At 60.0% G+C, this 114,772-nt stretch carries 104 protein-coding genes, 2 tRNA genes and 1 riboswitch (2 of these 107 running past the window's edge); of the genes, 46 read left to right on the top strand and 60 right to left on the bottom strand.

Going from position 1 to position 114,772, the window contains the following annotated elements:
• The 9 genes from EK369_RS02325 to EK369_RS02365 all read left to right on the top strand — a co-directional run.
• On the top strand, positions 1–74 hold the 3' end of the coding sequence (locus tag EK369_RS02325) for a sensor histidine kinase (RefSeq protein ID WP_127112063.1). 964 nt of this gene lie to the left of the window's left edge; only the last 74 of its 1,038 coding nucleotides appear in the window; its start codon lies off the left edge, out of view; the stop codon is at positions 72–74.
• A 132-nt stretch (positions 75–206) separates the two neighbouring features.
• Entirely contained in the window at positions 207–1,241 is a 1,035-nt protein-coding gene (locus tag EK369_RS02330; protein ID WP_127112064.1) for a PstS family phosphate ABC transporter substrate-binding protein, read from the top strand.
• 78 nt (positions 1,242–1,319) lie between these two features.
• A complete protein-coding gene (gene pstC, locus EK369_RS02335) occupies positions 1,320–2,780 on the top strand; it encodes a phosphate ABC transporter permease subunit PstC (protein WP_127112065.1) in 1,461 nt (486 codons plus the stop codon).
• Complete coding sequence (gene pstA, locus EK369_RS02340) at positions 2,777–4,129, top strand: phosphate ABC transporter permease PstA (protein WP_127112066.1); 1,353 nt, start codon at positions 2,777–2,779, stop codon at positions 4,127–4,129. Before pstC ends, pstA begins: the two co-directional genes overlap by 4 nt.
• Positions 4,130–4,145: 16 nt before the next feature.
• The gene (gene pstB / locus EK369_RS02345) at positions 4,146–4,943 is read left to right on the top strand and encodes a phosphate ABC transporter ATP-binding protein PstB (protein ID WP_127112067.1); all 798 of its coding nucleotides are present in this window, start codon (positions 4,146–4,148) and stop codon (positions 4,941–4,943) included.
• A gap of 14 nt (positions 4,944–4,957) precedes the next feature.
• On the top strand, positions 4,958–5,671 hold the full coding sequence (gene phoU / locus EK369_RS02350; protein ID WP_127112068.1) for a phosphate signaling complex protein PhoU: 714 nt from the start codon (positions 4,958–4,960) through the stop codon (positions 5,669–5,671).
• Between the two features lie 21 nt (positions 5,672–5,692).
• Entirely contained in the window at positions 5,693–6,382 is a 690-nt protein-coding gene (gene phoB / locus EK369_RS02355) for a phosphate regulon transcriptional regulator PhoB (RefSeq protein WP_127112069.1), read from the top strand.
• 376 nt (positions 6,383–6,758) lie between these two features.
• Positions 6,759–7,202: a type II 3-dehydroquinate dehydratase gene (gene aroQ, locus EK369_RS02360; RefSeq protein ID WP_127112070.1), complete on the top strand. Its 444-nt coding sequence runs from the start codon at positions 6,759–6,761 to the stop codon at positions 7,200–7,202.
• Positions 7,199–7,951 (top strand): helix-turn-helix transcriptional regulator, encoded by a 753-nt coding sequence (locus tag EK369_RS02365; RefSeq protein WP_127112071.1) that lies wholly within the window; start codon positions 7,199–7,201, stop codon positions 7,949–7,951. Before aroQ ends, EK369_RS02365 begins: the two co-directional genes overlap by 4 nt.
• A 381-nt stretch (positions 7,952–8,332) precedes the next feature.
• Here EK369_RS02365 and tsf read toward each other — a convergent pair whose 3' ends face one another.
• Together tsf and rpsB are read right to left on the bottom strand one after the other, a co-directional pair.
• Positions 8,333–9,208, bottom strand: coding sequence for a translation elongation factor Ts (gene tsf, locus EK369_RS02370; RefSeq protein WP_127112072.1), 876 nt, complete (start codon positions 9,206–9,208; stop codon positions 8,333–8,335).
• A 61-nt stretch (positions 9,209–9,269) separates the two neighbouring features.
• Positions 9,270–10,052 (bottom strand): 30S ribosomal protein S2, encoded by a 783-nt coding sequence (rpsB, locus tag EK369_RS02375; protein WP_127112073.1) that lies wholly within the window; start codon positions 10,050–10,052, stop codon positions 9,270–9,272.
• A gap of 255 nt (positions 10,053–10,307) precedes the next feature.
• Here rpsB and EK369_RS02380 point away from each other — a divergent pair, with 255 nt between their 5' ends.
• Positions 10,308–11,414: a porin gene (locus EK369_RS02380; protein ID WP_164726820.1), complete on the top strand. Its 1,107-nt coding sequence runs from the start codon at positions 10,308–10,310 to the stop codon at positions 11,412–11,414.
• Here the strand turns inward: EK369_RS02380 and olsA are convergent.
• The 3 genes from olsA to EK369_RS02395 form a co-directional block, all read right to left on the bottom strand.
• A complete protein-coding gene (gene olsA, locus EK369_RS02385; RefSeq protein WP_127112075.1) occupies positions 11,411–12,247 on the bottom strand; it encodes a lyso-ornithine lipid O-acyltransferase in 837 nt (278 codons plus the stop codon). The two genes, EK369_RS02380 and olsA, sit on opposite strands and share 4 nt — an antisense overlap.
• Positions 12,244–13,014, bottom strand: a complete 771-nt coding sequence (gene olsB / locus EK369_RS02390) for an L-ornithine N(alpha)-acyltransferase (RefSeq protein ID WP_127112076.1) — start codon at positions 13,012–13,014, stop codon at positions 12,244–12,246. The genes olsA and olsB overlap by 4 nt, the downstream gene beginning before the upstream one ends.
• Positions 13,015–13,146: 132 nt before the next feature.
• Complete coding sequence (locus tag EK369_RS02395) at positions 13,147–13,326, bottom strand: DUF3553 domain-containing protein (RefSeq protein WP_127112077.1); 180 nt, start codon at positions 13,324–13,326, stop codon at positions 13,147–13,149.
• Positions 13,327–13,353: 27 nt separating this feature from the next.
• On the opposite strand from EK369_RS02395, the gene EK369_RS02400 reads away from it, so the two are divergent.
• Positions 13,354–13,950 carry a histidine phosphotransferase family protein gene (locus EK369_RS02400; RefSeq protein WP_127112078.1) on the top strand — a complete coding sequence of 199 codons (597 nt, stop codon included), beginning with the start codon at positions 13,354–13,356 and terminating at the stop codon, positions 13,948–13,950.
• Here the strand turns inward: EK369_RS02400 and EK369_RS02405 are convergent.
• From EK369_RS02405 to EK369_RS02445, 9 genes are all read right to left on the bottom strand, one after another.
• Complete coding sequence (locus EK369_RS02405) at positions 13,947–15,212, bottom strand: glutamate-5-semialdehyde dehydrogenase (protein WP_127112079.1); 1,266 nt, start codon at positions 15,210–15,212, stop codon at positions 13,947–13,949. The genes EK369_RS02400 and EK369_RS02405 overlap by 4 nt on opposite strands.
• 123 nt (positions 15,213–15,335) lie before the next feature.
• Positions 15,336–16,442 (bottom strand): glutamate 5-kinase, encoded by a 1,107-nt coding sequence (gene proB, locus EK369_RS02410; RefSeq protein ID WP_127112080.1) that lies wholly within the window; start codon positions 16,440–16,442, stop codon positions 15,336–15,338.
• A complete protein-coding gene (gene obgE, locus EK369_RS02415) occupies positions 16,430–17,467 on the bottom strand; it encodes a GTPase ObgE (protein ID WP_127112081.1) in 1,038 nt (345 codons plus the stop codon). Before obgE ends, proB begins: the two co-directional genes overlap by 13 nt.
• 52 nt (positions 17,468–17,519) lie before the next feature.
• Positions 17,520–18,059, bottom strand: a complete 540-nt coding sequence (locus EK369_RS02420) for a GNAT family N-acetyltransferase (RefSeq protein ID WP_127112082.1) — start codon at positions 18,057–18,059, stop codon at positions 17,520–17,522.
• A 13-nt stretch (positions 18,060–18,072) separates the two neighbouring features.
• Positions 18,073–18,666, bottom strand: coding sequence for a LysE family translocator (locus tag EK369_RS02425; protein WP_127112083.1), 594 nt, complete (start codon positions 18,664–18,666; stop codon positions 18,073–18,075).
• The gene (locus EK369_RS02430; protein WP_127112084.1) at positions 18,663–20,063 is read right to left on the bottom strand and encodes an RtcB family protein; all 1,401 of its coding nucleotides are present in this window, start codon (positions 20,061–20,063) and stop codon (positions 18,663–18,665) included. The genes EK369_RS02425 and EK369_RS02430 overlap by 4 nt, the downstream gene beginning before the upstream one ends.
• Positions 20,064–20,200: 137 nt before the next feature.
• Positions 20,201–20,470, bottom strand: a complete 270-nt coding sequence (gene rpmA / locus EK369_RS02435) for a 50S ribosomal protein L27 (protein ID WP_127112085.1) — start codon at positions 20,468–20,470, stop codon at positions 20,201–20,203.
• Positions 20,471–20,492: 22 nt separating this feature from the next.
• Positions 20,493–21,092, bottom strand: coding sequence for a 50S ribosomal protein L21 (locus EK369_RS02440; RefSeq protein ID WP_127112086.1), 600 nt, complete (start codon positions 21,090–21,092; stop codon positions 20,493–20,495).
• Positions 21,093–21,315: 223 nt separating this feature from the next.
• Positions 21,316–22,149, bottom strand: a complete 834-nt coding sequence (locus tag EK369_RS02445; RefSeq protein WP_127112087.1) for a polysaccharide pyruvyl transferase family protein — start codon at positions 22,147–22,149, stop codon at positions 21,316–21,318.
• A gap of 324 nt (positions 22,150–22,473) precedes the next feature.
• Between EK369_RS02445 and EK369_RS02450 the strand changes: the two genes are divergently transcribed.
• Entirely contained in the window at positions 22,474–23,661 is a 1,188-nt protein-coding gene (locus tag EK369_RS02450) for a putative hexosyltransferase (RefSeq protein ID WP_127112088.1), read from the top strand.
• Positions 23,662–23,713: 52 nt separating this feature from the next.
• Here EK369_RS02450 and EK369_RS02455 read toward each other — a convergent pair whose 3' ends face one another.
• Complete coding sequence (locus EK369_RS02455; RefSeq protein WP_235871319.1) at positions 23,714–24,565, bottom strand: DUF2059 domain-containing protein; 852 nt, start codon at positions 24,563–24,565, stop codon at positions 23,714–23,716.
• Positions 24,566–24,670: 105 nt separating this feature from the next.
• Between EK369_RS02455 and EK369_RS02460 the strand changes: the two genes are divergently transcribed.
• A tRNA-Ser gene (locus tag EK369_RS02460) sits at positions 24,671–24,760 on the top strand.
• A 203-nt stretch (positions 24,761–24,963) separates the two neighbouring features.
• Positions 24,964–25,611 carry a hypothetical protein gene (locus EK369_RS02465; protein WP_127112089.1) on the top strand — a complete coding sequence of 216 codons (648 nt, stop codon included), beginning with the start codon at positions 24,964–24,966 and terminating at the stop codon, positions 25,609–25,611.
• A 116-nt stretch (positions 25,612–25,727) separates the two neighbouring features.
• Here EK369_RS02465 and EK369_RS02470 read toward each other — a convergent pair whose 3' ends face one another.
• The 4 genes from EK369_RS02470 to EK369_RS02485 are packed head-to-tail and all read right to left on the bottom strand — an operon-like array spanning position 25,728 to position 29,560.
• The gene (locus EK369_RS02470; RefSeq protein WP_127112090.1) at positions 25,728–25,973 is read right to left on the bottom strand and encodes a MoaD/ThiS family protein; all 246 of its coding nucleotides are present in this window, start codon (positions 25,971–25,973) and stop codon (positions 25,728–25,730) included.
• Positions 25,966–28,215, bottom strand: coding sequence for a xanthine dehydrogenase family protein molybdopterin-binding subunit (locus EK369_RS02475; RefSeq protein ID WP_127112091.1), 2,250 nt, complete (start codon positions 28,213–28,215; stop codon positions 25,966–25,968). Before EK369_RS02475 ends, EK369_RS02470 begins: the two co-directional genes overlap by 8 nt.
• The gene (locus tag EK369_RS02480) at positions 28,215–28,697 is read right to left on the bottom strand and encodes a (2Fe-2S)-binding protein (protein ID WP_127112092.1); all 483 of its coding nucleotides are present in this window, start codon (positions 28,695–28,697) and stop codon (positions 28,215–28,217) included. Before EK369_RS02480 ends, EK369_RS02475 begins: the two co-directional genes overlap by 1 nt.
• Positions 28,694–29,560: an FAD binding domain-containing protein gene (locus EK369_RS02485; RefSeq protein WP_127112093.1), complete on the bottom strand. Its 867-nt coding sequence runs from the start codon at positions 29,558–29,560 to the stop codon at positions 28,694–28,696. The genes EK369_RS02480 and EK369_RS02485 overlap by 4 nt, the downstream gene beginning before the upstream one ends.
• 250 nt (positions 29,561–29,810) lie before the next feature.
• On the opposite strand from EK369_RS02485, the gene EK369_RS02490 reads away from it, so the two are divergent.
• Complete coding sequence (locus tag EK369_RS02490; protein ID WP_127112094.1) at positions 29,811–29,993, top strand: hypothetical protein; 183 nt, start codon at positions 29,811–29,813, stop codon at positions 29,991–29,993.
• Here the strand turns inward: EK369_RS02490 and EK369_RS02495 are convergent.
• Positions 29,990–30,706 (bottom strand): RlmE family RNA methyltransferase, encoded by a 717-nt coding sequence (locus EK369_RS02495; protein WP_127112095.1) that lies wholly within the window; start codon positions 30,704–30,706, stop codon positions 29,990–29,992. The two genes, EK369_RS02490 and EK369_RS02495, sit on opposite strands and share 4 nt — an antisense overlap.
• A gap of 74 nt (positions 30,707–30,780) precedes the next feature.
• A complete protein-coding gene (locus EK369_RS02500) occupies positions 30,781–31,893 on the bottom strand; it encodes a Ppx/GppA phosphatase family protein (protein WP_127112096.1) in 1,113 nt (370 codons plus the stop codon).
• Between the two features lie 226 nt (positions 31,894–32,119).
• On the opposite strand from EK369_RS02500, the gene EK369_RS02505 reads away from it, so the two are divergent.
• The 5 genes from EK369_RS02505 to EK369_RS02525 all read left to right on the top strand — a co-directional run bounded on the left by EK369_RS02505 (position 32,120) and on the right by EK369_RS02525 (position 35,615).
• Complete coding sequence (locus EK369_RS02505) at positions 32,120–32,416, top strand: virulence factor (protein ID WP_127112097.1); 297 nt, start codon at positions 32,120–32,122, stop codon at positions 32,414–32,416.
• A 26-nt stretch (positions 32,417–32,442) separates the two neighbouring features.
• Positions 32,443–33,366, top strand: coding sequence for a methylenetetrahydrofolate reductase (locus EK369_RS02510; protein WP_127112505.1), 924 nt, complete (start codon positions 32,443–32,445; stop codon positions 33,364–33,366).
• 14 nt (positions 33,367–33,380) lie between these two features.
• Positions 33,381–34,463: a methyltetrahydrofolate cobalamin methyltransferase gene (locus tag EK369_RS02515; RefSeq protein ID WP_127112098.1), complete on the top strand. Its 1,083-nt coding sequence runs from the start codon at positions 33,381–33,383 to the stop codon at positions 34,461–34,463.
• 44 nt (positions 34,464–34,507) lie between these two features.
• Entirely contained in the window at positions 34,508–34,738 is a 231-nt protein-coding gene (locus EK369_RS02520; RefSeq protein WP_127112099.1) for an N-(5'-phosphoribosyl)anthranilate isomerase, read from the top strand.
• A gap of 130 nt (positions 34,739–34,868) precedes the next feature.
• On the top strand, positions 34,869–35,615 hold the full coding sequence (locus tag EK369_RS02525) for a hypothetical protein (RefSeq protein ID WP_127112100.1): 747 nt from the start codon (positions 34,869–34,871) through the stop codon (positions 35,613–35,615).
• A 125-nt stretch (positions 35,616–35,740) separates the two neighbouring features.
• Here the strand turns inward: EK369_RS02525 and EK369_RS02530 are convergent, their stop codons facing one another.
• The gene (locus EK369_RS02530) at positions 35,741–37,345 is read right to left on the bottom strand and encodes an AMP-binding protein (RefSeq protein WP_127112101.1); all 1,605 of its coding nucleotides are present in this window, start codon (positions 37,343–37,345) and stop codon (positions 35,741–35,743) included.
• A gap of 127 nt (positions 37,346–37,472) precedes the next feature.
• Between EK369_RS02530 and cls the strand changes: the two genes are divergently transcribed.
• Positions 37,473–38,885, top strand: coding sequence for a cardiolipin synthase (cls, locus tag EK369_RS02535; RefSeq protein WP_235871320.1), 1,413 nt, complete (start codon positions 37,473–37,475; stop codon positions 38,883–38,885).
• Here cls and EK369_RS02540 read toward each other — a convergent pair.
• The 9 genes from EK369_RS02540 to recA all read right to left on the bottom strand — a co-directional run bounded on the left by EK369_RS02540 (position 38,865) and on the right by recA (position 54,658).
• Complete coding sequence (locus EK369_RS02540) at positions 38,865–39,740, bottom strand: YihY/virulence factor BrkB family protein (RefSeq protein WP_164726822.1); 876 nt, start codon at positions 39,738–39,740, stop codon at positions 38,865–38,867. The two genes, cls and EK369_RS02540, sit on opposite strands and share 21 nt — an antisense overlap.
• 426 nt (positions 39,741–40,166) lie before the next feature.
• Positions 40,167–40,976 (bottom strand): SDR family oxidoreductase, encoded by an 810-nt coding sequence (locus EK369_RS02545; protein WP_127112103.1) that lies wholly within the window; start codon positions 40,974–40,976, stop codon positions 40,167–40,169.
• A complete protein-coding gene (locus EK369_RS02550; RefSeq protein WP_127112104.1) occupies positions 40,973–42,331 on the bottom strand; it encodes an aminotransferase class I/II-fold pyridoxal phosphate-dependent enzyme in 1,359 nt (452 codons plus the stop codon). The genes EK369_RS02545 and EK369_RS02550 overlap by 4 nt, the downstream gene beginning before the upstream one ends.
• Before the next feature lie 83 nt (positions 42,332–42,414).
• Complete coding sequence (locus tag EK369_RS02555) at positions 42,415–48,768, bottom strand: type I polyketide synthase (protein WP_127112105.1); 6,354 nt, start codon at positions 48,766–48,768, stop codon at positions 42,415–42,417.
• A 310-nt stretch (positions 48,769–49,078) separates the two neighbouring features.
• Positions 49,079–49,861 (bottom strand): class II glutamine amidotransferase, encoded by a 783-nt coding sequence (locus EK369_RS02560; protein WP_127112106.1) that lies wholly within the window; start codon positions 49,859–49,861, stop codon positions 49,079–49,081.
• 112 nt (positions 49,862–49,973) lie between these two features.
• Positions 49,974–50,261 carry a DUF1330 domain-containing protein gene (locus tag EK369_RS02565; RefSeq protein ID WP_127112107.1) on the bottom strand — a complete coding sequence of 96 codons (288 nt, stop codon included), beginning with the start codon at positions 50,259–50,261 and terminating at the stop codon, positions 49,974–49,976.
• 3 nt (positions 50,262–50,264) lie between these two features.
• Positions 50,265–52,922 (bottom strand): alanine--tRNA ligase, encoded by a 2,658-nt coding sequence (gene alaS / locus EK369_RS02570; RefSeq protein WP_127112108.1) that lies wholly within the window; start codon positions 52,920–52,922, stop codon positions 50,265–50,267.
• A 99-nt stretch (positions 52,923–53,021) separates the two neighbouring features.
• Positions 53,022–53,579: an MOSC domain-containing protein gene (locus EK369_RS02575; RefSeq protein WP_127112109.1), complete on the bottom strand. Its 558-nt coding sequence runs from the start codon at positions 53,577–53,579 to the stop codon at positions 53,022–53,024.
• Entirely contained in the window at positions 53,576–54,658 is a 1,083-nt protein-coding gene (recA, locus tag EK369_RS02580) for a recombinase RecA (protein WP_127112110.1), read from the bottom strand. Before recA ends, EK369_RS02575 begins: the two co-directional genes overlap by 4 nt.
• Positions 54,659–54,851: 193 nt before the next feature.
• Here recA and EK369_RS02585 point away from each other — a divergent pair, with 193 nt between their 5' ends.
• Entirely contained in the window at positions 54,852–55,448 is a 597-nt protein-coding gene (locus tag EK369_RS02585) for a sulfotransferase family 2 domain-containing protein (RefSeq protein WP_127112111.1), read from the top strand.
• Here the strand turns inward: EK369_RS02585 and EK369_RS02590 are convergent.
• The 3 genes from EK369_RS02590 to guaB all read right to left on the bottom strand — a co-directional run bounded on the left by EK369_RS02590 (position 55,445) and on the right by guaB (position 60,446).
• Positions 55,445–57,634 carry a hybrid sensor histidine kinase/response regulator gene (locus EK369_RS02590; protein ID WP_235871321.1) on the bottom strand — a complete coding sequence of 730 codons (2,190 nt, stop codon included), beginning with the start codon at positions 57,632–57,634 and terminating at the stop codon, positions 55,445–55,447. The two genes, EK369_RS02585 and EK369_RS02590, sit on opposite strands and share 4 nt — an antisense overlap.
• Before the next feature lie 203 nt (positions 57,635–57,837).
• Positions 57,838–58,998 (bottom strand): RsmB/NOP family class I SAM-dependent RNA methyltransferase, encoded by a 1,161-nt coding sequence (locus EK369_RS02595; RefSeq protein WP_127112113.1) that lies wholly within the window; start codon positions 58,996–58,998, stop codon positions 57,838–57,840.
• A complete protein-coding gene (guaB, locus tag EK369_RS02600) occupies positions 58,995–60,446 on the bottom strand; it encodes an IMP dehydrogenase (protein ID WP_127112114.1) in 1,452 nt (483 codons plus the stop codon). The genes EK369_RS02595 and guaB overlap by 4 nt, the downstream gene beginning before the upstream one ends.
• Positions 60,447–60,696: 250 nt before the next feature.
• Between guaB and EK369_RS02605 the strand changes: the two genes are divergently transcribed.
• The 3 genes from EK369_RS02605 (at position 60,697) to EK369_RS02615 (ending at position 64,301) form a co-directional block, all read left to right on the top strand.
• Positions 60,697–62,748: an ASKHA domain-containing protein gene (locus tag EK369_RS02605; protein WP_206198013.1), complete on the top strand. Its 2,052-nt coding sequence runs from the start codon at positions 60,697–60,699 to the stop codon at positions 62,746–62,748.
• 78 nt (positions 62,749–62,826) lie between these two features.
• On the top strand, positions 62,827–64,176 hold the full coding sequence (locus EK369_RS02610) for a T6SS phospholipase effector Tle1-like catalytic domain-containing protein (RefSeq protein WP_127112116.1): 1,350 nt from the start codon (positions 62,827–62,829) through the stop codon (positions 64,174–64,176).
• Between the two features lie 51 nt (positions 64,177–64,227).
• Positions 64,228–64,301, top strand: a tRNA-Gly gene (locus tag EK369_RS02615).
• A gap of 120 nt (positions 64,302–64,421) precedes the next feature.
• On the opposite strand, the gene EK369_RS02620 is transcribed toward EK369_RS02615, so the two are convergent.
• From EK369_RS02620 to hemP, 6 genes are all read right to left on the bottom strand, one after another.
• Entirely contained in the window at positions 64,422–65,489 is a 1,068-nt protein-coding gene (locus EK369_RS02620) for a DUF1513 domain-containing protein (RefSeq protein WP_127112117.1), read from the bottom strand.
• Between the two features lie 2 nt (positions 65,490–65,491).
• The gene (locus EK369_RS02625; RefSeq protein ID WP_164726824.1) at positions 65,492–66,511 is read right to left on the bottom strand and encodes an imelysin family protein; all 1,020 of its coding nucleotides are present in this window, start codon (positions 66,509–66,511) and stop codon (positions 65,492–65,494) included.
• The gene (locus EK369_RS02630) at positions 66,511–68,043 is read right to left on the bottom strand and encodes a di-heme oxidoreductase family protein (RefSeq protein WP_235871322.1); all 1,533 of its coding nucleotides are present in this window, start codon (positions 68,041–68,043) and stop codon (positions 66,511–66,513) included. The genes EK369_RS02625 and EK369_RS02630 overlap by 1 nt, the downstream gene beginning before the upstream one ends.
• Before the next feature lie 249 nt (positions 68,044–68,292).
• Complete coding sequence (locus EK369_RS02635) at positions 68,293–69,300, bottom strand: hypothetical protein (RefSeq protein WP_235871323.1); 1,008 nt, start codon at positions 69,298–69,300, stop codon at positions 68,293–68,295.
• Between the two features lie 127 nt (positions 69,301–69,427).
• A complete protein-coding gene (locus EK369_RS02640) occupies positions 69,428–70,690 on the bottom strand; it encodes an imelysin family protein (RefSeq protein WP_127112119.1) in 1,263 nt (420 codons plus the stop codon).
• A gap of 158 nt (positions 70,691–70,848) precedes the next feature.
• Positions 70,849–71,007: a hemin uptake protein HemP gene (gene hemP, locus EK369_RS02645; RefSeq protein WP_127112120.1), complete on the bottom strand. Its 159-nt coding sequence runs from the start codon at positions 71,005–71,007 to the stop codon at positions 70,849–70,851.
• A 367-nt stretch (positions 71,008–71,374) separates the two neighbouring features.
• Positions 71,375–71,580: riboswitch (cobalamin riboswitch) on the top strand.
• A gap of 102 nt (positions 71,581–71,682) precedes the next feature.
• Between hemP and EK369_RS02650 the strand changes: the two genes are divergently transcribed.
• The 4 genes from EK369_RS02650 to EK369_RS02665 are packed head-to-tail and all read left to right on the top strand — an operon-like array spanning position 71,683 to position 74,799.
• A complete protein-coding gene (locus tag EK369_RS02650) occupies positions 71,683–72,039 on the top strand; it encodes a DUF1636 family protein (RefSeq protein ID WP_127112121.1) in 357 nt (118 codons plus the stop codon).
• The gene (locus tag EK369_RS02655) at positions 72,036–72,821 is read left to right on the top strand and encodes an ABC transporter ATP-binding protein (protein ID WP_127112122.1); all 786 of its coding nucleotides are present in this window, start codon (positions 72,036–72,038) and stop codon (positions 72,819–72,821) included. Before EK369_RS02650 ends, EK369_RS02655 begins: the two co-directional genes overlap by 4 nt.
• An 18-nt stretch (positions 72,822–72,839) precedes the next feature.
• Positions 72,840–73,787 carry an ABC transporter substrate-binding protein gene (locus tag EK369_RS02660; RefSeq protein ID WP_127112123.1) on the top strand — a complete coding sequence of 316 codons (948 nt, stop codon included), beginning with the start codon at positions 72,840–72,842 and terminating at the stop codon, positions 73,785–73,787.
• Between the two features lies 1 nt (position 73,788).
• Positions 73,789–74,799 carry a FecCD family ABC transporter permease gene (locus tag EK369_RS02665; protein WP_127112124.1) on the top strand — a complete coding sequence of 337 codons (1,011 nt, stop codon included), beginning with the start codon at positions 73,789–73,791 and terminating at the stop codon, positions 74,797–74,799.
• A gap of 30 nt (positions 74,800–74,829) precedes the next feature.
• Here the strand turns inward: EK369_RS02665 and pgl are convergent, their stop codons facing one another.
• Both pgl and zwf read right to left on the bottom strand, forming a co-directional pair.
• Positions 74,830–75,519, bottom strand: a complete 690-nt coding sequence (gene pgl / locus EK369_RS02670) for a 6-phosphogluconolactonase (RefSeq protein ID WP_438672151.1) — start codon at positions 75,517–75,519, stop codon at positions 74,830–74,832.
• Positions 75,498–76,946 carry a glucose-6-phosphate dehydrogenase gene (gene zwf / locus EK369_RS02675; RefSeq protein WP_127112126.1) on the bottom strand — a complete coding sequence of 483 codons (1,449 nt, stop codon included), beginning with the start codon at positions 76,944–76,946 and terminating at the stop codon, positions 75,498–75,500. The genes pgl and zwf overlap by 22 nt, the downstream gene beginning before the upstream one ends.
• A 153-nt stretch (positions 76,947–77,099) precedes the next feature.
• Here zwf and EK369_RS02680 point away from each other — a divergent pair, with 153 nt between their 5' ends.
• Positions 77,100–78,041, top strand: coding sequence for a radical SAM protein (locus EK369_RS02680; protein ID WP_127112127.1), 942 nt, complete (start codon positions 77,100–77,102; stop codon positions 78,039–78,041).
• Here EK369_RS02680 and EK369_RS02685 read toward each other — a convergent pair.
• Positions 78,038–79,102 (bottom strand): DUF2855 family protein, encoded by a 1,065-nt coding sequence (locus EK369_RS02685; protein ID WP_127112128.1) that lies wholly within the window; start codon positions 79,100–79,102, stop codon positions 78,038–78,040. The two genes, EK369_RS02680 and EK369_RS02685, sit on opposite strands and share 4 nt — an antisense overlap.
• A gap of 240 nt (positions 79,103–79,342) precedes the next feature.
• Here EK369_RS02685 and gyrA point away from each other — a divergent pair, with 240 nt between their 5' ends.
• Positions 79,343–82,087, top strand: coding sequence for a DNA gyrase subunit A (gene gyrA / locus EK369_RS02690; protein WP_127112129.1), 2,745 nt, complete (start codon positions 79,343–79,345; stop codon positions 82,085–82,087).
• A 46-nt stretch (positions 82,088–82,133) separates the two neighbouring features.
• On the top strand, positions 82,134–82,484 hold the full coding sequence (locus EK369_RS02695; protein ID WP_127112130.1) for a hypothetical protein: 351 nt from the start codon (positions 82,134–82,136) through the stop codon (positions 82,482–82,484).
• Here EK369_RS02695 and EK369_RS02700 read toward each other — a convergent pair.
• Positions 82,481–82,945: an MAPEG family protein gene (locus tag EK369_RS02700; protein WP_127112131.1), complete on the bottom strand. Its 465-nt coding sequence runs from the start codon at positions 82,943–82,945 to the stop codon at positions 82,481–82,483. The genes EK369_RS02695 and EK369_RS02700 overlap by 4 nt on opposite strands.
• Before the next feature lie 186 nt (positions 82,946–83,131).
• On the opposite strand from EK369_RS02700, the gene EK369_RS02705 reads away from it, so the two are divergent.
• Positions 83,132–83,722: a hypothetical protein gene (locus EK369_RS02705; RefSeq protein WP_127112132.1), complete on the top strand. Its 591-nt coding sequence runs from the start codon at positions 83,132–83,134 to the stop codon at positions 83,720–83,722.
• Positions 83,723–83,735: 13 nt separating this feature from the next.
• Here the strand turns inward: EK369_RS02705 and EK369_RS02710 are convergent, their stop codons facing one another.
• The 4 genes from EK369_RS02710 to EK369_RS02725 form a co-directional block, all read right to left on the bottom strand.
• Positions 83,736–84,611 carry a cation diffusion facilitator family transporter gene (locus tag EK369_RS02710; RefSeq protein ID WP_127112133.1) on the bottom strand — a complete coding sequence of 292 codons (876 nt, stop codon included), beginning with the start codon at positions 84,609–84,611 and terminating at the stop codon, positions 83,736–83,738.
• 52 nt (positions 84,612–84,663) lie between these two features.
• Positions 84,664–86,139: a carboxypeptidase M32 gene (locus tag EK369_RS02715; RefSeq protein WP_127112134.1), complete on the bottom strand. Its 1,476-nt coding sequence runs from the start codon at positions 86,137–86,139 to the stop codon at positions 84,664–84,666.
• Between the two features lie 4 nt (positions 86,140–86,143).
• Positions 86,144–87,292: a heme A synthase gene (gene ctaA, locus EK369_RS02720; protein ID WP_127112135.1), complete on the bottom strand. Its 1,149-nt coding sequence runs from the start codon at positions 87,290–87,292 to the stop codon at positions 86,144–86,146.
• 63 nt (positions 87,293–87,355) lie between these two features.
• Complete coding sequence (locus EK369_RS02725; protein ID WP_127112136.1) at positions 87,356–88,099, bottom strand: RNA methyltransferase; 744 nt, start codon at positions 88,097–88,099, stop codon at positions 87,356–87,358.
• A gap of 131 nt (positions 88,100–88,230) precedes the next feature.
• Here EK369_RS02725 and EK369_RS02730 point away from each other — a divergent pair, with 131 nt between their 5' ends.
• The 6 genes from EK369_RS02730 (at position 88,231) to EK369_RS02755 (ending at position 92,363) form a co-directional block, all read left to right on the top strand.
• Positions 88,231–88,560: a TfoX/Sxy family protein gene (locus tag EK369_RS02730; RefSeq protein ID WP_127112137.1), complete on the top strand. Its 330-nt coding sequence runs from the start codon at positions 88,231–88,233 to the stop codon at positions 88,558–88,560.
• 57 nt (positions 88,561–88,617) lie between these two features.
• The gene (locus tag EK369_RS02735; RefSeq protein ID WP_127112138.1) at positions 88,618–89,235 is read left to right on the top strand and encodes a thiamine phosphate synthase; all 618 of its coding nucleotides are present in this window, start codon (positions 88,618–88,620) and stop codon (positions 89,233–89,235) included.
• Positions 89,236–89,302: 67 nt separating this feature from the next.
• Complete coding sequence (locus EK369_RS02740; protein WP_127112139.1) at positions 89,303–90,196, top strand: PfkB family carbohydrate kinase; 894 nt, start codon at positions 89,303–89,305, stop codon at positions 90,194–90,196.
• Positions 90,193–91,113: a pseudouridine-5'-phosphate glycosidase gene (locus tag EK369_RS02745; protein ID WP_127112140.1), complete on the top strand. Its 921-nt coding sequence runs from the start codon at positions 90,193–90,195 to the stop codon at positions 91,111–91,113. The genes EK369_RS02740 and EK369_RS02745 overlap by 4 nt, the downstream gene beginning before the upstream one ends.
• A gap of 83 nt (positions 91,114–91,196) precedes the next feature.
• Positions 91,197–91,898, top strand: coding sequence for a DUF502 domain-containing protein (locus EK369_RS02750; RefSeq protein ID WP_127112141.1), 702 nt, complete (start codon positions 91,197–91,199; stop codon positions 91,896–91,898).
• Entirely contained in the window at positions 91,899–92,363 is a 465-nt protein-coding gene (locus EK369_RS02755) for a hypothetical protein (protein WP_127112142.1), read from the top strand. It abuts the gene before it with no gap.
• Here EK369_RS02755 and EK369_RS02760 read toward each other — a convergent pair.
• Both EK369_RS02760 and EK369_RS02765 read right to left on the bottom strand, forming a co-directional pair.
• Positions 92,354–93,388 (bottom strand): patatin-like phospholipase family protein, encoded by a 1,035-nt coding sequence (locus EK369_RS02760; protein WP_127112143.1) that lies wholly within the window; start codon positions 93,386–93,388, stop codon positions 92,354–92,356. The genes EK369_RS02755 and EK369_RS02760 overlap by 10 nt on opposite strands.
• An 85-nt stretch (positions 93,389–93,473) precedes the next feature.
• A complete protein-coding gene (locus EK369_RS02765) occupies positions 93,474–94,247 on the bottom strand; it encodes a 3-hydroxybutyrate dehydrogenase (RefSeq protein WP_127112144.1) in 774 nt (257 codons plus the stop codon).
• Between the two features lie 368 nt (positions 94,248–94,615).
• Between EK369_RS02765 and EK369_RS02770 the strand changes: the two genes are divergently transcribed.
• Positions 94,616–96,373, top strand: a complete 1,758-nt coding sequence (locus EK369_RS02770) for an extracellular solute-binding protein (protein ID WP_235871324.1) — start codon at positions 94,616–94,618, stop codon at positions 96,371–96,373.
• 70 nt (positions 96,374–96,443) lie between these two features.
• On the opposite strand, the gene EK369_RS02775 is transcribed toward EK369_RS02770, so the two are convergent.
• The 3 genes from EK369_RS02775 to EK369_RS02785 form a co-directional block, all read right to left on the bottom strand.
• A complete protein-coding gene (locus EK369_RS02775; RefSeq protein ID WP_127112145.1) occupies positions 96,444–97,811 on the bottom strand; it encodes a cytochrome P450 in 1,368 nt (455 codons plus the stop codon).
• Positions 97,804–99,018 carry an alpha/beta fold hydrolase gene (locus EK369_RS02780; RefSeq protein ID WP_127112146.1) on the bottom strand — a complete coding sequence of 405 codons (1,215 nt, stop codon included), beginning with the start codon at positions 99,016–99,018 and terminating at the stop codon, positions 97,804–97,806. Before EK369_RS02780 ends, EK369_RS02775 begins: the two co-directional genes overlap by 8 nt.
• Positions 99,019–99,122: 104 nt before the next feature.
• Positions 99,123–99,875, bottom strand: a complete 753-nt coding sequence (locus tag EK369_RS02785) for a cytochrome c biogenesis CcdA family protein (RefSeq protein ID WP_127112147.1) — start codon at positions 99,873–99,875, stop codon at positions 99,123–99,125.
• A gap of 93 nt (positions 99,876–99,968) precedes the next feature.
• Here EK369_RS02785 and EK369_RS02790 point away from each other — a divergent pair, with 93 nt between their 5' ends.
• Positions 99,969–100,193: a sulfurtransferase TusA family protein gene (locus EK369_RS02790; RefSeq protein WP_127112148.1), complete on the top strand. Its 225-nt coding sequence runs from the start codon at positions 99,969–99,971 to the stop codon at positions 100,191–100,193.
• A gap of 162 nt (positions 100,194–100,355) precedes the next feature.
• Here EK369_RS02790 and EK369_RS02795 read toward each other — a convergent pair whose 3' ends face one another.
• Positions 100,356–103,415, bottom strand: a complete 3,060-nt coding sequence (locus EK369_RS02795) for an Rne/Rng family ribonuclease (RefSeq protein ID WP_127112149.1) — start codon at positions 103,413–103,415, stop codon at positions 100,356–100,358.
• A gap of 522 nt (positions 103,416–103,937) precedes the next feature.
• Here EK369_RS02795 and EK369_RS02800 point away from each other — a divergent pair.
• Entirely contained in the window at positions 103,938–105,821 is a 1,884-nt protein-coding gene (locus EK369_RS02800; protein WP_127112150.1) for an adenylate/guanylate cyclase domain-containing protein, read from the top strand.
• 262 nt (positions 105,822–106,083) lie between these two features.
• On the opposite strand, the gene EK369_RS02805 is transcribed toward EK369_RS02800, so the two are convergent.
• The 5 genes from EK369_RS02805 to purC form a co-directional block, all read right to left on the bottom strand.
• The gene (locus EK369_RS02805; protein WP_127112151.1) at positions 106,084–107,418 is read right to left on the bottom strand and encodes a sigma-54-dependent transcriptional regulator; all 1,335 of its coding nucleotides are present in this window, start codon (positions 107,416–107,418) and stop codon (positions 106,084–106,086) included.
• A 6-nt stretch (positions 107,419–107,424) separates the two neighbouring features.
• A complete protein-coding gene (locus tag EK369_RS02810) occupies positions 107,425–109,188 on the bottom strand; it encodes a sensor histidine kinase (RefSeq protein WP_127112152.1) in 1,764 nt (587 codons plus the stop codon).
• Positions 109,189–109,224: 36 nt separating this feature from the next.
• Complete coding sequence (gene purQ / locus EK369_RS02815; RefSeq protein ID WP_127112153.1) at positions 109,225–109,893, bottom strand: phosphoribosylformylglycinamidine synthase subunit PurQ; 669 nt, start codon at positions 109,891–109,893, stop codon at positions 109,225–109,227.
• Positions 109,893–110,123 (bottom strand): phosphoribosylformylglycinamidine synthase subunit PurS, encoded by a 231-nt coding sequence (purS, locus tag EK369_RS02820; RefSeq protein ID WP_127112510.1) that lies wholly within the window; start codon positions 110,121–110,123, stop codon positions 109,893–109,895. Before purS ends, purQ begins: the two co-directional genes overlap by 1 nt.
• 91 nt (positions 110,124–110,214) lie before the next feature.
• Positions 110,215–110,970, bottom strand: a complete 756-nt coding sequence (purC, locus tag EK369_RS02825; RefSeq protein ID WP_127112154.1) for a phosphoribosylaminoimidazolesuccinocarboxamide synthase — start codon at positions 110,968–110,970, stop codon at positions 110,215–110,217.
• 157 nt (positions 110,971–111,127) lie between these two features.
• Between purC and EK369_RS02830 the strand changes: the two genes are divergently transcribed.
• The 4 genes from EK369_RS02830 to EK369_RS02845 all read left to right on the top strand — a co-directional run bounded on the left by EK369_RS02830 (position 111,128) and on the right by EK369_RS02845 (position 114,013).
• Complete coding sequence (locus tag EK369_RS02830; protein WP_127112155.1) at positions 111,128–111,442, top strand: DUF1476 domain-containing protein; 315 nt, start codon at positions 111,128–111,130, stop codon at positions 111,440–111,442.
• Between the two features lie 178 nt (positions 111,443–111,620).
• Entirely contained in the window at positions 111,621–112,634 is a 1,014-nt protein-coding gene (gene bmt, locus EK369_RS02835) for a betaine--homocysteine S-methyltransferase (RefSeq protein ID WP_127112156.1), read from the top strand.
• Between the two features lie 99 nt (positions 112,635–112,733).
• Positions 112,734–113,570 carry an SH3 domain-containing protein gene (locus EK369_RS02840; RefSeq protein WP_127112157.1) on the top strand — a complete coding sequence of 279 codons (837 nt, stop codon included), beginning with the start codon at positions 112,734–112,736 and terminating at the stop codon, positions 113,568–113,570.
• A 179-nt stretch (positions 113,571–113,749) separates the two neighbouring features.
• Positions 113,750–114,013, top strand: a complete 264-nt coding sequence (locus tag EK369_RS02845) for a hypothetical protein (RefSeq protein WP_127112158.1) — start codon at positions 113,750–113,752, stop codon at positions 114,011–114,013.
• Positions 114,014–114,016: 3 nt separating this feature from the next.
• Here the strand turns inward: EK369_RS02845 and EK369_RS02850 are convergent, their stop codons facing one another.
• Positions 114,017–114,772 carry the 3' portion of a PA0069 family radical SAM protein gene (locus tag EK369_RS02850; protein ID WP_127112159.1) on the bottom strand. It continues 327 nt past the right edge of the window, so the window shows 756 of its 1,083 coding nt (coding positions 328–1,083); its start codon lies beyond the right edge, outside the window; the stop codon is at positions 114,017–114,019.

Genomic DNA, 114,772 nt, shown 5'->3' on the forward strand with positions numbered 1-114,772 from the left:
GCCACCGGGGACGCCTGCGCATCGACAGCACCAAGGGCAAAGGCAGCACTTTCACAGTGGTTTTGCCGAAATAATGACAATCGGGCAGGGGAAATCTCCCCCTGTCATAAAACCGTTACATCCCCGTCACAAAAGCTTAGTCAGCCGACCGTAAATCCACGGCCAAGGTCGTCACACAAGACGACCAAATCTATGGAGTTTAAAACATGTCCTTCAAACTGACCGCGTCTGCCGTAGCCATTGTCGCCGCTGCCTCCGCTGCTGACGCCCGCGATCAATTGCAGATCAAGGGCTCTTCGACCGTTCTGCCCTATGCCACCATTGTTGCCGAAGCTTTCGGCGAGAACTTTGATTTCCCGACACCGGTTGTAGAAGGTGGCGGATCGGGTGCAGGCCGCAAAGCCATGTGCGAAGGCGTTGGTGAAAACACCATCGACATTGCCAACTCATCCTCGCGTATCAAACCGTCGGACATCGAGCTGTGCGCCTCGAACGGCGTGAACGAGATCATGGAAGTGCGCTTTGGCTATGACGGCATCGTCTTTGCTTCGGACATCAACGGTCCTTCGTTCGCCTTTACCCCGGCTGACTGGTTCAACGCCATCGCCAAAGAGATCGTCGTGGACGGCAAGCTGGTCGCCAACCCCAACGCGAAATGGTCGGACGTCAACGCCGATCTTGCTGCCAACGACATCCTGGCCTTTATCCCGGGCACCAAGCACGGCACCCGCGAAGTCTTTGACAAAAAGGTTCTGGAAGCTGGCTGTAAAGCAACCGGCGCGCTGGACCTCTTGATCGACGCCAATGGCGGTGACAAGAAAGCTGGTAAGAAAGCCTGTCACGCCCTGCGCACCGACGGTCTGTCGGTCGACATTGATGGCGACTATACCGAGACCTTGGCGCGTCTTGACGCCAACCCCCAAGCCATCGGCGTCTTTGGTCTGTCGTTCTACCAGAACAACACCGATAAGCTGATCGTGGCCACCATGGACAACGTGACCCCCTCGACCGAGACCGTGGCCTCGGGTGAATACCCCGTGTCGCGCCCGCTGTTCTTCTACGTGAAGAACGCGCATCTGGGTGTAATCCCTGGCCTGCAGGAATACATCGAGTTTTTTGTCAGCGACGACATGGCCGGCCCGGATGGCCCGCTGGCTGAATATGGTCTGGTTTCGGACCCCGAGCTTGCCAAGACCCAGGACATGGTCGCAAACGGCACCCCCATGGGCCCAATGAACTAAGACCAAAACGATTGGGTGGCGCCCGACCTCCGGGCGCCACCTTCGCCTTATCACCCTGCCTCGTGCGTTGGAGACCCCATGAGCGTCGGACTCGTTATCCTCGTCGTCGTCGCAATCGCGACCGTCGGCTTTTTTATTGGCCGCGCGCGTGCTGTCAGCTCGGTGGCCGGTGATGTACGTCAGCTGCACTCACTGCCCAGCTACTACGGCCAGACCGTGTTCCTGTTCTCGGCGGTTCCGGCACTGCTGGTGACTCTGGCATGGCTGCTCCTGCAGCCGCTTTATGTTGAAAATCAGGTTTCTGGGATAATCCTGCCCGGCGATATTGCCGAGGGCAGCTCGCTGGATCTGGTCATGGCCGACGTGCGCCGCATTTCCTCGGGGTTGGATACAGCCGTTGCCGCGGGTGTGCTCGACAAAAACGCTCTCACCCAACTGGATGCGTCACAAACCGATGTGCGCGCCTTGCTGGGTGATGTGGGGGTCGCACTGGCCTCGGACGTTCATCCCAATGTCTTTGCAGCAGCGCGCGAGTACCGCGCGACCACTGCAACGCTCAAAGGGGCGATGGCGGCTGTGGCAGTCGTGCTTGCCGTGCTGGGCGCCGTGATCGCATTCGCGCGCATTCACCCTGAGTATCGCGCCCGCAATGTGTCGGAACTGGCGATCAAGTCCCTGCTGATCCTGTCATCAATGGTGGCCATCCTCACCACTGTTGGCATCATCTTTTCGCTCTTGTTCGAAACCTCGAACTTTTTCCGCATGTACCCGGCCAGAGACTTTTTCTTCAACCTGACCTGGAACCCGCAGTTTACCGGGGGATCAGACCTCGGCATCCTGCCGCTGCTCTGGGGTACGCTTTATGTGTCTTTCGTGGCCCTGATCTTTGCCGTGCCAATCGGACTTCTCGTGGCAATCTACCTGTCAGAATATGCGTCCCGAAAAGTGCGCTCCATCGTCAAGCCCGCCATCGAAGTTTTGGCAGGTATCCCCACCATCGTTTACGGCCTCTTTGCGCTGATCACCATCGGCCCGCTCCTGCGCGATTACTTTGCCCAACCGCTTGGGCTTGGCGCGTCTTCGTCTTCGGTTCTGACCGCCGGAGTCGTCATGGGCATCATGCTGATCCCCTTCGTGTCGTCGCTGTCCGATGACGTGATCAACGCCGTACCCCAGGCCATGCGCGACGGCTCTTATGGGCTTGGCGCGACCCAATCGGAAACCGTAAGACAGGTTATCCTGCCAGCTGCGTTGCCGGGTATCGTTGGGGCGATCCTGCTTGCTGCCTCGCGGGCCATTGGCGAAACCATGATCGTTGTCATGGGGGCAGGGGCCGCTGCCAAGCTCTCGCTCAACCCGTTTGAGGCAATGACCACCATCACTGTGAAAATCGTCAGTCAGCTGACCGGTGACACCGAGTTTGCCAGCCCCGAAACGCTGGTGGCCTTTGCCCTCGGCCTGTCGCTCTTTGTGGTTACGCTCTGCCTCAACGTCCTCGCACTCTATATCGTGCGCAAATATCGGGAAGAATACGAATGACCGATGTAACCTCTGGTGCCAACATGGCGCCGAAACCAAAGACCTCGCTCTTGGTGCAAGACGCGCGCACCAAGCGACGCAATGCCGCCGAGGCCCGGTTTCGCACCTATGGCGTTGTCGCCATCACCATCGCGATGCTGGCTCTGGTTGGGCTGCTCAGCTCGATCCTCTACAATGGCTCTTCTGCCTTTCGGCAGACGTTCATCACGCTCGATGTCTACCTTGATCCCGCCAAGCTCGACAAAGACGGCTCAGGCGACATTGCCAAGATCGCCAAGGTCACAACCTTCGGCTACGCCCCTCTGATCAAGAAGTCTTTTGAGGCAGAATTCGAAAAATCCGGTATCGGCGTGGACGGCATGAAGTCGAAAGACGCCGCCAAGATGATCTCAAAAGAGGGCCCGGCCGAGCTGCGCCGCTTTGTGTTGGCTCACCCGCATATGATCGGCGAAACCGTGACCTTCGAATTCCTCGCCTCGGGCCGGATTGACGGCTACTACAAGGGCCGCGTCACGATGAAAAGCGCCGAGATCGACAAGAATGTCTCGCCCCAGCAACTCCAGCTCGCAGATCAACTGAAAGCAGCGGGTCTGCTGGAAACCAAGTGGAACTGGGGCTTTCTGACCCGCGCGGATGCCTCCGAGAATCGCCCCGAAGCCGCCGGTCTGGGCGTCGCCATCCTCGGGTCATTCTACATGATGATCGTGGTGCTCTGTCTGGCGCTGCCCATCGGCGTGGCCACGTCAATCTATCTGGAAGAATTCGCGCCAAGGAACTGGATCACGGACGTGATCGAGGTGAACATCTCGAATCTCGCCGCCGTGCCCTCGATTGTCTTTGGTATCCTTGGCCTCGCGATTTTCATCAACTTTGCGGGTCTGCCACAATCGGCGCCCATCGTGGGCGGCCTCGTGCTGACCCTGATGACGCTGCCGACTATCATCATCGCCACCCGCGCTTCGCTAAAAGCCGTGCCGCCGTCGATCCGCGATGCCGCGCTGGGGGTAGGGGCCTCGAAAATGCAGGCCGTGTTCCACCACGTCCTGCCGCTCGCCGCGCCCGGCATCCTGACCGGCACCATCATTGGTCTGGCACAGGCGCTTGGCGAAACCGCACCGCTTCTCTTGATCGGCATGGTGGCATTCGTCCGCGAATTCCCCGGCGCACCGCCCGAGGGCTTCTTTGACCCCGCCGCTGCACTGCCGGTTCAGGTCTACAACTGGACCCAACGCGCCGATCCGGCCTTTGTCGAACGCGCCTCCGGGGCCATCATCGTTCTTCTGGTGTTCCTTCTTTGTATGAACGCCATCGCCATTCTTCTCCGCCGCCGTTTCGAACGCCGCTGGTAAGCTATAGGGTATGAAAATGTACGACGCATCTAATCCGGGGGTCACTTTGGAACAGACCGACATCAAGATCGCAGCCAACAAGGTTCAGGTCTATTACGGCGAAACCCACGCCATCAAGGATGTGAACATCGACATCCAGGAAAAGACCGTGACTGCCTTTATCGGCCCCTCGGGCTGTGGCAAGTCGACCTTTCTGCGCTGCCTCAACCGGATGAACGACACCATCGACATCTGCCGCGTCGAGGGGGATATCCACCTGGATGGCGAAGACATCTATGACAAACGCGTGGACCCGGTTCAACTGCGCGCCAAGGTGGGCATGGTGTTCCAAAAACCAAACCCGTTCCCCAAGTCGATTTACGACAACGTCGCTTATGGTCCCCGGATCCACGGGCTTGCCCGCAACAAGGGTGAACTCGATGAAATTGTTGAAAAAGCCCTGCGTCGCGGCGCCATCTGGGATGAGGTCAAGGATCGCCTTGATGCACCCGGAACCGGCCTCTCCGGTGGGCAACAACAGCGCCTCTGCATCGCGCGCGCCATCGCCACAGAACCCGAAGTTCTGCTGATGGACGAACCCTGTTCGGCGCTCGATCCAATCGCCACCGCGCAGGTTGAAGAGTTGATCGATGACCTGCGCGCACGCTACTCGGTGGTCATTGTGACCCACTCGATGCAACAGGCGGCCCGTGTCAGCCAGAAAACCGCATTCTTCCATCTTGGCAATCTTGTCGAATACGACGACACGGCCAACATATTTACCAATCCGCGTGACGAGCGCACCGAAAGCTACATCACCGGCCGTATCGGTTAAGAAAGAGCAGACCCATGAACGACAGGCATATTGTCTCCGCATTCGATTCTGAACTCGAGGAAATCCAGGCCCATGTGATGAAGATGGGCGGGCTCGTCGAAAAGGCCATTCTGGATGCGTCCAAGTCCTTGAAAAATCACGACGAAGAACTGGCCGAACAGGTCAGGGGCAACGACAAGGCCATCGACGCGCTGGAAGAGCAAATCAACGATGAATGCGCGCGCCTGATTGCCCTGCGTGCGCCCACGGCAACCGACCTGCGCGTTGTGCTTTCGGTGATGAAAATCATCGGCAACCTCGAGCGTATCGGCGACTACGCCAAGAACATGGCCAAGCGCACCAGCATTCTCGTGCACATGACACCAGTGGAAGGGGCCCGTGGTGCCCTGCGCCGCATGGCGCGCGAAGTGCAGCTGATGCTCAAGGATGCCCTGGACGCCTATATCCAACGCGACGCGGAACTTGCCCATGACATCCTCGAACGTGATCGCGATATCGACCAGATGTACAACGCGCTGTTCCGCGAATTCCTGACCTTCATGATGGAAGATCCGCGCCACATCACACCCTGTATGCACCTGCATTTCATCGCAAAAAACACCGAGCGGATGGGCGACCATGTGACCGCGATTGCGGAACAGGTGATCTATTTGGTGACCGGACAAACCCCGGACGAAAGCCGCCCGAAATCCGACCACTACGACCCGGCCTTGCATTCCGCCGAATAACGACCTCAGGAGTTTTGGACAATGGCGCAGGATCACCCAACCGTCCTCGTGGTGGAAGACGAACCCGCACAGCGCGAAGTGCTGGCATATAACCTCGAGGCCGAAGGCTTTGACGTGGTCAAAGCGGCTGATGGCGACGAAGCACTGCTGTTGGTGGCCGAGACCACGCCGGACATCATCGTTCTGGACTGGATGCTGCCGGGAACGTCCGGCATTGAAATCTGTCGGCGCCTCAAATCACGCGCCAAAACGGCCGCGATCCCGGTCATCATGCTTTCCGCGCGATCCGAAGAGGTAGACCGGGTGAGGGGGCTTGAAACCGGGGCTGACGACTATGTTGTCAAACCATACTCGGTGATGGAACTCATGGCGCGCGTGCGCAATCAGTTGCGTCGCGTACGTCCGGCTGCGGTTGGACAGCGTCTACAGTATGAAGACATCGTGCTGGATGGTGAAACACACCGCGTGACGCGCAATGACAAACCGCTGAAGCTGGGCCCAACCGAGTTTCGCTTGTTGTCAACGTTCATGGAAAAGCCAGGTCGGGTCTGGAGCCGCGAGCAATTGCTGGATCGGGTCTGGGGGCGCGACATCTATGTCGACAGCAGAACCGTGGATGTCCACATCGGGCGGCTGCGCAAAGCACTTTGCTTTCATGGAGGGGACGATCCACTTCGAACCGTCCGAGGCGCTGGCTACGCATTGGGATAGCACGTGCGGAATACCTAGGGGTGCGGTGGCCCATGTGGCATCCAATATTCCCATAATCCGTATTATGTAATTATTTGAGTGTGCAGGCAACTTGCGGTCACCCGGCAATATCCAAAAAATAATTGTTAGGACTGCCGCGCAACACATTGTTATAATGCTATTCTTTAAACATCAGCCTCTCAATCAGTATGAACTTGTCCAGAACCAGAAATCTCTGGGCAAGACCAAACCACGCCTACCGAAACAGTGACCGTCACCATGTGCACAAGCGTCGCATAGTTGCTTAGAAAACATACAGCGCCACGAAGCACGATCAGATGCTAGACAGACGCCTGTGCAATTATATAACGTCTCCCACATCGAATTGGGGAACATCATGACATCAATTCTGGTCCTGAATGGCCCGAACCTGAATTTGCTTGGGCAGAGGCAGCCCAAGGTTTATGGCAAAACCACCCTGCCCGAAATCGAAGCCGCCTGTCGTCAGCATGGCGAAGCGTTGGGCTATGACGTCGCTTGCCAGCAATCCAACCACGAAGGTGCGCTGATCGATGCGATTCATGCAGCCAAGGGCACGCACGCAGGTATTATCCTGAACGCCGGCGCCTATACGCACACCTCGATTGCTCTCATGGATGCCATTGCATCGGTCGAGCTTCCGGCCATTGAACTGCATCTGTCAAATGTCCACGCCCGCGAGTCGTTTCGACATGTTTCGTATATCTCCAAGGTCGCGATTGGCGTGATCTGCGGCTTTGGTCCTCATGGCTACATCCTTGCTCTCGACGCCCTCAAGGCCCATCTGGACAAGGACGCATGATCCTAGATTACATTGAATCCATTACCCAGGCCGAAACCCTGGAACAGCTGTGGGACATGCATACCGCGCGCATGGCGCAGTTTGGATTCGATCGCCTGATTTATGGCCACACCAGCTTTCTTACCACCAAGTCGCTGGGTGACACCGAAGACTTTATGATTCTGTCCAATCATGACCGCGGCTATCTGGATCGTTTCCTGGGCGACGGGCTTTACTTCAACGCGCCGATGATGGCTTGGGCCCTCAGCAATGACGGCGCTCAAAGCTGGTCCTTAACCCAGGAACGCGCTGCCAAAGGCATGTTGACGCCTGGCGAAACGCGAGTGCTGCGCATAAATGAAGAGATGGGCGTAACCGCCGGATATACAATAAGTTTTCCCAGTATGTCGAGCCGCAGCAAGGGGGCCATTGCCATGGCCGCGGCGCGAGGATTGTCACAGTCAGACGTGGATCAGATCTGGCAGGATCAGGGCCGCATGATCGAGCTTGCCAACAATGTGGCGCACCTGAAAATCCTCTCCCTGCCCTATGAAAATCCCAAACGCTCGCTCACCAAGCGCCAGCGAGAGGTTCTTGAGTGGGTTGGCGATGGCAAAACAGTGCAGGATATCGCACGCCTGATGGAACTTGCACCGGCCACCATCGAAAAACACCTGCGACTCGCCCGAGAAGCATTGAACGTGCAAACCACCGCGCAGGCATTACTCAAAGCGTCATTCCTGCATCAAATCTATCAGCCAAGCGCCTAATCTGACGCAAAAAAGCGTCAAAAGTAGGGTTTACCTGACTTGCTTGACCCTAGGTAATTCTGCGAAATTGACTCTGTTCCGTGAGTGGTGGCTTTAGCCTTGGAACATTTTGAATGGCAACCCTGTGATTTCGGGGCCCTGGCGTTCATTCCGGTTTACCGGACGTCGGTGCAGAGATGTATTTTGGTTTCTGTGCCGACATTTTCGTGACGCTCCTCATCCCCATGCAACGGGGCGTTCGAAGCTTGGCGGCGCTGTCTTTTCCCGGACGGCGCCGCCTTTTTTGTGCCTGTCGCAACCCGGTCCGCCGCCCGTTTGACAAAAGAAAACGCCGCGAGCGGTTGGCACGCGGCGTTCCCGATGTTCAGAAGATCAAAGAGCTTAGCCCTGAGCGGCCTTGGCCACTTCAGCGGCAAAGTCTTCTTCTTTTTTCTCGATGCCTTCACCCACTTCCATGCGGACGTAGCCAACGATCTCGGCGCCAGCTTCTTTGGCAGCCGCCTCAACCGTCAGGTCGGGGTTGATGACAAAGCTTTGGCCCAGCAGGGTCACTTCGGCCATGAACTTTTTCATCCGGCCAACGATCATCTTCTCGATCACCTGCTCGGGCTTGCCCGATTCACGTGCGATCTCGATCTGAACGTTTTTCTCTTTTTCAACAACGGCCGGATCCAGGTCCGCTTCCGACAGGGACTGCGGGTTGGCCGCTGCGATGTGCATGGCAACCTGCTTGCCGAATGCCTCGTCGCCGCCTTTCAGCGCGACCAGAACACCGATCTTGCCCATGCCAGCGGTGGCCGGGTTGTGGATATAAGACACAACAGTGTCACCTTCGACGCCTGCCATGCGGCGCACCGACATGTTTTCACCGATGGTTGCAACCGCGTCGGTCACAACTTCGGACACGGCCTTGCCGCCCATGTCTGCTGCCAGAAGGGCTTCGGTGTCAGCCACGGTCAGGGCAATGTCTGCGATGCCACCCACCATTTTCTGGAAGTCAGCGTTCTTGCCAACAAAGTCGGTTTCCGAGTTCACTTCAACCGCAACACCTTTGCCACCTTCAACCTTGACGGCCACGAGACCCTCGGCTGCGATGCGGCCCGATTTCTTGGCGGCTTTCGCCAGACCCTTGGTGCGCAGCCAGTCGATTGCGGCTTCCTGGTCGCCATCGTTTTCGGTCAGCGCTTTTTTCGCGTCCATCATGCCTGCGCCGGTCATCTCGCGCAGTTCTTTTACCATTGCTGCTGTGATCGCCATCTTGGCTCTCCTCATAAGGTATTTGTGTCGGGGGCGGGCCTACCCTGCCCCCGTAAAGGTATTAGGCTTCGGCTGGTGCTTCTGCGGCGTCTTCCGCCACGGCTTCTTCTACCGGTGCTTCTTCCATCTCACCCAGGTCGATGCCTGCGGCACCCAGCTGCGCCGACATGCCGTCCAGAGCCGCGCGGGCTGCCAGGTCGGTGTACAGAGCAATCGCGCGGGCCGCGTCATCGTTGCCGGGGATGATGTAATCAACACCATCGGGCGAGCAGTTGGTGTCGACGATGCCCACAACCGGGATACCCAGCTTGTTGGCTTCGGCGATGGCCAGTGCTTCTTTTTTCACGTCGATGACGAACAGCAAGTCAGGAACGCCGCCCATTTCGCGGATACCGCCCAGGCTGGCCTGCAGTTTGCCCTGGTCACGTTCCATGCCCAGACGCTCTTTCTTGGTCAGACCTTCAACGCCTTCTGCCAGTTTCTCGTCAATCTCGTTCAGACGTTTGATCGACTGCGAAACGGTTTTCCAGTTGGTCAGCGTGCCGCCCAGCCAACGGTGGTTCATGTAATACTGTGCGCATTTCTCTGCAGCATCTGCGATCGGGGCCGAGGCCTGACGCTTGGTGCCAACAAACAGAACGCGGCCGCCCTTGGCGACGGTTTCACGGATCACGTTCAGAGCAGCGTCCAGCATTGGAACGGTCTGGGTCAGGTCCATGATGTGAATGCCATTGCGCGCACCATAGATGAACTCGCCCATACGGGGGTTCCAACGTTGCGTTTGGTGGCCAAAGTGTACGCCTGCTTCCAGCAGCTGGCGCATGGTGAACTCGGGAAGAGCCATGCTAGTTTTCCTTTTCCGGTTTACGCCTTGGCGGGGAGGAGTGATCCCATGTGGGACAACCGGCGGACCGACAGGGATGTCTCCCCTGCCCGACCCAAACCCCGCCTGCGGGTTTGAATGGCGCGCGTTTACCGCAGCCGTTGCGGGATGACAAGCCCTAAGCCCCAAGAAAATCAGGCAGATGCTACAATTTATCATCTCACCTTTGAAAGGCTTGGACTAGTATCACTGGTAATCAACCATGGGGGCGCGTCAATGGTACAAAATCACCTGTTCCGCTGCATACTGGCAGGCACGCTTTTGACCGGCAGCCTGGCCAATGCCGAACGCAACAGCCACACCTTTGACAATGGCACAAGCTTTTCCTGGTATGGCTGGTTTCACTTTGCAGAACAGATGTTTGACGACGGTGTCAGCACCACGTCCAACCTTGTCGATGTCACCAGCGCAGGCAGCCGTTTCGGCTTTTACCTGCGCGGACAAGGGCCCCTGTCCTTTCACTTTGAAACCGGGCTTGGGTTTCGCCCCTCTCAGAAAACCAGTCAGACCAACACACCGGATGCCTGGGACTGGGACCGCACCGACCTGCGTAAGGTTCAGCTGCGCTACGAGGGGTCCTGGGGCGAATTTCGCCTGGGTCAGGGCAGCATGAACATGGATGGTGGCGCCGAAGTCGATCTGGGCAGCACAGCCATCGTGGCCAAGTCTAACGTCAACGAGCTTTACGGCTCTTACCTGTTTCGCGACAGCTCCGGCGCGTTAACCGGTGTGAACATTGGCAGCGTTTTTGACAGTTTCGACAACGGACGCCGGTTCCGCCTGCGCTATGACACCCCGTCATTTGCAGGCTTCTCGCTTGGCGCTTCTTATGGAATCGAGGTGCTGACCTCGGACGTTGACGACCACTACTATGACGTCGCTCTGCGCTATGCCCAAACCTTTGACCGGTTCGAGGTCAAAGGCGCGATCGGCACCGCCTTTACGGACCTGGATGGCGGCAGTACAGCGCAGGAAAGTGCCGGGTCGATCTCGGTGCGGGATGCGCAGACCGGGCTCGACCTCACGCTGGCGGGCGGCCAGAACAATTCGGGCACCGGGCAATACCTCTGGGTCAAGGCCGGCTGGCGTGGTGAGCTGCTCGCTGTGGGTGATACCCGCTTTGTTGCCGAGACCTTTCGCGGCAGCGATTACCTGACCCGCGGTTCCTCTTCGGACATGTGGGGTCTCTCGGTGATCCAGAACTTTGATCGTCAGCGGATCGAGGCCTATGTCGGCTACAAAGAGTTTTCCTATGCCGACACCGGCCCCACCACCTACCGCGACGCATCCACCTGGCAGATTGGCGCGCGCTGGCAGTTCTAGGCCCGCGCGTCCACCAGACCGTGCCCGCTGCGCACCGCAGCTTCGCAATGGGCGGCCAACGCCTTGCGGCTGGCAAAGTCGCGCACGGCGACTGGGGGGTGATAGGTCAGCTCAACCCGACCTTGGGGGCTTTGCGACAGTGTTTTCAGCAAATGCTCGCCAAACTCCATATCCCCCCACCAACCATAAAACCGAGGGTCTTCCCCTTTTGGCGCGTGATAGACCACCGTCACCGGCTGCACATAGAGTTTTTCCCGCAATTCTGGCGTGAAGAACGCCGCGAAAAGCGTTGGTTTGAAAGGTAAAACACGAACCGAGTCCGTGCTGGTGCCTTCGGGAAAGAACAACAACTTGTGCCCCGCCAGCAGCCGCGTCTCAAACACGTCTTTCTGGGCACGGGCCTCTTTGGGGTTGCGGTTGATGAAAACCGTGCCCGTCGCCTTGGCCAGCCAGCCGATCCCCGGCCAGCTTGCCACTTCGGACTTCGAGACAAAATAGATCCGCTTGCGGGCATTCAGCGCAAAAATGTCCAGCCATGACGAATGGTTCGCCACCACCGCCCCGCGCTGGGTCATCAACTCTCCCTTGGTCTCATACCGGATGCCCAGCACGAAAAACGCCGTGCGACAGACAAACTGTGTGATGAACGGCGTCCAGGGTCGGTGGAGGCCATGCACCGGCTTTTCCACCAACCGCACCAACAGCAGCAGCCCCAGGCAGCTGAACACAAAAGTCCCCAGAACCAGCCCGCGCCAGATCACCCGCACCCAGCCCATAGCTGAAATCTTGTGCTTGGGCGGATACCCTTCATCGCTTTCCCAGGTGGTTGTCATGCCTGCGTGCCCCTGGTGTACAGCGCCTTTTGCTTCTCGTTCATGCGGGTCGTGTCCATGATCAGGCACACATCCGTGGTGTTAAAGGCATGATCGACAAAGGCCCCTTCCCCCACGAAACCGCCCAACCGCAGATAGGCCTTGATCAACGCCGGTACCGCCAGCATCGCGGCGCGCCGGTCAATCTGATCCTCGGCGATCAGGTCCATGCTTTGAAAGTGCTCCGGCTGCGCTCGGGTGCGCAGATACTCCGGAGCCAGATGCCGGTGATGCAAAAGAGACAGCGGCGCGGCCAGCTCCTCGGGGTCCGTGCCGTGGAACGAAGCAACGCCGAACAGAATTTCTATTTCATTGTCAAATACATAGCTGGCCAACCCGTTCCACAAATGAAACATCGCAGCCCCGCCGCGATACGCAGGGTGCAAACAGGATCGCCCCAATTCCAACAGCTTGCGCCCGCTCGCCTTAAGGGTCGACAGGTCATATTCATCCTCGGAATAGAACCGGCCCAGCGTCTCTGCGCGGTCTGACGGCAACAGACGGTACACCCCGACGACTTTGTCGATCGGGTCAACCTCCAGCGCCTCATCCATCAGGATCAGGTGATCGAAATGGGGATCGAACCGGTCCCGCTCCAGCCGCGCCGCATCATCCACCATGGCGCCGTGACCGCCCAATTCTTCAACAAACACCTTATATCGCAGGCGCTGCGCAGCCTGCAGCTCTTGCGGGGTTTCAGCCAGTTTCAGTTTGAATTGCGGGTCCATGGCGCCTGTGAACTAAGGGAGTGCAAGAGGTTGGCGCACTCATACTGGTGCATCCCGGCCTTGGCAACATCCGGCTTGCCACACTGTCGCACGCCCGCAACTAGGGGTTGCATTAACCATCCGGTAACCTTTTTATTCAAAAACAGGCACAAGACACACACGGAATCCATTGATGACAACCTTGCCCTGCTCGCGGAAATTCACGGTGATTTTGCCGTTGATGTTCGATTGCACCTGGCCGGTGCCCCAATCGGGTTGGTCAGGGTGGGTCACCAGCTGGCCAGGTTCCAGAAACGCATTCAGGTCTTGCATCAGGGGCACTCAAAGTTAGGGGCGGTTATGACACAGAATAATATGGATTTTTCCGCATTGGTAGGGTCTCGGATCTGCCACGATCTGATCAGCCCGGTGGGCGCGATCGGCAATGGGATCGAGTTGATGGGCATGGGGGGCACATCAGGCCCCGAGCTTGAGCTGATTTCGGACAGTGTCGGCAATGCCAATGCCCGCATCCGGTTCTTTCGCATTGCCTTTGGACACGCTGCTGCCGGACAGATGGTCGGGTCCAATGAAATCCGCTCTGTGCTCACCGACCTCGCCCAGGGCGCACGGGTGCGCTTTATCTGGGAAGTGGTCCGCGATGTTGACCGCCCGTCCTTGCGGGCCGTCTTTCAGGCGCTGATGTGCATGGAAACCGCCCTGCCCTTTGGTGGCGAGGTCACGGTACGTCAGGATGGCGACCTATGGCAGATCGCGGCCCGCGGCCAAAAACTGTCACTGGATGACACGTTGTGGAGCGATCTGATCCGCCCCACAAAGTTGGCGGAAATCACCCCCGGACGCGTTCAGTTCGGCCTCTTGCCCCTGACCGTCGCCGATCTGGGCAAAGAGCTGAAGCTTTTCAAGGACAGTGAGACTCTGGCGCTGAGCTTTTAGGGGCGCGTCGTCCCGTCGCCTTCGACAAGATACTTGAAACTGGTCAGCTGCGCCGCACCCACCGGGCCGCGCGCGTGCATCTTGCCCGTGGCAATACCAATCTCGGCCCCCATGCCAAATTCACCCCCATCGGCAAACTGGGTCGAGGCGTTGCGCATCAGGATCGCACTGTCGAGCCGCTGAAAGAACCGCGCCGCAACGGCGTCATCTTCGGTGATGACACAGTCCGTATGGTTCGAGCCAAACGCGCGAATATGGGCAATCGCCCCATCCACGTCCGACACAACCCGCGCCGCGATATCCATGTCGAGATATTCTTTGCCCCAGTCTTCCGCAGTCGCCGGGATCGTGCCGCGAATACTGGCGAGGGTTTCATCCGCATGGACCGTGACACCAGAGTCAATCAAGGCCCCGATCACGGCCCGCCCGAGCGTGTCCACAAGGCTCTCATGAATCAACAGGCATTCCGCCGCGCCACAAATCCCGGTGCGCCGGGTCTTGGCGTTCATCACCACGTCCAGCGCTTTTTGTGTGTCCGCCGCCGCATCAAGATAGATGTGCACAATGCCTTCGAGGTGGGCAAACACCGGCACCCGCGCCTCGCGCTGCACCAATCCGACCAGGCCCTTACCACCGCGCGGCACGATCACGTCCACCGTGTCGACCATGGTCAACAGTTCCTGCACTGCCGCGCGATCCCGTGTCGGTATCAGCTGAATGGCATGCTCGGGCAGGCCCGCAGCCTTTAATCCCTCCACCAGACAGGCATGAATTGCCCCCGAGGAATGAAAGCTCTCCGAGCCGCCACGCAGGATCACCGCATTGCCGGACTTCAGGCACAATGCGCCCGCATCCGCAGTCACATTGGGACGGCTCTCATAGATCACGCCCACCACGCCCAACGGGGTGCGCACGCGTTTGATGTTCAGACCCGACGGCATGTCCCATTCGGTCAGGATCTCACCCACGGGATCGTCCTGTCCCGCCACGGCGCGCAACCCGTCACAGATGCCCTGAATACGCGCTTCGTCCAGCATCAGCCGATCCATCATGGCGTCGGACAGACCCTTGTCCTTGCCAAAGACCATGTCCTTGGCGTTGGCGTCGATGATCTCGGCACGGCGCGCCCAAACGGCGTCGGCAGCGGCGTTCAACGCTTTGGTTTTCACCTCTGCCGGGGCAAAGGCCAGCTCCGCACTTGCGGCTTTGGCGTTGGCGCCAATTTGCGCCATCAGGGCGGGGATATCTGCGATGTCTTTCATCGATCTGTCCTTTGCGTTTGTGCGTGCTGCCGGATGCCTCCGGCGGGGTGAGGGCTGTAATAGAAACTGTCTGGGGGACAGTTTCAAGCCCGAACGGGCGGAGCCCCTTTAGCAATACGAAGCCTAGAGCGCCATATCGTCCCGGTGTATGAGGGCGGTGCGGCCCGGATATCCCAGAAGGGCTTCGATTTTCGACGAATGCGCCCCCTTGATGGCGTCGGCCTCGGGGGCAGAGTAGGCCACAAGCCCCTGCCCGAGCTTGTGCCCATCTGGCCCGAGGATCGCCACCGGGTCGCCCCGGCCAAAGTCTCCGCTCACGGCCCGTACCCCGGCTGAAAGCAGGCTCTTACCCCCCTTCAGCGCATTGATCGCGCCGGCGTCCACGGTGATCTCACCCTGGGGTTTCATGGAACCGATCCAACGTTTCCGGGCCAGCTGTGGCGTGCCCTGGGCGGTGAACCACGTGGCGTTGGCGCCATTTTCCAACGCCTGCAAGGGGCGCAACACACTGCCCTCGGTGATCGCCATGGCACAGCCGCCCGCCGTGGCGGTTTTGGCGGCAAAGAGCTTGGTGATCATGCCGCCCTTGGACAGTCCACTGGTGCCTTCACCCGCCATGGCCTCGATCTCGGGCGTGATCTGGTCAATGATATCGTAGCGGCGCGCATCCGGGTTGGTCATGGGGTTGTCGGAATAGAACCCGTCCACATCCGACAAGAGGATCAGCATGTCAGCCCCCGTAGTCAGCGCCACCTGTGCGGCCAGCCGATCATTATCGCCATAGCGAATTTCATCCGTGGCCACCGTGTCGTTTTCATTCACGATGGGCACAACCCCCAGCGACAACAGCTGCTCCATGGTCGCGCGGCTGTTGAGGTAACGGCGCCGGTTGGCGCTGTCCTCCAGCGTCACCAGCACCTGCGCCGTGGTCATGCCATGGGGCGCCAGGGCCTCTTCATAGGCCCGCGCGAGACGAATTTGCCCCACGGCGGCGGCGGCCTGCGACTGTTCCAGCGGCAGTTCTGCACGCGGCAGGTCCAGGACCCCGCGCCCCAGGGCAATGGATCCCGAAGACACCAGCACCACGTCCGTGCCCCGCGCCTTCAGCTCCGCCACATCCTCGGCCAGCCCCAACAACCAATCCTGTCGCAAATCACCGCTGTGCCGGTCCACCAGCAGGGCCGAGCCGATCTTGACAACAACGCGTTTGGCTTTTGTCAGGGTCGCCAAGGCTCGGGCTCCTCGTCATTGCGTTTCTCGCGCAGGCGATCCGCGTCGATCTGTTCCCGCAAGGCGCGCAAGACATCCGTCGTACCCTCGCGGCTGACGCCCGACATCAGCATGACGCGCACGCCCGTGGCATCCTCGATCTCGTCCTGAATGAACGCGCGTTCTTCGTCGTCCAGCGTGTCGATCTTGTTCAGCACGGTGATGCGGGGCTTTTCTGCCAGAAAACCGCCGTAGTTTTCAATCTCGTGGATGATGGTCTCCATATCCTCAATGGGCGAGCCCGAGGTGCCATCAATCAGATGCAGCAACACTGCACAACGTTCCACATGGCCCAGGAACAAATCGCCCAGCCCCTTGCCCTCCGAGGCCCCCTCGATCAGGCCGGGAATGTCGGCGACAACAAACTCGACATTGTCCACGCCAACAACGCCCAGGTTGGGGTGCAGCGTGGTAAAGGGATAGTCCGCAATCTTGGGCCGCGCGTTCGACGTCGCCGCCAGGAATGTCGACTTGCCCGCGTTGGGCAGACCCAACAGGCCCACATCAGCGATCAGCTTCAACCGCAGCCACAGGGTTCGTTCAACTCCCGGCAATCCGGGGTTGGCCCGGCGCGGCGCCTGGTTGGTGGACGATTTGAAGTGCAGGTTGCCAAAGCCACCATTGCCGCCCTTGGCGAGCAGAACGCGCTGCCCCACCTCGGTCAGGTCGGCAATCAGGGTTTCCTGATCTTCATCCAGAATCTCGGTGCCCACGGGCACGCGCAACACGATCTCTTCGCCGGACTTCCCGGTGCGCTGCTGGCCCATGCCGGGGCGACCATTGTCTGCAAAAAAGTGCTGCTGATAGCGAAAGTCGATCAGCGTGTTCAGCCCGTCAACAGCCTCGGCCCAGACAAAGCCCCCGTTGCCGCCGTCGCCACCATCCGGCCCGCCGTATTCGATATACTTCTCACGCCGGAACGAGACACAGCCCGACCCGCCGCTGCCCGAGCGGATGTAAACCTTGGCGAGGTCGAGGAATTTCATGACCGTTGTCCTTTGTGTTTCCCCCGCGTGATAGCGCGCGCGGGGGCAAGCCTCAATCCAATTTCAGGCTATATGTCCAGGTCGGTACTGCGGCATCGCGCGCCACCGAGAAACTCTCGGCGTCCCCGAGATACTGAAACCCGCAATTCGTGAGCACACGCGCTGACGCCGGATTGTCCTGAAAGACAGCGGCAAAAACCGTGTCGCTCATCAACGGGTTGGCCGCGATCAACGTCTTCACGGCTTCCGAGGCCAGCCCGGTGTTCCAGAACGCCGGTGCCACCCAATAGCCGATCTCGACCTTGCCCAGATCAATGCGCTTCAGACCAATCACACCCATCACCTCGGCGCCGCCCACGGCGCTGCCGTCCATGGCCCAGGTGTCCTCAGCACGCGCGTCACTTTGGGCGCGGGCAATATAGGCCTCGACACTGCCCGGCGGCAGCGGATGCGGGATCGAGCTGGTCATGCGCGCCAGCTCTTTTTCGCCTGCATACATTTCGATCAACCCCTGGTCTGACCGACGCAATGGGCGCAACACGAAGCGATCGGCCTCTATCACGGGCTGATTTACGATCATGTCATGTTTCATATGCCTGTCCTCCTCAAAACAGCACATAGACGACGCTGGCCACGGTAAGCGCGGCCAGGGTCCTCATCAGGTAACGTTCCGCGGGCCGTCCAGCGACGAGCCGCGCGATCCGGTCTCCTCCAAAAGTCCAGATCGGATGAAATACTGCCTGACATGCCAATAGACAGATGGCGATTGTCAGGGTGGCCTGCAAGATGGGCGTGCCGGGTTCAACAAAAGTTGTGAACCCCGTGACGATCATCGCCCAAGCCTTTGGATTCAAAGGGTGAACCCCCAGTCCAGCGGCAAACCCCGGCGCCTTGTCAACACTGGCCCCATCGGGCGCCAGACGCAGGTTGGCGACTTTCCAGGCCAGCCAGCAGATGTAAGTGACCGAGGCCCACTTCAGCACCTCGAACAGTCCCGGCACGCTGTCCGCGACCGACATCAGACCAAAACCAATCGGCCAGATGATCAACTGCTTGCCAAGTGCCACACCCGCCACAAAGGGCAACGCGGCCCGAAACCCGAACCGCGCGCCGGTCGCCAGCAACGCCATATTGGCCGGGCCCGGTGTTGCCACCTGGCTCGCCGCAAAGGCGCTGAAACTGACGACGGCCACGCTCATTGTGTCACCTCTGAACGTGCTGCGTGACGTGCCATGGCTTTTTTCCGCCAAGGCGCATCACGTTCCCAGTCTCCGGCCATGATCGAGCCATAAGGCATGATCTCATCGACCAGCTCCGCCAGTTCAAACCGCTCCATCTGAGCACGCACCGTCGCTGCCGGTTTGTAAGCTGACGGCAGTTCCGAGACATCCACGTTGCCCGAGAAAAACCGGACATCCAACCCACGCGTCTCGCGTGCAAACACCTCAGTTTCCGAATGCTCGCCCAACCCACGCCGGTGTGCCGAGCGCGAAAAGTTTCGCCCGGCCCCATGCGGTGCAAACCCCATGTTGCGTGCGTTTGGCTGAGACCGGATCAACAGCACCGGTTCCGCCATGTTCAGCGGTACAATCTGGGTTCCGTTGGTATCTGGCAACATGTCCACATCAATCGGGGTCGCCCCCTTGGCGTGAAAAAACATGTCCCCCTTACGAAACACAAAGTTGTGCTCGTTCCAGAACCGTTCGCGCACCTTGGCGTCAGTCAGAACCGTGGCGGCCTGATGAATGGCGTTGTGGTTGGCCTTGGTCCACTTCCGGATCAACTGCAGTGCATCCCAATAGGCAATGCCTTCGTCAGAATCCGCCGGAATCCAAGCGTTCTGCTTCAGAACACCAACCGACAGCTTCTTGCGCCACTTCTCTGCAGCCCGCATTCCGAGTTTGTACAACCCAGCACCCGGACCACGAGAGCCATGGTGTGTCACCAGGCACGTTGTTCCATTGGCCTTTGATACGCCGACAAAGGCAAAGTGGTTGCCATCGCCCTGCGTTCCCAAATGTTCGACCGCAGCCCGCAGGATCTTTTTGTCCTGCAGAAACGCATTGTCTCGAAACGCATCAAAGAGGTCATGCGACATGGTGAACCGTTTGCCGTTCTCCCGTCCACCGGGGCCGAAATGCGTAACCTTGTGGACCGCGTCCAACACGGCCTTGGGGTCTGCATCGTCAAACTCGGTGACCATGACCGAACAACAGATGTCCGCCGAATGCATGCCCGGATGGATCGCGTTTTCCGCCGCCACAACGGCCCCCACGGGGATCGTGCCGACGGCCCCTGTCGGGCAGGCGTCCGGCATGACGGCACCGGCGCGCAGCGTTGGAGTCTGCATCAACACGTCCATGGTCTCCTGGACCTTGGCGACATTGTCCTCTTCTTCGGTGTTGTCTGCCTCAAGGTTTATCTGATAGCGCGGCGCGTCCTGCAGACGCAGCTTTGGCGCGGGCCGGTTGTCTTCCGCCCACTTGGCCAGCGCGTCACCCTCAAGGTTCAGTGCCCGCACGGTTTCCAGCGCGCGTCCCAAATCCGCGCCCGGTTCAAAACCCAGTTCAATCAGATGTTTACCAGTTACAGTCATTGGTCTAATCCATTTTTCCTCTTTTTGACTTTCAATCCGACTAATTCGGATGGTGGATAGACCGGTCCCCTGAAAAAGAAATGGGGGACCGGTTTTCACCGATCCCCCAAAATTTTGTTTGCCTTTAGGAGTTCGGCTTATTCAGCGGCCTCCGCCACTGGCAGGACCGAAATAAAGGTGCGGCCCTTGAGGCCTTTGTGGAATTTGACGTTGCCGTCGACAGTCGCAAAGATGGTGTGGTCTTTGCCCATGCCTACGCCCTCGCCCGGCCACATTTTTGTGCCGCGCTGACGCAGGATGATGTTGCCGGGAACGACGACTTCGCCGCCGTATTTCTTAACGCCAAGGCGACGACCTGCTGAGTCGCGACCGTTACGGGAGCTACCGCCAGCTTTTTTATGTGCCATATCGTTGGTCTCCTATCTCAGCTTACTTCGCCAGATCGGCCGCTTGAGCGACCCATTCGGCTTTGACTTTTACAGCATCAAAGCTGTCGACGTCTACGGCGGCCAGCTGTGCGTACGAGGTGATCCCTGCGTCGTTCAGCTTTTTGGCAGCGGCGGGACCGACACCGGTGATCGCGGTCAGATCGTCTGCGGCGGCGGCAGCAGCGGCAGGCGCTTCTGCTGTCTTCGCGGCTTTCTTGGCGGCCGGAGCAGCCACGGCACCCGCAGGGGCAGACCCGGTTGCAGCTTTGACACCCGACTTTTCCGCGCCCGAGGCGAGGATGTCGGTGATCTTGACCAGGGTCAGCTTCTGACGGTGGCCCACGGTGCGCTTGGACGAGTGCTTACGACGACGCTTGACGAAGTTGATGACCTTGTCACCTTTGATCTGGTCGATCACTTCGGCCTGAACGCCTGCGCCTGCCACGAGGGGGGCGCCTACGACGGGTGTATCACCGCCCAGCATCAGCACTTCGTTGAATTGTACGGTTTCGCCGGCGCTTGCTGCGAGCTTTTCGACACGCAGGATATCACCTGCCTGTACTTTATACTGCTTACCGCCGGTCTTGAGGACTGCGAACATGTCCTGACTTCCTTCGATTTCCCGCGTCCTGTGGCCCCGTCTCCGGTGTTTTGGCTTATGCCGCCTCGAACTGCGCGCCCTTGATCCGGGCTGATGTTTCAACAAAACACGGCGCAAGGGTGTTCCTTACGCCGAGATGCGCGCTTATCCGGTGAATTGGGGGATAAGTCAAGCGGGAAGTTTGCGCCCAAACCCGGTCAGCGTTCAGCGTCCCGCGCGCCCGTCAAGACAGGTCCTCTACATGATCTTTCAGGGCTTTGGCCAGAGCCGCCGCGCGGGTTTCAACCACGGTCTGATCGGCCAGGTTCGCAATCTCTGCAATCTGCTCCAGACTGGTGAGCTCTGCAGGTTTCACCGGCGACACGTCGGGGCGGTCCACGGCGCTGAAGTGGTCAAAGAACTTGAACCCCTTGCCATAGTGCACCGGCGTTTCCTCCAGCCACACAGAGGGGATGTTGTAGGCATCCGCAAAGATCAGCCCGTGCAAGCTGGACGATGCGATCATATCGCAGGTCGACAGCTGCACCAGAAACTCCGGATCCTCGGTGCAGATATTCAACAGCTTTGCGTTCGGAATACGGTCCACCAGCGCCTGAAAGGCCGAGGCCTCCAGATCCGAGTGATGCGGCACAACACCTAACGAAAACTGCTTGGCCTTTGCAGGTTCACGAACGGCGCGCGCCAGCAAACCGGCGTCCCCCAAGGGCACATCCGACACCGGAATCTGTTCCAGCGTTTTCTGCCCACGCACCGCCAGGTATCGGGCAAAGGGAACATCCCGCATCTGTTCCGCGCGCATCAGGCCGCTGCCCCATATCGCCAACGGCTTGCGCCCTGTATCACCATGGGTCGCATAATTCTTGGCAATGGCACGGCTCAGAATCGACCCCACAGCCACCATATCGGCGCGGTCGATCCGGCACCTGTTGACCTTGCACCCGCTCACAGCCTCGACAATCAACCGCGAGTACTCGTCCCCAAAGTTGCGTTTTTTGAGAGGGTCCGCGCCATTCAGACGCCCCCACCACAGGCCGATTTCTGGTTTTGCTGCTGACATGGGCCTCACAATTCGCTTGGGGGGTCACCCGTTTTTTTTCGACCTTGCTGCGCCGCATGCCGGGTTGTCAAGGCGCTCCCCTGCCGCCGTCCTGCCAAACCCGCCACCTGTCGGACGTCTCTCACACCGCACCGCCGGGCCGCTTAAAGCAACCGCGCCCTGCCCTTCGGCGTCCAAATACATGGCGCCAGCACGGGCGCGCCACGATGGTGATCCCACCACAGGCCCCGTGCCGCTTCAGGTTTCTTTCGCCCTTCACGAAAAAAGGTTGGCGGCAGAGCGGTCGCTGCATAAAACCAAAAGAAAGCAAAAACTCTCAAAACCATGACCTCACCAAATTCTTTGCAGCCCGTCCTTGCGTCTTCCCGGTTGACCTGGGGCTTGATTGCAGCGCTCGGTCTTTTTTACGCCCTGCTCTTCTCCACAACGCAACCGGACCATTTCCTGTTTCTGTTGCCGTGGCTGCGCGCCATCACCTCAAATCCGGGCCTTTCCGAGTTTGCCACGGATTTTTCCAATTACACAGGTGGCTACCTCACGTTTCTCTGGGCCGCCAGCGTGCTTGAGCCGATCCTTTCGGAGCTGGCAATCATCAAACTCGCAGCCGTTCTGGGCAGCCTGCTGCTCGCCGTCGCCATATGGGTGTGCCTGGGGTGTTTCGGATGGCTTGGGACGGCCCGTTTCAATGCGGCTCTGATCACACTTGTCCTGCCCACGGTCATGCTGAACGGCATTGGATGGGGTCAGGCGGACGCGTTTTACACAAGCTTTCTGGTTCTGTCGCTTGCGGCGGTCCTCTGCGACCGCCCCTATCTCGCTGCGCTGGCCTTTGCGATTGCCGTGGCTTTCAAGCTTCAGGCCATGTTCTTTGGCCCCTTCCTGCTCGGCTATATGCTGCGCAATCCGCGCGCCTTGATTGCGGGGCTGGTCATGCTTGTGCCCACCTATCTGGCTGTGAACCTGATTTACCTCGCCGGAGGGCGCCCGGTGTCCGAAGTCCTGTCGATCTATCTCGATCAGGCCAATACCTATCACCGGCTCTCGATGAACGCAGGCAATCCCTGGCTGCTCGTCGATCTGCTGGTCCCGCCCGAGGTTCTTGCCCCGGTGCGCCGCACGCTCATTCTGGCCGGGCTTCTGGGCGCTACCGTGACCGGGCTGATTATCGCATGGCGGGTTGCGGTGACGGCTAAGACCTCACAAACCCTGTTGTGGTTTGCCTGCTTCTCGACGCTGATCATGCCCTACATCCTGCCCAAGATGCATGACCGGTTCTTCTTTCCGGCCGAGATCATGCTGATTGTGGCCCTGTTCACCGACCGCCGTTATCTGGCCCCAGCGGTGCTGGCACAGCTTTCCGGCATGTGCATGTACGCGGTGTACCACGATACTTTGGGGCTGCGCGCCCTGTTCGGTTGGCCAAATGTCGCGTTAGTTGGGATGGTGTTTCTTGCCTTGGCTCTGGTGACCCTGATCAGGTTGCGCCCTGCAACGGCCTCAACACCAAGATAGGGCGCTCGCGCGCCTGAATGGCAACAAACCCAGACACGCGCCTAACGCCCGGTCACAGCTCCTGGCTGGGCTGGACGTCTGCCAGTTCGACGGCAAGCGCTTCGAACCGGTTCATCATGACCTCGAAGTGCACGGCATTCATCAACTCATAGACGGTCTGCATATCCGGCTCTTCCAACGCTTCGGCATAGGCCCGCAAATCGTCGTCCGAAAACGCGCGATAGGTATAGGCCGCATTGGCCAGCGCCGAGGCCTCCATTTCGCGCCGCAACTCGCCTTCGGATTCCTTCAGAGCGGCCCGCAGCCCCTCTTCGTCCACGCTCAGTTCGATCACCCCTGCATAAGAGGCCGCAAGAATGAACCGCACCTGGATCTCCTGAACCGCTTCAGGGCCCACATCATTGGGGTCAATCGCGTGGTTCATGCGCTTGATCAGCCCCAACCGCTCGCTGCCATCCGCCACCAGCCCGGCGACGATTTCGCGCCCCCTCTCGTTCTTCATGTCATCGTCTTCAAAGTGCGAGGTGTTTTCGGCGTCGACCAGACGCTTGCCAAGGTCGCTGGCATAAAACGCCGCCGCATGGATCAGGACGTCATCCTCCAGCGTGGCTTCGAGAATGCCAATGGCGCGATTTTGCATGAACCCGCTGTCAAAGACACGCCGCGCGACATAGGTCCACTCGTTGCCGAACTCGGCATCCTCCAGTCCCAGCATCGCTGGCGCGTTTTCCGCCGACAACGTGATCGAGTCGATGGCCACGTCAAATCCCGTGGTCTTCAAGAACGCCTCAACACTTGCGCGATCCGCGGCCTGCGCCCCGGTCATCAGCATCACGAACAGAATAAATGCGCTGAACGCGGCCAAGAGTTTCTTATGCAATCCCGTCATATGCATGCCTTTCATGGGTCTACATTCTATCTAGGAAAGAAGTTTTAACAAACAATACAAAAACCCCTCTTGCGCCCCTTTGGAAACATCATTAAACGACGCCCTCACCAAGACCCCCGCGGAGAGGTGCCGGAGTGGTCGAACGGGGCGGTCTCGAAAACCGTTGTCCCTTCACGGGGACCCAGGGTTCGAATCCCTGTCTCTCCGCCACGGTTCTGCCCGCAGAACCACCAGACACTCAGCAGATCGAATCTTACTTAATAATCAATCGCATAGAGCGACTGGCTATTTGTGGCATTTGGGCCGCCAGCGGTGCGAAACCCGCGACCTACCTTGTCTGGGGCTGGCCACGGGCGCGCAATGTTCTGTATAAACCAGCAATCTGGGCATCACAGTGAAAATGGGACAGACACGTGACCAAATCAAAACCCGATGATCTCTTGTCGACACGCCGCCAGACGCGGATGGGAATTGTGCTCGAGTTTCTGGCCCTCGCGCTGGTGATGATCTCGGTGCCGCTGATCGTGCGCTTTGACCTTGTTCATCTGGGCACCAACCTCAGCGAACAATCCGCAACCGAGTACTCGCACAACATCGCCTTGACGCTTGGCTGCCTCTTGTTTGCTTCCGGAGCCGTGAAACACACGCACAAACGCGGGTATCTGATCCTGGTGTCGGGGTTTCTGCTGACGCTGGTGATCCGAGAGAACGACGCGATCCTGGATCAGATCGACCATGGCTTCTGGAAATACCCGGCAGTTCTGGCGATGATCGCAACCGGAGTGCTTGTGTGGCGGCATCGCGATACGCTGCGTGATCCGTTTCTGGACCACTTCGAAAGCCGCAGTTTCGCCTATTTCCTGACCGGGCTGTTTATCGTTTTGTTCTTCAGCCGTCTGTTTGGGTCCAGCGTGTTTCTGCGCGATGCTCTGGGTGACAACTACACGCCCTGGATCAAGACCATCATTCAGGAAAGCTCTGAGTTGTTGGGGTATCTGGTCCTTTTGATGGGGGCGTTCCTGTCCCATCTGCACCGTTTTTCCGTGCGCTCAGCCGAATAACGGCACCTTTTTCGACGTCCTTTTCTGGCCGCGAAGGCTACGTGTGACGATCGCATGCCCATGCTTGCTGCTGTGATCGTCCCGCACAGGTTGAAACAGGGGTAAAAGCCGGGTGATTAACCGCCTCTAAGCCGTTGCAACAAAAAGACTTCGCTGTCTTCTGTCACCGCAGCATGGCGCGCATTCGGCAGGATTTCCCCATCCACCGACACGGCCACCCCCGCCTTGATCACAGGACCAAGACCGGGGTGAATGCGGACGAGATCATCAAGGATCTCGCCCACTGTTTTGCCCTCAACCTCGACCCGGTCCTTGCCATCGGCAAAGCGGCGCAGGCCGGACCAAAGGTTGATCTCAACCATTGCCCTGCTCTTTCAGAGCCTTGAGGATCTTCGGCGGTGTCATCGGCAATCCGGTCATGCGCAGACCCGTGGCCGAGCGAATGGCATTCGCCAGCGCTGGCAACGGCGGGGTGATCCCCGTCTCGCCCACACCGCGCACACCGTACGGGTGGCCGGGGTTCGGCACTTCGACAATCACCGTATCAATCATCGGCAGATCGCTGGCCACAGGAATACGATAGTCGAGGAAGATCGGGTTCTGCAGCCGCCCATCCTCGCCATAGATGTATTCCTCGTTCAGCGCCCAGCCAATGCCCTGAGCGGCCCCGCCTTGGAACTGACCCTCAACGTAGTCGGGATGAATCGCCTTGCCAGCATCCTGCACCACGAGATAGCGCAGCACGGTGGTGTGGCCGGTTTCCGGGTCAATCTCGACATCCACAACATGGGTGCCAAAGGATCCCGAAAACCCGGTTGGCGAGCCTTCGTAATGGCCAGAAATCGGACCACCTGTGCCGCCCATCTCGGCGGCAATCTCGCCAATGGTCAGCGGGTCGTGATCCCCGGCATTTGGCCCCGAAGGCTTTGCCGCGCCGTCTTCCCAGACAACCGCATCCACGTCGATGCCCCATTTGTCGGCGGCACGCTGGCACAGTTTGCCAATGCACTCTTCCGCCGCCTTGATGGTGGCCAGCCCGCTGGCATAGGTCGCGCGGCTGCCGTGGGTCGGTTCATTGACCCCCAGCGCGCCGGTGTCCGAGATGTTGACCCGCACATCCTCATAGGCAATGCCAAAGGCTTCCGCCGCCATCAGCGCCATCGACGCGCGGCTGCCACCAATATCCGGCGTACCCACCGACACGGTGACCGAGCCATCCTCGGAAATTGCAACAGAAGCAGAGGTTTCGCCGCCCCAGTTCATCCAATATCCCGAGGCCACGCCGCGTCCCTGGTTGGGGCCCAACGGTGCCGAATAGTTGGCATGCGCCTTGGCCGCTTCCAGCGACTCCACCAGACCCACAGGACCGAATTTCGGGCCAAAGGTCGACCGCGTGCCATCCTTGACCGCGTTTCTCAGGCGGATCTCGATCGGATCAATGCCCAGCTCGCGCGCCATGTCGTCGATGGTGCTTTCCACCGCAAAGGCCGCCATCGGTGCGCCCGGCGCACGGTAGGCTGCCTGACGCGGACGGTTGGTGATGACGTCATAGCCAATGTGATGCACGTTCTCGATGTCATAGTTGGCAAAGGCCAGCATCGTGGTTACATCCACCGGCGCACCGGGGAACGCGCCCCCTTGCATGCGGAACGTACCATGGGCGGCGGTGATCTTGCCGTCCTTGGTCATGCCCATCTTGATGTCCATCGACGCCGAGGCCGTCGGCCCGGTCGACCGCAGCACTTCCGAGCGGCTCATCACGATCTTGACCGGCTTGCCGCCCGCCTTTTTGCTCAGCGCCAGCGACAAAGGCTCCATGAACACCGTGGTCTTGCCGCCAAAACCACCGCCAATCTCGGACGGTGTCACGCGCAGCTTGGTGGTTTCAATGCCCAAAACCGCCGCCGACATGCGGCGAATGAACCAATGGCCCTGGGTACAGACCCACATCTCGCCACGGCCATCTGACCCCATCTGCCCCATACAGGCATGCGGCTCGATATAGCCCTGGTGCACGGCCTCGGTGGAATAACTCTTTTCCACTACCAGATCAGCCTCGGCAAACCCCTTGTCGAGATCCCCGCGACCGGTATCGAAATAGCGCACCACGTTCGGGTGCAGACCCTCGGGCACGGAATAATCCGCCGCCCCGTCACGAATGACCGGCGCGCCCTCTTTCATGGCCTCGTCGACATTGGTCACACAGGGCAGCACCTCATAGGTCACCTCGACCAGCTTGGCCGCATCCCGTGCAATCAGCTGACTGGTCGCCGCCACCGCGGCCACCGCGTGGCCGTCATACAGCGCCTTTTCCCCGGCCATGCAGTTTTCCTGAATGTCCCAGTCTTCGCCTTCCAGCCCCTCCGGGAAATCCGCGCGGGTGATGACCGCCTTCACACCCTTCAGCGCCAACGCCTTTGTGGCATCGATCTTGACGATCCTGGCATGGGCATGCGGGCTGCGTACCACCACGCCGTGCAACATGCCCGGCACGTGAATATCCGCGCCATAACGCGCGCGCCCCGTGACCTTATCCAGCCCGTCCGGACGATCAGGAGTGGTCCCGATCTGTTTGTAATCGCTGGTTTTTCCGTCCAAAGCCATTACGCAGCCTCCCCACGCATTTCCGCCGCCGCATCCATCACGGCGCGGATGATCTTGTCATAGCCGGTGCAGCGGCACAGATTGCCCGCCAACCAATAGCGCAACTCTTCTTCGCTCGGGTCCGGGTTCTTTTCCAACAGCGCCTTGGACGCCACGAGGATACCCGGCGTGCAGACACCACATTGCAGCGCCGCATGTTCGATGAATTTCCGCTGCAACGGATGCAGCGTGTCGCCCTCCGCCATGCCTTCGATAGTGGTGATCTCTTTGCCCTCGGCCTCAACCCCCAGCATCAGGCAGGAGCAAACCAGACGACCATCGACGGTCACACTACAGGCCCCGCAGTCACCGGTGCCGCAGCCCTCTTTCGCGCCGGTCATGTGCAGCTTGTCGCGCAGACAATCCAGCAGGGTTTCGCGTGGTTCACACAGGAACTCGGCTTCGTCCCCATTCACGGTGGTGGTTACATGTATCTTGCTCATGCCGCGTTTCCTTTCGCGCGCCCATAGGCGATTTTTGCCGCCCGTTTGGCGAGAACTCCCGCCACATCCGTGCGGAACTCGATCGTGCCGCGTTTGTCATCAATCGGCTGACAGGCCGCCGAGGCCGCTGCCGCCAGCGCCTCAAGGGCTGCATCATCCAGCGTCGTGCCAATAATCGCAGCCGCCGCATCCGGCACCAGCCGCGCTGTCGGCGCAACCGCCCCCAGCGCCACGCGGGCCTCGACCACGGTGTCTCCGTCCAGCCGCAGGTTCACCGCACAGCCCACCACCGCAATGTCCATCTCGGTGCGCGGAATAAACCGCAAGTAAGCGTCTCCGCCATGTGCGCCGCGCGCCGGGATATGCACCCCGCTCACAACTTCGCCCTTGGTCAGCGTTGTCTTGCCCGGCCCTGCGGGCACATCCTCGACCGCCACTTCGCGGGTGCCATCCGGCCCGGTCACGCTCAGTGTCACGCCCGCCGTGATCATCGCAGGCACACCATCGCCCGCAGGTGACGCATTGCACAGGTTGCCGACCAGCGTCGCACGCCCCTGCACCTGGGTCGAGCCGATCAGGTCCATACCTTCCACCAGCCCCGGCCAATCCGCCATCAGCGCCGGCGTTTCCGTCATTTCGGCGCCGGCCACGGCCACGCCCAGATCCCAGCCGCCATCAGCGCGTTGGGTGATATCCTTGACGCCAGGAATTTTCTTGATGTCGATCAGATCGTCCGGCTCCACCAGATCCGACCGTAATTGAACCAGAACATCCGTGCCGCCTGCCAGAAACCGCGTGGTTCCCGTGGCCGATGCTGCGATGCCTGCCGCGTCCTCAAAGGACGCCGGTGAGTGATAGCGCATGTGTCCTCCTGCTGTTTCGCGCCGCTGCGCGAGTCATTCCCAAAGAGGTTAGCGCGTCATTTGCCCTTTGCCGAGGCCAGAAGCGACATCCAGCATGTCGTTTGAACAAAGCGGGCCGTCCGTGGCGCACGGGCTTTGCCCCCGCTTCCATGAAATTGCCCGGGTTCGGTAAGAATTTCACCACGAAATTGCGTCAGTGTGGACGCTGGCCGCACCTGCTCGCGCGGTCGCTGATACCTGGAGACACAAAATGCGGCTTTTCCCACAGGAAAAGTTCAGGCCCGCTGCTGCCCCGCGCCACGCCCGCCTGTTCGAACTGATCCGTCAGGACAACCTGGCGCATGACAAAGCGTCCGATTTTCTCAAGAAAACGCGCGAACTCAGCGCGCAGGAACGGTTTCGCGATCAGGCGGCCAAATCCCTGCGCCGCTAACCCCGGAACCCGGTCGCCACCACGAATTTCTCGGAACTGTCCGCCCGGCTCGAGGGCGGTTTCATGTACATGACCTTGGTGAACTTCTGCTTGAGGATCTTCTGCAATTCGCCCTCGGCACCGCCCGCCAGAACCTTGGCGACAAAGGTGCCGCCCGTGTCCAGCACGTCAAAGGCGAAATAGGCCGCCGCCTCGCACAGCGCCATGATCCGCAGGTGGTCCGTCTGTTTGTGCCCCGAACTTGACGCCGCCATGTCCGACATGACCACGTCAGCCTTGCCCCCCAGCCACTCTTTCACCTGAACGTCGGCGTCGTCTTCCATGAAATCCAGCTGATAGATATCGCACCCGGCAATCGGCTCGACCTCTTGCAGGTCGATGCCCAGAATCGTGCCAATCTTCTTGCCTGATTTCTCGCCGAGCGCATTCACCCGAGGCACCGCCACCTGACACCATCCCCCCGGCGCACAGCCCAGATCGACAACGCGGGCTCCGGGCACCAGAAAGCGGTACTTGTCGTCCAGCTCCATGATCTTGAACGCCGCGCGCCCGCGATAGCCTTCGGCCTGTGCACGTTTGACATAAGGGTCGTTCAACTGCCGTTGCAGCCAGCGCGTCGACGACAGCTTGCGCCCCCGCGCGGTCTTGACCTTGACCGTCAGATCCCGCTGCCCGCGTCCCGAGGTGTTTTTCCCAGTAGGTTTCTTCGCCATCTCTTCAACTCTTCCCGTCAGCAGAATTTTCTAGAAAATTCTGCACACAGACAAATTTTCTAGAAAATTTGTCCCTAGTAAGGTCCATCTTCCAATACGCCAGTGGCGCTCATCTGCGCATATAGCAGGCCTTCGCGCAGACCGCGATCCGCAACTGACAACCGATCCGTCGGCCAGCAGCGCAGCAGCGCCTGCAGAATGGCCGAGCCCGACATGATCAACGCCTGCCGGTCCTGCCCGATCCTCGGATCTCGCCGCCGCCCGATGGGGCCAAGGTCCAGATAGCCCCGGATCACCTTGTCGATCTGATCGCTGGTCATGCGCAGCCCGTCCACCTTGGTGCGGTCGTAGCGCCGCAGCCCCAGATGGCTGGCCGCCACGGTGGTCACCGTGCCGCTGGTGCCGATGATCTGAAACCCTTCGCGCGGTTGCTCGTCCTTATAGGGCGCAAACTCCGCGAGGTTTTCTTCAAAGAACCAGCTCATCAGGGCAAAACGTGCAGAATCGTCGGTCACATCGGAAAACTGATCGCGCAACGTCGCCACGCCCAACGGCACCGAGATCCAGTCCACCACCTTGGCGGCCGGAAACGGCGTGTCCGTCGTGTTGAATCCAGTGTGCAGCCGCATGATGGCCCGCGGCCGGTCGCGTTTCGGCACATTGGTCAGATCAATCCACACCAGCTCCGTCGAGCCGCCGCCAATATCCACCACCAACAGCTGTTCGGTCTTGGTGCTGACCAGCGGCGCACAGGAGATCACCGCCAGACGCGCCTCTTCCTCCGGCTCGATGATATCCAGCCGCAGCCCGGTTTCGCGCTGCACCTGGTTGATGAAATCCTTGGAGTTCTTGGCCCGCCGGCAGGCCTCGGTTGCCACCAGCCGCATGCGCTTGACCCGATGGCGCTTGAGCTTCTGCTGACAGATTCGCAACGCCTGCACCGTGCGCCGCATCGACCCGCGCGACAAACGTCCCGTGGTCTCGAGCCCGGCGCCCAGCTGCACAGATTTCGAAAAGCTGTCCACGACATGAAACTGACTGCCCTTGGGTTGGGCAATCAGCATGCGACAACTGTTGGTGCCCAGATCCAGCGCGGCATAAAGCTCGCTCGGATCGGGCGTTTTCGGCGCGGGGGTTTCGACCGCTTTGGGGAACGCGCCCGCACCTTTGGGACGCTTGGGCGCCATCACTCACGCCCTCCATTTCGAGTTACCTTCAGCCTAGTCTCTCCCCCTGTTCCGCGCAATCCCCCGCATCGCTCATTATCAACTTGAAGAATTCGACAGTGAAACCAGCAGGCAAGCCCGCTACACCCGATTTGGTCGCGGAAGGTTACCGTTCTGTCGAAAACGTACACCATGGGCCACAATGGCTGATCTAGGAATGTCAGCACCAAAACCGGGGAATCAAACCATGCCTGACGTCACAATCGTTTACTGGCGCGACATTCCTGCCCAGGTCATCGTGGGCAAAGGCCGTCGCGGCGCGAAAAAGCAGCTGACCGAACGTTTCGAACAAGCGATCGATCGCGCTGCCATGAAAGTGGGCGCCAAGGATGCCGATGCCTACCTCGCCGAATGGCGCAAGGCAGACCCCTACCCGGTCGAGGGCGAGACAGCGGATGTTTGCGACGCAGAAGCCGCCCGTCTCGAAGCGGAATATGATCAGGACCGCCTCAAGGCGCTGATTGCAAATGAAGGTCGCGCATGAGCGGCAAATCGCTTTGGGAGAGCGCAATGGCGTTGTTGAACTTTAAGAAAAAAACCGAGACCGTGAAAACTGTCTCCCCCGAGGTCGAATCCTTCCTCCAAGGCTATTCGATCGAGGTCATGCCGCGTACCGCGGCCAAGGTCGAAGACTTCCGCGCGCTGTTGCCCGAGGGCACCCGCGTCTACATCGCCCATATCGAGGGCACCCCGATCGAGGATATGGTCGCCACCGCCAAACGTCTGAACGCAGACGGCTACCCGGTGATGCCCCACTTCCCGGCGCGCATCATCAAGGATCAGGCGACGCTGGAAAACTGGATCGCCATGTACCAGGGCGAAGCAGACGTCAAACAGGCGCTCTTGCTTGCCGGTGGTGTGGAAAAGCCCCACGGCGACTACCACTGCTCGATGCAGCTTCTGGAAACCGGCGCGTTTGACAAGGCCGGGTTCACCCACCTGCACGTGGCTGGTCACCCCGAGCCGAACCTCGACATCGACCCGGATGGCAGCCGCACCAACACCTTTGCGGCGCTGGACTGGAAACAGGCGTTCAACGAACGCACCGACGCCGACATGGCGCTGGCCACCCAGTTCTGCTTCGAGGCCCAGCCGGTCATCGAATGGTGCAACATGCTGACCGAACGCGGCATCAACATCCCCGTGCACATCGGCATCGCGGGCCCGGCCAAGCTGCAGACCATGATCAAGTTCGCCATCGCCTGCGGCGTCGGCCCCTCGCTCAAGGTTCTGCAAAAACGCGCCAAGGACGTCTCCAAACTGCTCCTGCCGCATGAGCCGACCGACGTGATCGCCGATCTCGCCGCGCACAAGGCCGCGAACCCCGATTTCAACATCGACAAGGTTCACTTCTTCCCGCTTGGCGGCATCAAGACCAATGCCAACTGGGCCATTGAAAATGGTGGTGCTTCTGCCGCCCCAGCCAACGCCTGAAAATAGGATTACTCATGACCCGTACCGTCATCGAATCAAAAACAAAAACCACGATCATGGGCTTTGACCAGCCGTTCACCGTCATCGGTGAACGCATCAACCCGACGGGTCGTAAAATCCTCAACGCCGAACTGGAAGCGGGCGATTTCAGCCGCGTCGAAGCGGATGCACTGGCGCAGGTCGCTGCCGGTGCCACCGTACTCGACATCAACTCGGGCGCTGTCTTCTCCAACAAGATGGCCGAAGATCCGCGCTACGCCGACAATAACTTTGTCGAACCCGACCTGATGCGCGAACTGGTCAAGCGCGTGCAGGCCGTCACCGATTGCCCGATCTGCATCGACTCCTCGGTGCCGGGCGCGCTGGTTGCCGGTCTCGAAGCCGCCGAAGGCCGCCCCCTGTTGAACTCGGTCACCGGCGAAGAAGAACGGCTCGAGCAGGTTTTGCCGCTGGTCAAGAAATACAACGTCCCCGTTGTGGCCATCTCCAACGACGACACCGGCATCTCGGAAGACCCCGAAGTGCGCTTTGCCGTTGCCAAGAAGATCGTCGAACGCGCCGCTGATTTCGGCATCCCAGCGCATGACATCGTGGTTGATCCGCTGGTCATGCCCGTTGGCGCCATGGGCACCGCGGGCCTGCAGGTCTTCGAACTGAACCGCCGCCTGCGCAACGAACTGGGCGTGAACACCACCTGCGGTGCGTCGAACATCTCGTTCGGCCTGCCCAACCGTCACGGCATCAACAACGCCTTCCTGCCCATGGCGATGGCCACCGGCATGACCTCGGCGATCATGAACCCTGTCGCCCTGCCCGTCGGCCCCAAGAAACTGGCCGAGAAAAAGGCCGAAGTGGAGGCCGCAGGCATCATCCTGCCCGCCGACATGGATGATGAGACCTTCTGCCAGATGTTTGGCCTTGGCTCGACCAAGCCGCGCGCCGGCAAGGAAATGGAGGCCATCCGCGCCGCCAACTTCCTCACCAACAATGACGATGGCGGCGCAAACTGGATCGCGTTCAACAAGGTGCCTGCCAAACCCGGTGAAGAAGGCCGGGGTCGTGGAGGCCGCGCCGGTGGCCGCCGCCGTCGCGCCTGAACCCATTAGTCAAAACTTAACCAAGTTGGGGGCATACCGGTGTCATGACCGTTATGCCCCCTTCTCTTTTGGCACAGGATTGGCTGGACCAGATTTTCCGCAGTAAATCTGCCACCACCGGTGGCGTGCTCCGCCGCAAGGTCAGCGACGTGCACCGCGAAGTGGGCCGCGAAGTTCTGGAATTAGAGGTCCGTCGCCGTGGCTGGCATCTGCTGCACAGCAACGACCACTACATCATCCTCTGCAGCCCAGCACCATTCTCCGTCATCTGCTGACCCCACCAACCTTGCACAAGAAAAACCTTCTAGAAGGTTTTTCCCGCGCGAGATTTTTCTAGAAAAATCTCCTACCTCCAAGGTTCAGAAACCGCTTGATTCACGGCCACTTGGTTGGGACAACTTTCTTATGGGTCGCTTCCTGTTTCACAGTTCTCTCATTCTTGGGCTCACGTTGCTGACACAGGTCGGCGGATTGGCATGGTTACTTGCCATGACCGTTAAACGCCGTGTTTTGGCATTTCTGACCCTGTACGTCTTGCTTACCGTCGTTGCGTCCTTCACTGCTCCGCTGTTTGGGCGACAGGCGCTGTCTTGCTGGCAAACCGGCCCACTTCAGATGCAAAGCTGGACATATTGCGTTCTCAATCGAAACTATGCTTCTCCTGAAGTCATCCATGCTCTGAATGCGGCCGCCACTTCTTTGGATAGCCAGTTCAAAGGAACCAAAACCTTGGTGCTGGATCTTAATTTTCCGTTTCTGGACGGCTTTCCTCTCCTGCCGCACCTGTCCCATGATGATGGTGAAAAGGCGGATCTTGCCTTCTTCTATCGAGATGAAAACGGATATCTACCTGGCGTCACGCGCAGCCCTTTAGGGTATTTTGCCTTTGAATATGGCAGCGAGACCTGCCCACCTCGGTGGCCAAGTCTTCGCTGGGATTTGAGATTTCTGCAACCCATATGGCGCGACCTACAAGTTGAACCAAAACGCACCGCGGCACTTGTTCGCCATCTCTCAGACAATCCAAGTATCGGCAAGATCTTCCTCGAACCGCATTTGAAGTCCCACCTGAACCTGACGTCGGACAAGATCAGGTTTCAAGGGTGCCGCGCCGCACGGCATGACGATCACATTCATCTACAATTGAACTGAATTCTTTATTGAAACGTTAAGGTGTAAGCCTCGGTTACGGTAGTTTTGTTAACCAAAAATTATGTACAACTTGGAGAAACACCCCCAAAAATGTTGTACAACTTGGTCACTTTTGGTGTTTTCCCTCAAATTTTAACAGATCGTTTCTTTTGGTGTCGGAAATCATACGCGCCTTCTGTCGGGTCCTGACCTTCGGCGAACATCACGTGTTTCTGGATTTTCTGCGTGCCGGTGACCGGAATATCTTCGACAAATCTCAGCCAGCCCGGCGCCTTGTAATAAGCCAATCTCTCAAAGCACCAGGCAAACAATTCCTCGGCAAGTGCCTGATTTCCCTCACACATTACGCAGGCCAGCACCTCTTCATCCCGCATCGCATCCGGTACGGCCATCACCGCCACCCGCGCGACCTTGGGGTGATCCTGCAAACACGCCTCGATCTCTGCCGCCGCGATGTTTTCTCCTGACCGGCGGATGATGTTTTTCTTGCGATCCACAAAATAGATCGTGTCACTCTCATCCATCATCACCGTATCCCCGGTATGAAACCATCCCCCGCGCCAGGCGTCTTCGGTCACGTCCGGCAGGTTCAAGTATCCTGAAAAAGCTCCTTTTCTCGGTGACTTAGCAGAGTATCTTAACGTCATCTCACCGGCCGTTCCGCGCGGCACTTCGCGGTCTTCCCCATCCACAACCCGCACCTCGAGACCTTCCGAAGGACGCCCCATCGCCCGTGTCTCGATATGCCTCGGAGCGTCATGCATCGACAATATCCGACACATCTCGGTCATCCCCCAAACCTCGATCAGCGGAAACCCAAACCGTTCTTCAAACGGCCCGTGCAAAGTCGGCTCAACCCCCGCCCCAACTGCAAACCTCAGCCCATGCGCGTGGTCCCATTTCCCCTCTGACAGGTTCATCAAAGCCGGGATGACGATCCCCAGGTAATGCGCAACCGTGGCACCGGTTTCGGTCAGTTCCCGCCACCATGAATTTGCGCGGAATCGCTCGGGGATGATTTGGCAATTCCCGGTCTCGATCATCGCAAAAAGCACCAGAATTCCGGCGTTTACGTGAAAAAGCGGCAGTGGACAGTAGAGCCGGTCCTGACCTTCGCGAAAGTCGATCGCACCACCTCGCGAGGCATACCAGATACCCATGTCCAGCTCATAGGCATGGCTCATGATGCAGCCCTTGGGCTTGCCCGTTGTGCCAGAGGTATAGATCAGGCTGGCCTCGGTCTCGCCAGTGACGGCCCCCTTAGGCGCGGAATTTGTTGCCGCGGGCAGCTCGGGCAATTCCGTGGTCATTTCGACAATGGCCACCGCTCTGCCCGTTTCCGCAACCCCGGCCTGCATGAGCCCCCTAAACTCGGGCGCCACAATGACAAGATCCGCCGCACAGTCTGCTAGCAGATACGCCACTTCCCTTGGGCGATAGTCCGGGTTGACCGGCACCCAGGACATCCCCAGCCCGTTCAAAGCCAGCTTCAGCAGCACCATCTCGGGACGGTTGCCCATCAGCACCGCAACCCTCGCCCCAGAACCATAGCCCGCCTGCGAAAGCGCGTCCTTCCATCGTGCGGCCGTTTGCAGCGCTTGAGAATAGGACATGCGAAAGCCGTCCGGGTGGTAGGCACGATCCGGATCCGCAGGCACCATCAGAAACAAATTATCCCCGTACTGCGTTGCTTTCTCACGGAAAAACGTCCAGATCGTGTCATCGCGCATTGCTGGGGAACCCTCTTATTCGGGGACAGAATACGCCGACAGTCACAGGACGCAACGGGGCATCTTTCCTCGGCCCCAACGTCACGTTACGATCAGACAAAGCACGAGACACCGGAGGCGCAGAGGCGTGGTCATCAGCTATTCCCTGATCTTCCTGATCCTGCTGGAAGGAGTGGCGCTTTATTGCGCCTATCGCGCCGTGACAAGCGCACGTACACCCCAAGGGTCTGTGGCCTGGGTGCTGTTCCTGATCCTGGCCCCCTACGTCGGCATCATTGCATACATGTTCCTCGGGCATCACCGTATGAACGGCTATGTCATTGCCCGGCGCAACACTCAAAGGGTTGTTGAGGGGATGGAGAACGCCCGGCGTGAACATCCCCCTACCGGCAACGCCAAGGCGCTGGGATACGCCGGATTCGAAGCCCAGGCGGCCTCGCCAGTTCTGTCCGGCAACGCGATGGACTTGCTGATTGATGGCGACGAAACCTTTGACGCCATTTTTGCGGCGATCCGCCAGGCACAGTCCTATGTCTTGGTGCAGTTTTACATCGTGCGTGACGATGCTTTGGGTCAGGCCCTGCAGACAGAGCTGTTGAATGTGGCTAACCGCGGTGTCTCGGTGCGTTTTCTATATGACAGCGTGGGCAGTTCGCGACTGAGCAACAGCTATATCAACACCCTGAAAGAGGCGGGTGTCGAAATGTTGGACACAAATGCCCTGCGCGGTCCCACCAACAGGCTGCAGGTCAACTTTCGCAATCACCGCAAGACCGTCATCGTGGACGGTCAGGTCGGGTTTACCGGTGGGCATAATGTCGGGGTCGAGTATCTGGGTCAGGACGCCAAGATGGGTCATTGGCGCGACACCCATTGCCAATTGCGCGGTCCCATCGTTCAGCAACTGCAGCTGCTCTTCGTCGAAGACTGGTACTGGGCCACCGAAGATTCCCTGCTGGATGATCTTGACTGGACAATCGAACGGGCGCCGGAAAACATGGATGCGCTGATGTTGGCCTCTGGTCCGGCGGATGATCTGGAGACCGGAAGCCTTTATTATTGCTCAGCAATTCGCGCCGCGCAGGAACGTATCTGGATCGCCACGCCCTACTTTGTTCCGGACGGAGATATCACGACGTCCCTCAAGATTGCTGCCATGAAGGGTATCGACGTGCGTATCCTCATTCCCGACAACGTTGACCATTGGGCCACTTATCTCGCCGCCTTTGACTACTTTGATGAGCTGCGCCAGGCAGGCGTGCGGTTCTGGCGCTACGAGAATGGGTTCATGCACCAAAAGGTTCTGTTGGTTGATGAGACCATCGCGTCTGTCGGCACGTTCAACATGGATGCGCGATCATGTCGGCTGAATTTTGAAGCCACCGCAATGGTGTTTGACCAACGCGCCGCGCGCGACGTCGCGACCATGTTCGAAGCGGATTTTGCCCAGTCATATCTGCTGGAAACGCCTTTGTCCGAACAACCCCTTTGGATCCGTCTTGGGGCACCGGCAATGCGGCTATTCCAACCCTTGCTCTGATGTCTGGCGTTTTGTGCGCGCCAACTCTCCCAGGCTGGCGTTGAACTCTGCCCCCAGGACAAAGACCGCCGCCATCAGGTACATGAAAACCAGCGCCGACATGACACCGGCCAGACCGGCGTAGGTTACGGAATAGGTCGAAAAGTTGCCGATGTAGTACTCGAACCCCTTGGCACAGACGCTCCACAGGATCAGGGTCAGTATGATCCCCGGCAGGATGGCGCGCACAGGGCGCTTGACCCCTGGCAGCCATTTGTGACAGGCAAACAGCGCAAAGATCATGACCAAGCCCGTGATTGCAGTGCCAAAAACCTCGCCCGAGATCACCTCCAGATGCAAGACCGGCGCGATATCGGCCACGTATCGCACATAGATCGGCACCACGACGCTGAACACCCCGGCGACAGTGACAAGAATGGCGCCGAGCACCGCAAAGCTCATTGCTAGCAGGCGCAGTTTCCACGCCGGGCGCGGGTCGTCACGATCATGATAGGCAGCGCTGATGGCCAGACGCACGGCATCAAAACCGTTTGAGGCAAAGACAAGGGTCAACAGTGCGCCCAGCGTGATGGTGCCACTGCCACTGGTTTCCAGAACGGCGCGCACTTCGTTTTCAATGGGCTTTGCAATGGCCTCGGGCCAGGACCCAAAAACCACATCCAGAAGGTCACCCAGTTCAGCCCCGGTCGTTTGCAATCCAACTTGCGAGATCACCCCCGCCACCGACAGGACCACGATACAAAAGGGAAACAGCGCCAGCATCATCGACAGCGCGACGTGACTGGAAAACACCAGCCCGCCTTTGCGGGAAAAGCGGCTGAGGGCGGTTTTAAAGGCGGGCCAGAACAACTCCATACTCCCTTGTTCCACGGGTCGCGCAGCGGGGCAAGCGCTTGGCATAAAACCACAACATCTTGGCCCGTTTGAGCAAGGTCAGATTGCTGCGCACGCCTATCTCAGCTGTGAAGAGGCAACACAGCGCCTCGGGGCTTCGCACGCTCTCTGTCCTCTCTCCTAACTGCGAAGCCCGCTTTTCCCTGCTGCGGATCTGGCCTTGGCCGCTGCGGGCGCCACTCACGGAAACAAGGCTGGCGTCGGTGCATGACACTGACGCCTTAGACCTTTCCCGCGATGCGGACACGAAACGATGCCGACGAGGCCTGCAAACCCAGTTTCGCAGGCCGTGGGGGCAGCGTGCCGGTACCACGTTACCGGACGTGTGAGCGCCTAGCCCCCATGCGGGCGCTCACACGGTTAATTTTTAAAAAACAACAGTTTAGGTTACCGACCCTTGCGGGTCTTGGCAGCGATCTTGTCCCATCCGGAATGAATGATTGGTCGCAACGTACTGCCAAAATGCGCCAAGGCGGCCATTTCCCAACCCGGTGCAATGGCAAACTTGCCCTTGTCGATCCCCTTGACGATCTTGTCCGCCACAGCCTCGGCGCTCCACATCTTGGCCGAGGCGGTCATGGCCTTGGTTTCTTCCGGCTTGGTCATGTTTTCCTGCGCCAATTGCGGTGTGTCCGTGTCCGGTGGATAGACAATCGACACGCCAATGCCGTCGCCCTTCAATTCGCCGCGCAGAGATTCAGCCAGCCCGCGCAGCGCAAACTTGGTGGGGCTATATGACGTGTAGCCGAATATGCCGATCAGCCCGGCGCCCGAAGACACCATCGCAATATGGCCCGACCCCCGGGTGCGCATAGCAGGCAAGGTCGCCTTCAATACGTGCAACGTGCCGAAGTAGTTCACGTCCATGTGCTGACGATAGTTCTCGATTGGAAGGTCATCAAAATGCCCCGGAACAGCAATCCCTGCCGAGGTGATCAGGATGTCTGGCACCCCCAACGTTTCAACGGCATTGGTGACAGATGCTGCCGTGGCCACGCCATCCGCAACATCGCCCGCGCAAGCCAGGGTCCGCCCACCGGCACCGCCGCGCGCGACATCAATCTCGGCAATCGCGGCGTCAATCACATCACGACGGCGTGCGAGGATCGAGATGTCCGCCCCCCGCGCAGCATAGAGACAGGCCGTGGCCTTGCCAATGCCGCTGGAGCCACCGGTGATCATAACGTGCTGCCTCATGCGGAAAGGCCGTTCAATTGATCCAGCGCCTCGACGATGGCATCTACCGTGATCCGCACCTGTTCTTCGGTATGGGCGCTGGAGATGAAAAATCGCAGCCGCGATTCAGACTCTTCCACCGCGGGGTGCAGGACGGGTTGCACGTTGATGCCGCTTTCGAACAGGATATTGGACAGGGCAATGGATTTCATCGAGTCGCCGATCACAACCGGGACCACGGCCGACCCATCACTCAGCCCGATATCAAGCCCCTTTTCGACCGCCAGTTTACGAAACAACTCGGCACGGGCACGCAGATGATCGACACGCTCAGGTTCGGCCTGCATCATCTCAAGTGCCGCGATTGACGCAGCCGCATTCGGAGGCGTGATCCCGACGCTGAACAAGAACCCCGGCGCCGAATATTTCAGGTATCGGACCAGCGCAGCGCTGCCCGCGATATAGCCACCGCAACTGGCCAGCGTCTTGGAAAGCGTTCCCATCCACATGTCCACATCCGACCCTTTCAGGCCAAAGTGCTCGCGAATGCCCTTGCCGGTTTTTCCCAAGACACCCAAGGAATGCGCCTCGTCGACCATGAGGTAGGTTTTGTAGCGATTGCGCAGTTCGACAAAGCGTGGCAGGTCCGGAAAATCCCCGTCCATGCTGTAGACACCTTCAACAAAAATCAGCACCCGTTCGTGCTGATTGCGGTGCTGGGCAAGGAGCGTTTCCAGCGCCGCGGCATCGTTATGGGGAAAGGGAATACGGCGCGCGCCCGATAGCTGCGCGCCCTGAATGGCCGAATTATGCGCCAACTCGTCGTGCAAAATCAGATCTTTGGGCCCGAAAAGATGCCCGATTGCAGTGACATTGGTGGCATGCCCGCTGACGAAAACAACACAGTCTTCGCTGTCATAAAGCCGCGCCAGCCCTTGCTCGAGTTCCTGTTGGACAAGACGCTCGCCCGAGGCGATGCGGCTGGCTGACACCGACGTTCCAGCCGTCCGGATCGCTTCGGTTGCTGCATTGGACACACGGTCTTCGCCACAAAGCCCGAGGTAGTTGTAGTTCGCGTAGTTGATGAAATCCCGGTTCTCAATCCGGGTCGTACCCCTGGCCACTCCGTCGTTCAGACGAAAGTATGGATTGGCCAGCCCGAGATTTTCGACGGCGGTGTGTTGTGCATCCAGAGCGGCGATGGCGGGATCCTTTTCAAACCGGTAGAACCGCTCATCCAAAGTCCTGCCTCGTGTTTCAGAGGCCTGAGGTGCATGGGCCTGCGCAGAGGCCGGTTTTCCGCCGCTTTTACGCAGAATAGCTTTCAACCTCTCGCGCTTTTCCAGGGGCGAGAGAGAGTCATCAGATGAAGTCATTGCGCGAGGCATTCCTGTTGGTCACACGTTGCCCGCAGCATAAGCTGCGGTGCAACATTCGTACAGGTGGCAGTTGCCCGGTGTTACTCGGCCGCTTCGGCCAATTCCGGTGCCATATCGGTATTGGCGCTGTGGGTGTTCGCAATCAGCCGCCCGACCAAATCTCCGGCCAAGCCTTCGACGGATCCCCCTCGGGTCAGGTCCATGGCCGACATCTCCAGACCAAAATCGCGTTCGACCATCAGCTGCACCTCGACCATCATCAACGAGTCGATGCCCATGTCTGACAGTTGCTGACTTGCGTCAACCCGATCCGCCGACAGGTGCAGCACATCCGCAATGCCCTCTTTCAGCATTTCGGTGATACGTGCCTTGCGCGAGGTTTCCTCCATCTCGGCCAGTTCCGCCGACAGTTGCGCTGCCACCGAGTTATCACTGGCGCTGACCAGTTCCTGGAACTTGTGCAACCGACCTGCCGCCGGGTTGGTCTGGCGCCAGCGCGTCCAGTCCACGTCCATCACGCCAACCTGTGTCATGTCCGCCCGGATCACCCGTCCAAGTGCCTCAAGCGCAATCTTTGGTTTCAGACCTTTGACACCGGTCTGAGCCAGACGTTCTTCGACTTTGGCGTCGCGTGCTGCCATTCCAACCTCGGCAAGAGCGCCCCAGTTGATCGACGTCCCGACCAGTCCCTGATTGCGCCGCAGATGTGCCAATGCATCAAGGAATGTGTTCGCGGCGGCATAGTTCGCCTGACCGGCATTGCCGACCAGCGCAGAGACAGAAGAGAACAGAACGAACTGTTCCAGGTTCAAATCCCGTGTTGCCCGGTGCAGGTTCCATGCGCCACCGGCCTTGGCGTTCATCACGCTGGCAAACTGGCTGTCGCTCATATCCTGCATCAGACCATCCTCCAGCACGGCTGCGGCATGGAACACACCTGCCAAAGGCGCGGCTTGAGTCCTGATGACCTCCATCATCCTGTCCACAGCATCGCTATTGGATACATCCACGGCCAGAGGCAGCACCTTCACGCCTTGCGCTTCCAAGGCGGCAACCGCGGCGTTGGCGTCGTCGGTTTTGGCACCACTGCGGCTGGCCAAAACCAACGTCCCGGCCCCCTGCTCTGCCATCCATTGCGCGACGCGCAGGCCAAAGCCGCCCAAGCCGCCAGTCACCAGGTAACTTGCATCAGCACGGAACAGGCTCTCTTTGCTTTGTTTCGGCACAATCGGCAGGGTTTCCCCATCCATCGTCACCACGATCTTGCCAATATGCTCGGCCCGACGCATCGAATGGCAGGCCTCGACAAGCTGCGAGATCTGGAACTGGTTGATGGGAACAGGCGTCATTGAGCCTGCCTCAAACTCTTTCCAGACCTCTTGCAACAGCGCGTCAAACAAGGCCGGCTTCTGGGCCACCAGCCGGTCAATGTCGATCGAAGAAAACTGCAGGTTTTGATTGAAGTCCCGCAGCTCCAACCCCCGGTTTTCTTCGATGTCACGCTTGCCGATTTCGATAAAACGACCAAAGGGCGCCAACAGGCCAACACTTTTTTGCTGCGCTTCACCCGGCAAGAAGTTCAAAACGACATCCATGCCTTCGCCCTGGGTGTCGCGCCTGATGTCGTCGGCAAAGTTCAGCGACCGGGAATCATAGACATGCTCCACCCCAAGCGCGCGCAAATGCGCACGCTTCATCTCACTGCCTGCGGTGGCGTAAATTTCGGCGCCAACACGTTGCGCAACCTGAATGGCGGCAAGCCCCACGCCCCCGGTAGCAGAGTGCAGAAGCACGCGTTCGCCCGCCTGCAAATTCGCTACGCGACGCAGGCCATAGTAGGCGGTGACATAGCCAATTGGCGCACCTGCAAGGTCATTCAGGTGATGCCCCGGCAACGCGGGCATGGTGTGGATGTCCTTGGCTGCTACGGTCGAGTAGCCACAAAAGCACCCGTTGGGCAGGGTCCCGACCATACGATCGCCAACCTTGTAATTCTCGACACCTTCGCCAACGCGCATCACTTCGGTTGCGGCTTCCATGCCAAGAGAGCGCCCGCAATAGGTGCCCTCCATGACCTCATCTGTCAGCACGCCAAGCATCTTCAGGATATCTTTGAAATTCAGCGAGACCGACAATATCCGCAGTTCAACTTCACCAGCTTCCGGTGCGCGCCGGTCAACCTCGACGAACCTTGCGGTGTTGATGTCTCCGGGTTTCTCGAATTCCAGTTCAAACGGTGTGGTCGCAGGCATTTTGATCGGCTCTTGCCGTTCCGCCCGAGGCAGGTCGACGCGCGTCAGACGCCGCAGGTACCGCCCGTCCGCGCCCAGTTGCACCTCATCCTCACCAGTCTCAGCAGACGAAATTTCCGACACAAGGTCACGCAGCATTGATGACGATGGACGTGCCGCCAAGTCGATCAAACGGCAGCTGAGATCCGGGTACTCGTTGCCTATGACGCGCGCGAGTCCGGCTAATCCAAATTGCTGTGCAGCATCCTCACCTTCACCCGTACCTGTCACCACGGTCAGCTGTGGTGCAGCCTCGCGCTGACCAATGTCATTGGCAAGATGCAATACCGCGAGGCAGGTATCCAAACCTGTTGGATGACCGCCAGCGGCCCGCTGACCTAAAACGACAACCCGTGAGGGCGCATAGGTGACCTGCGTTCCAAACGTCGCAACCTCTGCCGTCGCGCCGCGATCCTGCACCTCACTCTGGAGGGCTTCCGCGAGCACGTCATTGTCGTGGAGGATCAGCCAGGATTCCCCTTGGATGTCTTCTGCCACAGCAGGGCTCGCCGCGCGCCAGACATAGGCATATCCGGCGTCATCCAGGATGCCCTCGGCCGTGGCTTCTGCCCTTGGCAAGGCCTGTGCACGGAACCCTTCTACGTGAACCAGGACACGGCCATCCTCATCGGTCAGGAAAATCTCTCCCACCACCGCGGTGGGCGACGTCATACGTACCGATCCATGACACCAGGCGGTGCGACCAACCGGGGCGGCAAGGGTCAACCGGCGAATTTCAACGGGGACAAATGTGGACTCTCCCAATTTTTCACTGGCCTCGGTGTCCAAACCCGCGATCAGCGCCTGAAAGGCACTGTCCAGCATGGTGGGATGCACAAAACCAAAATCCTCGGGGATATCGACCGAGGCATCAGCCTCAATCCGGGCAAGGAACTGATTGCCGTTGCGCGCCAGTGCGGTCAAACCGCGAAAGGCAGGGCCATAACTCAGCCTGCGCGCGGCCAGCGACCGATAGAGCGTCTCAACGTCAACCCGATCACCATGTGTGTTTTGCAGGTGTGCAATGTCCAGCGCATCAACCGCCAGATTTGGCGCGGCCTGTGACAACTGCGCTTCGGCACAGGTGATCCATCCGCCGTCCTGACCGGCACGGCTGCCATGTACGGTAATCTTGCGCCCATCCGCGGAGATTTCTGTCCGCAGCATGGGCCGATCCCCCTGCCCCATGACCATCGCGTTAAGGAACCGGACATTGTCCAGCACCCCTGCAGTCTTGGGCGTATGAACGGCCTGCGCGGCCTGCATGATCTGCGTGTACCCTGCGCCGGGAAAAACAACGGCCCCATCAACCTGATGATCGTCAAGATAGGCGGCGCCGGTATTTGTCAGCTTGGACTGCCAGCTCGGGGTCGGGGTTGGCTGTTCAGTGCCCAACAGTATGTCGCCGCCGTCGCCAAGTCTGTCATGGCGGTTCTCTTCCGACTCTGTCCAGAAGTAACTGCGCTGCCAGGGGTAAAGCGGCATTGCCACATGGGCACAAGCCGCGCCGTAGCGGACGGTCCAGTCAATATCAGCCCCATGGCAATACAGTGCAGCGAGCGTTCCATGCGTTGTCGCCACCTCGTCCTGCCCGCGCCGCAGGCTGTGCAGCACATCCACCTTGGCAGAGACGGCCATGGCGTTTTCCTTGATGGATGGGGCCAACACCGGATGCGGGCCAACTTCGAGGAACAGATCCTCACCGCTGTCACACATCGCCTGCATTGCATCTGCAAAACGGACGTCCTGACGCACATTCAGCCACCAATAGTCCGCATCATGCAAAGCCGTTTCCACCGGTTCAGCGGTGACTGACGACCACAGTGGGATCTGTGGGATTTTTGGCGAAAGGGACGCCAAAACCTCTTTCAATTCCGCCTCCAGGGGATCCATCTGGTGGCTGTGATAGGCCACCTCGACCTTGAGTATTCGATTGAAGATGTCCTCTTCTTCAAGGATATCAGACACTTCCTGCAGTGCGTTCATGTCTCCTGCCAAGGCAACAGACGACGGGCTGTTGATCGCGGCAATCGAAATCTGGCCGGGATACAAATCAGCGAGATCGCCAGCGGCCTCAGGTCCCAAACCAACCGCAAGCATTCCGCCGCGCCCTGCCATTTTCTGCTGACAGCGCGAACGGTGGTAGCTGACAAGGGCCGCGTCCGACAGGCTGAGCGCACCTGCCACATAGGCTGCCGTCACCTCTCCTACGGAGTGTCCCAGAACGGCCTGCGGCGTGACACCAAGGGATTTCCAAACTGCGGTCAGCCCCACCTGGATGATAAAGTTCGCAGGCTGCGCAATCTCGTTTCGCGCCATGCGCGACACATCCTCGTTAGACAACATTTCAGCCAGAATGGACCAGCCCGAATGCACCTGGAACGCGGCATCTGCCTCATCAACGGCTGCTTTGAACACCGGGTTGTCCGCATAAAGCTGCTGCCCCATGCCCCACCATTGCGGCCCCATGCCTGTGTAGACAAAGGTCAGGGGCCGGGTGCCGACCGCCGGGGCACGGGCCACAGCGATACCCTCTGCGCGCGCGCCACCTGCCAATTCACGCAAGCGCGCCACGGCTTCTTGCGAAGACGCTGCCACAATTGCCGCGCGTTCGTGCGAATGCGCCCGGCGCAGCGCCATGGCTGCTACATAAGGCTCAAACCCTTCTTCACCTGCGTGGGATATCCCATCGGCAAAACGCCCCGCCAAGGCGGACAAAGCATTCGGATCGCGCGCCGATATTGGCAGAACCAGCGGTTGCTGCGCGCTGACCGGTGCAACCCTTGGCGCCTGGAAGACCAAAGACGAGTCCGCAGGCACCGCCTGCAACACCGCATGAGCGTTAGTACCCCCATAGCCGAATGAGTTGATCGAGATGGTCTGACCACCTGATCTTTCGGGCAGGGATTCCAGATTGACAGGAACCCTCAACCCCAAGCTTTCAAAGGGAATATCCGGATTTGGCGTCTCGAAATTCGCTTGCGGCGGCACCTCACCCTTGGTGAGAACCAGGGCGCTCTTGATCGTTGCTGCAATACCCGCAGCGGCCTCTTGGTGCCCAATGTTGGCTTTGACAGAGCCTACAAGCACATCTTCGGAACCGCTGTCATGATGCCCCAGCGTGCGCCCCAATGCCGTCATCTCGATGGGGTCACCGACGGGTGTACCCGTGCCGTGGGCTTCGACATAGGCCACATCGGCGACATCAACGTCAAAGTCGCGATAGACTTTGCGGATCAACGCCTCTTGCGCCTCTGGGTTTGGCACGGTGATACCCGAGGTCGCCCCATCTTGGTTCACACCGATCCCCCGAATGGTCGCGTAAACCCGATCTCCGTCAGCTTCCGCTTCGCTCAATCGCTTCAGCACAACAACGCCGCCGCCCTCGCCGCGCGCATAGCCATTGGCACGCGCATCAAAGGCCTTGGACCGCGAGTCCGAGGACAGGAAGCCGCCCTTGGTCATGGCAATGGGAAACTCCGGGCGCAGCATGGCATTGACGCCTGCCGCGACTGCAATGGAACACTCGCCCTCCCAAAGATCACGGCACGCGTAATTCAACGCCACGAGCGAAGACGAACACGCCGTGTCGATGGTGATCGAAGGACCCCTGAAATCAAAAAGATAGGACATTCTGTTGGCCAGCATGCCCAGTGACGCGCTTGTGGCAGAGTGCGGCGACAGCGTGTCCCGGTTCAACGTGTTCATCTGGTTCAGCAGGCTGTCGACCGTGAAACCGCCCACATAAACCCCAACATTTTCTCCGCGGAACTGGTCCACCGGGATCGCCGCATCTTCAAAGGCCTCCCAGGTCAATTCCATCAGGATGCGCTGTTGCGGATCGATATATGCTGCTTCCCGCGGGGAAATGCCAAAAAACGCAGGATCATACTCTTCAATTGGCTCGCTTAAGAAACCCGCTTGGAAATTGATGGCTGTCCCCGGTTTTTCACGGTCGGAATCCATGAATTTCCGGGGGTCCCAACGTCCCACGGGAACATCCGATAGCGTGTCCACGCCATTGCGCAAAAGGGTCCAGAACGCGTCCGGCGTATTGGCACCGCCTGGAAACCGGCACCCAATGCCAACAATCGCGAGAGCCTCTTTTTGAGCGTCTTTGGCGTTCGAGGAAATCTTGTTCATGGAACGTTTCTACAGCCCTGTTTATGCAGACATAACAATCAATTTAACTTTTTCAGATGTGCCGCGTTAAGTCCAGTAATCGCAGATACTTCACACTAGACAAAAGACACACCGCGTTCTGTAATGGTGCGCTCCTGTTTCGCATAGTTTTTTTTGAAAATCGAATGCCTTTGACAAGGCAACGGTGATTGCTTGTTGGGTCGTACCGGGTTTCTGCCCACCACAATATTGCGATCGGACGCAGACCCGAGACGCCGAATGTGTTTCCTCACGCCTAGAATTACGGCTGAATCTAATGGGATTACTTCATTTAGATCAATGGATTAAATTCGTCTATTGATGTGCTTCCGTCTGCCTTAAACTGACAGAATGCCCCCTGTGGGATGGCCTCCCAATCGCCTTCGCCGGAAAACAGGGGTTCGCTTACTATCGCGCGCCCTTGCCGAGTATCGCTAAACCGGTGGTAAACCGTCGGAGCACGTTGATCCGAGGCATATCGGATCGCGTAAAGCGTTTCACCGTCGGAAAACGCCGCGCCAATCCGCATATGGGGGGCCTGACCTTTTTCCTGGCTCATACGCTGCAGAATTCCGACAGCTATCTCCATTGCCTGTTTGGGATTGTCGTCCAATCCCTCAACCAGGCCCAATAAAAACAGGACTTCGCTGTCAGTGGCGCCCTTGCGCTCATGATACAACGCATCCGGGATCAGCATGTCAGCGCGGCGACGAAAATGCTCAAAGCCGCCGACCTGTCCGTTGTGCATGAATGACCATTTTCCCACAGCAAATGGATGGCAATTGTTTCTGCTGGTTGCGGTCCCGGTTGAGGCCCTTACATGGGCCAGAAACAGGCCGGATTTCACCTGCGCAGTCAGCGACTTCAGATTTGGATCAGACCACGCCGGGTGCGTTTCGCGATAGAGGCCGGGTTCAGGACGCGTGTCATACCAGGCAACACCCACACCGTCTGCATTCGTCTGGGTTTTGCATTCATCAGCCTGAACGCTCTGGTGGATCAGAGAATGATCCGGGCGGGTAACGATCTCTTCGAGATAACAAGGTTGCCCGACATAGGCGGCCCATCGGCACATGACAACGACTCCTTTTAGGCCTCGCCTAAAGGAATTTGCGGATGGGATCAATTAAAACCTAGTTTTTTGGTCGGAAAAAGATTTCCCTGCCGGACCAAGGTACATCCTTGGCCTATTCGCTGGTTTCAACAACCATCAATTCCCGTTCTGAGGCTCCGCGCGCATGACCCAACGCTTCTTGGTACTCGGGGCTGTGATAACAAGCGACAGCCGTGTCCACATCAGGAAACTTGGCCACCACGTTACGCGGGCGCTCTTTGCCTTCCAGCTGAACAAACCGGCCAGCACGGGCGATGAATTCACCACCGTGTTTGGCGATCGCCGGTCCGGCAAGTTCGGCGTATTTGCCATAGGCCTCGGCGTCAGTCACGGTCACGTGGGCAATCCAAAGTGCACCCATATCTTATCCTCCAATCACGGCTTCGGCGGCGGCAATCGCTGCATCCGCATTGTTCACATCCTTGGCACCACCCTGGGCCATGTCAGGGCGACCGCCGCCGCCCTTGCCACCCAAAGCTTCCACTGCGGCGCGCACGAGGTCAACCGCTGAAACGGCCCCGGTCAGATCCGGTGTCACGCCCGCCGCCACAGCGACCTTGTCGCCTGCGTCAGCAATCAACAGCACGGCCCCGCTTTCCATGCGCGCCTTGTGTTCATCGATCAGCGGTGGCAGATCGCGCCCAGTCACGCCCGAAATCACCTGCGCAAAGAACTTGATACCTGAGATCTGCTTGTCCTCGGGTGCGCCGGCCTGCCCCGCACCACCAGCCATCGCCAATTCGCGGCGCAACTGTGCCACTTCATTCTGTAGCGATTTGCGTTCATCCATCAGAGCCTTCAATCGATCCAGCACATCCACTGGCTGCGCCTTAAGAGCGCCTGCGACCTCGGCCATGCGGCCAGCCTCGCGTTCGAGGTGAGCAAAGGCCGCCTCACCGGTCAACGCTTCGATCCGGCGCACACCGGCGGACGAGGCTGAATCTCCCAGGATGACACAAAGACCGATATCTCCGGTCTGTTTCACATGGGTGCCGCCGCAAAGCTCGAGTGAATAGGTGTTTCCATCCAGGCCCTTGCCGGTATCCGCACGCCCCATCGAGACCACACGGACCTCATCGCCATACTTCTCGCCAAACAGCGCCTGTGCGCCGATTTCACGCGCGTCGTCCGGCGTCATGATCCGGGTTTCAACAGCCGTGTTCTGACGAATAAAGGCGTTCACATCGGTTCCAACCTTATGCAATTCGTCAGCCGACAGCGCCTTGGCATGGCTAAAGTCGAACCGCAGGCGGTCTTCGGCATTCAGCGACCCTCGTTGGGCCACATGATCGCCCAGGGTTTCGCGCAGCGCCTCGTGCAACAGGTGCGTCGCCGAGTGATTGGCGCGGATCGCCGTGCGCCGCGCATGGTCAACCTCAAGAACTGCGCCCGTACCAACGCCAATCTCGCCCTGGGTGACATCGGCCATATGAATGAACACGCCCGCTGCCTTCTTGGTGTCCGTTACCCGCGCAACGCCACCTTCGACGCGAATTTCGCCCGTGTCACCAACCTGTCCGCCGCTTTCGGCATAGAAGGGCGACTGGTTCAAAATGATCTGTACACTGTTTCCGGCGGCAACCTTTTCGACCTCTCCACCATCCTTGACCAATGCCAGTATCTGCCCCTCGGCAGTTTCCGTGTCATAGCCCAGGAAATCCGTTGTGCCCTTGTGTTCGGCAATGTCGAACCAAATCGTGCTGTCAGCGGCTTCACCGGATCCCGCCCAGGCCGCGCGCGCCTTGGCCTTTTGCTCGGCCATCGCGGCATCAAAGCCCTCTGTGTCCACCTCACGACCCTTCTCGCGCAGCGCATCCTGCGTCAGGTCAAGCGGGAAGCCATAGGTGTCATAGAGTTTGAAAGCAGCCGCGCCCGCCAAGGGCACACCCTCGTCCAGGCCGGACAGCTCATCGTCCAGCAGTTTTAGGCCGCGATCCAACGTCTGTTTAAACCGGGTCTCTTCCAGCTTCAGGGTTTCTTCAATCAACGCCTGTGCCTGCCCCAGCTCGGGGTATGCCGCGCCCATCTGACCAAGCAGCGAGGGCACCAGCTGGTACATCACAGGATCCTTGGCACCCAGCAAATGCGCATGACGCATGGCGCGGCGCATGATGCGACGCAGCACATAGCCACGCCCATCGTTCGATGGCATCACCCCATCCGCAATCAGGAACGACGTGGACCGCAGGTGGTCGGCAATCACGCGGTGGTGCACGTTCTTGTCGCCATAGGGGTCCGTCGATGTGACATTGGCCGAGGCCTCGATCAGCGATTTGAACAGATCGGTGTCATAGTTGTCGTGGCTGCCCTGCAGCAACGCGCCGATCCGCTCCAGCCCCATTCCGGTGTCAATCGACTGCATGTCCAATGCGCGCATTGACCCATCTTCGAATTGCTCATTCTGCATGAAGACGATGTTCCAGATCTCGATGAACCGGTCTCCGTCCTCTTCCGGACTACCCGGAGGGCCGCCCCAGATGTGATCGCCGTGATCATAGAAAATCTCTGTGCAGGGTCCGCAAGGCCCCGTCGGCCCCATCTGCCAAAAGTTGTCCGAGGTCGCGATGCGGATGATGCGATCCTCTGGAACGCCAATTTTTTTCCAGATGTCGTAAGCTTCGTCATCTGTGTGATAGACGGTTGTGTAAAGCTTCTTGGGATCGATCCCGAACTCTTTGGTAATCAGGTTCCAGGCAAAAGGAATGGCATCCTCTTTGAAGTAATCACCAAAGGAAAAGTTGCCGAGCATTTCAAAGAACGTGTGGTGGCGCGCCGTGTATCCCACGTTGTCGAGATCGTTGTGCTTGCCACCGGCACGCACGCATTTCTGGCTGGTTGTCGCCCGCTGATAGTCGCGGTGTTCAACCCCGGTGAACAGGTTCTTGAACTGCACCATGCCCGAATTCACGAACATCAGAGTCGGGTCATTACGTGGCACCAGGGGTGACGAGGCCACGACCTCGTGCCCCTGCTTGGCGAAATATTTCAGAAAGGTCGACCGAATGTCGTTCAGGCTGGGCATGAGATGGGTCTCTCGCGGCTGGAAATACTCGTTTCAACGGGGTTTATAACCCCTGCCCGCCCCTGTCCACATGTCAAAGCGCGGGCGCGCCAACTGGACCTAAATCTGGTCTGTTTTTCTCAACGTGTCTCCGGTGCGAATGACGCCGTCCTTTTCAATGCTGCACAAGACACCGCGCAATCTGAGTTCGGGATGCCCCGGGGCCGTGATCCAATCCTTGGCGTCCCTGCCATAGCGCGCCTTCCATTTGACGCAGCCTTCGTTGAAAACATCCGAGACCCGCAAAACTGTGCTGCCAACGCGCAGCAATTGCCCAACCGGCAGGTTGGCTTCTGACATATCCATGTCGGCAATGAATGTATCACCCGGATGCACCGTGTTTTCGCGATCCCGCCAAACCAGATCCAACACCCGTTTTTGCAAGATACTGACCTGAATGCCGGGATGTGGCTTGCCGTCATCGTCCAGCAGCCACGGCTGGCTTTCCCATCGCTCCCCCGGAATACCCCGGTCCCGCGTCAATGTGATTTCATCGACGAATTGCCGTTGATTCCGCTCAGGGCGCAGGCACAACATGGAAATGGCCGCCCCATCGCTGGGAGCGGCCATCACATCGGACAGGGCCCGATCCAATACGTCACGCGTGACGTGTGTCATGCATCATCTTCCATCAAGACATCATTGTCGTCTTCGCCGGGCGGCATGTCGAACTCCAGACCATGCGCCGCGCGAATCTTGTCTTCGATCTCATAGGCCACTTTTTTGTTTTCTCGCAGGAAGGTCTTGGCATTTTCGCGCCCCTGACCGATGCGTTCATCGCCGTATGAGAACCACGAACCGGATTTCGCGACGACACCCGCAGCCACACCCAGATCCAGCAACTCGCCATTTTTCGAGATGCCTTCGCCATACATGATGTCAAATTCCACCTGCTTAAAGGGCGGGGCGACCTTGTTCTTGACCACTTTGACGCGCGTGGCGTTGCCGACCACTTCGTCCCGGTCCTTGATCGCCCCGATGCGGCGAATATCCAGACGCACAGAACTGTAGAATTTCAACGCGTTACCGCCGGTTGTGGTCTCGGGGCTGCCGAACATCACACCGATCTTCATGCGAATCTGGTTGATAAAGATCACCATGCAATTCGAGCGCGCAATTGATCCGGTCAGTTTACGCATCGCCTGACTCATCAGGCGGGCCTGAACGCCGACACTCGAATCGCCCATGTCGCCTTCTAGTTCGGACTTGGGCGTCAGTGCCGCCACCGAGTCGACCACAACCATATTCACCGCGCCCGAACGCACCAGCGTATCGGTGATTTCCAACGCCTGCTCACCGGTATCCGGCTGCGAGATCAGCAATTCATCCAGATCGACGCCAAGCTTCTTGGCGTAGAGCGGGTCCAACGCGTGTTCCGCATCAACAAAGGCGCAAACACCGCCCTTTTTTTGCTCTTCGGCCACGCAATGCAGCGTCAGGGTGGTCTTGCCCGAGCTTTCCGGCCCGTAAATCTCGATAATCCGACCCTTGGGAAGCCCTCCGATTCCCAGTGCGATGTCCAGGCCAAGCGACCCGGTCGACGTCGACTCGATCTCCTGGGCCGGGTTGTCCGCGCCAAGCTTCATGATCGACCCCTTACCGAACTGTCGCTCGATCTGGGCCAGGGCGCTGTCCAGCGCCTTTTGTTTGTCTGCTGATTTCTTACTGCTCATTTCAAAAAGCTCTGCCGTTGCCATGGGGTTGCTCCCTTATTCCATACGCCGCACGTGGCGGCAATGATGTCGGTGTTCTCGACTTGTTCTCACATCTTATGAGATCAAAAGGAGAACATTTCAATAGAATTTTCTCGAAACCACTTTTTCGCGGAACGGTTAAAGAGTAGTTTATGAATAAGAAAAATAACCAAGATCGAATATTTGAGGCTGGCAAATGCTTGTTTTCTGGAAAGAAAAGCTTGTTCTTCTTTCGGTGCCCAAGACCGGAACAACCGCTTTGGAAAAGGCACTCGCCCCTTCGGCGGATATGGTGATCTCCAATCCGCCCGAATTAAAACACGCACCGGTCTATCGCTATAACCGGTTTTTCCGCCCGATGTTCGAGAAGGCCTGCAAAGAAGACAACATGGAAACTGTCGCGGTGATGCGTGAACCCATCAGTTGGCTGGGCAGTTGGTACAGGTACCGGCGGCGGGATGCTATGAAGGGCCAGCCCAAATCCACCCACGACCTGACGTTTGACGCGTTTGTCGACGCCTACAGCCAGGGCAACCGCCCGCCCTATGCCAACGTTGGAAGCCAGGCCAAGTTTCTGGAGCCACGCCCAAACGGCACCTCGGTCACGCATCTTTTTCGCTATGAGGATCAGCCGCGCCTGTTGAGTTTTCTCGAGGAACGGTTGAATACAACGCTTTCCCTCAGCCGTGAGAACGTGTCACCTGAGATGGCGTTGACCCTTTCCCCACGGATGGAAACAAAGCTGCGCAGAAAGTGCGCAGAAGAGTTCACGCTTTACGACAGCATTCCCTAAGGCGCGTCGAACTGCAGTTGAACTATGCGCGTTAAATCCTTGAGAGAAAAAGGTTTTGGCAGAAATGCCGATCCGTCAATACGTGCCTTTTTGTCGGAAAAACTGTCCTCGGCATAGCCGGACATGAACACCACCCGGGTGTTGGGACGGGACTCGCGTGCACGCGTAACCCAGGCCGGACCGTCCAATCCCGGCATAACCACATCGCTGACAAACAGATCCACATGCAGGTTTTGATCATCAAGAACATCCAACGCTTCTTCGCCTGAGCCTGCTTCCAGCACCGTGAACCCATTCAGCCGCAAAGCCCGAGAAGCAAAGCTGCGCACAGGGGCCTCATCTTCGACCAAAAGCACCACGCCACCTCTTTGCTTTTCAACGCTCGGCTCGGTGGGTTTGGGTTTCTTAGGGACGGGCTGTTCATACAGCTCGTGCGCCGGAAACAGTAGGGTAAAGGTGGTTCCTTCGCTCTCGATACTGTCGACAAAGATATAGCCACCGGTTTGCTTGACGATGCCATAGGCTGTCGACAGGCCCAGCCCTGTCCCCTCACCCGTGCGTTTGGTGGTGTAAAAGGGTTCAAACACTTTTTGAAGTTTGTCGGGGGGAATCCCGGTGCCCTGATCCGTTACCTTGACTCCGACGTAGCGACCCTCGGGAACCGTCGCACGGTCCCTTTCAAGCGGGTGATCCAGAACAATGCTCTCTGTGCGAATCGAAATCTCTCCGCCGTCGGGCATGGCGTCGCGGGCATTCACGACCAGATTCATCAACACCTGCTCTAGCTGCCGTTTGTCAGCGCGGATCGAACGCAGCTTGGGGTCATGCATCAGGGTCAGCGTGATGCGTTCTCCGACCAACCGGTTCAACAAATGGGTCAGATCTGCCAAAGTATCGCGAAGGTCCAGCACTTCAGGCATGAGGTTCTGTTTGCGCGAAAACGCCAGAAGCTGCCCCACCAGCGCCGCAGCCCGGTTGGCATTTTCATTGATCTGTACGAGGTCCCCAAAATCCGGATCCCCCTGGCTGTGACGTAGCAGCAAGAGATCACAATGCCCGGTGATCGCGGTCAGCAAGTTGTTGAAATCATGCGCCACTCCGCCTGCCAACTGACCGATGGCCTGCATTTTCTGGCTTTGCACAAACTGTGCCTCGAGCGACTTCAATTCGGTTGCATCGCTCAGCACAGCGATCAGCGAGACGTCGTCGCCTTCTATCATCCTGTTAAGGCTGACCTGCACAAAAACCTCACGATCACTGCGTCGCAAAAGCAGGAATTCGGAGTGGTGCTCGCCATGGCCCGCGGCCGCCTCAGCCAGCCAGTCGGAAATCGAACGCCCCAACCCCTCCATCAGATCGCTCATGTTTGTGCGTGGACCGACATGCGTTTCCACAAGCGCACGAGCCGCCCGGTTGGCCATCAGCACGCGACCGTCCACACTCACTTTCAACAAGGGAACCGGCAGCTCGTCGAATTGGATGGCCCCCCCCTGCATCGCTGGCACGCTGGTCGGCAAAAGGTAAATCTCGCGCCGCCCGGCAGACAGCGGAAACTCGGCCACCAGACACTGGCGCACGCCATCCGAAGTCTCGATTGTGTTGATCTCTCCGGTGCGCGGACCAGTGGCCCCAAACACATCGCCAAGCCCGAGTTTGCGTGCCCCAAGAATGTCGCGTGCGGCAGCGTTCATGAACAGAATCGAATCCCGCTGACCGACTGTCAGCATCGGCAGCCGTGGAACCCCTGCGCCGGGGACAATTGTCTCTGCCGGTGCCTGTTTCTCAATCTGCCAATGAAAAAACGCATCCCCCAACAGCGCAACATGAAGCTTCAACCGTCCGGTGCGCCATATCAGCGTTTCACCCACTTGCCCCTGCTGGCGTGCGCGGTGCACCAGAGATCGCACAAAGCCTGTCGGGTCGGCCATCTCTTGGTCCAGCAGAGTGGTGACGTCGCGCCCTTCCATGTCGGTCCCGCGGTTTGAGCCCAGGATGCGGCCGACGTCATCAGTCAATAACTGGGTATTCGGACCGCGCGCAATCATCGCCCCCAGCGCTTGCGAAAGCGCCACAGACTCTCTGTGCTGCAATTGAGACCGCAGATAAAAGATCAGCGTGGATACAGCCAGAATACCGCCTGTCAGACCCAGACCAAATCGCAATTCAGCCCCTGCGACGGAAGCCATCGTGACAAAAAACATCGCCGACACGCACAGAAGCACCAAACTTTGCCACCCGCGCAAAGAATAGCCCCTCGCGGGGACATGCGCTGTTTCAAACGCCGAAAATGCCAACCGGGCCTCCTGCAACAACCTAAACCAAGATGAGATCAAAGGCTTAACAGCCGATTAATCATCATCTTTCTCTTATAGGTTGTATATCCTGCGGTCTAGCGCTGCGTCAAATGGGCAATGAAAAACCCATCACATCCTTGCTGCATGTACCAGCGCTGCATATGATTGCACTCAAACTCGCCATGATCCCGCAGGAAGCGTGCCACCTGATCTTCGTTCTCTTCCCGCAACTGAGAACAGGTTGCATAGATCAACGTACCATCTTGTTTTACATAAGAAACACAGCGCTCAAGTATGTCTGCCTGCACCTTGGTTAACGCACCAAGGTCCGATTCCGAAAACCGCCACTTGGCATCCGGAGAACGCCGCCAGGTACCGCTGCCGGAGCAAGGTACATCACAAAATACCAGGTCAAAGCCAGGTTCCCGCCTGAGTTGTTCTTTACTCAGAATATCGACTCGCACACCTGCTCGCTTGGCCCTTGCTGGCAAATCTCGCAGACGCTGCGGATTCGCATCATGGGCGACAAACTGTCCCTTCATGCGCGCAGCCATGGCCAGGACTTTACCGCCTCCGCCCGCACAGTAATCCAGAACACGCATGCCATCCCGTAGTGGCAGCCCGGCAATCGCGGCCTGACTCGAGGCATCCTGCACCTCAACCAACCCCTCGCGATATGCCTTGGTTTGCGCCACGCGCCGCGCTCCGTTCTGCACGACGATCGCCGTATCTGCAAGCGGGCTGCTTTCACACACCACACCCTCAGCTGCCAAAGCGGTCTGGGCTTGCTGTCGCGTACCTTTTCCAAGGTTTGCCCGCAAAAAGACCGGCGCGCGGTGCTGGATGGCAGTTGTTTCGGCGCCAAAGGCATCTCCCAGGGCCGCCTCCAGACGGGGCACGATCCACTCAGGCAGATCAACCTGATTGGGAAACGGGCGGGACAATGCCTCGGTTTCGATCTCGGACATCGCTTCAGGCCCATAGGGCAAATCCGCGAACAGCGCGTCCAGATCACCCCCATCCTGACGCAACAACCCCAGCATCAGAGCGCGCCCGTTTTCGTTAAGCCCAGTGGGCAAAACCGACCGCCTGCGCCGCAGCACATCAAAGACATGGTCACGCACGGCGGCCCGGTCCTTGGAGCCTGCAAACCGGGAGCGGCGCGCCCAAGCGGTCAGAACCTTCTCTGCAGGCAAGCCCCCAAGGACCTCTTGCAATAGCTCAATCGCTGTCTGGACGCGCGCCGCAGGTGTCATCCACCAATCCGGTAGTTCGGGCTTTCGCGGGTGATCTGCACGTCATGCACGTGGCTTTCCTTCAGACCCGCGCCGGTGATCTTCACAAACTGGCAATTCTGGCGCATCTCGGCCACCGTTCCATTGCCGGTGTACCCCATCGCCGCGCGCAAACCGCCGACCAGTTGGTGGATCACCGCACCTGCGCCACCCTTGTAGGGCACCTGACCCTCAATGCCTTCCGGCACCAGCTTGTCGCTTGCCGCGTCCTTTTGGAAGTACCGATCTGCCGAGCCCCGCGCCATCGCGCCAAGGCTGCCCATACCACGGTAGCTTTTAAAGCTACGACCTTGATAAAGAATGACTTCTCCGGGGCTTTCATCTGTGCCTGCGATCATTGACCCGACCATGGCACAGCTGGCACCGGCGGCAATCGCCTTGGCAAAATCGCCTGAAAACTTGATACCACCATCGGCAATCACCGGCGTCTCTCCGGCAGCCTTGGAGCAATCTCCGATCGCCGTCAACTGAGGTACGCCCACACCGGCCACCATGCGCGTGGTACAGATCGACCCCGGCCCGATGCCCACCTTCACCGCATCGGCCCCGGCATCGATCAACGCCTTGGTCGCCTCGGCGGTTGCCACATTGCCCGCGATAACCTGCACCGCGTTCGACTGCGCCTTGATCCGCTTCACCGCTTCGATCACGCCTTCCGAGTGACCGTGGGCTGTGTCGACCACAACAATGTCCACACCGGCGTCAATCAGCATCTCTGAACGGGCGAAACCGCTGTCTCCGACCGAAGATGCCGCCGCCACGCGCAGGCGGCCCAGATCGTCCTTGCAGGCCGTGGGGTTCAACACCGCCTGTTCCGTGTCCTTCAAGGTCAGCAGGCCCGTCAGCTTGCCCTCGCCATCGGTGACCAGCAGCTTCTCAATCCGCCGCGCCCGCATCATGCTCTTGGCTTCTTCCAGATCGGCAGGCTCATGCAGAATGGCCAGGTCATTGGTGGTCATGACCGCGCTCACCGGCATCTCATCCGAGGTGGCAAAGCGCATGTCGCGATTGGTCACGATGCCTTCGACACGGCCGGTCGCGTCAACCACCGGGAAGCCGGTGAAGTTGTAGCGCTCAACCAGCGCCTTGGCGTCGGCAATGGTCTGATCGCGGGTCAGTGTCACGGGGTTGTAGACAATGCCCGATTCAAACCGTTTCACACGCCGCACTTCACGCGACTGGGTTTCGGCATCCAGGTTCTTGTGGATCACCCCCATGCCGCCGGCCTGTGCCATGGCAATCGCCATACGGGCCTCGGTCACCGTGTCCATCGCGCTCGACAAAAGCGGGATGTTCATCGCGATCGATCGCGTCACAAAGGTGCGCGTATCCGCCGTTGTCGGCAGAACGCTGGACGCCGCGGGAACCAGCAAAACATCGTCAAAAGTGAGAGCCTCACGAATCTCCATCACACATCTCCTTGGGATGACCTCGTTTGGCGCTTCCCTATTGCATGCCCTGCCCGCTTGCGAAACCCCAATAATCGCCGCAGCCCTTCCCGGCCCGCCAATATGGCTTCGTATTGCCAAAAATACTCCCGCCGGAGGCCTCAAATCTGATGCACATGCCGCGCATTTACATTCCCATGCCGCTCCTTGCCTTTCACCGCGCGACGCGCCAGTTATGGTGAAACCCGCGAACAAGACGACAGGTAGCGAAATGAGCAGCGATCCCCTCGTGATCTTCACCCCTTCGGGCAAACGTGGCCACTTTCCGACGGGCACTCCGATTCTGACAGCGGCCCGGCAATTGGGCGTTGACCTTGACTCGGTCTGCGGCGGACGCGGTATCTGTTCCAAGTGTCAGATCACGCCATCCTACGGCGAATTCCCCAAACACGGTGTCACCGTCGAAGAGGGCGCGCTCAGCGACTGGAACGCAGTCGAACAGCGCTACAAGGACAAGCGTGGCCTGATTGATGGTCGCCGCCTTGGCTGTCAGGCCACGGTTCAGGGCGACATTGTGATTGACGTGCCGCCTGAGTCCCAGGTCCACCGCCAGGTCGTGCGCAAACGCGCCGAAGCCCGTGATATCACCATGAACCCCTCCACCCGCCTGTTCTACGTCGAGGTGGAAGAGCCCGACATGCACAAGCCTTCGGGCGACATGGAGCGCCTGATCGAGGCGCTGGACAAGCAATGGGACCTGAAGGACGTCAAAACCGACCTGCACATCCTGCAACAGATGCAACCCGTGCTGCGCAAAGGCGACTGGAAAGTCACCGTGGCCGTGCACCTTGGCGATGACGACCATCCGCCCAAGATCATGCATATCTGGCCCGGCTACTATGACGGCTCGGTCTATGGCCTCGCCGTTGACCTTGGCTCGACCACCATTGCCGCGCACCTCTGTGATCTGCAAACCGGCGAGGTTGTCGCCTCTTCCGGCATCATGAACCCGCAGATCCGCTTTGGCGAAGACCTGATGAGCCGTGTGTCCTACGCCATGATGAACAAGGGCGGCGATCAGGAGATGACCCGCGCCGTGCGCGAGGGCATGAATGCGCTCTTCACCCAGATCGCAGCCGAGGCCGAGATCGACAAGGCGCTGATCGTGGATGCGGTCTTTGTCTGCAACCCGGTGATGCACCACCTGTTCCTTGGCATCGACCCGTTTGAACTGGGTCAGGCACCTTTCGCACTCGCCACGTCAAACGCTCTGGCGCTGCGGGCCGTGGAACTCGATCTCAACATCCACCCGGCCGCCCGCGTCTACCTTTTACCCTGCATCGCAGGCCACGTGGGCGCCGATGCTGCCGCTGTGGCGCTGTCCGAGGCACCGGACAAGTCCGAAGACCTCGTGCTTGTCGTTGACGTGGGCACCAACGCGGAAATCCTTTTGGGCAACAAGGAAAAGGTCCTCGCCTGTTCCTCACCCACTGGCCCCGCCTTTGAAGGCGCGCAGATCACCAGCGGCCAGCGTGCAGCCCCCGGCGCGATCGAACGCGTTGAAATCGACCCTGTGACCAAGGAACCGCGCTTTCGCGTGATCGGCTCGGATATCTGGTCAAACGAAGACGGCTTTGACGTGGCAATCGCCACCACCGGCATCACCGGCATCTGCGGCTCGGGCATCATCGAGGCAATTGCCGAAATGCGTCTGGCGGGCATCCTTGACGCCTCGGGGCTGATCGGCTCGGCGGAACAGGTCGGCACCACCCGCTGTATTCTGGATGGTCGCACCAATTCCTATCTCTTGTGGGATGGCTCTGCCGATGGCGGCCCCACGATCACTGTGACCAACCCCGATATCCGGGCGATCCAGATGGCCAAGGCCGCGCTCTACTCGGGTGCGCGCCTGTTGATGGACAAGCTCGGAGTCGACACCGTCGACCGCGTGGTGCTCGCCGGGGCCTTTGGGGCGCATATCTCGGCCAAACACGCCATGGTACTGGGCATGATCCCTGACTGCGAGCTCGACAAGGTCACGTCAGCTGGCAACGCTGCAGGCACAGGCGCGCGCATCGCTCTTTTGAACACCAAGGCGCGCGCAGAAATTGAAGAGACAGTGCGCCAGATCGAAAAGATCGAAACCGCGGTCGAGCCGCGTTTCCAAGAGCATTTCGTCAATGCCTCCGCCATCCCGAACTCGGTCGAACCTTTCCCGATCCTCGCCACCGTGGTCGAGCTGCCGCAGGTGAATTTCAACACCGGCGGCGGTGACAGTGCGGGCGAGGACGGCGGACGCCGTCGACGCAGACGCCGGGGATAACATCACCTGCCTTGACACCCTGACCACAGACTCTGCACCATCGTGCCATTCATTAAAGGCATTGGCACGAGGTGCGACATGGCTAAGATCGTCGTCTGTATTGACGGAACCGGCAACGAGGTTGGAAACCGCGAAACCAACGTCCTGAAACTTTACCGCGCTCTGGACAAGAAAAAACACAAAGCGCGTTACTTCATGGGCGTTGGCACCTATGACGGCCCGCAGATTTTTGGCCGCATCCGCCAGGCGGTCACCGGGTTTCTCGGGCAAACCTTTGGTCTCGGCCTCGAGGATGATGTCCTTGGCGCATACCGCTACATCTGCGAGACCTACCAAAGCCGCGAAGACAAACAAGCGTCGCGCGGAGACGGCAACTATGCCAACGACCAGATCTACATCGTCGGGTTCTCGCGCGGGGCCTATGCCGCCCGTATCCTGGCCGGTTTCATCCACAATTTCGGCCTGGTCGACGCCAATCACATGCACCTCGTGGCTCCGGTTTTCCGCGCCTATCGCCGGGTCACGGATTTTGAGAAAACCACCAACGATGACAAGGTTTTCCAGTCGCTTCGCGAATACGAGCGGGTCATTCGCCCCAAGACCGCCCCGATCCGCGCGCTCATGCTGTTTGACACCGTGAACTCACTGATCCGCTTTCGCCGTCCCTGGTACAATCTGAGAACCTACGGCAGCCTTGCCGAGATCGGCACCCACGCCAGCGTTAACAGCAACGTTTCGGTGCGCATCGTCACCCACGCCCTGGCCATTGACGAACGCCGCACGATGTTTCGCGCCCAACACTGGACCCCCGAGCGTGATGACGATGGTACACCGGTCTACTACGGCAACAACTTCCGCCACGCGTCCAGCAAACGTCTCCAGTACGTCACCCAACGTTGGTTTCCGGGCTTTCACTCTGACATCGGCGGCTCTCCGGCCGAGGATGAAAGCGGCATTGGCAAGCTGACGCTTTTGTGGATGCTCGATCAATTGGCGGCAGACGAGCGCGCAGCCGACGCCGAAGACAACGCCGCCCGCAAAAAGGCTGGCAAACCTGCCCTGCCCACGCCGCGCACCTATGGCCTCAAACTCAACACCCGCGAGGCCAACAAGATCCTCAAGGGCCTTGATGAGGACGCGCGCACCCCCGGCGGCCTGCCCTATGCCAAACCCGACCCCCTTGCCCCGATCCACGATTCCTTTTGGCACAGCAAGGTCGCGCCGGTCTGGCACGTGCTGGAAATCCTGATCAAGTCCATCAAACGGCGCGAAAAAGGGCCTCCCAAATGGTACCGACGCGGGTTCATCTGGTATCTGCCTCTGAAAGAACCGCGTTTCATCGCTGACAAAGCCAACGTCCACCCCAGCGCCTATACGCGCCGCGACACGCCGTTGGCCAACTACGATCCACCTAATCTGCCGCGCTAGCCTCAAAAGGCATTGATCCCCTGGCTTGTGCAAGGTATCTCAAACGGCACGGCGGGTATGGTGAAAAGGTATCACGCGAGCTTCCCAAGCTTAAGTTACGGGTTCAATTCCCGTTACCCGCTCCAGCTTTCCGGTTTAACCTCAGAAACTTACCTGTGCGCGCCTCGATGCGCCGGACCTGAGATCACCCTGACCTGCCTGCCCTCCGGAAAACCACTGACACAGCGCCCACATGCCGTGGCCATTCACAATCGCAAAAGGTGATTGTCAAAGGCCAGATCCGAGGTTGCCTGCCCACCTTGATCCAAAAACCTTGCCACCCCGTTTCCAGTGGTAAAAACAAAGTCGCGCGCCGCAAAGGCGGCACCGCACACATCTTCCATGGGCCTGACGGACATTACCTTTGCCGCAGCGACATCAAACACAGCGGCGACGCCTCCCCTGGGCGAGGTCACTGCCGCCTGACTGCCGTCGGGTGAAATTGCAACGCTGCCCACATAGCCCTTCATCTGCCGCCAAACTTCGGTCTCTACGGCGAAAAACCTCATCTCCGACCCGCGCTTGTGGGCCCCCACCAGCGGCACAACCTCCTGCCTGTCGCCCTGCCACTGCATGCCAAACACCACTGTGCCCTCGCCACTGACCGCGAGGTGCCGGATTGAGTTGCGATGCATCTCCAAAGGCGGCTCGGCAATGTCCAGAACCTGCCCGTCAAAGCCGCAATAACACAGGTTTGGCCGCATCATCGGGATGTTCAGCTTGACCCGTCCGCTTTCGGGGTGGGTTTCAATGCCCCCATTGGCGACAACCAACATCTCGGCACCCGGCATCAGGGCAATCTCATGCGGACCGACCCCACCCGAGAAAAACTCACCCACCCGGCGATAGCCGTCCCGTACATCCCAAACGCCAATGACGCCGCTTGCGTTGTCGTAATCGTTTTCCGTCGTGAACAGCAGATGCCCTTCCCCCGAATAGCACCCATGCCCGTAAAAATGCCTGCCGACCGGCGCATCAAGCCGGGCCAAAACGTCTCCGGTGTGACAGTCCACGATGATCGCATAGGTGCCGGGCCGACGTGCAAAGGCCACGGCCTCGGGGCGCACAGGATGCGCCGCCGCCGCATGGCCTCGGGTTGGCAGGGGCAAACGAAAAGCTTCGCTCAGGTCGTCCTGCAATCCCACAAGCACAAAAGACCCGGAGGGCATTCTGGCCGCCGACAGAAACCGCGGCGCCCCCACGTCTGCCCAGCTGGGCGTCGGCACCAAACCCGAGGCCAGCAATCCGCCAAGAAACCGTCGCCGCGTGGTCATGCTCAGTCTCCGTCCAGGGCATTGAACCCCGCCGCAACACCCAGAGCCGGGCCCAGCTCCATGGCCAGGATCTCACGGATTTCGTTGATGGCAATCTGCAGGATCTCAACCCTGAGCCGCCCCTGCACATCAGCGACACCAGCCAAGGCGGGATCGTCAAGCTCTGCAACAACCCCGAATGCCGCCGCATATAGCGCGTCCAGACGCGCCGTGATCGCCGGTGTCTCTGCCGCCAGTTCCATGGCCAAGAGCCGCGTACCCTGCAACGACATCTCGATCTGGCGCAGTGACCGCTCCGACCGATGTAATTCGGCGCGTTTTGGCCGCGGACGTTCAAATGTACCCAAGGGCCGTCCCAACCGGGTGTCCGCAGTGAACTGCAATCCAGTCAACAGCGCCTTATACAACTCCTGTGTGGCTTCCGCATCGCTGCGATAGACGCCTTGCGCCGACGGGCGGACAAGCAGGTCGCCATACTCTGCCCAATCCCGTGCAATCCCACCCGCGTTTTGCGCCGTGTCCGTGGCAATTGCCCTGACCAGACGGCAGCGTGCGGCCTCGGTCCCCATCTGCCTCACCTGCGCATCATAGAGCAGAAACTCCAACGCATAGAGGCCGCGCGCCGCAATCGAGGCGTTCCGAAAGGCCTCAGGTTCAAACACCGCCAGATCTCCGCCCGTCAACAAGGCGCCCAGTGCCTTGTGTGTCTTGCCCCGGCCATCCGGCCAAAACGCGATGGCAAAGGCGCGGTCCTCTGCCTCGGTGGGGCCAAAGCGCAGGTGGCTCATGCGCGTCCAGGCATCAAACGTTTTGTAAAAGGCCGCGATCAGCTCGGGCGAGTCCGGCGCACAGTTGGCCGTCGCAGCCTGCTCCAGCCCCGACGCAGCACTCTCGAATTCTTCGACCAAGGGCATCACATGGTTCGTGACCACCCTTTCGTTGAGCCTGGCAAGGGCCGGGTCGGCCCAAACCGGGACCACGGTCATCACAAAGGCAAACGCACAGGCAACAAAACGGACCATCACAGGCTCTCCAGAAAGGCAATCAGGGCTGCACGGTCAACCGCCGACATTTCAACAACAGCGTCGCGCTGCGCCTCGGCCTCGCCACCATGCCACAGGATGGCTTCCAGCAGGTTGCGCGCCCGGCCATCGTGCAGGAAATACGTGTGGCCGCTGACCTGTTGCGTCAGCCCAATCCCCCACAGTGGCGGCGTGCGCCATTCCCGACCGGCGGCCACGGCTTCGGGGCGGTTGTCAGCCAGCCCCTCGCCCATGTCGTGCAGCAACAGATCGGTATAGGGCCAGATCAACTGAAAGCTTTGCTCGGGCTGCGAGGTCAGACGATGGGTCACATATTTCGGCCTGTGGCACGCGATACAGCCGGTGTCGTAAAACACCTGCTTACCCTTTAGAACCGTGGGATCATCCACATCCCGACGCGCTGGCACCCCGAGGTTGCGGCTGTAAAACGTGACCAGATCCATACCGCCCTGATCAACCTCGAAACCCCGCGCGTCGCCATCCCCGTGCACCGCACCCCGGCACTGGTTCTGGTCCGGGCTGCAATCCCCCCACGGATCCGGGAACAAAGGCGTCGAAATGCCAATGTCGCCTGAAAAGGCCGCGGCGGATTGCTCGTGAACCGTCGCGATGCCCGCCTTAAGGCCAAATCGACCCAGCATCGCTTGCCCAAACTCCGTGGACCAAACGATATTCGGACGCCCCGATATGCCATCACCGTTCTCATCCTCGGGGTCTGCGGCGGCCAGAATGTCCTGAGCCGGGATAGCCTCAAGCAGCCCCAGACCAATCATCTGCGGGGCCACGCGGGGGCTCAGCATGGCATCCTCTCCCAAGGGGCCATACCCCGGTTGCGCGACCTGATAGGTTGGCGCGCGCAAAGTGGCGGTTTCCCCGTCGGACAGGGCCACCTCCATCTCTTCATAAGCAATGCTCAGCCGGTACTCAGTTGCCATGCCCGCCAGGGCAAAATCCTGCATCTGGCTGCCATAGACCGGATGCGCCTGCGTCGCGTGATAGCCCGGAATGCCATGGGTCTCGCCCCCCGGAACCGAAATCCGCAGAAACATCGAAACCGCATTTTCGTCATTGGTTTCCGGCGGGTGGCCGCGCCCATCCTTGATATGGCAGCGCTGACACGACCGCGCGTTGTAAAGAGGCCCCAGCCCGTCCGAGGCCTTGGTCGAGGCCGGAGATGAGACCCAGATCTTTTTGAACAGACCATTGCCGACCTTGAATTCCAGCTCTTTCTCAAACGCCATATTGGCCGAGGGCTGCGAAAATGCATCGCGGTCATTGCGTGCCCGCACCGTGCCAGCGCCCGCGCTCTTTTCCTCAAAAGGCTCTGGTGCTCCGAACATCTCTGCCGGGGCCGTGACCGTTTCGATCCGAGCCACTTCCGCATCGGTTCTGGGGATCACATCCAGATGGATGTCTGCCAAAGTTTGCGCACCGGTCACATTGGCGGCCGCTATGATCGCCAAGACCAGACCGGATGCACCCACCATTCTTTGCAGCGTTAAACTGAACATTGTTTTGCGTACCAAGCCTGTCTGGCAATTCCAATTGACCGCCGCGCGCCTCTCGGGCTGCGAGGGTGCGTTACAAAAGAATACCCCGGTTTCCTGCGGCACATGAGACTTTGGTTCTCTCTTTTTCGGGACATCCGTGAGTATCCTTTTTCTCTGGAACGCCAATTCAAAGTGTCCAAGCTCATCAGACCAGACAACCAGCCGCACGACAATGCGTGCGGCCAGGCATGAATTGAAAGTCGGGCGTGGTTAACCACCAACCGGAATCACCATGTTCAACCCAATCAGGTTATCGCGCACCCCGGCTTCTTTGGTGGTGCCAAGCGCGCCCCCAAGGGTGATGCCATTGTCCAGTTCATACTCCAGTCCTACGGTAAAGCCATCCAAGGTGCCGGTGCTGTCGATGTCCCGGCGCACATAGGTGCCCGACAGCGTGGTGGCATCCCCGATGGTATAGGCGAGGTTCAGCGTGGTGTAATTGGCGTCATCCGCTGTACCACCAAAGCCGTCGAACACCGCCACTTCGCCCCAGAAATCCAGCCCGTTGTCAAACGAATGGCCCACGCCGAACACCAGACCGGTTTCGTCTTTGACGTCCCCGGTTCCAGCGCTCAGATAGCGGGCCCCTGCCAGAATCCGGGTCCTGCCAAACTCCTGCGTCCACTGGATCGAGGCGTTGTTCAGCTTGCCCGTGTTGCCCGCCCCGCCTGCCGACGTGCTGTTGCGACCGCGGTTATAGAATACGGAGTCACTCAGGAAAGAGTCGTCGGCATAGAACAGAGCAAACGAAATCACACCGCCACTGCTCAGCTCATAATCAACTGCCCCACCCAGCATTTCGGTCAGCTCATAGTCTTCGGCAATAATCCCGCCAAAGAACCCGGCGGCTTCATCCCAGGTCGCGCCAAAGGCCGGACCGAATTTACCGACAAGGTAGGTCGCCGGACCAGCGTTGAACCGCACGCCCAGCTCGTGAACGTACAAACCAAGGTCCTCAATGCCGGAATCGGGGCTGTTTTGTTCTTCCAGGGTCAGACCACCGAACAGGGTCATCCTATCTGTCAGCGCATACTCAGCGGCAAATTCACCAAAGAGATAGGGATCATCCACCTCATTGGCCGTGACATCCGAGTCATAGATGCTTTGATATCCAATTTCGATCTCCCCTTCCCAGGTGAACCGCGGGGCCTCTTGTGCCAACGCGCTTTGGGCACAGCCCAACAGGGCGCCTGAAACCAGCGCCGTCGTCAATTTCATCTTCATTGTCCAACTTCTCATTAAGTTTGATGAGCAAGCTGGCAATGACGCTGGCTGGCGGTTTTAAGAGCAAAAGCCACCCCAACCCACTGGTTCAGGAGGGTGGCAGCTTGTTTGTTTTTAGGGGTTACTCGAACACGGCGCCGGGATTATCCAGGCTGTCCGAGCCTGCGACCGACACACCGTCCAGACCCAGCAGGGTGACAACACGTTCAATCGACTTGGTCTGGTCAACCAGCCCGTTGACGCCCCCCATGATCAACGCTTCGCCACCGGCATTTCCGGCTTCCAGCATCGAGTCATAGGCAAAACCGGCCTCTGCCGCGGTCTTGAGTGCGCCAAGCGCATCCATGGTTGCGGTCAGCTTCAGGCGCATTTCCGTATCAAGATCCGGGTCCGCCGCGGCCACCAGCTCCGACAGCGATGCCCCCGACACAACCGTGCCGTCAATGCGGGTATAGCGGCCCAGATACACGTTCTGGATGCCTTTACCGTCATAAAAATGGCTGTTGTGGGTGTTGTCCGAAAAACAGTCATGTTCTTCCTCGGGGTCGTTCAGCATCAGGCCAAGACGCATGCGCTCGCCTGCCTGTTCACCGTAAGACAGCGAGCCCATGCCAGTCAGAATGCTCACAAGACCCGCATCCTCGTTGGCGGTGACCGTGGCACGCCCTGCCCCGTCCGCGGCCCACTGAGCGGCCATGAACTCAAGGTCCGAGATCAACAGATCGGTCGCGGCAGCCAGATACTGCCCACGGCGATCACAATTGCCACCCGTACAGGCGTCGCCTTTGGCGTAATCCGACGCCGGGCGCATGCCCGCGCCGGTGCCGTGGCCGTTCAGGTCCTGCCCCCAGAGCAGAAACTCGATGGCGTGATAGCCTGTGGCCACATTTGCCTCGACACCATCCGCCTCGTGCAGGGTGTCCTCCAGCAGCTGTGGTGTGATCTCGCGGGCATCAATCTCAGCGCCTGCCAGCGCAAAACTCGGGTTGGCGATCACGTTCAGGATGGCATATTCGTTTTCATCCGACGGCCCGCCATAGGCGTCACTCACGTAGTCGATCAGCCCTTCGTCCAAGGGCCATGCATTCACCTTGCCCTCCCAGTCATCGACGATGGCATTGCCAAAGCGGTAGACTTCGGTCTGTTGGTACGGCACACGCGCCGCCAGCCAGGCCGTCTTGGCGGCTTGCAGATTGGCTTCGGTGGGCTCGGCCACCAGCCTGTCCACCGCGACCCGGAGCGCCTTGGCCGTGGTCAGGCTGTCGGCATATTTTGCCTCGGCGATATCCGCATAGGTGGTCAGGACCTCTGCCTTGGTGCCTGCCATGGCTGCCGCGCCCATCGTCAGACCGACGACAGTGGTCGCGAGAAGTACTCGTTTCATTTTTGTTGTCCCTTTAGTGGAGTTTGATTTTTTTGACGTGCCAGTCACCGCTCAACGCGCGTCACCAAGCACGCAATCCGCCTGGGGTCCCGGCTTTGATCGGCGCGCGATCAGAACCTTGGCCCACCGGAACCGTCCCGTGCCCGCAAGTGTCTCATTCATTTGGTCAGGATCAGTTTCCCCGCTCGGGTGATGCGCAGGAAATAGTCCTGATCGCCCAGCCGGATTTGCGCAAGGCTTCCCCCTTGGGTCAAATCTTCAGCCACCCAGGCCGGTACTCTGCTTGTGGTTTGGGCTTGTGCAATTGTCGCGCTCATTGCCACTTGTCCTCTTGCCGTTTTTCAATCCTGTCGAGCAACGCCTCAAAACACCAATCGGTCGGCCAGGGAATTTCGACCAACACCTCCGACAGGCTCATGGCGCCTGGGGCGGATGTGTTCGTCTGATTTTGAGTTCTTTGGGTCATGCTGACCAACCTCAGTGCAATCGCAAATGCGAGTCGTTCTCGATATTCATAACCTGACTATTTTAGTATGTTAAGTCAATCCGATAATTTTACTCAACTATTCAAACGTGCCCCTTTTGACTCCCGGAGACCTGCCCTTCAGGACACTTGCGCCCCGCCTCCAACAAAGAATCCCCCTGAACCCATTGCTTTCGGAATTGACAGGTCGCATCACGTCAGGCACTCCGGTCCCAGATGGTTCCCGATGGTTCGCCCAAAGGAAAAAAGGGAATACGGTGCGGTTGCCACATGGCGCCAATTCCGTGACTGCCCCCGCAACTGTAAGCGGTAAGCAAAGCCAAAGATCCACTGGCCCGAAGGGCCGGGAAGGATGGCCAAGCTGTGACCCGCGAGTCAGGAGACCTGCCATCAAATGTTTTACCAACCCGGGGCGGGGCGTCCTGGAAGGAGGCTTTGATGGCACGGACAACGCGCCCTTACATGACCGATACCTTCCGCCTGCCCTCCGGGACACGCGGAGCGGAAGATGACCGGAACAGCTGATCATTTCATCTTGATCTGTGCCACCTGCAAGGGATCGCAGCCCGTCGCCGCATTTCGCGAGGCATTTGAGGGCCGGCTGCCTCAGGGGTATGCCATCCGCACGGTTGACTGCATGGCAGGGTGCGACACCCCCAGGGCGGTTGGGTTTCAGGCCGTGAACAAGGCCCAGTATCTCTTTGGCGGCATTGAAACCAAAGCCGAGATCACGGCACTTGCCGCCTTCGCGCAGCAGTATCATCACAGCCCGGACGGATGGACCAAGGCAACCGAGCGGCCCCAGCCCCTCTTGACCAAAACCCTCTCACGTATGCCGTGCATCGCCTCCGGGGACCGGCCATGACCGACACGCCGTTTCTCAGCGTCAGAGACCTTGCGTATTTTGCCCCCAACGGCGAAGCGCTCTTGCAGGATGTGTCATTTGACCTCAGCGAAGGCGCCATTCTTGCCATTGCCGGTCCGAATGGCGCGGGCAAGACAACGCTGCTGAACCTGCTTTGCGGGGCGGAACCCCTGGCGCTGGGCGACATCTGGATCAAGGGCAAGACCCTGCGCACCCTCTCGGCCAGGGACCGCGCCCGCATGATCGCCGTCGTCAGCCAGCAAGAGTTGCCGGATGGTCGGCTGTCGCTCCGGGACTATGTCGCACTCGGCCAGATCCCGGTCCGTGCGGACCGTTCGCCCGAGGCCCACGCCGCGGATCTCGACCGCATTCTGACCCTGACACGCCTCGACGCACTGGCAGACAAGCGTATTGGCCAGCTCTCGGGCGGCGAACGCCAGCGCGCCCATATCGCGCGGGCCCTGGCACAGAACCCGACCCTGTTGTTTCTCGATGAGCCGACCAACCATCTGGACCCCGACGCCAAGGGGCGGATGCTGTCGCTGGTCGCAGATCTCGGCATCACCGTGGTCATGATCGTGCACGACCTGGTGATGATCCCCGCCTTTGCCACCCATGTCGCCCTGATGCACACCACGCGCCTGACCGGATTTGGCCCGGTGGACGCGGTGCTCACCCCCGACCACGTGCGCGCAACCTTTGGCGTCGATTACCTGCGCTTTCAGCATCAGGGCCGCATGATCCCGGCCCTCGACATCCGACGCACACCCGTTTCAACCTAATCTCAGGAGCATCCCCCCATGAAACACCTCTGGTCCGTGGCTTTGGTAACCACCATCGCCACCAGCCTCTCTGCACAAGAGCGTACTGTCGACAACTGCGGCGAACCGCTGGTCTTTGACAGCACGCCCGAACGTCTTGTCGTGCATGACATGAACATGACCGATATGGCGTTTGCGCTGGGCCTGCAGGACAAGATCGTCGGCCTGACCGGCATCACCGGCTGGTACAAGACCAGCCCGGAGTTTGACGCCTTGCGCGGTGACATTCCCGAACTGGCCCCGAAATACCCGACGGTTGAAAACCTCGTCGCGGCCGAGCCTGACCTGTTCTTTGCCGGTTGGTACTATGGCATGAAGCCGGGCGGCGATGTGACCCCGGACACGCTGGCCCCCTTTGGGATCAAGACCATGATCCTGACCGAAAGCTGCGTGCACCTCGACAAGAACCGCCCCGAGGCCACCATGGACCTGTTGTTCGATGATGTGCTGCGTCTGGGCACGGTCATGGATGTCGAAGACAAGGCCGCTGCACTGGTATCAGGCTGGCAAGACGAATTGGCCGCGATCGAGGCCCGGACCGCCGACATGGTCAAACCCCGCGTATTCCTGTTGGATGGCCCGGCAGATGCGCCCTTTACCGCGGGCAAGTTCGCCATCCCCGACGCCATGATTGCGGCGGCGGGCGGTGAAAACGTCACCCATGACATGGACACCAGCTGGGGTCGGACCTCCTGGGAAACCGTGGCAGCGGCCAATCCGGAATTTCTGGTGCTGCTGGACTACCAGACCGGCAATGGCGCGGCGGACACGTTCAAGTTTCTTCAGGATCACCCGGTAATGTCCCTGACAGACGCGGTGAAAAACCAACGCTGGATCGGCCTGCGGTATGAAGAGCTGACACCGGGACCGGCCAATATCAACGCGATCTCGAAAATGGCCAAGGCCATGCACCCGAGCCTCGACTGATATGATCCGAATGGGTCCGACACTCATCCTGGGGACGGCCATCCTGGCCGTTCTCTTGCTGATTTCGACCATCACCGGCACCACGTCGATTCCCATTTCCGAGGCGGTTCAGGCGGTTTTGCTGGGCACCGGTCTGGCCGATGGCGAGATGTCCCCCCTGCACCGGATCGTGTTTGACCTGCGCCTGCCGCGCGCCTTGTTCGCGGCGGTGATCGGGGCGGGTTTGGGCATCGTCGGCGTGGTGTTGCAAACAACCACCCGGAACGATCTGGCAGACCCGTTCCTGTTTGGCCTGTCGTCCGGCGCCGCCGCGGGCGCGGTCTTTGTCATCACCATCACCGGCGATATCCTCGGATTCTGGACCCTTCCGCTCGCGGCCTTTTGCGGCGGCCTCATCGCATCCGGCATCGTTCTGGCGCTGGTGCATGGCCTGCGCACCAGCGCGCCGGAAAAACTGATCCTCGCGGGGCTTGCAGTATCCTTTCTCTTTGCCGCCATCACCAACTACCTGATCTTCGCCGGCGACAGCCGCGCCGCCCATTCCGTCATTTTCTGGATGCTGGGCGGTCTCGGCCTCGCCCGCTGGGAGACCTTCCCCCTTGTCTCGGTTGGCCTTGGGCTGATCCTGGCCTATGCGCTCTATCGCAATCGCTGGCTTGATGCGCTGCTGACCGGTGATCTGACCGCCAGCACCCTTGGCGTGCCTGTGCGCGGCCTGCGGTTCACCATGTTCTTTACCGCCGCCCTGTCCACCGCAATCTTTGTCTCTGTCGCCGGGGTTATCGGCTTTGTCGGCCTCATGGTCCCCCACATCGCACGCGGCATCGCGGGTCCGCTGCACCGTCCGCTGATCCCAACCGCCGCCCTCGTCGGCGCGGCGCTTCTGACGGGGTCGGACATCCTCAGCCGCCTGCTGCTTGCGCCTCAGGAACTGCCCGTGGGCATCGTCACCACCTCGATCGGATCGGTCTTTGTGTTTCTCTTGCTGTTCAGAACCGCACGGCGGCCCTAATGCCGCCCGGCCCCGGCGCAAAGGCTCCGGTCAGGCCGCCCAATGCACTGTTGCCCCGTCCAGCACCGCCTTGATGGGCGCGTCTTCCGGCTCCAGATGCAGCGCATCCTGCAACGCCTCGCGCTTGGCATCCCCGGTAATCAGCACATGCTTGGACACCGCCCCGTTCAGCACCCGCGCCGACAGGGTCACGCGGGCTTCGGGCTGATCTTCCGGATACACCGGCACAAGGATCGGCGCGTCCGCGGCCAGCGCCTTGTGCAGCCCTGGCGCATTGGGAAACAACGAGGCCGTATGCATATCCGCCCCCATCCCCAACAGCGCGACATCAATCGGCAGCTCGGGGGCAATCAGCGATTCCAGGTCCGCCAGCACTTCCTCGGGCGCATGGGCCGGGGCGAACAAGGGAATGAACCGCGCCGCCGAGGCCCGGTGCACCAACAGCCGCTCCTTGAGAAGACGCGCGTTCGAGCGCGGATGATCCTCGGGAACCCAGCGCTCGTCGGTCAGCACCACATCCACCCGCGCCCAGTCGATATCCGCCGCGCAAAGATCATCAAACACCGGCCCGGGCGAGGTGCCACCGGGCACTGCAAACAACACACGTTCTTCGTGGTGCAGTGCCTCGGACAAGTCGTCCGCAAGCGTGTTGGCCAAATCAATCGCCAGCATCTCGCTGTCGGGATAGGTGTTCACCTTCACGAATCTATTCCTCTCCATTCGCGCCCGTCCCGGCGCATGAGCTGTTGTGCCGTGTCCGGCCCCGAAGTGAAAGCATCATAAGGCTTTGGCACGTCTCCCCGCGCTTCCCACCCCTGAATGATCGGATCGGTCCAGGCCCAGGCCGCCTCGACTTCATCGTCGCGCATGAACAGCGTCTGGTTGCCCCGGATCACATCCATGATCAGCCGTTCATAGGCGTCCGGCGCATCCGCATCCGGTCCCAACGCCTCGGCAAAGCTCATATCCAGCGGCACATCAATCAGCCGCATGCCACCCTGCCCCGGTTCCTTGATGGTCACATCCAGCGTGATGCCCTCGTTGGGCTGCAGCTGAATGGTCAGCTCGTTGTTGTGGCGGCCTGTGTCGGGGCCAAAGATCGAATGCGGCGCGTCCTTGAACACAACCGTGATCTGGCTGTCACGCCCCTTGAGCCGCTTGCCCGTGCGCAAATAAAACGGCGTGCCCGCCCACCGCCAGTTCGACAAATGGCACCTGAGGGCAATGAAACTCTCGGTTTTTGAGCGTGGATTGTCGACGTCATCGCGAAACCCCTGAACGCCATCCGCTTGCGTGTATTGCCCGCGCACGATGTGATGCGGCTCAACCGGGTCCAGCGCCCGGATCACCTTCAGCTTCTCATCGCGCACCGCATCAGGTTCGAACTTGGCCGGAGGCTCCATGGCAATCAGGCACAACAGCTGCATCAGGTGGTTCTGCATCATGTCGCGCATGGCGCCCGCGCGCTCGTAATAGGCGCCGCGCCCGCCAACACCCACAGTCTCGGCCACCGTGATCTGGATATGGTCGATGTATTGCGCGTTCCAAAGCGGCTCGAACAGCATATTGCCAAAGCGCACGGCCATCAGGTTCTGCACCGTTTCCTTGCCGAGATAATGGTCGATCCGATAAATCTGCCCCTCGTCAAAAAAACCGCAGAGCACCCGGTTCAACGCCTTTGCGCTTTCCAGATCGCGGCCAAAGGGTTTCTCCACCACGATGCGGCTGTTGGCATCCACCATGCGATGCCCCTGCAAACGTTCGGCAAGATCCTTGAACAGCCCCGGCCCCACCGAAAAATAAAACGCGCGCACGTGATCGTTGATATCCAGCAAAGCCGAAAGCTCCTGCCAGCCGGTGCCACCCCGCGCATCGATGGTCACATAGTCGATCTGCCCCAGAAACCCTTCGAGCGCCGGACCACCATCGGTGTTGCCAAACTCTCTCAGCGCCTGCCGCACCACCTCGCGATAACCTTCCGTGGTCAACTCGGATCGCGCGGCCCCGATCAGCCGGGACGGCCCCGGCATCTGCCCGGCACAGTAGCGCTTGAACAGGGCAGGCAAAATCTTGCGCCGGGCAAGGTCGCCCGTGCCCCCAAACACAACCAGATCAAAGGCTTCCACCGGAATGACGCGCGATGCCATGCTGTTCCCCATGCTTGCGCCATCCCCGGCGCGGTTGCTTGCCCGGCAACTCTATCACCTCGCCACGGCTTCACAACTCTGTCAGTGGCCGGATCGTGGGTTTTCCCCGTCCCGCTCCTCGGTTAGCGTGCCCGGAAGACGAGGAAAACGTGCATGAAAGACCAGACCACATTCGCCAAATTCAGCGACCCGCTGATCACCGCCGACGGCCAGACGCGCGCCCATGTCGCCCTCACCAACCCCGAGACCCTGTGGTTCAACACCGGCACGCTTTGCAATATCGAATGCGAAAACTGCTATATCCTGTCGTCCCCCAAGAACGACGCGCTGGTCTATCTTGGCGCCGACGACGTGTCGGACTATCTCGACCAGCTCGAAGAGCGAAACTGGAACGTGCGCGAGATCGGTTTCACCGGCGGCGAACCCTTCATGAATCCGGCGATGATCGAGATGACCCGCCGCGCGCTGGATCGCGGTTACGAGGTGTTGATTCTGACCAACGCCATGCAGCCGATGATGCGCCCGGCGATGAAACGCGGCCTGCTGGAGCTGAACCAGAGCTATCCCGGCAAAATGACGCTGCGCATTTCGGTTGATCACTGGGGCGCCGAGTTACACGACAAGGAACGCGGACCCGGCAGCTTTGATCGCACCTTGCAGGGCATGCAATGGCTGCGCGACTCGGGCATACGCATGACGGTCGCGGGACGCACCGTCTGGGGCGAATCCGATCCCCAGTCGCGCGCAGGTTATGCGCGTTTCTACGCAGACCACGGATTTGACATCGACGCGCTGAATCCCGGCACAACCGTGCTCTTCCCCGAGATGGACGAACGCGCTGAAGTTCCTGAAATTACAACGGCTTGCTGGGGTATCCTCGACAAGTCACCGACCGAGGTGATGTGCGCCAGCTCGCGCATGGTGGTCAAGCACAAAGGCGCCGAAACCCCTTCGGTGATTGCCTGCACACTGCTGCCCTACGAGGCGGAATTCGACCTTGGCCAAACGCTGCAAGAGGCCGAGCGCCCGGTGCACCTGAACCACCCCCATTGCGCCAAGTTCTGCGTCCTCGGCGGGGCGAGCTGCTCGGCTTAAACCGCGATCACATGCCCGTCCCGGGCCGAGGCCTGCCCCCTGGCCAGCGCTTCATAGACCGCCACCGCCGCGTCCAGACCATCATGCTCGCGCAGGTCCAGCCACTCTTGTGCCTCTGCGGCGATGCGTTTCCAGGCCGCCGTGATCTGGCGCTCGATCTCGCCCGGCCCCCAATCCGCCCGGCGTTTTTCAATCTGGCTTGGTGCAAAGAAAAACTGCGGCTTTGGCCCGGCCAGCTCCTGTTTGGGCTGGAACTGGTCCCAATGGCTGGTTCCAACCGCACTGGAATGGCGCAAAAGATCGCCAAGATGGCCGTGCAGCCGCGCCTTGACCTCGGCATTGCCGGCCATGTCCACATAGACTGACGGGCGCTTTTCCAGCGCTTCGATGTCGTCGTAGACTACCACGTCGTCACAGCCTGACTGCGCCGCGACAAACGCCTTGTTGCCTGCCGAGGTCAGCCCGATCACCCGCACCGGCCTGGGTGACAGCTCGGCCAGAAACTTGCACAGCCCAAGCCCGGTTTTGGATGAAGCACTGCCCACAATCACTTGTTCTGCCTTGAAAAACTCATTGTCAACCAACCAGTCACACAACAGGTAGGACGTCGCGAGCAAAGGCTGCAGCAACGATTGCAGACCTTCCCACTCCGGGGCCTTGGGCGCGCTGCGGGTATAGCGGTTGTAAACCACCGGCAACTGCGCACGGTGCGGGGATGCATCCAGCACCACCTTCTCGCCCTGCGCTTCGGGCGTCATCACCACCTCTTCGGCAAACGGAAAGAACCCATAAAAACGCTCGCCAACCTCGACAACGTCCGACCGGCTTTCCACAACCTCGGCAAACCCCCAGACCGGCACGATCCCCTTGCCCTCCATGCCGGACGGGAAAAAGTGCCAGTAGCCCAGGATAAACCCAGTGGCCGCATAGGTCACGTTGTTGGCCGTCAGCGCGAAACGCTGCACGCGCAGTTTTGCCTGCCCCGGCAACATCTCGGCTGTTGCCACCTCATCCACTTCGATCTGCGTAATGCCCGTCTGATCTACCAGCAATCGTTTCATCGTATCCTCCCGCGTTGTCGCCAGACTACCCGGCTTTCCGTCAATGCCAGGTGAAAACGTGGCGTCATACCTCTGGCTGACTTAACGGCGTTTCGCGCCGGCAAAAATCGCCCCGAGGCTCCGAGTTTTTGGCGGCCGGAGTAATCGGTCAAAATATGGAACAGCCATTGCCCCAATATGCTGTGGCTGATATAACCATGACAACAACATGAAGACCGCGAAACAGAAGCGAGCCACTACGTGAGCGATACGCCAGAAACCCCTGAAAACGAAGAAGAAGAAACCCATGCATATATGCAGCATGATGGACCTTCCGTAACCATCGAAGACGAGATGCGCGCCAGCTATCTCGATTACGCCATGAGCGTGATCGTCAGCCGCGCGATTCCTGACCTGCGGGACGGTCTGAAACCGGTGCATCGGCGCATTCTTTACGCCATGCACGAGACCAACAATGGCCATGACAAGCCCTATCGCAAATCGGCCCGCCCGGTTGGCGACGTCATGGGTAAATACCACCCCCATGGCGACAGCGCGATCTATGATGCGCTGGTGCGGATGGCACAGGATTTCTCGATGTCCCTGCCGCTTCTGGATGGTCAGGGCAACTTTGGGTCGATGGACGGCGATAACCCGGCGGCCATGCGGTATACCGAAGTGCGGATGGACAAGCCCGCCGCCTTTGTGCTGGCCGACATTGAAAAAGACACGGTCGATTTCCAGGACAACTATGATGGCAAGGACAAGGAACCCACCGTCCTGCCCGCGCGTTTTCCCAACATGCTGGTCAACGGCGCAGGCGGCATCGCCGTCGGCATGGCGACCAACATTCCGCCACATAACCTGGGCGAGGTTTGCGACGCCACGCTGGCCCTGATCGAAGATCCCGACCTCACAAGCGAGCAACTGATCGACTATGTGCCCGGCCCCGATTTCCCCACCGGCGGCATCATGCTGGGCCGCTCCGGCGCGCGCAAAGCCTATCTCGAGGGGCGCGGCAGCGTCATCATCCGCTCGAAAACCCGCGTCGAAGAAATTCGCAAGGACCGCTACGCCATCGTCATCGACGAGATCCCCTATCAGGTGAACAAGGCCACGATGATCGAACGCATCGCCGAGGCCGCGCGTGATAAAAAGATCGAGGGCATCGCCCACGTTCAGGACGAATCCGACCGCAATGGCGTGCGCGTTGTGGTCGAACTAAAGCGTGACGCCACCGCCGAGGTGGTGCTGAACCAGCTGTTCCGCTTCACGCCGATGCAAACCTATTTTGGCTGTAACATGCTGGCCCTGAACGGGGGTCGTCCGGAACAGCTGACTCTCCGCCGCTTTCTCACGTCTTTCATCGACTTCCGCGAAGAAGTGGTTGCCCGCCGCACAGCGTTTGAACTGCGCAAGGCCCGTGAACGCAGCCACATTTTGTGTGGTCTGGCCGTGGCGGTCACCAACATTGACGAGATTGTCACCACCATCCGCCAGTCGCAGGATGCCGCGGAAGCGCGTGAAAAGCTGATGACGCGTCGCTGGCCCGCCCAGCCGATCCTGGAATACATCGCCCTGATCGACGATCCGACCCACACCGCCAACGATGACGGCACCTATAACCTCAGCGAAACCCAGGCCCGCGCCATTCTGGAACTGCGCCTGCAACGCCTGACCCAGATCGGCGTCAAAGAGGTGACGGACGAACTCGAAGAACTGGCGGGCAAGATCAAGGAATACCTTGAAATTCTCGGCTCTCGCGAGCGCATCATGGGGCTGATCTCGGATGAAATTCGCGAAGTACGCGAACAGTTTGCCGTGCCGCGCCGCACCCAGATCGTCGACTGGTCCGGCGACATGGAAGACGAAGACCTGATTGAACGCGAAGACATGGTCGTGACCGTGACATCAGGCGGCTACATCAAACGTACCCCTCTGGCCGATTTCCGCGCGCAAAAGCGGGGCGGCAAGGGGCTGTCGGGCATGCAGACCAAAGAAGAAGACGTGGTCACCACGCTCTTTGTGGCCAACACCCATACGCAGCTGTTGTTCTTCACCACCGACGGCATGGCCTATAAACTCAAGACATGGCGCCTGCCGCAGGGCGGTCGCACCGCCAAGGGCAAGGCCATCGTGAACATCCTGCCGATCCCCCAAGGGGTGTCGATCGCCGCCATCATGCCGGTGGACGTGCCCGAAAAAGACTGGGCCGACCTGCAGATCGTCTTTGCCACATCCGCAGGAACTGTGCGGCGTAACCGCCTGTCAGACTTCACAAATGTGAAATCGAACGGCAAGATCGCGATGAAGTTCGAGGACGATCACGCCGACACCAAACTGATCAACGCACGCATTTGTTCCGAGGATGACGATGTCATGCTGGTGACCAACTCGGGCCGTGCGATCCGTTTCCCCACCACCGAAGTGCGTGTGTTCAACAGCCGCTCTTCCGTTGGTGTGCGGGGCGTCAAGCTCTCGGGCAAGGACGAGGTCGTGTCGATGTCCGTGATCCGCCACTTCAAGGCCGAGGCCGAAGAACGCGCCGCCTATCTCAAGATGCGCCGCGCCGTGGCCGGTCTGACCGACGATGGAGAAAACGACGAAGACGATGTGCCCGCAGGCGAACTCAGCCAGGAACGCTATGCCGAGATGTCAGCGGTCGAGAACCTGATCCTGACCATCACCTCCGGTGGCGCGGGCAAACTGTCGTCCTCGCATGACTACCCGGTCCGCGGTCGCGGTGGCATGGGCGTCGCGGCGATGGACAAGGCCATGCGCGGTGGCGCACTCGTGGCCTCTTTCCCGGTTGAGCTGGACGACCAGATCATGCTCGCCACCTCCAAGGGGCAATCAATCCGCGTGCCTGTTGACGGCATCTCTTTCCGCTCGCGCAGCGCAGGCGGCGTCAAGGTGTTCAACACCGGCAAGGGCGAAGAGGTGGTCTCGGTCGCCCGCATCGCCGAGCAAAACGAAGACGATGACGCCGAAAACGGCGACACCTGAACACAGCGGGCGGCCTTCGGGTCGCCCTTTTCTATTGGGAAACACCATGAAACCCCTGTCGATCCTCGCAGCCCTTATTCTGACCACCATGCCCGCCCTCGCGGACGAGCTGAAAGGCGCGGGCCTGCTGTCGGAAATCAGCGGCAACCACTATGATTGCAAGATGGGAGAGACCCCGCTGGAATGGATCATCGCCGAGGTGCCCGAGGATGCCAAACGCGTGCCTTACACCGCCATTGTGGGCGGCAAAAAGGTCGAGGCCGCCTATGATCTCAACGACAAGGGCCGCCTGACGTCAGATGGCTACGGCGAAGAACGCCAGGTCGTGCTGGTGGATGTCGGCGCCCTGCGCGTGGCGCGCTCGGATGGCCGTGTGATGCTGTGTAAACAGCGCTAGAACACCAGCGCAGCCAACACATACACAGCCATGAAAACAACGCTGACCGCGCCCACCGTGTAGAACATCGCGCGCATGTCATGGGTTTGTTTCGTGGCATAGGCCAGCGAATGGGCCACCCGCGCCAGAACAAATCCGTAGAGCGTCACCTGTGCCAGCCATAGCGGCGGCGCAACCATCACGAACAGCAATCCGGCGATCCAGAACGCAGGGATATTCTCCAGATCATTGCGATGCATCCGCCGCGAGCGGTCGACATAGTCATTGGTCTCCAACTGCTCCGGACTCGGGTTGCGATTCAGCGGCGTCTGGCGCAGGTCCTCCGGGCTGACCAGCCCAGCATTGCTCTTGATCATGCGATAGACGGTCATCCCGCCCTGCCCCATGACCTTGAGCACCATCAGCGCCGAGGCGATGGCATAGGCAACAAACACCGGGTTCTCCAGGCTGATCTGATCCATGGCGGCTCCTTTTCCGCACGCAGCCTAGCACACGCGCAGCTGACAACGGCAGAATTTCTGACATCGCCCGCTCAGAACCGCAGCCGCGCCCTATTTGAAACAAATTCCGCGCCTAAGGTCATTGATGAGTAGTTGGTGCATGCGGGGGCCTGTGCCATGGAAACGTAATTGATAGCCAAGAGACCCATGGACCGAGCAACGCTGGAATCCCCCGCCTCCCGCAATTTCAAGCTGATTGTCATGCGCATTCTGATTGCGGGCTACCTCATGGCCTGCAGCGTCGGCATTGCGCCCGGTCCCAGCCTTGTGCCGCTCTTGTCGCGCCTGATCCCACAAAACTATGCGCTTGCCTTGGGCACGGCCATGGTGTTCCTGCCGGCCTATACGATGATGGCCGGGATCTGGCTGCGTGGCAGTATCCATATCCTTGCGATGATGCTGGCGCTCAACACCATTCTCGAATTGTTCGTATTTCAGGCCGTGCCCAAGCCCGGCGTGCTGATGCAGGAAATCGTCACGATCTGTGCAATGCTGCAATGCCTGATGCTGCTCAAGGGTCGGCACTTCCGCCATTCCTCAATCGTCAAGAAACACGCCAAGGTCCGCCGCCTCGCTCCGGGGCCGCGCACGGAACCGCCGGTCACGGTTTATGAACCCGAGGCTCCGGTCCAGCGGCCAGCCCAGCCGCCTGTGGTCATCAACATGCCACCGCCGCGCCGCAAGACATCCCCCGCCACGATGGACGACGACGACATCGTCAACATCTTCGCCACCTGACCGCGCCCGCGATCTAAGCCTTCGGGTCCTTGTGAATCAGGATGTCGACCTGCGGATGGGTTTTCAGAATCCGCCGCTTCAGCTGGGCCGCGATTTCATGGGCTTCTCTCAGGGACAGCGAGCCGTCGATCTCAACATGAAAGTCCAGAAACACCCGGCTCCCCGAGGTCCTCGTGCGCATGTCGTGATGGCCCAGAATACCGGGAAACCCGTCTATGATGGCCTCGATCTCGGCAATCAGATCCGCATCCGCATGGCGATCCATCAACGCATGCCACGCCCCCGACAGGATGCGCAGCGCCCCGACGGCCAACACCCCCGCCGCGATCAGCGCAACCAGGCTGTCCACGCCAATCACCCCGAACCGGGCCGAGGCCCACAACGCCACAATCGCACCGATATTGGGCAAAAGGTCTCCGACATAGTGCAGGGAATCCGCCATGATCACGCGATTGCCGGTGCGCCCGGCCACGTGCCGCTGCCACGCAATCAGCGCCAGCGTCAGCACGATCGACACCGCCATAACCGCCATCCCCAGCCCCTCAGAGCCCAGCGTCACGGGGTCCGGCGACAGAAACCGGCGCACCGCCATAACCACCAGCCCGCCTGACACCCCCATCAGGAACAGCGCCTGGGCCAGCGCGGCCAGATCTTCCACGGAACTGTGCCCAAAGGCATGATCCTGATCGGGCGGTCGCGCCGCATAAGCCACCGCCGCCAATCCCGAAGCCGAGACCAGGAAATCCAGCGCACTATCGGCAAGAGCCGCTGCAATCGCCAGCGATCCCGTGACCGACAAGGCCCACAGCTTCAGCCCGGTCAGGATCAGGGCCACCACCACCGACGCGATTGCCGCCGACAGGTTTAATCGTGTTGCTGAGTGATCCATAGGGCTTGGCTTTCCATCCTTGGCCGCACTATAGCCCTGATCGACGGGCCGGTTACAGCCCGTAAAGATCGCCGAACTTGGCTTCCAGATACGCCAGCAACGGCTCCGGGCTTGGCTCGATACCGCTGGCATGCAGGATCGTCTCGCGCGGTTTGCGCAATCCGCCATGCTGTTGCAGGGTCTCGCGCAGCCAGCCCGTCGCGGCGCTGGTGTCCCCAGCGGCCAGTTGCCCGTCCAGATCCGGCACAGCCGCCCGCAGCGCCTCGTGCAGACACCCGGCATAGACATTGCCCAGGCTATAGGTCGGGAAATAGCCAAACAGCCCCACCGACCAATGCACGTCCTGCAAAACCCCGTTCGAAGGCTTGTCCACGGCATAGCCAAAGTCCGCCTCGAACCGGTCATTCCAGGCTGCCTCCAGATCGCCGACGGCCAGATCGCCCTGCATCAGGGCCCGCTCCAGATCAAACCGCAGCATGATGTGCAGGTTATACTGCACCTCATCCGCCTCGGTGCGGATATAGCCGTCATGCACCCGGTTCACCGTGCCGTAAAACGCCTCTTTGTCGGCAACGCCAAACGCGCCAAACGACTCCTGCATCTGCTCGAACAACCACCCGGTAAAGGCACGGCTGCGCCCCAGCTGGTTTTCATAGATGCGGCTCTGGCTCTCGTGCACGCCCATCGACACACCCTGACCCAATGGCGTCAGCAAATAGGCCTCGTCGATGTTTTGCTCGTAACACCCGTGCCCGACCTCGTGGATTGTCGAATAGAAACAGTTGAACGGGTCGTGTTCGCTGGTGCGCGTGGTGATCCGCACATCCTTGCCCGAGCCCGAGGAAAACGGGTGCACCGCCTTGTCGACCCGGCCATGGGACATGTCATAACCAAAGCTGCGGGCCAATTCGCGGGTCAGCTGCATCTGTTTCTGCGCCGGAAAGCTGCCGCTCAGCGCTGCCGGGGCCTCGGCCGCCAGAACAGCCGCACGCAAGGCCACCAACCGCGGGCGCATCGCGTCAAACATCGCGCCCAACTCAGCCGCCGTCATCTCCGGCTCGTAATCATCGATCATGGCGTCATAGACATCGCCACCATCCGCCAGCGCCTGACCTTCCTGGCGCTTCAACCCCACAACCTCTTCCAACACCGGCAGAAACGCCGCCACATCTTCATCGCTGCGCGCCTCGGCCCATTGGCCCTGCGCACGGCTGGTTACCTTGGCAATCTCGGCAGCCAGCTCGGCAGGCACTTTCATGGTGCGCGCATAGGATTTGCGGATGTGGCGCATCTGCGCCTGCCCCACGTCATCCAGCACGGCATCGTCAATCGCGGCCAACCAGTCGCCCACCTTGGGGTCGGTGCGCCGCGCATGCAGCACGCTTTCCATTGCCGCCATTTCTTCGGACCGCTGGGGCGCGGCCCCGCGCGGCATCATGGTTTCCTGATCCCAGCCCAGACGGCCCGCAACCTGCGCCAGCGCCTCAGTGGTATGCTGGAACGCCATCAACTCATCATAAGCACTCATGAAATCAACCTTCTCGGATAGACCGGGTTACAGGATAGTGTGACAGGAACCGCGCCCGCAGGATCAGGCTCCAGACAAAGATCGCCATGATCTGATGCAGGATCGCAATATTGACCGGGGCGGCATACAGCACCGTGACAATGCCCAGCACAAGTTGCAAGGCCACCGCCGCCAAAACCGCATTAAAGGCAAACTGCGTGGCCCCATGCGCCGATCCCCGGCCCGCGCGCCAGACCACTACGGCAAAGATCACGAACAGATAGCCCCAGATCCGGTGCATGAACTGCACCAGCCCGGCGTTCTCGAAAAAGTTCGTCCAGAGCGGCGTCAGCTCAAAGGCATCCGGCGGAAACAGCTGCCCCGCCATCATCGGCCAATCCACGAAACTGCGCCCCGCATCAATCCCGGCCACCAGCGCCCCCAACAGGATCTGCACAAAACCCATATGCATCAGCCCCGTCGACATGGAAAACAGCTTGGCCTCCTTGCCCCGCCGCGCCTGCATCAGGTCACGCTCTTCACGGCCCAGCATCAGGATGTACCAGCCGATAAAGCCAAGGATGATAAAGGCCAGCCCCAGATGCGTGGCCAACCGGTAGGATGCCACAGTCGTCACATCTTCGCCCGAGGTCACACCGCTGGCGACCATCCACCAGCCCACGGCACCCTGCAATCCGCCAAGCGCGCCAATCAGGAACAGACGCCCGCTCCATCCCGTGGGAATCTTGCGTGCAATGGCAAAGCCGGCAAACCCAAGCGCCCAGACCAGACCAATCACGCGGCCAATCTGACGATGGCCCCATTCCCACCAATAGATGGTTTTGAAATCCGCCAGTGTCATCCACTGGTTATCAATGCGCCACTGATCGATGGTCTTGTACTTGTCGAACTCCGCCTGCCAGTCGGCTTCGGACAGGGGCGGCATGGCCCCGGTCACGGGCCGCCACTCGGTGATTGACAAGCCGCTTTCGGTCAAACGGGTCAACCCGCCCACCACGATCATCACCACAACAAGCGCAAACAGCACCATCAACCAGGCCCGAATGCCCCGGCGCGCGCCCTTGTTGCCCTGATCGATCACGCCAACCGCTTTCGGTGTTTCCCTGGGGCCGCTCTCGCCCACCTCTTCGAAAATGCTGCGCTTCTGGCTCATCTCATGTCCTTTTTCGCGTTTCCCGAGAGTCTAGGTCGCCCCCCCGTCCCCTTCAAGCGCTCATCACCCACGTTCTTTCCAACGCACCATTTGACGCAGCACCCCGTGCAACATCTGCACATCCGCCCGCGTCAACGGCATCCGGCTCCACATATTGCGCAGGTTCTGTTTCATGCCCTCGGCCTTGGCCTCGGGAAAAAAGAACCCCGCATCCTGCAGGCGATCCTCGTAATGCGTGGTCAGCGCCTCCAGCTCGGCCTGATTGGCCCAGTCGGTCTTGGCCATATCCACCCGCTCCGCCACGCTCTCTTCACTGGCGCGACGCCACTCATAAGCCGTCAGCAACACGCATTGCCCCAGATTGAGCGAGGCATACTCCGGATTCACCGGCACGTTGATGATGGCATTGGCCCGCGCAATATCGTCGTTTTCCAACCCGGCCCGCTCCGGCCCGAACAGCACCGCCACCTTCTCGCCCGCCGCAATCTTTTCGGCGGCCATCTGCATCGCGCGCTCCGGCGTCACCACCGGCTTGGTCAGCCCCCGCATCCGCGCCGTGGTGGCAAAGACATAGTGGCAATCCTCCAGCGCCTCAGGCGTGTCCTGACACAGCATCGCATCATCCAACACCCGGCCCGCGCCACTTGCCATGGCCACCGCCCGCTGGTTCGGCCAGCCATCCCGCGGATCGACAATGCGCATCCGGTCCAACCCGAAATTCAGCATCGCACGCGCCGCCGCCCCGATGTTTTCCCCCATCTGCGGGCGCACCAGAACAAAGGCGGGCTGAGGCACTCCTGTCGGCATGGTCATCTCCTACAAAACACCTGCCGCTGATACCCCCCGGTCCCAAAACACACAACACCCCCGCTTCTTTTGGCTACAAATATCCCCGCCGGAGGCCTAGAATCTTTTCACCCAACAAGGAGACGCTCCCCATGGCCTATGACCAAGGGCTCGCCACGATCCTGCGCGACGACCTCACCGACACCGCCGGTGTCATCGAAAAAAAGATGTTCGGCGGGCTCTGTTTCATGCTGAACGGCAACATGCTTTGCGGCGTGCACAAGGGCGGCGGCATGTTCCGCGTCGGCAAGACCAACGAGGCCGCAGCCCTCGCCATCCCCGGCGTCAGCCCGCTGGCCTTCACCGGCAAGAAAATGGGCGGCATGCTGGACGTGGATCAGGACCTGATGGCCGATGACACCCGCCGCGCCCAAGTGCTTGCCCTGGCGATGAATTTCGTGGGCGCCCTGCCTGCCAAGTAGCCAAAGCCGACAATCCACGCTATCACGGCGCAAACCTGACGAATCCGGAGCACAGAAATGGCCGATCAAGAGCAGCCCCAGATCTATCTCATCACCCCGCCCGAGATCGAACTCAGCCGTTTTCCGGATCAGCTGGCCCGCATTCTGGATGCGACCGAGATCGCCTGCGTGCGCCTCGCCCTCGCCACGCGCGACGAAGACCGCATCAGCCGCGCGGCGGATGTGGTGCGCGAGACCTGCCACGCCCGTGACGTCGCCATCGTGATCTCCGAACACCTGGTGCTGGCCGAACGCCTTGGCCTGGATGGCGTGCACCTGACCGACGGCGCGCGCTCTTTGCGCAAGACCCGCAAGGACCTTGGCGATGACGCCATTGTCGGCACGTTCTGCGCCGCCTCGCGCCACGACGGCATGACCGCCGGCGAACAGGGCGCCGACTACGTCAGCTTTGGTCCCGTAGGCGCCACGCCCCTCGGCGACGGCACCATCGCCGATCACACCTTGTTCGAATGGTGGTCGCAGATGATCGAAGTCCCCGTCGTCGCCGAAGGCGCGCTGGACGTTGAAACCATCGCCAGACTCGCCCCTGTGACCGATTTCTTCGGCATCGGCGAAGAAATCTGGCGCGCCGACGACCCGGTTGCCAAACTGGCCGAATTCCAGGCCGCGTTCTGAGCAGGTCCACGGCGAGAAAAGCCCGCAAGGGCTTGCCGAGCGCCCGCGCACCGTCCACAACAGACCCATGACCCAGACCCACGACATCCTCTGCATCGGTTCCGTCCTCTGGGACGTGATCGGCCGATCCCCCGCCCATATGCGCCAGGGCTCGGACGTGCCGGGCCGCATCACCCGCCTGCCCGGCGGTGTTGCGCTCAATATCGCCATGACGCTCGCCCGCTTTGGCCTGCGCCCCGCACTGCTGACCGCCATTGGCCGCGACCGGGAAGGCAACGAACTGGTCACCGCCTGCTCTGAACTGGGCCTGATCACCGATCACGTCTACCGCTCCGAGGACCTGCCCACCGATACCTACATGGCCGTCGAAGGTGCCAATGGCGTGATCGCCGCGATTGCCGATGCCCATTCGCTCGAAGCGGCAGGCGACAAGATCCTGCGCCCCTTGGGCGATGGCACCCTTGGCAGTGAAACAACCCCCTACAACGGCTTCATCGCGCTGGATGGCAATCTGACCCAACGCCTCTTGGAAAACATCTCGCTCAGCCCGCTGTTTGCCCATGCCGACCTGCGCGTCGCCCCCGCCAGCCCGGGCAAGGCCACCCGCCTCCTGCCCTTCCTCACCCATGACCGCGCGGTGCTCTATGTGAACCTCGAAGAGGCCGGGCTTTTGTGCCAGACCACCTTCGACAGCTCAGCCGAGGCCGCCGCCGGGCTTCTCGCCCGGGGTGCGCGCCGCGCGCTGGTCACCGATGGCGGCAAATCCGCGTCGGACGCCAGCGCCGACGGCGTGCTGACCCAGACCCCGCCGTCGGTGCTCGTCACCCGCGTAACCGGCGCGGGCGACACCTTCATGGCCGCCCATATCGTCGCCGAAGCCCAGGGCGGCAGCCGTGACACAGCCCTCGCGCGCGCGCTCAACGCCGCCGCCACCTATGTTTCCGGAGGAAACGCCAAATGAGCCTCATCACCCTCTCTCCCGACGTGGCCGAGGCCAAGGCCGCAGGCACGCCCATCGTGGCGCTGGAAAGCACGATCATCACCCATGGCATGCCATTTCCGCAAAACGTCGAGGTCGCAAGACGGGTGGAAGAGACCATTCGTGCAAAGGGGGCCACCCCCGCCACCATCGCCGTGCTCGACGGCACGCTCTACGCGGGCCTGACCGACGCGCAGCTTGACCAGCTGGCCCAGGCACAGAATGTCGCCAAGCTCAGCCGCGCCGACCTCGCCGTCTGCATGTCCAAGGGTCTCACCGGCGCCACCACCGTCGCCGCCACCATGATCGCCGCCCAGCTTGCTGGCATCGACGTCTTTGCCACCGGCGGCATCGGCGGCGTGCACAAGGGCGCCGAGGACAGCTTTGACATCTCAGCCGACCTCACCGAACTGGCGCAAACGGCCGTCACCGTGGTCGCCGCCGGGGCCAAGGCGATCCTCGACATCCCCAAGACGCTGGAGGTGCTTGAGACCAACGGCGTGCCCGTCATTGGCTATCAACAGGACAGCTTCCCAGCCTTCTGGTCCTCTCACTCGCCGCTCGACGCGCCCTTGCGCATGGATACCCCCACCCGCATCGCCCGCGCCCATATCCTGCGCGGCCAGATGGGCATTCCCGGTGGTCAGCTGGTGGCCAACCCGATCCCGGTTGCCGACGAAATCCCCTCGGACGTGATGGCCCCGGTCATCGCCCGCGCCACCGCCGAGGCCGACCAGCAGGGCATCACCGGCAAGGCCGTAACCCCCTTTCTGCTCGCCCGCATCTTTGAGCTGACCGAGGGCCGTTCGCTCACCGCCAACATCGCACTTGTGCTGAATAATGCGCGACTTGCCGCCGAAATCGCCACCGAGATCACCAGGCTGCGCGAAACCGCATGAAAAACCTGTGAAATCCGCGCAAAGCGCCGTTGATCGTCTGGTCCGCTTTCCTTAACTGTTAGTTTGAGAGACCAGAGGTCGAAATGACAACACCATTTGACGAAAATCCCCACCCCCACCGCAAGCATGGGCGGTTCGCGGGCCTGCGCGCCTCGTTCCTGACCGGCATCGTGGTGATTGCGCCCGTGGCGATGACGATCTGGCTGGTCTGGACCCTCATGGGTTGGGTCGATGGCTTTGTCCTGCCTCTGGTGCCCGAGACCTTCCAACCCGAGAAATACATCGGCAACAACCTGCCGGGCGTTGGCGTGGTCATCTTCCTGATCTTCACCATCCTCGTCGGCTGGATCGCCAAGGGCCTGATCGGGCGCTCGCTCATCAACTTTGCCGAGAGCCTTGTGGAACGCATGCCTGTGGTGCGCTCGATCTATTCCGGTGTGAAACAGATCGCAGAAACCGTCTTTGCCCAATCCGACCGCAACTTCGAAAAGGCCTGCCTGATCGAATACCCGCGCAAGGGCATCTGGGTTGTTGGCTTCATTTCGACCCACGCCAAGGGTGAAATTGCCGCCTCGACCCGAACGGGCGAAGAGCTGATGGGCGTTTTTGTCCCCACCACTCCGAACCCGACCTCGGGGTTTCTCCTGCTCCTGCCCAGGGCCGACATCATCGAGCTGGACATGTCGATCGAAGAGGCTGCGAAACTGGTGATCTCTGCGGGCCTTGTCTATCCCAACTCCAAGGACCCGACCAAGCCGCCCGAAACCGGCGACGCGTCAGAGTGAATGTACTGGCTGAGCGGCAAGATCAAACGCGATCCCATTCGCCGCTGGGCCCTGCCTGACCGTATCTTCTTTGGCCGTGGCGCCTGTCATATCCTTGCCGGATGTTACCTCGATCAGGGCATCGGCCCGCATTTTTACGCCGAACACATCGTGCCGGACCCCGGATTTGCCGGCAGCCACATCTATGTTACCGACGGGCGGATCAGCTTTGATTTTCACGGCTACGCACTACGCGACCGCCTGCTGGCCCACCACTGGCGCGGCTGGCAAGCCCGCTATCCCGACTGGTCCGGACAGGTCGCGCGCGTCACCTTCGACCTCCTGGACACCGCATCCCTGAACGCCCGCAAAATGCTGGGGCCGGATCAGTATCACGGAAATGTCCTGGCCCGGGCACAGACCTATCTCGGCCGCATTGACCACTCCAACGCCTACGCCCGCACCGCGCATCGCGACTACCGATAGGTCGCCTGCAGATCCACCGTGCCGCGCTGCCCCAAATCCGCTTTATGCGCCTCAAGAAACGCCGAGGCCGCCTCCTGACCCGCCCGGCGCAACTCTCCCAGAATATAGGACGTCGGTACGGTCTTGGTGGCCACCGACAGATCATTCATCAGCGCATCATCGGCGATCATATGCACCTTGACCGCCTTCATGTCTCCTTCAATCAATGCGCCGCTGTCCAGCAACCGCTGCACAAAGGAAATCGCCCGCAACTCGCCCAATAGCGCTGCGTTGAAACTGATCTCATTGATGCGGCTGTGAATCTGCTGCGGCGTCACCGGCTTTTCCTCGCGCACCAACGGGTTGATGTTGATGATCACCACATCATCCGGCAGATCCTTGTGAAACAGTGGAAACAGCGCCGGGTTGCCGGTATAGCCGCCATCCCAATAGGCTTCTTTCCGGCCCGTCTCGGGATCGTCGATCTCCACCGCCTGAAACATGGTCGGCAAACAGGCCGAGGCCAGAATCGCCTCGGTACTGATCTCGTCGCGGGTAAAGACCCGCGCCTTGCCGGTGCGCACATTGGTGGCACAGACAAACAACCGCGGCCCCGCTTCGGCGCAAACCTCGCCAAAGTCAAAAGCCTCGACCACCGGCTGCAACGGGTTCTGATAAAGTGGCCCGTAATGATAGGGTGACACCAGCCGCGACCAGGTTTCGCCCATGACATAAGGCAGGGAAAACTCCATCGCCCGCGCCACGCCCCCCGGTCCGATCCCGGTCAGCCAGGCGCTCAGCGCATCGCCCTGCAGCGCGCCCATGCGAGTCCACAGCGCCTCAAGACTCTCCAGCGCCCCGTCACGCCCCGCCCGGATCAGGCCCGACTTCAACGCCGCCCCGTTCAGCGCCCCCGCCGAGGTGCCGGTGATCCCGGCAATCTCGATCTCGGGGTCCTGCAACAGAACCTCCAGCGCGCCCCAGGTGAACGCCCCATGGGCCCCGCCCCCCTGCAAGGCCAGATTGATCCGCTTCACCTCAGCCATCTGTATCGCCCCTCGCTTCTTTTGGCCAAAAATATCCCGGGGGAGGCGCCCCTCGGGGGCGACGGGGGCAGCGCCCCCAAACCGCTTACAAAGCGGTCCAGCCACCATCGACGCTGATCGTGGTGCCGGTGATCTGAGCCGCAGCGTCAGAGCACAAGAACACCGTGGTGCCCCCCAATTGCTCGACCGTGGCAAATTCCTTGGACGGTTGCCGCGTCAGCATCACGTTCTTCACCACCTCTTCGCGGCTCATGTTGTACTCGCGCATGGTGTCCGGGATCTGCGCCTCAACCAGCGGAGTCAGCACGTAACCGGGGCAAATCGCATTGCAGGTGATCGGCTCCTGCGCGGTTTCCAGCGCCACGGTCTTCGACATGCCCACCACGCCATGTTTCGCCGCAATATAGGCCGCCTTGAACGGCGAGGCCGTCAGCCCATGCGCACTGGCGATGTTCACAATCCGCCCCCAGCCGCGCGCCCGCATCCCCGGCAGCGCCGCCGCCATGGTGTGAAAGGCTGAATTCATGTTGATCGCAATGATCGCGTCCCACTTTTCCACCGGGAACTCGTCAATCGGCGCCACGTGCTGAATGCCCGCATTGTTGACCAGGATATCGCAGCCCCCGGCCGTTTCGATCAACGCCCGACATTCCGCGCCCTTGGACATATCCGCCTTGATATAGCGCGCGCCCACACCAAACTCTTCCGCGATCGACGCCGCCAGCGCGTGATCCTCCTCGCGATCCGTGAACGAGTTCAAAACCACATCCGCCCCGGCCTTTGCCAGTTCCCGTGCGATCCCCAACCCAATGCCCGAGTTTGATCCGGTGATGATTGCGCTTTTGCCAGCAAGTGTCATGGTATGCCCTCTCATATCTGATTTGCGCACATCCTATCATGCTGCGCGCGCAAAATAAGAGGGAAGCGCCCCGGCACGTATTCCTACGTACCCTTGCCGGTCACCCCAGCCATAAACCAAAAAAAACCCCGGCCGAAGCCGGGGTATAGTCATTGAGGCAGGTTTCATACAGGCAAGAAACCTATCGAGCAGTGCGACCTTTATAAGCAATCCCACGCCGAGAGTCCAAGCTAAAAGTTTGATAAGGTTGGAATCCCCGGTTACCAATAGGGCCAATAAAAACAGGCACAGGCAGGATTGTTCCCCAAATGCGACCAGTATGTTTCTCACGATTCCGCGCCGTGCTCATGGCCGCAACCCTGTTTTCTATGGGCCAGACCGTTAACGCGGAACCCTCGCATGGAATCGCCATGTACGGCGATCCTGCACTGCCCGCCGATTTCACCGCCCTGCCCTATGCCAACCCCGACGCGCCCAAGGGCGGGCGAATCGTCACCGGAAACACCGGCGGATTCGATTCGCTCAATCCCTTCGTACGCAAAGGCACCCCGCCCTGGCAGCTGCGCCACCTCACCCACGAATCGCTGATGGGCCGCAACTGGGACGAACCCTTTTCGCTCTATGGCCTGCTCGCCGAAACCATCGAGACCAGCCCGGATCGCGACTGGGTCGCCTTCACCCTGCGCCCCGAGGCACGCTTTTCCGATGGCACCCCGGTCACTGTCGAGGACGTGATCTGGTCCTACGAAACCCTCGGCACCATCGGCCACCCGCGCTACCTCGGTCTCTGGTCCAAGATCGACCGGATCGAGGCCACCGGCCCCCGCACGGTGCGCTTTACCTTCAACACCCCCGACCGTGAACTGGCGCTGATCGTCGGCCTGCGCCCGATCCTGCAAAAGGCCCAGTGGCAGGACCGCAGCTTTGCCGACGCCACCCTCTCGGACATCCCCCTTGGCAGCGCGCCCTACGTGATCTCGCACTTCGATCCCGGCCGCCAGGTCACCCTGACCCGCAACCCCGACTACTGGGGCCGCGACCTGCCCCTGCGTCGCGGCACCGCCAACTTCGATGAAATCCGCATCGACTTTTATGGCGACGGCGACGTCATGTTCGAAGCCTTCAAGGCTGGCGCGATCAGCTACTACCGCGAGTTCAACGCCGAAAGCTGGGCCAGCAACTACAACTTCCCGGCCATCACCTCGGGCCGCATGACAAAATCCGAAATCCCCCATGCCAAACCCTCGGGCATCACCGGCCTCGCCATGAACACCCGCCGCGCGCCCTTTGACGATATCCGCGTGCGCGACGCGCTGATCCATGCCTTCAACTTCGAGTTCATCGCCGACACGCTGATCGGCGGCCGCCAGCCCCGCATCTCGTCCTATTTCTCCGGCTCCTACCTCGCCATGCACGATGGCCCCGCCAGCGCTGAGGTCGCCGCCCGCCTTGCCCCCTATGCCGGGACCCTGCCTAGGGACGTTCTGGACGACTACGATCTGCCCGCCTCCGACGGCAGCAGCCGCAACCGCAAGAACATGCGCCGCGCCATGCAGCTGATGTCGGCAGCCGGCTACGAGGTCAAAGACGGCATCATGACCGCCCCTGACGGCACGCCGCTGACCTTTGACATCCTCCTGCGCCAGGGCGACACCCAGAACAAGGCCATCGTTGACCTCTACCGAAAATCGCTCGAAAAACTGGGGGTCTTCGTCACGATCACCACCGTGGACAGCGCGCAATACACCCAGCGGATCGCCGAATTCGACTTTGACATGACCGACACCCGCCGCGCCCTCTCGCTCAGCCCCGGCAACGAACAGGCGCTCTACTGGGGCAGTGCTGCCGCCGACCAGCCCGGCTCGCGCAATCTCATGGGCATCCGCTCCCCCGCCATCGACGCGCTGGTCACCCAGCTCACCGCCAGCACCCGGTCCGAGGACTTTCGCGCCGCCGCCCAGGCGCTGGATCGCGCCCTGACAACAGGCCGCTACGTCATCCCGATCTGGTCCTTTGCCGTGGGCCGCATCGCCCATGACGCCAACCTGCACTACCCCGACACCCTGCCGCTCTACGGCGATGGAGTCGAATGGCTTCCCGGTGTGTGGTGGCACGAGGCCCCCTGACTTCATCTTGCCAAAAATACTCCGGGGTGAATGGGCCGCAGGCCCAGAGGGGCAGCGCCCCTCCTTTCGATCACCGCCGCGAGATCTGCAACAGGATGCCATCCCTGGCCCGCACCGTCAGATGCGCCTGCGGCACCGGTTCCTGCCCCGCGACCACATCAAACCGGAACGCCCGCACCAGGAGCGACAGGATCAGCGGCCCCTCGATCATGGCAAAGGCCGACCCGGGGCACACACGTTGCCCGGAAGAAAACGGCATATAGGCTTTCCTCAGACATTCCTTGCCGTTCTCGGTCTGGAACCGTGCGGGGTCAAATTCATCCGGGCGCTCCCACATCCGCTCATGACGGTGCAGATGCCAGGGGCTCAGCACGATCTGGCTGCCTTTCGGCACCTCGCGCCCCCGGAACTGTTCCGGACAGGCCGCCTCGCGCACCATCATCGGCACCGGCGTATATAGCCGCATCGCCTCGCGGAACACATCCCGCGACACCCGCAGTTTGCTCACCGCCGAGAAATAGATCTTGCCGGGGTCCATCACCTCTTTGGCCTCATCCGCCAGCTTTTCCTGCCACTCCGGATAGCGCGCCAACAGGTACAAGGCCCAGGCCAGCGCCGAGGCACTGGTCTCATGCCCAGCCAGAAAGAAAATCGCCACCTGGTCGACCATCTCGTCGGTGTCGAACACATCCCCCGTCAGCGGGTCCTCGGTGGTCATGATCTTGGTCGCCAGATCATCCGGCGCCGTGCCCGCCTTGATCTCGGCCATCCGCGCTGCGGTCAGCTGCTGGATCAACCCGCGGATTTTTTGCGCCGTCTCGCGAGTCTTGCGGCTGTGAAACCGCGGCATCCACTTTGGCAGCGGCAACAGCGCGCCCAGGTTCACCACCGGCTGCGCATGCTGGTGCTCGCGAAAGGTCGAGAACACCGCACCCGCCACCTCATGCTCAATCGGGATTGAAAACAACGTGCGAAAGATCACATCCGCCGCCGCATGGCTGGTCTCAGCCTCGATCTCGACCGGCCCCTGATCCACCATTGTGTCCAGCCGCTCAACCGCCGCAACACCGGCATCCCACATCGCCGGAAACGTGTCGCGCAACCGCCCGCCCTCGAACGCCGGGTCAATGATGCGCCTCTGCCGCTTCCAGACATCGCCATTGGTGATGAAGACCGAATTCCCCAGCAGGGGAAACAACCCCTCGCGCACCCGGTCGGACTTGGGAAAGTCATCGGGGCGCCCCTTTAGCACCAGGTCAATCAACTCGGGGTCATTGCACATGTAGCTGCGGAAAAACGGCGTGCGAAACTCGGCCATCCACGCACGGTACAGCCGCGCAGGCTGCGCCGACAGGATGTCCTTGCGAAACAGCCGGAAATACTTCCACAGGCTGACCTTATCCGGTCTCGTGGCGGGTTTGGGGGGCAGATCAACCATCGCTCACCTCGGTAAATCTGTTCACCGCCGTCTCGATCCGGCTCGCCGAGGCCTTGCGCCCCTCAAAGCGTGCGCCCAGCGTTTTTGGCCCTGCGGTGACGCGGAAATAGTCATAGTCACCGGGCCTGTCAAAGGCGCAAAGATACTGAAAATGCAGCCTGAAAAACCGCCAGCGCAGCTCTTTCCAACGCTCCGGGCTCAGGGTCTGGGTAAAGGCCGCACTCAGCACCAGCGGCCAGCGTTTGCCACTCTCCGGTGCGACACCCGAGACCGAAACCGGATCGCACAAAGCAAAGGCACAGCCATCCCCCGGCGCCGTCACATCCACCCAAGCCATGTCCTGGGTCGACAAAAACCTCAAATCGCCGCGCAACCGATGCGCCTCTGACAGGAACGACACCATCGGCACCACCTGCCCCAGCGACAGGAAACTCAACACTGGCCCTGTGTCCGGCACGCGGCCCCCCCGGATCAGATCCGCCAGGATCGACACCGCCAGATGCGCGCCCGAGGAATGGCCGATCACCAGAACCTCATCAGCATCCCCCTCCAGCGCCTCGGCAATCCGGTCGGCAAACTCCGCCATCCGCGCTTCCAGCTCGGGCGGGTTCGCCCCCTTGGACTGCGCCGAATAGGCATAATCATGCATCAGGTAATAGGCGAACAGCTTGTTGTCCTTCTTGCGAAACCAGTTCAGCAGGAACGGCACGATCACCAGCCCGCCCCAGGCGGTCCAATCGGGCAACCAGATCGCCAGAAGCCGCCCCAACCCATAGGCCGCCAGCAATGAAATCAGCAGCTGCACCAGCAGAAACACCACCGGATAAAGTGCCGCAATCACCGGCCCTTTGCGCAGTTTCATCAACCGCCCCAACGCGCCGCTGGCAATATAGGTCCAGGCCGTGCGCGCCAGCTGCACATAGGTCGCGGTGATCCCCAACCCCATGCTGTCGCGCACAATATCGGACCAGACCAGCACCTCGAAATCGGCCTGCGTCACGCCACCTTCGATGCGCCCCTCGACATGCCAGCCATAGGGGCCACCGCCCTGTTTGGGCGACAAGGCGATCTCGTATCCGGAAATCTCGCCCTGTGCCGCGCCCTCCTTGCGGTAGAGCTCGCGGTAACGACGGGGATGAATGGGGTCATAGCCGGGAATGTAAAACACCCGGCGGCTTTTCACATCAATGTGCCCAGCCTCAGCCATATGACCTCTCTCACTTCAAGGGTCACACTAGCCGTCCAGTTGGGCGGAAGTAAGTCAAAACAGCGTCCCGAAAGATACCGATTTGCTGCGCCTTTTGAGGCTCTTCAGCCGATCTCGGCCATCGCCGGAAAGGTTTCCAGCAACCAATAGGAAAACGCCGCAAAACCGCCCGTCAGCATCAACAGACCAATCGTCCACAGCAACAGCCCCATGACCTTCTCGATCTGTTCCATATGCCGCTTCATCCAGGTCATCACCCCGCCCAACCGCGGCAAAAAGGCCGCGACCAGCAGGAACGGAATGCCCAACCCGATGGCATAGACCCCCAGCAACAGCGTGCCCCGCGTCAGGGACGCCTCCGAGGCCGCCAGCGACAGGATCGCCCCCAGCTGCGGGCCGATGCACGGCGTCCAGCCAAAGGCAAAGGCCAGCCCGAGGATATAGGCCCCAAAGGCGCTGCCCCCCTTGTCCCCGACATCCAGCCGCGCCTCGCGATCCAGAAACCCGATCCGATAGACGCCAACGAAATGCGCGCCAAAAATCATCACCACGATACCGGCAACCGTGTTCAGAGTGCTCTGATATTGCAGGAACATCGTGCCAATGGCCGAGGCCGTGAACCCCAGGAACAAAAACACAGTCGACAGGCCCATGACAAAGAACAGCGCCGTCGTCACCACCTTGTTGCGCGACGCCTTGCCCTCGGACATGTCGCTGATCGACACGCCACTCATATAGGCCAGATAAGGCGGCACAACCGGCAGAACACAAGGGCTCAGAAACGAGATCCCCCCGGCCAAAAGCGCCACAAACATCGCAGGCAACAACCCCGCGTCGATGATTTCGATTCCAAACATACCGCCCTCTTACTGCATCCTCAGACCAAGGTCACGAGGCCCTCCTGTCACATCTCTGTGGACAGCCCCCGCCCTCGCGCATATGTGACATTCATGACGATAGATATCGACGCCATCGGCCTGTTGTGCCCCCTGCCCGTGCTGAAACTGCGCAAGCGCCTGAAACCGCTCGCACCGGGCACGCGCGTGCGTCTCCTGGCCGATGATCCCGCCGCCATCGTCGATGTGCCACACTTCTGCAACGAAAGCGGCCACAGCCTGATCGACAGCAGCGACTCGCAGGGCACCCTCACCTTCGTGATCGAAAAACGCGGCTGACCCCGCGCGCCCCTGCTTCGTATTGCCAAAAATACTCCCGCCGGAGGCGCCTGCGCGGGCCACGGGCGCACCGCTTGCGGCTCTCGCACGCACGATGGCCACGGGCACCAAAAGAAAACCCCGGGGGTCGATCCCCCGGGGTTTTCTGTTTCGTTCAAGCGTTTAGCTGCCCATCGACCACCAACCCTTGCGCTTCGGCTTGGGCGGGCTTGCGGGCACAGGCTCTGATACGGGCTCTGGCTCCGGTGCGGGGTCAGGTTCAGGCTCTGGCGCGACCTCCTCAGCCGCTTGCGCGGCGTCTTCGGTCACTTCCGGCGCGGCCTCTTCAACAGCGGCCTCGGCAGGCTCGGTGACAATCGTCTCTGCCACCTCAGGCGCGGCAGCCTCTGCCACCGTCCCATTGACCTCGGCATCCGCGACCTCGGGCGCTGCGTCCTCTGCCGCTTCGGCTGGGGTCTCGCCCGCAGCCGTTTCTTCCACGACCTCGGCGTCCTCTACCTTGGCCTTGCGCCCGCGCGAGCGTGACCGGCGTGCGCGGGTCTTCTTGGGCTTTTCTTCCCCGTCGTCCGTTGCCTCCGCAGCAGCCTCAGCTTCACCTTCGGCGTCCGACGCCTCTTCCGTGGCCGCCTCGGCGTTTTCCTGTCCGTCTGCGGCCTGCCCTTCGGGGCCATTGCCGGATTTCCGCCGACGACGCCGACGACGACGGCGCTTGGGCTTGCCCTCGCCATCCTCCTCCACGGTGTCCGACACCGGGGCCGAAGTCACAGCCTCTTCTGGCGCCGCGTCTTCCTCGTCCACCGCGTCCATGATCGACGTGTCCACCGAGACAACCGGCGCGCTCACCTCGGCCACCACGCGGGTCGCTGTCTTGAACTTCTCAATCGAGAAATCAGGCGAGATCAGGTGCACATCGCCCTCGATCCGCACCGACAAGCCATAGCGCGCTTCGATCTGCGCCACGTGCTCGCGTTTCTGGTTCATGATGTAGTTGGCAATCGCCACCGGACATTTCACCAGCACTTCGCGGCTGCGACGGCGGGTGCCTTCCTCTTCGATCTGACGCAGGATCGACAGCGCAAGGTTGTCGTCCGAGCGGATCAGACCGGTGCCATGACAGGCCGGACAGGGCTGAGTCGTGGCCTCGATCATGCCGGGGCGCAGACGTTGACGCGACATCTCCATCAGGCCAAAGCCCGAGATGCGCCCCACCTGAATGCGCGCGCGATCCGTTTTCAACCGATCCTTCATGCGCTTTTCAACAGCGGCGTTGTTCTTGCGCTCGTCCATGTCGATGAAATCGATCACGATCAGACCGGCAAGGTCACGCAGACGCAACTGGCGCGCCACCTCTTCGGCGGCCTCCAGGTTGGTTTTCAGCGCGGTTTCCTCGATCGAGCCTTCCTTGGTGGCGCGGCCAGAGTTGACGTCAATCGCCACCAGCGCTTCGGTCACGCCGATCACGATGTAGCCACCGGATTTCAGCTGCACCGTCGGGTTGAACATCGACGACAGGTAGCTTTCCACCTGGTAGCGCGCAAAGAGAGGCAGACCCTCTTCGTACTTCTTCACGTTCTTGGCGTGGGACGGCATGATCATCTTCATGAAGTCCTTGGCGATGCGGTACCCGCGCTCGCCTTCGACAAACACTTCGTCGATCTCGCGGTTATAGAGATCGCGGATCGAGCGTTTGATCAGGTCGCCTTCTTCGTAAATCTTCGCAGGCGCGATGGATTTCAGCGTCAGCTCACGAATCTGTTCCCACATCCGCTGCAGGTATTCATAGTCGCGCTTGATCTCGGCCTTGGTGCGCTTGGCACCTGCGGTGCGCACGATCAGACCGGCCCCCTGCGGCACGTCGATCTCGTTTGCGATCTCTTTCAGCTTCTTGCGGTCGACCGCATTGGTGATCTTGCGGGAAATCCCGCCACCGCGTGCGGTGTTGGGCATCAGCACGCAATAGCGACCGGCCAACGACAGATAGGTGGTCAGAGCGGCCCCCTTGTTGCCGCGCTCTTCTTTCACAACCTGCACCAGCATGATCTGGCGCACCTTGATGACTTCCTGAATCTTGTAACGACGCGGACGCGGTTTGCGCGGCGGACGGATGTCCTCGCTGTCGTCTTCATCGGCCACGGATTCGATGGATTCATCCTTGGCCGAGGCTCTGGACCCCTTGGCCGCGGGCTCATCATCCTCTTCATCCGGCGCTTCGGTGCCGTCATCCTCATCGGCCTCTGACGAGACCTCTTCGGCGCTGTCGGCTTTCACCGCGGCCTTGGCCTTGGTTCTGGTGCGCCGGGTCTTTTTGACCACCGGAGCAGCCTCGGCCACCTCTTCAGCCGCCTCCTCAGCAGCCTCTTCCGCGGGCGCTTCGTCTGTGGCCGCTTCTACAGGCGCTTCGGCACCGGTCTCGGATCCGTCACTTTGCGTCTCTTCACCGGTTTCGGGATCCTTGGTGGCAACCGGGTCGTCGCCTTCGGTCTTGGCGGCCATGGTCTTGCCGCCCTTGTCGTCCTTGGGGGCGTCCTCTGCGGTTTCAGCCGCTTCAGCCACCTCTTCCGGCGCAGCCTCGGCCTCAGCTTCAGCTTCTGCGACGGCCTCTTCTGCCGGGGCCTCTTCGGTCACCTCGGCCACAGGCTCTTCCGCGGTGTCCACGGCAGCTTCCGCGACGTCGCTTTCCTCGGCAGGCTCTTCGACCGGGGTTTCCTGCACCAGTTCCATGGGCGACAGGCCCTCGGTGGTGTCTTCGCCCAGATCGATGGTCTCCATCCCGTCGATCTGTACGGCGTCATCCGTCGTCTCCATGGCTTCGACAGCCTCGGTCGCGGTAACATCCTTCTTGGTCTTTGTCCGAGACCGGCTGCGCGAGCGTGTGCGGGACGGCTTTTTCTTCTTGTCGTCCTCGTCGTCGTCGCGCGCCTTCATCGACTCGGCATAGGCGCGTTCTTCTTCCATCAGCGCTTCGCGGTCCGCGACCGGGATCTGATAGTAATCGGGGTGAATTTCCGAGAACGCCAGGAACCCGTGCCGGTTCCCACCATAATCCACAAAGGCCGCCTGGAGCGAAGGCTCCACCCGGGTCACTTTGGCAAGATAGATGTTTCCGGCTAGCTGGCGTTTGTTTTCCGATTCAAAGTCGAATTCCTCGACCTTGTTTCCGTCGACCACCACAACACGGGTCTCTTCCGCGTGGGTGGCATCGATAAGCATTTTCTTTGGCATGTTGTCCGTTTGCACCCGCGCAATCGGCCGCGCCCCGGTGGGGCGTTGAGGGTGGATCGTGTTGGGTGTCTTGTCTGGGCGACGTCAGGCGCGCGGCCAAGAGGGCCGCTTGCGGCCTCTGCTCGGTCTATCAATACACTCGCGCGCTGCATCGCGTTTCTTCTCCGACGCTGGACCCTTATAGGCTCCGGCGCCTGTTATATGCCCTCCGCCGTGCGGATCGGGCGTCTCTCTACCCTTTCGAAAAAGGGCACAATCGGTCTGAGCGGGGCGTCTGGCGCATCTGGTGGCCGCGCGTCACGCTCAGCGAAACTCATGTCAGAGGTCCCAATGCGGGACTCTCCACCTTCCTAAATAAGACCACGTTGTGGATAATTACAATGGCAAAAGCCCGAACCATTCGAAAACGCATGGGAAATCTGCATGTTTTCCCGCCGCATGTTTTCTCGCGGGCGGCTCGATTGCCTTTGCGCACGCAGGTTTCTGCAGTAGCCTGACCCCAAACCACCCAAGGAACACCTCATGGAGCGACGCCTGACCACCATTCTCGCGGCCGATATTGTCGGCTTTTCGCGGTTGGTTGGCAGAGATGAGGAAAAGACCCTCCGCCAAAGGCGTGCACATCTGACCGGGATCATCCAGCCGCTTCTCGAGACCCACAGCGGTCGCGTTGCCAATACCGCCGGCGACAGCCTCTTGGTGGAATTTGCCAGCACCGTCGCGGCCTTGCGCTTTGCCCTGGCGTTACAGACCCAGGTCGAGGCCGCCAACGCGACCATACCGGAACCCGAGCAAATGCTCTACCGCATCGGCATCAACCTCGGCGACGTCGTGGCCGAGGGCGAAGATCTCTTGGGCGATGGCGTCAATATCGCCGCCCGACTCGAGGCGCTGGCACCCACAGGGGGCATATTGATCAGCCGCTCGGTGCGCGATCAGGCCCGCGACAGGATGGCGCTTGATCTGAACGACCTTGGCGAGATCACGGTCAAGAACATCGCCCGCCCGGTGCACACCTTTCAGGTTGTCCGCACGGGCGAGGCGCGCATGTCGCCCCCCCGCACCCAAAAACGCGCGCGCGGCCCCCGCGCTGCCCTTGCCATGGCCGCCGCTGTCGTGATCGGTGCAGGCGTCTGGTGGCAGATCAGCACACCGGACTTTGCCCCGGTTGATCCCGCGGCCATGTCCCTCAAACTGCCGGAACGTCCGTCCATCGCGGTTTTGCCCTTTACCAGCGTCACCGAGGATTCGACTGCAGCTTCGATTGGTAACGCGCTGACAGAAAACATTATTTCCACATTGTCCCTCTCGCCGGACATGGTTGTGATGGGCCGCGCCACCAGCCTGGCCTACAAAGACCGGCAAATCTCTCCCCGCGACGTCGCACAAGAGCTTGGCGTGCGATATGTGCTCAGCGGCAGCGTTCTGAAGTCCGGGGAAAAGGCGCGGGTCACCGCAGAACTGTCCGATGCCCTTCGCGGAGAACAGCTGTGGTCCATTCGGGAAGACGTCGAAATTGACGACCTCTTTGACGTTCAGGACCATATCGCCGAAAAACTGTTTCTCGAACTGCAGGTGGCGCTCACGGTTGGTGAATCCGTGCGCACCATCGCCGCCCTGTCCGGGGATTTTGAGACCAGCGTGCGGGTGGTTCAGGGCCGCGATGCCTTTCAGCGGTTCAATCCAGAAGGCCATAACGAGGCCATTCGAATCTGGTCCCAAATCCTGACGGACAACCCCGATAGCCCCATGGGCCCCTATCTGCTGGCATGGATTCCGTGGCAAAGGGTCATCATTGGCACGTCCGACAATATCGTTGCCGACCTTCAGAAAACCCGTGATATGGCCCAACAGGCCCTTGCCATGCAGGAATGGGGTGATCCCTATACGCTGATTGCGCTTGTAGAAAACGGCCTGGGCAACTTTGACGCCGCCAAGGCCGCAGCGGATCGCGCCCTGGAATTGTCTCCGGGCGGGGGCGATGTCAACGCCATCGGCGGCTTGGCGCTCTACAGCGCCGGTGAGGCCAAACGCGGACTGCAGCACATGTTGATGGGCATGCGGCTCGAGCCTGACTATCCCGAATGGCTTCCCGGCGCGCTCTACCCTGCGCTACTCGAAGATGGCCAGTACGACGAGGTGATCTCGCTGGCCCGCGCGGTTCTCAGCCGCGACATGCGGGATGCGCGGGCGCATTTTCAGGCCCACGGCGCGTTGATCGCCGCGCTTGTCTTCAAGGGCGAGGTGCAAGCCGCCCAATCAGCCCTGCGCGCGTTGCAGGACCAAAACCCGGACGTCACGATCAACGACCTCACCATTGGCCGAACACGGGAAAGGCCGCGCGCCTTCCATCAGGATCTGGTCAACGCCTACATCGCCGCGGGCGTCCCAAGCGCTGCGGACTGACACATCAGTATCGCGCCGTACTTCGCCGTACTGCCCCCCCGTGGGGGTCACCTCACGGCGTCCCCTGCCGCACCGTTTCAATCGTCTCTTCGAGCCGGTTTTCTGGCGTGCAGACACAGAGCCGGAAGACCGGGTTTCTCTTGAGGGTTTGTTAAGAAACACCCACCCAAACGGACAGGTATCCAAATTGTACAAAATGGAGAGTCCCCCCAAAAAAAGTTGTACAATTTGGTCACTTTGCCGATTTGCGAGTTTGTTACCGTTACAAATAGTCTGCCCGCTGCAACCCGTATTTTGCCATCTTTTCGTTCAGAGTCCGGCGCGGCAAACACAGCTCTTCCATGACGCTGGCAATCGACCCGCGATGCCGTCGCATGGTGTTGTCGATAAGCATACGCTCAAAGGCTTCTACGTATTCTTTCAAGGGCTTACCCTCGGTTGTCATCACCGGCTGCATCTCTTCGTGGTCGTTCATCAAAAGCGAGGCAATGGTGCCCTCGCCGCGACGGCTCTGCAGCACGGCGCGTTCGGCTAAGTTGATGAGTTGCCTCACATTTCCCGGCCAGGGCGCCTGCAACAACTGCGCCGCCTCCTGCGCCGAAACCTTGGGTGCCTCGCAGCCATAATCGTCGGCAAACTGCTCTGAGAGACGGGTGAACAAGGTCAGAATATCCTCGCCCCGCTGGCGCAGCGGAGGCACCGTGATCCGCAAAGCCGCAAGGCGATAGAACAGGTCCGAACGCAACGCATCCTCGGCGGTGCGATCCTGTTCCTGCAGGTTCGAAATCGCCACGATACGGGTTTCCGCAGGCGTGCCTTGTTCGTTGATAATATTAAGTAATTTGGCCTGCAGCGTGTCTGAAAGACTCTCCACATCCTCCAGCACCAGCGTGCCGCCACGGGCCTCTTCAATGGCCGGAAGCTGGCTGTCCTCGGGCAGCATGGGCCCAAACAAACGCCGCGCCAACGCCTCTTCTTCAAAGGCACCACAGCTCACCAGAACAAACTTTTTGCCCGCCCGGCTGCCCACCGCGTGCAGCGCATGTGCAACCAGCGTTTTGCCCGTCCCGGTCTCGCCATCAATCAGAACATGCCCATCCGCCTGCCCCAGATCCAAAATGTCTTCTTTCAGACGCTCCATCGCCGGGCTCGACCCGATCAGCTTTTTCATCAACTGCCCGCCATCCGACAATTCCCGCCGCAGCGCCCGCGCGTCCAAGGTCAGCCGCCGCGAGGTCGTCGCCTTCTTGGCCAACTGGCTCATCCTATCGGGATTAAAGGGTTTTTCGAGGAAATCATACGCCCCAACCCGCATCGCTTCGACCGCCATCGGCACGTCACCGTGACCTGTAATCATGATCACCGGCAGCGCACTGTCGGACCCCATCAGCTTTTTCAAAAACTGCATCCCGTCCATTCCCGGCATGCGGATATCGGTGATGACAATGCCCGGATAATCCGGCCCCAACGCCTTAAGGGCGTCCTCGGCGCTGGCGAAAGTTTCTGTGTCATAGCCTGACAAGGCCAGCCACTGGCTGATCGATTGACGCATATCCTGTTCGTCATCGACGATGGCGATTTTCATACCCTGAGCCATGTCCGTTTACTCCGCTGCCTCAATGTCTTCACTTAAGATAGGAAGCTGAACTTCGAATACAGCCCCCCTGCTTTGTCCGTTTCGCGCTGTAAGTCTGCCGCCTAAGTCACTGACAATACCCGAGGAAATCGCCAAGCCTAGCCCCACTCCGTCGCCGGGTTGCTTGGTGGTGAAAAAGGGTTCGAACAGGTCGTCGAGGTTTTCGATCCCCGGCCCGTTGTCACGCACTGTCAGCGTCGCAGTCTCGCCCGCCGCCAAGAGGATCTCGATCTCGGGATCCCGTTCACCTTTGATGGCGTCCAGACCATTGCGCAGAAGGTTGATAATCACCTGCTCAATGCGCATCCGGTCACCCATCACCCGCACCGGTTCGTCCGGAATGATACGGCTGATGCGAATGTGACCCTGCCGCAATTGCGGCTCCATCATCGCCAGAGCCGAGTTCAGAGCCTCGGCCATATTGACCGGATGGAAATCATCGCCACCCTTACGCGCATAAGACTTTAACTGTTTGGTAATCGCGCCCATCCGCTCGATCAGATCGTCGATGCGTTGAAATGACGAAAGCGCCTCATCAGGTCGATTGCGTCGGAGCAGCAAACGTGCCCCGGCCAGATAGGTCTTCATCGCTGCAAGCGGTTGATTCAATTCATGACTTACCGCGGCGGACATCTCACCCAAAGCGGCCAGTTTCGAGCTTTGCGCCAGCGATTGCTCGGCCACGGCGAGGCTTTGTTGCATGCGTTCACGTTCGGCAATTTCGCGCTGAAGCCGCAGGTTCAGGGCCCGCAAGCCTGCGCTTTCCCGCTGAAACAGCGCCATGCGCAGCGCGTTTTTCCGGGACAGCGCATAAAAGGCCACGGCCAACAGCACGGCGAATCCCATGATTTCCAACGCCAAAACGGCGTTCACTTTTTCGCGGACACTGTTGTAGGTGGTGAACGAGGTCATGCGCCAACCGCGAAACGGGATACGGGCATCTTCGCGCATCACGCCTTCGCCCTGGATATAGGCGTCCGCTGGCAATTGCGTCCAATCTGCGGTTGCCTGAATGGCGCGCTCAATCGCGCCCTCTGCGGGTTGCCGCGCCAGTGCAATGTCTTCCGTCAGGCCACGCCAGCGCGGTTCGGTTGCCAGGATGATCGTGCCCTGGCTGTCCGTGACAAAAACCGCATCCGATATTCCGGCCCAGGCGCGTTCAAACTTTTGCAGATCAACCTCAACCGCGATGACACCAATGACCTGCCCCTGAAAATCCAACCGGCGCGCATAGGTGAAATGAAAGTTTCCTGTATCCTGTTTTTGGCTGGAAAACACTGTCGCGTTAGACCGCAAGGCGCTGATAAAATATGCATTTGTGTGCTGAAGCGAGCCAATTTTGGTTCGATCCGTCGCAGCAACGGTGCGTCCGCCGGAATCCAAAAGCAGGATTGAGGCGGCCCCAATCTCTTCTACAAAGGAGATAAGCCGCGCCGTGGATTGGGAAAAGTCTCCGGACGTCAGCGCAGCGATCAACTGTGGGTCTTTTGCCAACAACTGCGGCACGATCGCATTGCGGCGCAATTCGGATTGCAGGTTGCCCGAGTAAAGCGCCAGCCGCAGTTCGGCCCGGTTGCGCGTGTTTTGCGTGAAGCGATCCGTGAGAAACGAGTTGGTGACCCAGATCGTCACCGCCGCCAGGGCCACAACAGCCGCCAAAGCCAGCCTCACACGCCAGTTGGCCCGGCGTGGGTGTTGTGTTTCATCCATGTGGAATGGCTCGCTCTCCATGGGCCGAGACTACTGGTCCCGGCACAGGGTCTCAAGTCAGGCGGTGGCCAACTGGTCCACAAGCGAGCGGAACATTGCCACCCCGTCGGTGCCTCCATGCCCATCATCCGCAGCACGTTCCGGGTGTGGCATCATGCCAAGCACGCGGCGGTTCTTGGAAATCACGCCAGCGATGTCGGCAACCGACCCGTTTGGATTGTCGGTATAGGTAAAGGCAATGCGGCCTTCGTCACGCAACTGGGCAAGTTTTTCATCGGTCACGAAATAGTTGCCATCATGGTGCGCAATCGGAACATCAATGACCTGGCCCGCTTCGTACTGGCTGGTAAATGCGGTTTCGGCGTTCTCAACCCGCAACCCAACTGTGCGACAGATGTATTTCAGCCCGGCGTTGCGACGCAGTGCCCCGGGAAGGATCCCGGTTTCGGTCAGAATTTGAAAGCCGTTGCAAACGCCAAGCGCAAATCCACCACGTTCGGTATGTTGGATCAGTGACTTGCAGATCGGAGAATTGGCCGCGATGGCCCCGCAACGAAGGTAATCGCCAAACGAGAAGCCGCCCGGAACCCCAACGATATCAAGATCCTGTGGCAGTTCGGTCTCTTTGTGCCAAACCATCGCGACATCCATGCCAGCCTGTTCAAAGGCCACGGCAAGGTCGCGGTCACAGTTGGATCCGGGAAAGACGATGACGGCAGCTTTCATCACATCAGCTCCACGCGGTAGCTTTCGATCACGGTGTTGGCGAGAAGTTTTTCGCACATTTCCGTCACCGTATCTTCGGTGGTGCCGTCAGCCAGGTCCAGCTCGATCACCTTGCCCTGGCGCACGCCTTCGACACCGTCAAATCCCAGGCTTCCCAAAGCGTGGCGCACGGCCTCGCCCTGCGGATCCAGAACACCGTTTTTGAGCATCACATAGACACGCGCTTTCATCTGCTTTTCTCCGGTATGAAGATGATCCCACTTGGGCGTCATCTTTTCAAAAACACTTGTGTTGTTGCGCGCCCTCAGCCGGACGCGCCGTTCAGTTAACCAGCGTGGGCTTTGGCCCTGTGCCCTTGGGCATGACGCCCAGTCGGCGTGCCACTTCGGCGTAGGCATCGGTCAGGTTGCCGAGATCACGGCGGAACACGTCCTTGTCCAGCTTCTGACCTGTCTCCATGTCCCAAAGGCGGCAGCTGTCGGGGCTGATTTCATCGGCAACGACAAGACGCTGGAAATCGCCATCATAGATGCGGCCGATCTCGATCTTGAAGTCGATCAGCTTGATACCGACACCGTACATCACGCCCGACATATAGTCGTTGACCCGCAGCGCCAGGCCCAGGATGTCATCCATGTCCTGCTGGCTTGCCCAACCAAAGGCCGCAATGTGCTCTTCGGTGACAATGGGATCACCCAGCGAGTCATCCTTGTAGCAGTATTCGACGATCGGGCGCGGCAACTGCGTGCCCTCTTCGATTCCCAAACGTTTGCTCATCGAGCCTGCGGCAAAGTTCCGCACGATCACTTCCAACGGAATAATCTCGCAGGAGCGCACCAGCTGTTCACGCATGTTGAGGCGTTTCAGAAAGTGTGTCGGAACGCCAATCTGGTTCAGCCCCAGCATGAAGTATTCGCTCAGGCGATTGTTCAAAGCGCCCTTGCCGTCGATGACGTCCTTTTTTTCAGCATTGAACGCAGTGGCGTCGTCCTTGAAGTATTGGACGATTGTTCCCGGCTCTGGACCTTCGAACAGTATCTTGGCTTTGCCTTCGTAAATCTTCTTACCGCGCGCCATCGGGGTCTCTTTCCTGTCTGGCGGGGGCGAGTCCCCGCTATCTGGCGCCCTCTTAATCCATGGGCGGCATTGTCGCAAGCGTGCCTGCCCCCCTTGCGGCGAGAGGTCCCCTTGTGCATACAAGACCTAACGCCAACATTTGCAAGGAAATGAGCAGATGACCACTTTTGACGACCGCGAAAGCGCATTCGAAAACAAGTTCGCCCACGACGAAGAAATGAATTTTAAGGCCGACGCCCGTGCCAACAAGTTGCTTGGCCTCTGGGCCGCTGATTTGCAGGGCAAGTCCGGTGATGACGCCGAGGCCTATGCCAAAACCGTAGTTTTGGCAGATTTTGAAGAGGCCGGGCACGAAGACGTGGTCCGCAAGGTTGTGGCCGATTTGGAAGGTAAAATCACCTCGGAAGAAATTCGTGCCAAACGCGCGGAGCTTCTGGCGGTGGCCAAAGAACAGCTGATGGGCGAAATCTGAGTCGTCACACCCGATTTGGTTTAGAAATGCGCGACGCGAAAGCTCGCGCATTTTTTTGCGTGATCTGGGTACTCAACCCGGCCTCATGATTTCCATGAAAGTTTTGAGATTGCCCCCGCGCGCGCGCCATGACACATGTGCGCGAGACTGATGTGTCACGCCCCAAGGAGTTTCCGAAATGACCAATGCCCTCTCCAAAATGCTGGAAACCCGCGACTGGATCATGGCGGACGGTGCGACGGGAACCAACCTGTTCAATATGGGACTGAGCTCTGGCGATGCCCCGGAACTGTGGAACGAACAGGAACCTGCCAAGATCAAGAAGCTTTACAGCCTTGCTGTCGATAATGGGTCGGATCTGTTTCTGACCAATTCCTTTGGCGGCAACTCGGCGCGTCTGAAACTGCATGATGCAGGACATCGCGCCAGAGAGCTGTCCCGCATGGCCGCAGAAATTGGCCGGGACGTAGCGGATGCAGCCGGACGCCCTGTGGTGGTCGCGGGATCTGTTGGCCCGACTGGCGAGATTATGGAGCCGGTTGGCTCTTTGAGTCATGCAGATGCTGTGGAAATCTTTCACGAGCAGGCCGAAGGGTTGAAAGAAGGTGGAGCAGACGTTTTGTGGCTGGAAACAATTTCCGCCCCAGAAGAATACCGGGCTGCCGCCGAGGCCTTTGCATTGGCGGACATGCCTTGGTGTGGCACCATGAGTTTTGACACAGCCGGGCGCACCATGATGGGGGTGACGTCTGCGGCCATGGTGCAGATGGTTGAAAGTCTGGCCAATCCTCCTTTGGGGTTTGGCGCGAACTGCGGCACCGGTGCGTCGGATTTGCTGCGGACCGTCCAAGGCTTTGCAGCACAGGGCGCCGAACGCCCGATCATCGCCAAAGGCAACGCCGGTATCCCGAAGTATGTTGACGGGCACATTCACTATGACGGGACACCCGAACTGATGGGTGAATACGCCGTTATGGCACGCGACAGCGGTGCAACCATCATTGGCGGCTGTTGCGGCACGATGCCCGAGCACCTGGCTGCGATGCGGGCCGCGCTTGAAACCCACGAACGAGGTCCACGCCCCACTCTGGATCAGATCACCGACGCATTGGGTCCGTTCTCTTCTGCCAACGATGGCACCGAGGAAGACGCCGCCGCCCCTGCCCGCCGGAATCGACGCCGCCGGGGTTAGGTCTGCTTTCCAACGCAGGACGCGCCGCGACAGGGGTTGAACCCCCGGGCATCCGATTGCATGCTCGGGCGGCGTATCCAAACTTGTTCGCGGGAATACATGTCAGAGCCTGAGCGTTCCTCAATCATGGGTCCGGCCCTGTTTTTCGGGCTATTGGTCTATGCGCTGGCAACCTATTCGCCGCCGGATGTCACCTATGCCAATCCGGCTGACAGCCTGGAACTGGAAGAGGTCACAGCGGAGGCAACGATTTCTCCTCCTTTGGTTTTCGAACAGCATCTGCTGCCCAATAGTCCGGAACCGCATCACGCGCTGCGACGGCCCGACAGTTCTACCAGACCCACCTCGCAAACCGCCGAACTGCGCTTTCCCGGGCCGGACAGACGCCACCCTGTCGTTGTGGGTGATTTTCGCGGGATCGTCCGACCTTTGCCTGCCGCACTCGGCGTTGCCGATTTTGAAACGTCAAACTCCGGACAACCTCCGCAACCGGGCGAGCCTGGCGTGTTGATCCAAATTGGCGCGACACGTGAAGGGCCGGTGGCACGCGGCAACGCCTTGCCCACGGTGAGGGGCGTGTTTCAGCAAGACTTTGGTTTGGCGGTGCATGGCGCCGATCCACTGCGCGTTGGGTCATCGCATTTTTCGGAACGACACCCCGGAACGCTCCCTGATACCCTCAGTGCCCCCCATCCGAGCGGGCTTCGCCCCGAGTCCCCCATGGCGACGCTAAAGAGCATGGCTGTCGGCGGCGAAAACGTGCACCTGCGCAAAGGGCCCGGGATCGGGTTCCCAACCCTCGCAACAACCCGTTTGGGGGACCTTGTTCACATTGTGGGCACCATCGGGAATTGGCGGCGGGTTGTCTTGCGCACCGCAGATGGTGAGGTTTCGGGGTGGATGTATGTGGATTATCTGCCCGACATCGAAAACTAAGCGCAAAACATGAGCAAATGTCACAAATCCCGTCTCGAAATTGCGACCAGATGACGCCATTTGACCTAGATCAGTGTCGCTGCCGGTGATCCTTTCGCAAACTGCGAGTGTCGACGTTTCGGGATGCCCCAATTTTGTCTTGGTGTGCACCCATCAAAACAATCGGCTGGGAGACACACATGAGCATTTTGTTTGAAAAAATGACCCCGGAAGCCCGTGAAATCGCAGAGGAAAAGCTGCGCGCTGAGGGGATTTTGGCCCCCGACGCCCCTCTGGAATACGCCTTTGAGGTGTTGGCATCCGAGATGCCAGCGCTTGAGCAGGCCCGCGCAGATTTCGATGACAGGATTGCGGCTTGCGGTGCGAAAGATCATGCCGCGCTGGCCCAACTGGCCATTGATAAGGCCCGGCGGGTCCAAAAGGGCATCTCAGAACTGGCCTAGGCGTCAGAACAGGGCCATCTGGTCTCCGACGGCCAAAGGAACCTGAAACAGGTCCTGGCGCAGGGGCGGCAAATCCGGGGCCAGACCCTGTCGGCGCATTGCGATCTTGAACCGCGCCGCAATCATGTCGGCATAGTGACCCTCGCCGCGCATTCGACGGCCCCATTGGGCATCATAGTCCTGTCCCCGATGCATTTCGCGCAACCGGGCCATAACGCGCTCGGATCGCATGGGAAAGTGCGCTTCGAGCCATTCGCGAAACAGCGGAGACACTTCTTGCGGTAATCGTAGCATGATCCAGTTCGCGGCCTTTGCCCCCGCCACACAAGACGCCTGCAGTATCGCTTCAATCTCGTGATCGGTGACAGACGGAACAACCGGAGCCATCATGAGCCGGACGGGAATGCCAGCATCCGCAAGGCGACGAATGGTTTGCAGACGCCGTTTGGGAGACGGCGCACGGGGCTCCATCAGACGGGACAACGACGTATCGAGAGATGTGATCGAGATGCCTACATTCACGAGGCCACGCTGGGCCATTGACGCAAGCACATCAATATCACGCTCGATCAGCGTGCCCTTGGTGACGATCCCGACCGGGTGGTTGAACGCGCTCAGAACCTTGAGACAGCCACGCATCACCTTCATGTCACGCTCGGCCGGTTGGTAAGGATCGGTGTTTGTGCCAATCGCAATGGTATCGGGTTTGTAGGACTTGCGCCGCAACTCCTTGTCCAGAATTTCGGATGCGTTTGGGCG

It is taken from the genome of Shimia sediminis (genome assembly GCF_003990645.1).
GTDB lineage: Bacteria > Pseudomonadota > Alphaproteobacteria > Rhodobacterales > Rhodobacteraceae > Shimia > Shimia sediminis.

Excerpts from the sequence above, each read along its gene's own strand:
- rpmA (WP_127112085.1), bottom strand. The coding sequence starts at position 20,470 with ATGGCACATAAAAAAGCTGGCGGTAGCTCCCGTAACGGTCGCGACTCA.
- EK369_RS02665 (WP_127112124.1), top strand. The coding sequence starts at position 73,789 with ATGATCCGAATGGGTCCGACACTCATCCTGGGGACGGCCATCCTGGCC.
- EK369_RS02650 (WP_127112121.1), top strand. The coding sequence starts at position 71,683 with ATGACCGGAACAGCTGATCATTTCATCTTGATCTGTGCCACCTGCAAG.
- EK369_RS02505 (WP_127112097.1), top strand. The coding sequence starts at position 32,120 with ATGCCTGACGTCACAATCGTTTACTGGCGCGACATTCCTGCCCAGGTC.
- EK369_RS02770 (WP_235871324.1), top strand. The coding sequence starts at position 94,616 with ATGGGCCAGACCGTTAACGCGGAACCCTCGCATGGAATCGCCATGTAC.
- EK369_RS02605 (WP_206198013.1), top strand. The coding sequence starts at position 60,697 with ATGAGCAGCGATCCCCTCGTGATCTTCACCCCTTCGGGCAAACGTGGC.
- EK369_RS02450 (WP_127112088.1), top strand. The coding sequence starts at position 22,474 with ATGACCTCACCAAATTCTTTGCAGCCCGTCCTTGCGTCTTCCCGGTTG.
- EK369_RS02735 (WP_127112138.1), top strand. The coding sequence starts at position 88,618 with ATGGCCGATCAAGAGCAGCCCCAGATCTATCTCATCACCCCGCCCGAG.
- EK369_RS02445 (WP_127112087.1), bottom strand. The coding sequence starts at position 22,149 with ATGTCAGCAGCAAAACCAGAAATCGGCCTGTGGTGGGGGCGTCTGAAT.
- pstB (WP_127112067.1), top strand. The coding sequence starts at position 4,146 with ATGTACGACGCATCTAATCCGGGGGTCACTTTGGAACAGACCGACATC.
- EK369_RS02680 (WP_127112127.1), top strand. The coding sequence starts at position 77,100 with ATGAAAGACCAGACCACATTCGCCAAATTCAGCGACCCGCTGATCACC.
- EK369_RS02755 (WP_127112142.1), top strand. The coding sequence starts at position 91,899 with ATGTACTGGCTGAGCGGCAAGATCAAACGCGATCCCATTCGCCGCTGG.
- EK369_RS02405 (WP_127112079.1), bottom strand. The coding sequence starts at position 15,212 with ATGAAAGACATCGCAGATATCCCCGCCCTGATGGCGCAAATTGGCGCC.
- EK369_RS02635 (WP_235871323.1), bottom strand. The coding sequence starts at position 69,300 with ATGAAATTGACGACGGCGCTGGTTTCAGGCGCCCTGTTGGGCTGTGCC.
- EK369_RS02525 (WP_127112100.1), top strand. The coding sequence starts at position 34,869 with ATGGGTCGCTTCCTGTTTCACAGTTCTCTCATTCTTGGGCTCACGTTG.
- EK369_RS02750 (WP_127112141.1), top strand. The coding sequence starts at position 91,197 with ATGACAACACCATTTGACGAAAATCCCCACCCCCACCGCAAGCATGGG.
- phoB (WP_127112069.1), top strand. The coding sequence starts at position 5,693 with ATGGCGCAGGATCACCCAACCGTCCTCGTGGTGGAAGACGAACCCGCA.
- EK369_RS02620 (WP_127112117.1), bottom strand. The coding sequence starts at position 65,489 with ATGACCACGCGGCGACGGTTTCTTGGCGGATTGCTGGCCTCGGGTTTG.
- EK369_RS02430 (WP_127112084.1), bottom strand. The coding sequence starts at position 20,063 with ATGACTGTAACTGGTAAACATCTGATTGAACTGGGTTTTGAACCGGGC.
- obgE (WP_127112081.1), bottom strand. The coding sequence starts at position 17,467 with ATGAAATTCCTCGACCTCGCCAAGGTTTACATCCGCTCGGGCAGCGGC.
- EK369_RS02515 (WP_127112098.1), top strand. The coding sequence starts at position 33,381 with ATGACCCGTACCGTCATCGAATCAAAAACAAAAACCACGATCATGGGC.
- EK369_RS02330 (WP_127112064.1), top strand. The coding sequence starts at position 207 with ATGTCCTTCAAACTGACCGCGTCTGCCGTAGCCATTGTCGCCGCTGCC.
- EK369_RS02530 (WP_127112101.1), bottom strand. The coding sequence starts at position 37,345 with ATGCGCGATGACACGATCTGGACGTTTTTCCGTGAGAAAGCAACGCAG.
- EK369_RS02500 (WP_127112096.1), bottom strand. The coding sequence starts at position 31,893 with ATGGCGCCCAAGCGTCCCAAAGGTGCGGGCGCGTTCCCCAAAGCGGTC.
- EK369_RS02485 (WP_127112093.1), bottom strand. The coding sequence starts at position 29,560 with ATGCGCTATCACTCACCGGCGTCCTTTGAGGACGCGGCAGGCATCGCA.
- EK369_RS02575 (WP_127112109.1), bottom strand. The coding sequence starts at position 53,579 with ATGACACACGTCACGCGTGACGTATTGGATCGGGCCCTGTCCGATGTG.
- EK369_RS02540 (WP_164726822.1), bottom strand. The coding sequence starts at position 39,740 with ATGGAGTTGTTCTGGCCCGCCTTTAAAACCGCCCTCAGCCGCTTTTCC.
- EK369_RS02715 (WP_127112134.1), bottom strand. The coding sequence starts at position 86,139 with ATGAGTGCTTATGATGAGTTGATGGCGTTCCAGCATACCACTGAGGCG.
- EK369_RS02660 (WP_127112123.1), top strand. The coding sequence starts at position 72,840 with ATGAAACACCTCTGGTCCGTGGCTTTGGTAACCACCATCGCCACCAGC.
- EK369_RS02745 (WP_127112140.1), top strand. The coding sequence starts at position 90,193 with ATGAGCCTCATCACCCTCTCTCCCGACGTGGCCGAGGCCAAGGCCGCA.
- EK369_RS02740 (WP_127112139.1), top strand. The coding sequence starts at position 89,303 with ATGACCCAGACCCACGACATCCTCTGCATCGGTTCCGTCCTCTGGGAC.
- EK369_RS02365 (WP_127112071.1), top strand. The coding sequence starts at position 7,199 with ATGATCCTAGATTACATTGAATCCATTACCCAGGCCGAAACCCTGGAA.
- EK369_RS02470 (WP_127112090.1), bottom strand. The coding sequence starts at position 25,973 with ATGGTTGAGATCAACCTTTGGTCCGGCCTGCGCCGCTTTGCCGATGGC.
- purS (WP_127112510.1), bottom strand. The coding sequence starts at position 110,123 with ATGAAAGCGCGTGTCTATGTGATGCTCAAAAACGGTGTTCTGGATCCG.
- EK369_RS02730 (WP_127112137.1), top strand. The coding sequence starts at position 88,231 with ATGGCCTATGACCAAGGGCTCGCCACGATCCTGCGCGACGACCTCACC.
- EK369_RS02695 (WP_127112130.1), top strand. The coding sequence starts at position 82,134 with ATGAAACCCCTGTCGATCCTCGCAGCCCTTATTCTGACCACCATGCCC.
- EK369_RS02420 (WP_127112082.1), bottom strand. The coding sequence starts at position 18,059 with ATGAAACATGACATGATCGTAAATCAGCCCGTGATAGAGGCCGATCGC.
- pstA (WP_127112066.1), top strand. The coding sequence starts at position 2,777 with ATGACCGATGTAACCTCTGGTGCCAACATGGCGCCGAAACCAAAGACC.
- alaS (WP_127112108.1), bottom strand. The coding sequence starts at position 52,922 with ATGCCCAGCCTGAACGACATTCGGTCGACCTTTCTGAAATATTTCGCC.
- EK369_RS02550 (WP_127112104.1), bottom strand. The coding sequence starts at position 42,331 with ATGACTTCATCTGATGACTCTCTCTCGCCCCTGGAAAAGCGCGAGAGG.
- recA (WP_127112110.1), bottom strand. The coding sequence starts at position 54,658 with ATGGCAACGGCAGAGCTTTTTGAAATGAGCAGTAAGAAATCAGCAGAC.
- phoU (WP_127112068.1), top strand. The coding sequence starts at position 4,958 with ATGAACGACAGGCATATTGTCTCCGCATTCGATTCTGAACTCGAGGAA.
- EK369_RS02545 (WP_127112103.1), bottom strand. The coding sequence starts at position 40,976 with ATGAGGCAGCACGTTATGATCACCGGTGGCTCCAGCGGCATTGGCAAG.
- EK369_RS02725 (WP_127112136.1), bottom strand. The coding sequence starts at position 88,099 with ATGCCGACAGGAGTGCCTCAGCCCGCCTTTGTTCTGGTGCGCCCGCAG.
- EK369_RS02785 (WP_127112147.1), bottom strand. The coding sequence starts at position 99,875 with ATGTTTGGAATCGAAATCATCGACGCGGGGTTGTTGCCTGCGATGTTT.
- EK369_RS02685 (WP_127112128.1), bottom strand. The coding sequence starts at position 79,102 with ATGAAACGATTGCTGGTAGATCAGACGGGCATTACGCAGATCGAAGTG.
- EK369_RS02780 (WP_127112146.1), bottom strand. The coding sequence starts at position 99,018 with ATGGCTGAGGCTGGGCACATTGATGTGAAAAGCCGCCGGGTGTTTTAC.
- zwf (WP_127112126.1), bottom strand. The coding sequence starts at position 76,946 with ATGGCATCGCGCGTCATTCCGGTGGAAGCCTTTGATCTGGTTGTGTTT.
- EK369_RS02840 (WP_127112157.1), top strand. The coding sequence starts at position 112,734 with ATGTCAGAGCCTGAGCGTTCCTCAATCATGGGTCCGGCCCTGTTTTTC.
- EK369_RS02765 (WP_127112144.1), bottom strand. The coding sequence starts at position 94,247 with ATGACACTTGCTGGCAAAAGCGCAATCATCACCGGATCAAACTCGGGC.
- guaB (WP_127112114.1), bottom strand. The coding sequence starts at position 60,446 with ATGGAGATTCGTGAGGCTCTCACTTTTGACGATGTTTTGCTGGTTCCC.
- EK369_RS02705 (WP_127112132.1), top strand. The coding sequence starts at position 83,132 with ATGGACCGAGCAACGCTGGAATCCCCCGCCTCCCGCAATTTCAAGCTG.
- olsA (WP_127112075.1), bottom strand. The coding sequence starts at position 12,247 with ATGACAACCACCTGGGAAAGCGATGAAGGGTATCCGCCCAAGCACAAG.
- ctaA (WP_127112135.1), bottom strand. The coding sequence starts at position 87,292 with ATGAGCCAGAAGCGCAGCATTTTCGAAGAGGTGGGCGAGAGCGGCCCC.
- EK369_RS02775 (WP_127112145.1), bottom strand. The coding sequence starts at position 97,811 with ATGGTTGATCTGCCCCCCAAACCCGCCACGAGACCGGATAAGGTCAGC.
- EK369_RS02710 (WP_127112133.1), bottom strand. The coding sequence starts at position 84,611 with ATGGATCACTCAGCAACACGATTAAACCTGTCGGCGGCAATCGCGTCG.
- EK369_RS02440 (WP_127112086.1), bottom strand. The coding sequence starts at position 21,092 with ATGTTCGCAGTCCTCAAGACCGGCGGTAAGCAGTATAAAGTACAGGCA.
- purC (WP_127112154.1), bottom strand. The coding sequence starts at position 110,970 with ATGGCGCGCGGTAAGAAGATTTACGAAGGCAAAGCCAAGATACTGTTC.
- EK369_RS02585 (WP_127112111.1), top strand. The coding sequence starts at position 54,852 with ATGCTTGTTTTCTGGAAAGAAAAGCTTGTTCTTCTTTCGGTGCCCAAG.
- EK369_RS02590 (WP_235871321.1), bottom strand. The coding sequence starts at position 57,634 with ATGGCTTCCGTCGCAGGGGCTGAATTGCGATTTGGTCTGGGTCTGACA.
- EK369_RS02520 (WP_127112099.1), top strand. The coding sequence starts at position 34,508 with ATGACCGTTATGCCCCCTTCTCTTTTGGCACAGGATTGGCTGGACCAG.
- EK369_RS02395 (WP_127112077.1), bottom strand. The coding sequence starts at position 13,326 with ATGCAAGACCTGAATGCGTTTCTGGAACCTGGCCAGCTGGTGACCCAC.
- EK369_RS02625 (WP_164726824.1), bottom strand. The coding sequence starts at position 66,511 with ATGGTCCGTTTTGTTGCCTGTGCGTTTGCCTTTGTGATGACCGTGGTC.
- EK369_RS02595 (WP_127112113.1), bottom strand. The coding sequence starts at position 58,998 with ATGACACCTGCGGCGCGCGTCCAGACAGCGATTGAGCTATTGCAAGAG.
- purQ (WP_127112153.1), bottom strand. The coding sequence starts at position 109,893 with ATGAAAGCTGCCGTCATCGTCTTTCCCGGATCCAACTGTGACCGCGAC.
- EK369_RS02800 (WP_127112150.1), top strand. The coding sequence starts at position 103,938 with ATGGAGCGACGCCTGACCACCATTCTCGCGGCCGATATTGTCGGCTTT.
- aroQ (WP_127112070.1), top strand. The coding sequence starts at position 6,759 with ATGACATCAATTCTGGTCCTGAATGGCCCGAACCTGAATTTGCTTGGG.
- EK369_RS02510 (WP_127112505.1), top strand. The coding sequence starts at position 32,443 with ATGGCGTTGTTGAACTTTAAGAAAAAAACCGAGACCGTGAAAACTGTC.
- EK369_RS02565 (WP_127112107.1), bottom strand. The coding sequence starts at position 50,261 with ATGGGTGCACTTTGGATTGCCCACGTGACCGTGACTGACGCCGAGGCC.
- EK369_RS02380 (WP_164726820.1), top strand. The coding sequence starts at position 10,308 with ATGGTACAAAATCACCTGTTCCGCTGCATACTGGCAGGCACGCTTTTG.
- pgl (WP_438672151.1), bottom strand. The coding sequence starts at position 75,519 with ATGGAGAGGAATAGATTCGTGAAGGTGAACACCTATCCCGACAGCGAG.
- rpsB (WP_127112073.1), bottom strand. The coding sequence starts at position 10,052 with ATGGCTCTTCCCGAGTTCACCATGCGCCAGCTGCTGGAAGCAGGCGTA.
- hemP (WP_127112120.1), bottom strand. The coding sequence starts at position 71,007 with ATGAGCGCGACAATTGCACAAGCCCAAACCACAAGCAGAGTACCGGCC.
- EK369_RS02805 (WP_127112151.1), bottom strand. The coding sequence starts at position 107,418 with ATGGCTCAGGGTATGAAAATCGCCATCGTCGATGACGAACAGGATATG.
- EK369_RS02655 (WP_127112122.1), top strand. The coding sequence starts at position 72,036 with ATGACCGACACGCCGTTTCTCAGCGTCAGAGACCTTGCGTATTTTGCC.
- EK369_RS02495 (WP_127112095.1), bottom strand. The coding sequence starts at position 30,706 with ATGGCGAAGAAACCTACTGGGAAAAACACCTCGGGACGCGGGCAGCGG.
- EK369_RS02555 (WP_127112105.1), bottom strand. The coding sequence starts at position 48,768 with ATGAACAAGATTTCCTCGAACGCCAAAGACGCTCAAAAAGAGGCTCTC.
- EK369_RS02455 (WP_235871319.1), bottom strand. The coding sequence starts at position 24,565 with ATGAAAGGCATGCATATGACGGGATTGCATAAGAAACTCTTGGCCGCG.
- tsf (WP_127112072.1), bottom strand. The coding sequence starts at position 9,208 with ATGGCGATCACAGCAGCAATGGTAAAAGAACTGCGCGAGATGACCGGC.
- EK369_RS02610 (WP_127112116.1), top strand. The coding sequence starts at position 62,827 with ATGGCTAAGATCGTCGTCTGTATTGACGGAACCGGCAACGAGGTTGGA.
- EK369_RS02810 (WP_127112152.1), bottom strand. The coding sequence starts at position 109,188 with ATGGAGAGCGAGCCATTCCACATGGATGAAACACAACACCCACGCCGG.
- EK369_RS02795 (WP_127112149.1), bottom strand. The coding sequence starts at position 103,415 with ATGCCAAAGAAAATGCTTATCGATGCCACCCACGCGGAAGAGACCCGT.
- EK369_RS02845 (WP_127112158.1), top strand. The coding sequence starts at position 113,750 with ATGAGCATTTTGTTTGAAAAAATGACCCCGGAAGCCCGTGAAATCGCA.
- pstC (WP_127112065.1), top strand. The coding sequence starts at position 1,320 with ATGAGCGTCGGACTCGTTATCCTCGTCGTCGTCGCAATCGCGACCGTC.
- EK369_RS02490 (WP_127112094.1), top strand. The coding sequence starts at position 29,811 with ATGCGGCTTTTCCCACAGGAAAAGTTCAGGCCCGCTGCTGCCCCGCGC.
- EK369_RS02640 (WP_127112119.1), bottom strand. The coding sequence starts at position 70,690 with ATGAAACGAGTACTTCTCGCGACCACTGTCGTCGGTCTGACGATGGGC.
- EK369_RS02425 (WP_127112083.1), bottom strand. The coding sequence starts at position 18,666 with ATGAGCGTGGCCGTCGTCAGTTTCAGCGCCTTTGCGGCGAGCCAGGTG.
- EK369_RS02830 (WP_127112155.1), top strand. The coding sequence starts at position 111,128 with ATGACCACTTTTGACGACCGCGAAAGCGCATTCGAAAACAAGTTCGCC.
- EK369_RS02760 (WP_127112143.1), bottom strand. The coding sequence starts at position 93,388 with ATGGCTGAGGTGAAGCGGATCAATCTGGCCTTGCAGGGGGGCGGGGCC.
- EK369_RS02560 (WP_127112106.1), bottom strand. The coding sequence starts at position 49,861 with ATGTGCCGATGGGCCGCCTATGTCGGGCAACCTTGTTATCTCGAAGAG.
- bmt (WP_127112156.1), top strand. The coding sequence starts at position 111,621 with ATGACCAATGCCCTCTCCAAAATGCTGGAAACCCGCGACTGGATCATG.
- EK369_RS02480 (WP_127112092.1), bottom strand. The coding sequence starts at position 28,697 with ATGAGCAAGATACATGTAACCACCACCGTGAATGGGGACGAAGCCGAG.
- EK369_RS02630 (WP_235871322.1), bottom strand. The coding sequence starts at position 68,043 with ATGTTCAGTTTAACGCTGCAAAGAATGGTGGGTGCATCCGGTCTGGTC.
- olsB (WP_127112076.1), bottom strand. The coding sequence starts at position 13,014 with ATGGACCCGCAATTCAAACTGAAACTGGCTGAAACCCCGCAAGAGCTG.
- EK369_RS02790 (WP_127112148.1), top strand. The coding sequence starts at position 99,969 with ATGACGATAGATATCGACGCCATCGGCCTGTTGTGCCCCCTGCCCGTG.
- EK369_RS02475 (WP_127112091.1), bottom strand. The coding sequence starts at position 28,215 with ATGGCTTTGGACGGAAAAACCAGCGATTACAAACAGATCGGGACCACT.
- EK369_RS02400 (WP_127112078.1), top strand. The coding sequence starts at position 13,354 with ATGACACAGAATAATATGGATTTTTCCGCATTGGTAGGGTCTCGGATC.
- EK369_RS02700 (WP_127112131.1), bottom strand. The coding sequence starts at position 82,945 with ATGGATCAGATCAGCCTGGAGAACCCGGTGTTTGTTGCCTATGCCATC.